The sequence below is a fragment of the Paracoccus aestuariivivens genome, assembly GCF_009711225.1.
GTDB classification, from domain to species: domain Bacteria; phylum Pseudomonadota; class Alphaproteobacteria; order Rhodobacterales; family Rhodobacteraceae; genus Paracoccus; species Paracoccus aestuariivivens.
Map to the genome: position 1 here is coordinate 783,831 of NZ_WMIE01000001.1, position 115,343 is coordinate 899,173.

A 115,343-nucleotide genomic window follows, 5' to 3' on the forward strand; every position below is an offset into this window, starting at 1 on the left:
GATCAAACAGACGCTCGAGGACGCCATTCCGCTTGTCATCGGCCAATCGCTCGGGAACTACCGCGCCGTTCTACGGAAGGTCTCGCAGACATTCGCCAATCGAGATAGCGGCGGACGCGGGCAGCAGACCTTTGACCTGCGCACCACGATCCATGTCGTTGCCGCGCTGGAATGCGCCATGCTTGACCTGCTGGGCCAGTTCATGGACCTGCCGATCTGTGCCTTGCTGGCCGAGGGCCAGCAGCGCGAAGCGGTCGAGATGCTGGGCTATCTGTTCTTTGTCGGCGACCGCAGCCGCACCCCGCTGCCCTATCGCTCGGGCGGGACGGGTGACGACTGGCTGCGCCTGCGCGACGAAGTTGCGCTGGACGCCCCCTCGGTCCGTCGGTTGGCCGAGGCTGCCGAGGCCCGCTACGGCTTCAAGGATTTCAAATTGAAAGGCGGCGTCCTGCATGGCGAGGACGAAGCCGCAATCGTCGCGGACTTGGCCGCGGCTTTCCCCGATGCCCGCGTAACGCTGGACCCGAACGGCGCGTGGCTGCTCAAGGACGCGATCCGCTTCCTGTCTCCGCTGAAAGGCGTACTTGCCTATGCCGAGGATCCCTGCGGCCCCGAGCCCGGCTATTCCGGCCGCGAAACCATGGCCGAGTTCCGCCGCGCCACCGGCCTGCCCACCGCCACGAACATGATCGCGACCGACTGGCGCGAAATGGGCCATGCCATTCGCGCGGGCGCTGTCGACATTCCGCTGGCGGACCCGCATTTCTGGACCATGCAGGGCTCGGTCGAGGTGGCGCAGCTTTGCGACCGTTGGGGAATGACATGGGGTTCGCATTCGAACAACCATTTCGACGTATCGCTGGCGATGTTCACGCAGGTGGCTGCGGCCGCGCCGGGCAAGATCACCGCGCTCGACACGCATTGGATTTGGCAGGACGGCCAACGCATCACCAAAGAGCCGCCTCGGATCGAAGGCGGCATGGTCCGCGTTCCCGAGCGCCCCGGTCTTGGTGTCGAGATCGACGAAGTTGCCTTGGCCGAAGCAAACCGCCTGCATGACAGCCTACCGCAATCGGGTCGCAACGACGCAGCCGCGATGCAATACCTGATCCCGAACTGGACTTTCGACTCGAAAACTCCGGCACTTGCGCGCGAAGAGTATCGGGGCTGAGCAATCGGCTTGGGCTGGGCAGTAGTTTGGCTACAGCACAGCCCCTTCGACTAGCCCGGCGGAACGCGGGGCGCGATCCGTCGGGCTGCCGAAAATTTCGGAAATGTGATTTGGTGTTTCGAAGGGATTTCGAGAGGCTGATGATGTGAACATCATGCAGCTCGGCTACCTTTCATTGCCGCTTTGCGCGGTCGTCGGTCCGGCACTTGCACAATCGTCGCAGGGCGATATCGGCGTGGGCGTGGAACTGGTGCTGGCCGTAGACATCTCGCGCTCGATCAATCCGGCTGAACAGTTGATCCAGCGCCAAGGGTATGCGGCGGCTTTCCGAAGCACCGCGATTCAGAAAGCGATCCTTTTCGGCGAATGGAAGCGAGTCGCCGTGACCTATGTCGAATGGGCTGGTTCGCAATCGCAAATGGTCACCATACCCTGGACATTGATAGATAGCGCCGAGGCCGCCGAGGCCTTCGCCGATAGTATTGAAGCCGGATCGTCCCGCCCAGTGTCGCGGACCTCGATCTCGGGGGCGATCGATTTCGCTTCAGGGCTGTTTGACGGCAACGGGTTCGAAGGCTCGCGACGAGTGATCGATGTTTCAGGCGACGGACCCAACAATCAGGGCCGGATCGTCACCGAGGCGCGCGATGATGCGGTTGCCCAAGGCATCACGATCAACGGATTGCCACTACTGACCGGCGGCTCGGATGGTTCCTCGGGAAGCTGGAGTTCGATCCCGAATCTGGATCGCTACTATACCGACTGCGTGATAGGCGGCACCGGAGCGTTTTCCGTCGCCGTCACAAGCTGGGATCAATTCGCCGCCGCCGTGCGCTACAAGCTGGTTCTGGAGGTGGTAGGCCTGCAACCTCCGCCCCACGACAGGCTGATCCGGATACAGACCGCATCCGAAACAGATTGCCTGATCGGCGAACGTCTTTGGGAAGATCGTCAGCGCAGTTGGGGCGAGTGAACCGGCGCTTCATGCCGCGTTCAGAAAAATTTCTCGTTTGGTCGGGATGAGAAACAAACGCGGCTTCGTATATCTATCAAGATGAGCAGAAAGCCTGACCCGATCCTTGATCAACTGCCCGCTTTGCGGCGCTACGCCCTTGCCCTGTCCCGCGACGAGGGCGAGGCAGACGACCTTGTGCAGGAGGCTTTGCTTCGCGGGCACGAGAACCGGCAAGGCTTTCGGGCTGGCGGTAATCTACGGGCTTGGCTGTTCGGCATCTTGCGCAATGCGTTTCTGGACCGTCTGCGCAAGCGGCGGGCCGAAAGCCGGCGCGAGGCGGCGGTTGCCGCATTTGCGCCGGACTCGATCGATGCACCGCAGGATGCGGCCATCCGGTTGGCGCAATTGCGTCAGGAATTCATGCAATTGCCCGATGAGCAGCGCGAGGCGCTGTCGCTGGTTGCGATCGAAGGCATGAGCTACGCCGATGCAGCGCAACTTGCCGAAGTTCCGCTTGGCACATTGATGTCCCGCGTGGCGCGCGCCCGCGCCAGACTGCGCGATTTCGAAGACGGCAAACAGCAAGCCCCTGCATTGAAACTGGTGGGAGGACGAGATGCTACCCGCAAGTGATTCAATTAACGATCTGGACCTGAACGCCTATGTCGACGACCAGCTTGACGACTGGCAGCGGCTGCGGGTCGAGGAATACCTGTCACACCAACCGGAAGCCGCGGCGCGGGTGATGCAGGATATGCATTTGCGCCGAGAGCTTCGGCTAGCCTTTGCCCCTGCGCCGGAACCGAACGGCCAGCAACGCGCTGCCGCTGCCTTGCTGTCGCGCGGGCTGCTGCGTGACGAGCGCTTGCGCAAGGTCATCCGGCTGGTTCCGGTTGCCGCGCTGGTTCTTGCCGGTTGGCTGGCAAATGAGGGGCTGGGTCCGCTTTCCGTGGGCGAAGTCGTCGCCTCGCAACCGCCGCATCCGGTCGTGGCAGCAGCAATTTCGGCGCGCGAGGCCAGCATCATCCGCCTGCCCATGCGCTCGCAACCGCAGATCCACGAGTTGGACGCCGATGAGCTACGGGCCGCGACTGGCATTCTGCTGCCGCAGTTCGACCGGAACTGGGCAATCCGCGATGCGCAGATTTTCCCCTCGCCGCAGGGGCCGGGGATCGAGATCGTTTTCGAAACCGGAGATCTGGGCCAGATCAGCCATTTTGCCGTCCGGCCCGGAAATTTTGCCGTGACCTTGCCGCATGTCGAGAAGCACGACGCCAGCAATGTCGCATGGTTCCAGATCGGCGAGACGGCACATGTCCTGATCTCGGACAAGGGCGACACGTCGGATCTGCAGAAAGTCGCCGAGAATCTTTCCTCCAGCCTTTATTGACCCATCACAGCGGAGACCAAGATGGACCATACGACCCGTGGCCGCAGTGCCGGCTTTTCTCCTGCCGCGGCCTATGATGACGGCCTGCGGGCCCATATGCTGCGCATCTACAATTACATGGGCCTTGGCCTTGCCCTGACCGGCATCGTCGCGATGCTGGTGGCCTCGGTCCCCGCGATCTATGTGCCGATTTTCAGCACTCCGCTGAAATGGGTCGTGATGCTGGCCCCTCTGGCCTTCGTCATGTTCCTGTCCTTCCGTATCGAGGCGGTTTCCGGCACCACCGCGCAGACCCTGTTCTGGGCGTTCTGCGGCGTGATGGGCCTGTCGCTGGCTTCGATTTTCCTCGTGTATACCGGCACTTCCATCGCGCGGGCCTTCTTTGGCGCAGCAGCGATGTTCGCCGCGACCAGCATCTACGGCTATACGACGCGGCGTGATCTGACCCAGTTCGGCAGCTTCCTGATGATGGGCCTGATCGGCGTGATCATCGCCAGCATCATCAACATCTTCCTTGGATCGTCGGCACTGCAATTCGCGATCTCGATCATCGGCATCATCGTTTTCGTCGGCCTGACCGCGTGGGATACCCAGTCGATCAAGCTGCAATATGCCGAGCACCACGATGACGAGACCCGCCAGAAACTAGCCGTCATGGGCGCGCTGTCGCTTTACCTGAACTTCATCAACATCTTTCAGCTTTTGCTGAGCCTGACCGGCCAGCGAGAAGAATAACCCGCCAGAAGGAAAATTGAGGCATGGACTACAACGACAGGCAGGCCATCGAAGGTCTGTTCGACAAGCTTGGTCAGGTCGAACGCCAAAGCGGCCACCGCGATGCCGAAGCCGACCAGTTCATTTCGAGCCAGATCGCCCGCCAGCCCGGCGCGCCCTATTTCATGGCCCAGACGATTGTGGTGCAGGAACACGCGCTGAATTCGGCACAGTCCCGCATCGAAGAACTGGAGTACCAACTGCAAACGGCCCAGCAGCAAACCGCGCAAAGTGGCGGCTTCCTGTCGCGCATGTTCGGTGGCGCGTCGCCTTCAGCAGCGGCTCGTCCCGCACCGCGCGCACAGGGCTATGGCCATGGCGCCCCGATGGGCGGACATAGCGGCCAACAAGGCGGCGGCTTTCTGGCCGGTGCTGCGCAAACCGCGATGGGTGTCGCGGGTGGCGTTCTGTTGGGCAATGCAGTGATGGGCATGTTCGCAGGCGAAGCCGATGCTGCTCCGGCCCCTGAAGCAGAGGACGAGGAAGAAGACACCGGCGCATTCGAAGATGCAGGCGGCTGGGACGAAGAGTTTTAAGCGATACCGGAGAGGGCAACCGTCCTCCCCCGGTTGTCTGGTAACGAGTGCTCCGGTGAAGCCCCGCGGATCGTTTGATCTGCGGGGCTTTTCCGTTATCGCGGCAGGCGAAGCTGCGCGTATGAGGGCAGATTGGCCGCCAGATGCGCTCCGCCGCGAAGCAGGACGCGGTCGGATTGGGGACGTGCGATCACTTGCTCAAGGCTCCACGCCTCGAACATCATCAGATCTGCGCGGCGTCCGGCCCCGATGCTGCCTGCATGAAAACCCGCAATTTCAGCCGGGCTTGGTCCGGCCAGACGGGGCGCGTCGGCAATCGGATGGTCCAGATGCAGAATACGGACCGATTGGCGCCACGTATCCAGCATGTCGTGATCGCCGTAAGCATGGAACGGATCGCGGCAATTGTCGCCGGCCACCGCCACCGGCACGCCAGCCGCGCGCAATTCATGCACTGGCATGACACCCCGCCAACGCGGCGTCCGACCGGCTTCGCGGTCCTGCAGATACATATTCACCGTCGGCAGGGTGATCAGTCGCAATCCCGCTTCCGCGATCAGCTTGACCGTCGCATCCAGTTCGGGCTCGGGCAGCAGCGCCAGCGAGCAGCAATGCCCGCAGGTGACGCGGCCCTGATAGCCGTGCCGGATGGTGGCGCGGGCGACATGCGGAAGGGCTCCGGCCTGCGCCGCCTCGTCCACATGCAGGTCGATATCCAGATCACGTTCGCTCGCCAGAATGAACAGGCGGTCCAGCAACTGGTCCAGATCATCCAGCCCGTCGCCATGTGTTCCACCCGAGGCACGGGTGACGCCGCCCATCAGTCCGCCATGCGCGGCGACGATGTCGGCAAGACGGGCACCATAGTCGCCCCGATAGGAATCGACCGGAACCAGCGCCACGGCTTGCAGGTCGATCCTTCCCGACCATGCCACGCGAGTCTCGGCAAAGGCGGCCCAGCTTTCCTCGCCCTGCCCTTCGTGACTGTCCAGATGGGTGCGGATCGCGGCAACGCCATGGGCCTCGGCGCAGGACAGGCCGAATTCCATCCGTGTCAGCAGATCGTCGCGCCGCCAATGGGCGATACGGTCACGGGTCGTGGCATCACGAGCGCCGGAATGGGTTCCCCCTGAATCCGGCGCACGTCCGGCGACATGCCCCTTGTCCAGATGGGTGTGTGCATCGACCAGCATCGGCCAGACCTGACGGCCCTGAAGGTCGATTGAAGGGGCCGAAAACTCGGCGCCCGCAGCGCGGATTTCGGCCACGCGATCGCCCTGAAGCAGCAGATCGACCCGCGCCGAGCCATCAGCCTCGATCACCGCCCCCTCGGGCGCGGCGTCCGCCAGCAGCGATTGCGGCACACGGGCATTGCGCAAAGCGACCGTGCCGCGACCGTCAAGACGGCGGATCTGGGCAGAAAGCGGGATTACTTGATCATCCATCATCTTCGTCATTCCATGAATTCTAGCTGAAAGGCCGGGCTATTCGCCGGCCGGAGTCGCGGTGAAAAGCCGCTGCACCAATTGCAGAAAGCGGCTACCCGCTGGGGAAAGCTGGCCACGGGCGCGATGGGCCAGCATCAGGCGCTGCCTTCCTGCCGCCGTTTCGATGGGCAGGAAGGCCAGATCACCGTCGCGCAACTCCTGATCGACATCGACGCGATTCAGGAAAGTCACATGCGGAGAGCGCCGGACCAGACGCTTCATCATCTCGGTCGAATTGGTTTCCACGACCGGTGACAGAACCGCTCCGGCCGGCGCAAGGTTTTCAACCACCTCGCGCAGCGACAGGCTGGGATCGGCCAGAACCAGCGGATACATCAGGCAATCCGACAGCCGGACCGAGCTTTTGATCGTCAAGGGATGGTTGCGAGCCACGACCGCACCCAGTCGATGCTGGAACTCGGCGGCCAGATGTAGGCGGGGATCCTGCGGCAGGTTATAGGCCAGCGCCAGTTCCGCCTGCCCCGAGCCAACCGCCTCGATCACCTCGGGGCGCGTGCCGACCATGACGCGCAGATTGACCTGAGGATGCGCCTCGCGGAACTCCGCCACGACATCGGCCAATCGCCCTGCCGCAAGCGTCGCCATGGTGGCGACCGTAACCTCGCCCCTGCTCAGGCCCTTGAGCGCCTTGATCTGCGCCCGCATCCGGTCATGGGCGCGCAAGGTCTCGCGGATATGGGCGACCAGCATCTCGCCCGAGGTGGTCAGCTTCAGGCCCTTGGGCAGCCGCTCGAAGATCGGCGCGCCAAGGTCATCCTCCATCTCAAGAACGAAACGGTTCACCGCCGAGGCCGATACATTCAGCACCCGCGCCGCCTTGCGGATCGAGCCTTGTCTGGCGACCTCGTCAATATAGCGCAGCGCGCGTCCGTGCAGCATCAGCCTTCCGGGATCCGAATTGGGGGCAGAAACCCTGACGATGTCACCCGGAAGGCCCATTCTCAATGCCTCACTTCTTGATCGCGGCGAAGTTCGCGTTGATCCGCATGGTCAGGTAGTCGCCGGCGGTCATCGGCTCGTACTTGCCCAAGGGGCCGACCATCAGCGCATCGCGGTTCGCCTGACAGAAGAACGGGAGCGACAGGCGGCGGCCCATATACTCGCCATCGCGCGGCATGCGGACGCGGTGCAGGGTCGATTGCAGCTGGTCGTCCGACCAGCGCATCAGCATGTCGCCGATATTGCAGGTGATGTAACCCTTGCGCGGGGCGACGTCGGTCCATTGGCCCGAAGCGGCATCCTTGCCCGGGCAGACCTGCAGACCGCCTTCACCTTCTTTCTGATGCAGGATGGTCAGGCAGTCGAAGTCCGAATGCGCACCGGCGCGCCACGCCTTGAAGTCCTCGGGCTTGGCGTTCTCCATCGACATGTAATGGATCATCCGCAGGGTCGACTGGTACTGGTCAGAGGCCGGATCATGCGCCTTGGTGAAGAAATCCTCGGCGAAGCCCATCTTCAGGGCAAAGCAGGACAGGATCCGCATGCCCAGTTCCCAGTTCTGCCGCTCGAAGCGCAAGGCGCGCTCTTGGAAGCCCGGCAATTCGGCCTCGGTCGGCCATTTGCCGTCCATCAGCGGGCGGGTGACCTGATAGCTTTCCTTGTTGTCGGGCGTCCCGGTCGAGGGGCGGACCTGCGCCTTGAATTCCCAGCCCGCATTGGTGCCCTTGGGCATCGGGTATTGCGCCTTGACCTCGTGCGGCAGTTCGAAGAACTCCCACGCATTGTCGAAAGCGGCGTCGATATCTTCCTGCGCGATGCCGTGGTTATAGACCTGGAAGAAGCCGATATCGGTCGAGGCGGCCCAAAGAGCATCGGCGATCTCGTGCTTGCGGTTCTCGAAATCCGAGAGGTCGATGACCGGGATCGCGCGCTCGACGGTGGTGCCTTCGCCGCCGATGGTGGTTTCCTTGTTCAGCTCGGCCAGAGCGTAGTTTGCATTTGACATTGCAGTCTCCTTGAGTGCCTTTTCAGGCGATTGAGGAGCAATTTCCGGACCCATTGGGCCTGAACGCTTCTACTCCGGGGGGGTAATCAGTTGTTCGACTTGGGCAGGCTCCACGGGAACAGCCGTTTCTGGACCAGCAGGACGGCTTGAAACAGTGTCAGCGACATCGCGGCCAACACGATCAATCCGGCCCATGCCTGCGGGAGCTTGAACATCGAAGTCGAGAACTGGATGAAATAGCCCACGCCTGCTTCGGCAGCGACGAACTCGGCCACGACGGCGCCGATGACGGCCAGCGTGATCGAGATCTTCAGCGCCGAAAAGATATAGGGCACGGCATAGGGCAGCCGGATCTGGGTCATCTCGCGCCATGCGGGTGCGCGCAGGCTGCGAGACAACTCGATCAATTCGGGCGGCGTTGCGGCAAGACCCGTCGCGGTCGACACAACCAGCGGGAAGAAGGTGATCAGCGTGGTGATGACGATGCGCGGCAGATCGCCCGCGCCAAGTGCCACGATGATGATCGGCGCGATGGCAACGACCGGCGTCGATTGCACGATGACCAGCAGCGGGTAAAGCGTCTTCGACAGTATGGCCGAGCGCATCATCACCATGGCCAGCGGAACCGAAACCGCGATGGCCAGTCCGAAACCAAGGATCGCCACCCGTAGGGTCGACCAGATATGGGTCAACCAACGTTCGAACCCGATGGCCGCGAACGAGTTCAGGATCGCCGAAGGAGCAGGCAGCAGATAGGACGGGATCGCGAAGGCCCGCGCCACCAACTCCCACAACAGCACTGTACCGATCAGGGTAGCCCCCGTGGCAACACCGGGCAGATTGAACAACTGGTTCAGCGAAAGCTGGCGGCGTTCGGGGACGGCCTCGGTTTTTGGCGTGGGCGTCGTGATCTGATCGCGGGATGGTGCCGGACGGATCGGCACAGGGCGCGCGGTCTGGCTGCGCAGGGGCTGGGTTTGCGTCATGGCGTCTTCCATCTCAGGCAGCCTCGCGTGTCATCAGTAGGTCGCGCAGATTGGCGGTCAGTTCCAGCAAAGCGGGGTCTTTCATGCTTTCAGGTCCACGCGGGCGCCTGATGGGAACGATATGTTCGCTGCCGACCGTGCCGGGGCGACCCGACATGACCAGAACACGATCTGCCAGAAGCGCGGCCTCGCTGACAGAATGGGTGATAAAGACGACGGTCTTGGGTTTCTCGGCAAAGATACGGAGCAGATCGAAACCCATCACTTCGCGGGTCAGCGCGTCCAGCGCCGAAAACGGCTCGTCCATCAGCAGGATGTCGGGGTCCATATGCAGGGCACGGGCAATGCCCACGCGTTGTTGCATCCCGCCCGAAAGCTCGTCGGGCAAGCGCTTTCCGAAGCCCTCCAATCCGACCATCGCCAGCAGTTCCTGCGCCCGCTCCCGGTCGCGCGGGCTGACATGACCGGTCTTGTGGCGCACGGGGAAGACGATGTTGTCTTCGACCGTGGCCCAAGGCAGTAAGGTCGGCTTTTGAAAGACAATGCCGATATCGTCGCGCGGGCCGGTGACCGGCATCCCGAAGACTTCGACATTGCCGCATGTCGGCATGAGCAGCCCCGCGATCATCCGCAGCAGCGTGGATTTTCCACAGCCCGAGGGGCCAAGGATCGCCAGAAACTCGTGATGGGCGACATCGAAGCTGACATCGCGCAGCGCCTCGGTCTGCCCCGAGCGGGTCTTGAAGACCTGCCCGAGCGCGTTGAAGCGGATGGAGGGGGGCTGGATCATGCTCATTTCGATGCGATCATCTCGCGCGAGACGGTGGATTCCGCATCGTAGCTTGCGGGATCTATACCTTGGGCAGCAGCGACGCGGGCCCAGGTCTCGGCCAGCCGTCCCGGTTCGAAGACACCCAGACCATCTTTCTCGGTGACGTCGTTGTAGATCAGCGCCAATGCATCGTTCAGCGAGCCTTGCACGTTTTCCGATTCCAGTTCGGCCACGAGATTTGTCACGGATTTCGAGGCTGCTTCGGGATTTTCATGCGCGAATTCGATAGATTTCTTGAAAGCGGCCACAAACCGGCGGGCCACATCGGGGCGGTCCTTGAGGAAGCTGTCATTCGCGATCAGCGAGGCCGAGTACAGGTTCAGACCAGCGGCCGACCACGGCAGAGCCTGAATCTCCTTACCTGCCTCGGTGCCTTGGTTGGTATAACGGGTCAGGTCGGTCATCCATGCGATGATGCCGTCAACCTGACCGGTCATCAGCATCGGTCCCAGTGCGCCCGGCTCGGCATTAATCACGGTGACATCATCCGGCGAAATTCCTGCATCCTTCAGAACCAGAGGCAGGAACACATTCGACGAGGTAAAGGCCGAGGTCGCGATCTTCTTGCCCTTCACGTCAGCCACCGCATCAAAGCCATCGCCTTTGACGGTGTAAAAAGCGTGCGGACCTTTGTTGAAAACCGAAAGAACGGCGGTCACTCCGACCTTTTCCTGCGCGCGGGCGGCCATCAACGCACCGATATCGGATACGCCAATATCCGAGGAGCCCGCAGCAAGACGAGAAATCGCATCGGTCGAACCACGTCCCGAGGCGATTTCCACATCAAGTCCCGCATCTTTGCAGAAGCCCTGATCGATGCAGACATAGATCGGGGCCTTGTCGCCTCCGGGCAGCCAGTCAAGCTGGAATGTGACCTTGTCGGCTGCGAAGGCGGGACCGGCAATAGCGGTCAAAGCGGTGGCCAGCATAATTTTGCGGCCAAGTGGCAGAGCGTCGTTCAAGCTGGAAAACATGGCTGTTCTCTCTCTGTTGGTCACGATGTTGATTATTGTGGGCGGTCGGCGGATCGGGAAAGCCGCTCGATCAGAGCTGCCGAATAGCCGTCAACCAAAAGATGACGGATCGCGCAGTCGCGTTTCTGGGCGTTTCCACCCTTCAGGCAAGGCAGACAGCGATGCTGTGCCAGTTCGGTGGCGGGATTTCTGTTAAGCGGTGGCAGTGCGATTTTTTCGAACATCCGGACCTCGTTTCGACAGGTTTTACCGTCGAGCAATGTCCAGGATCAGTTCCCGACCGCTTCTACTCGCATGTCCCTATACTGCCTAATGCGTCCCGATTTCAGCAACGCAATTTCTGTCGAAGGTCGCGTTCATTCGCCATTGCTGAGCAACTTGCAGTCTGCTGCCCTTTTGATAAGCACCCAAGTAAGATATTGAATATAGCTGACTAATTCGCGCATTCGTGGTGCGTTCGCTTTCTGCACGAAGCACGTTGTTCCTTATCGCCGCTGATGATCTAAAAATTAAAACGGTTGGCCGGTCCGACACGCCAATTCAGGCGTCCCGATCAGGTTTACAGCCGGAATCAAGATTGCAGGTATCGTAGTTCGGCCTGAATAACTCTCAACCCATTGATTTTGCGTGATCAACCCTCGGATTCATTCGCTTTGAATTGCAGGTTTTTGTATGCTTTGGCGAGAAACCCTGCAATTTTCGGTCGTCGATGAAGCCCCATTCCCGCACCCCTGAACAAGATGACCTGCTCCGCCCGCGACTGGTCGACATGATCGACGCCCGCCATGAACTGGTGAAGCTCGCGGCGCTTATCGATTGGGAATTCTTCGAACGGGAATGGGCGAGCTTCTTTCCCTCGCATCAGGGCCGACCGGCGACCTCGCCGCGCCTGGTCGCGGGGCTGATGTATCTCCAGCATGCCTTCAAGCTCTCGGACGAGGCGGTCGTCGCCCGTTGGGTCGAGAACCCTTACTACCAGCACTTCACCGGCGAGACGTTCTTCCAGCACCGCCCACCGATCGACCCGTCCTCGCTGACCCGCTGGCGCAAGCGGATCGGTGAGGAAGGGGTGGAATGGCTTCTGACCAAGACCATCGAGGCGGGCCGGTCTTCAGGCGCGGTCAGCGACAAGAGCCTGAAACGCGTGGCGGTGGACACGACGGTCATGGAGTTCGCAGGGGACCGTGGCCCCAGATGGGGCCGCGTAAGCCCCGAAGAACAACATCGCCCATCCGACCGATGCCCGACTTTACGAGCGCGCCCGCGCGCTGCTGGTGAGCCTGACGAAAGAGGCCGGGATCGCGCTGCGCCAGAGCTATGCCCGCCTTGCCCCAAGGCTGGCCGCACAGGTCGGGCGCTATGCCCATGCCCGTCAATTCAAGCGTATGCGCAAGGCCCTGCGCCAACTCAAGGGCTATGCCGGCAGGATCCGCCGGGACCTGCGCCGTCATCTGCAAGACATCACCGAGGGCGGCTTGCGCGACAAGGTGCTCGAAGCACTCTGGCTGGTCGGTCGCCTGCTGCAACAGACCCCGAAGAGCAAGGACAAGATCTATTCCCTGCACGAGCCCGAGGTCGATTGCATCTCCAAAGGCAAGGCGCGGGTGCGCTACGAGTTTGGCACCAAGGTCAGCCTCGCCACGACTCTCGATGAAGGCTTTGTCGTCGGTGCCCGCAGCTTTCCCGGCAACCCATATGATGGTCACACGCTGGCGCCCGCGCTGGAGCAGGTCGCCATCCTGACCGACCAGATGCCCGCTCTCGCTGTCGTCGACCGCGGCTATCGTGGCCACGGCGTGAACAGCACCAAGGTCCTGATCAGCGGCATGCGCCGCGGCCTCACGCCATTACTGGCACGGCTCCTGAAACGGCGCAGTGCCATCGAGCCTGAGATCGGCCACATGAAGACGGACGGTCGTCTCGCCAGATGTCCGCTGAAAGGGCGCATCGGCGATGCCGTCTTTGCCGTCCTCTGCGCCTGCGGCCACAATATCCGCAAGATCCTCGCCCATCTCCGAATTTTTTGGACCCTATTCATGTGCTTGCTCGGCGCGGTTACTGGGCGTCAAACGCATCGTCAGCACTCGGCGATGCACACCTGATCTGGTTGTTCAGAGCCGACTATCGTAGCCCCCGGAACTGCGATCGGCACGCCTGCACCCGTCTAAAGTCCCACGGGACATAGGTCGAAAACCACACTGCCGATATAAAACCGCCACCAGCCCGAGATCATGTTCGATCACGATCTCGGAGTGGTGGCGTTCGTGGTGTTACTGCAGTGTCCGCCCTGCTCGGGCGAAAGCGCTGTGGGATGTTACAGTCGCTCAAGCTCGGGGAATTTTTGCCACGGCACATCTGGGCGATTGCAAATCGGTTGGTCCAGATTTCCGCCCGACAGCTTTCCGTTGCGAATGGGGATACCGATGCTGTGAACCCCTATATATTCACCCGAAACATTCTTGCTGTCCGCACGAACACAGACACCCTGCAAACCGTCGGAAAAGGTTGCCACATTCGAGATCTCCGCATTTCTGATCGAGGCAGGATCGTAAATGAGTTGCTTGGCACTTTTGACGATTTCAGCTTTCAGCTCGGCGCTTGGCGGATTGGACTTGGCAATGACCTGACTGTACTCGTCAGTCGGGTTGCACGCCGCGAGAAGCAACAAAGCGCTTATCAGGGTTGCCTCGTAACGCATGGTCTGTCTCCTCGATTTTGACGCTCTTTGACCGCACGGTAGGGGGCAAACCTTACGAAGTGAAGACCTTCGTGAACCTGATAGAAATGCCTTTTCCAAGTCGGATTGGTCCATTGCGTTCATCCATACGGAAGGCCCTTACAATTCCCGTTTGACAATAATTCGGGGAAGAGGCCGAATGCTCGACATTCTTGATTGAGTTGCCAGCCACTCTGGAAAGGATGTTCGAATGGCACTGCCCAAGATCGCCGTCATTTTCTACTCTACCTACGGGACGAACCATCAGGTCGCCACGGTTGCCGCAGAGGCGGCCAAATCAGCAGGTGCCGAGGTTCGCCTTCTTCGCATCGCCGAAACGGCCCCTGAAGCGGTGGTGAACGGTCAACCGGCCTGGAAAGCGCAGGTCGAGAAAGTCCAGGATATTCCGGTCGTCACTGCCGACGATATGGTCTGGGCGGACGGCTATTTCTTCAGCGCTCCGACCCGGTTCGGCAACTCGCCCAGCCAAGTGCGGGCCTTTATCGACACGCTGGGCGGGGTCTGGTCCCAAGGCAAGCTGGCCAACAAGACTTTCACGGCGACCACCAGCGCGCAAAACCCGCATGGCGGACAAGAGGCGACCACGCTCGGCCTATATGTCACCGCGATGCATTGGGGTTCGATCATTGTCGCACCCGGTTACACCGACCCCGTCTTGTACGAAGCAGGCGGCAATCCGTACGGCTTCTCGACGGTCGCGGGAAAGTTTGACGACAATGGCAAAGCTGCGGTTGCGCATCAAGCCAAGCGTCTGGTCGAGGTCACCGCGAAGCTGATCGGGTAGAGGTACTCGGACGGATGATAACGGGGCGATTCCGGTGAGCCGCGGATACCGGAAATGTTTCATTTGGTATTCGCGAACCCTGGTGAGGCCCCAAGATCGGAGTGACAACACCCGCTCCGATCAAATCAGCCGTCGCCAAAGCTAGGGGATTTCACGCAGGCCCGCCCCTCAGCGAGTCGGGGGCATTCCGATGGCCCTGCACCCGCCGATAACGCCTAATCGGAAAAACTTTCCGCGATCATGTCCGCCCATAGGTGCGCGCCTTGCGCCTTGGCCAGATGCAGGGCTTCGGCCGCGACGCTTCGGGCCTGATCGGATTGCCGAAGGGCGCGCAGCAACTCGGCGCGAGCCAAAAGCAGTGGTGCGCGGGCTTGGTTCTCGCCCGATTGGTCGATGTTCGTCATAAATCGCGCAATCAGGGTTTCCGCATCGTTGACCCGACCGACAGTGACCAGATCGCGCCCAAGAATGGCAGCAAAAATGGCCTGCCAGCAGCTAAATCCGGTGGCCGCCCAATTCTGGAAGCCTGCCTCCATATCGGCGATTCCGTCCGTCGGCTTGCCTTGCCGGACTTGACACCAGCCCCGAACGAATTGGGCCATTGCGGCGAATTCAGGAAAACCTTGCCGCAGCGCGAAATCCCGCGCCTCGGCACTGCCGGATGCGGCCTGTTCGACATCGCCGCGCAGCATCGCGGTGTTGAACTTCGCCAGAAGCCCGAACCCGCGTGCATGGGGAAACCCCATCTGCGCGCCAAGAACAGCTGCACGACGGGCTGCTTCGGCCCCGGCAAGTGCATCGCCCTGCACGGTCTTGGTCAGGCCCAGATAGAATAGGCTGAAAACCCCGAATTCCTTGAGAAAAACCGAATAGAGATCGCGATGTAGTTCTGGCCGGTGCCGCTCGACCGTGGCCCGCAGACTGGCTTCGGCCAGGTCGTTCCGGCCCTGATGCCACGCGACCAGCCCCCGCATGGTATGGGCCGCCATATATGATGCATCATCAGGAGATTCCGCCTCGATGCCTGAGATGGCGTCACTGATCCGCATGGCGCGAGCCAGATCGGCGGTGGCCCAGGCATGCAGCGCCGTATTGTAGATCACCGGAACCATCGACCGGTGCAGATCCAGCCGGTCCAGCAGGTTCATCGCCCGAGCCTGCGTCGCGCCGAAAACCGGATTTCCGGGCCCGCCCGTGACCATTTGCGTCGGGCCCTGAACGGCACGGATCCGCAACTCCAACAGGTCACGTTCATCGCCCGACGGCAATGCGTCGACCGATGCCAAAGCCGCTTCGAGATGGGCAAGAGCCTCGCCCGCCGCCCCTTCGCCTGCGGCCTGAAGCGCCGCACCAAGGAAGCGTTCGATGGCGTCACGCGGCCGTCCGGCGCGCGCAAGATGGCCGGCCAGCACATGTTCGGCCACTTCCATCCCGCCCCCTTGCGAAAGATAGAAATCCGCGATTGCTCCGTGCAAGCGAAGACGTTCGTCACGACCGAGGCTGGCATAGATGGCATCGCGGATCAGGGCGTGACTAAAGGACAACTCAAGCCCCTCATCCGCCCCGTCGCGTTGCGTGATGATCTTCTGCGCTTCGAGCATCGCGATCGGGGCGCTTATGTCGCCGCCATCATTGATCGACTGGATCAGACCCGCGCGGAAGGTACGCCCTATCGCCGATCCGGCTTGAGCAAAGCGGCGCGCATTGCGGTCGAGCCGGTCGAACTTGCTTTGCACCAGCCCTCCGATCGTCAAGGGCACTGCCGCCTCGCGTATGCCAGCGGGACCGGCAGCGGCAAGCATATCCCCATACTCCTCGATATAAAGCGGCACGCCGTCGGATTTCTCGATCAACAAGGCAAATTGCTGTTCGCTGAGTTGCGCCGTACCATGCGCCGAACGGGCAAGCACGCGGGCATCCGCATCGCCAAGCCTATCCAAGGCGATCAATGCGCCTGCACCGGACATTCCACCGCCGTAAGGGGGTTCGCGCCGCGTGGTCACCAGAACCAGCGCCGGATGCGGCGGAACCATCTCGAGCAAGCATTGCAGCAATTGGGCTGAACTCGGGTCCAGCCATTGCGCATCTTCAAACACCACGACCATCGCGCCACGAGCTGAAGCGGTTTGGAAAATCATCCTGCAAAGCAGCTCGAAACTGCGCTGGCGGCGTAACGGGACCGAGTCGTTCCGATCCGCCTCGATGCCCGAACCCAGCGGCGAAAGCAGGTCCAGCAGCATCGTCAGATCTTCGCCTTTCGCACCCCATATCGCACTGAAAAGCCGTTCCAGTTTGGCGTGTCGCGCCGCAGCGTTGTCATGTTTATTGGCACCAGCCACCCATTCCAGATACTGCCGGATGGGATGCAACGGTGTGTCGCGCTGCTCGGGCGCACATTGCAGAACAAAGCTTGTGACGGCGCTGACCGGCCCGGATTCCAGAAATTCGGTCACCAGGCTCGATTTCCCGATCCCCGGATCAGCCACGATGACGACGCCCCGCCCATGCCCCGTACGCGCCGCTTCGAAATGCGCGCCCAATGCCTGCATTTCAGCCTGTCTGCCAATCAGCCCGTGCCTGCGTCGTCCGCGCAGTGCCGTAAAGCGGGTAGCAATCCCCGTGCGCCGTTTCTCGGCGCGGAAGATGGTATGCTCGCCCTTCAGGCCCTTGAGCGGATGCCGACCAAACTGGCGCAGCTGAAACAGCTCGCCCACCAGCTTGCGGGTATCGTCACAGATCAGGATTGTACCGGGTTCGGCCAGCGCCTCTAGCCGCGCGGCCTTGTTGATGCATGTCCCGACGGCATTCGCGCCGATATCCTTTGCTCCGGTCTGGATCAGTGCCGAGCCTGTGGCAATTCCGATGCGGGACTGGATCTGGATGCTTGCCGTCTTGGCCCGAGCCGAAAGTGCCGCGAAGATTTCAAGCGCCGCGTCTATCGCGCGGGCGGCATCGTCCTCGCCCGCATAGGGATAACCGAAATAGACAAGGATTCCATCACCCAGGTATTGAGCGACGGTCCCGTTATGCTTGCGGATCGCATGATTGCAAAGCCCATGAAACGACCGCAACAAATCCGCATAAGCCTCGGGGCCAAGTGCCTCGACGTGATCGGTCGAACCAACCAGATCCGCGAAAAGCACAGATATTCCGCGATGCTCGGCTTGGAAGGGTCCGGTCGTAGTCAATTCGGGGTTCGGGGCCTCGGTCTTAATGGACATCGAAATCTTCTTCGACAAATGTATCGTTGCCGATAGCGCGATTGAAAGCACTTAGTGCGAACATGATCGCCATGTCATAATCCAGCGCAACACCGCCGATATTGCCTGACATCGGGATATTACCCGGCCGGTTCTGGAACCAGCGCGCCCAATCCGTCGAACCTGGATCGTAAAGCAGGAACGGATCGCCATCATGCGGGAAATGCTGGTTGGGGGCGGGATAAAGGTTGGCGGTAAATGGAAATTCCGCAGCACCGTGGCAGCTTAGACAGGACGACGCGCGCAAATGGTTGCCCCCCGTATAGCGCTTGCCCGAGGGCGTCAGCACATTATGGCGTGTTGCCACATCCATCGGTCCGGCCAGTCGCATGCCCCAGCCAAGCGTATTGATCACGAAACCGGGTGCATCCGGATTGACCCATGTCTCTTGCAGGGCCGAGTTGATGCTGACGTCACTCGGGTCCACATCGCCGCCCGCCGGATCATTCGCCAATGCGGGATCGTTGCCCCACATGACACCAAGTGGCACAAATCGCTCCCACGGAGTGCGACCCGTGCTCGACGCGTCATGGACGAAGCCCAGAAAGACCCAACCGGTCTCAGGCGCAGCGACCGAGTCCTTGATCTTGATCGACATCTGGAAAGGATGCGCCTCGATCACTTCGGCCTTCAGCGGTCCAGTTGCGTATTTTTGCTGGGTTATCGAGGGGCGGAAGACCTTCCACGTCGCGGTATTCCTGAGAACCGGCCATTCGGAATCAGGCATGGGAACGGCTTCCGCCTTGACCACGATCGCGCCTTCGGGGAACCAGACCAGTTCCGGCCTTGGATCATAGATGTTCCCGAACACCCGTCCCAGCATCGCCGCCGCCGTCTGATCGTAGTAGATCACCGCATGGTTTTGCAGCTCGCTCGCTGGCGCATACGGAGGCAGGAACGTATCCGCAGGCATGATCTGGCCCGTATAGCTGTTCATCAAAGCCTCGCGGCCCGAGGTCGGATCGGTCACGCCGTCAGCACCCGCCTCTCCCTGCCCCGACCAGACAAGATCGTACCAACCTGCCGCGCTTGGATCCCAATTTGCCGGATCATCCATGATCGTGCGAAAACTTGGCGTGATCTGTTTCAGGACCGCCCAAGCATAAGCCTCGGCGGTATCCTTCGTCAGTGGACCGCCCGTACCTCCGCCCGCAACCCAACCGTTATCGACGGGAGCCGCCGGATAATCCAGATTGGCCACGACGAAACGCCCCGAATACTCATCGGCCAGCGGGTATAACCCGTTATTCGAAGCCATCGGGTCAATGCTTTGTGCCAAGGCGGAATGACCGATTGCGACGAATACGAACAGAACTGCCGCAGAGACGCTTTTCTGGAGAAAATGACCCATCGCACACCTGATCCCAAAGCAGAAAACCTTCGCTCAGGGCGTTCTGAACGATGCACTAAATGCGGCAAACATCACCGATAATGACGTTGCTCGGGCTTTGCCCTGCAATCAAGTCATTTCAATATGTACGGGGACTTATTAACGGCGATCCCTGCTGATCGGGTCAAGAACGCTCGGGCATTCCAGTTTCAGCTTTGGTTCGGCTCGGGCAAATTCTCTTTGATATAGATCGTCGGGATCACATCGTTGACCGACACCGGCAGGTTATCGGCAATCGCCTTCATAGCCCCTATTGCGACTGCCACTTCTTCTTGGGGTTTCTGGTCGATGACAGCATCTATCAGCCCCGCCTCAAGCGCCGAGCGCGAATGCGAAGTCAGTTCATGCAGAATGACCAATGGCCGTTGCCCCGACATCCGGCGAAGGATGTGAATTAGCGCGCGATTTCCCGCACCAATCGAATAGATGCCGGTAATCTCGGGGGTGGCCGACAATGCGGCCTCCAGTTTATCGCGCATCGTTTCGGGACGATCCAGCACCTCGATCGGCGGCAATTGCTGCAACCGCCCGCCCTGCTCGGCCAGCACCTCGGTGAGTCCCCAAAGCCGGTCACGGTGATCGCGTGAGTCAAGCTTGCCCAGGATCGGAAGTATCCGTCCCGTTCCCCGTCCATGCGCAAGTCGAAGCAAACTTCCGGCAGTGCGGCCTGCCACGACATTGTTGATTCCGACATACAGCGACCTTGCCTCGGGCGCGGCATCCGAAACCAGCATGACGACACCAATGCCCATGTCATTCAACCGCCGGACCGCTGTTATCAGCGACTCCGAGTCGCTGCCGACAACCCCGACGCAATCGCAGTCATCCGGCCCGATCCGTAACAATGTCGCCGCCAACGCATCCGCGTCCAGAGGCGGCACATCGTGAATCGAGATACTCACCCGATCCGCCTGTTGCTGCTGCGCCTGACGTTCGACTGCCTGCCTCAGAACCGAAAAGAAACCGTGATCGCCCTGCGGCAGGTAGAAGCGAAAGACATAGCTGCGCCGTCGCGACAGGTTCGCGGCCTGAATGTCGCGCTGATAGCCCAGATCCTGAATTGCGCGCTGGACGCGCAGCACCGATTTCTCGGCCACCCCGCCGCGCCGGTTCAGGACGCGGTCGGCGGTCGAATAGCTGACTCCGGCCGCGCGTGCCACGTCATGCAGCGTCGGGTTTCGCATTTCGGCTTCTCCTCCGGTCCTGAGGATTCCAACGCCGCTGACCAACGTCAATCAGCATTCTGACAGACGTCTGTCTTTTTCTTTGACAGGTCAGCAGACGCGGCGCAGTCTTGGGCCAGATCCGGCGACTCGACCGGATGGTCGCATCATATTGGGAGGTAACGATGCGCACTGCCATTCTGGCCGCCGTCCTTGCGACGGTGGGCTTTTCGTCTGCGGCATTTGCACAAAGCATGACCGTCGGCGTGTCTTGGTCGAACTTTCAGGAAGAACGCTGGAAGACAGATGAAAAAGCCATCAAGGACGCACTTGAGGCCGCCGGGGCCAAATATGTCTCGGCTGACGCGCAGTCGTCCTCGGCCAAGCAGCTTTCCGATATCGAGGCGCTGATCGCCCAAGGCGTCAACGCGCTGATCGTGCTGGGTCAGGACACCGAAGCCGTCGTGCCCGCCGTCCAAGCCGCCGCTGATGAGGGCATCCCGGTCGTCGCCTATGACCGCCTGATTGAGGATCCTCGCGCCTTTTACCTGACCTTCGACAACGTCGAGGTCGGCCGGATGCAGGCCGCCGAGGTCTTCAAGGCTGCGCCCAAGGGCAATTACGTGATGATCAAGGGCTCGCCCACCGATCCCAACGCCGATTTCCTGCGTGGAGGCCAGCAAGAGGTCATCCAGAAGGCGGTTGACGCGGGCGACATCAAGATCGTCGGCGAGGCCTATACCGATGGTTGGCTGCCAGCCAACGCACAGAAGAACATGGAACAGATCCTGACCCAGAACGACAACAAGGTCGATGCGGTCGTGGCCTCGAATGACGGCACGGCGGGCGGTGTTGTCGCCGCGCTGACGGCACAGGGGATGCAGGGGATTCCGGTCTCGGGACAGGATGCCGACCATGCGGCGCTGAACCGCGTGGCGCTGGGGACACAGACCGTCTCGGTCTGGAAGGACTCGCGCGAGTTGGGCAAGAACGCGGCTGAAATCGCGCTGGCTCTGGCGGGCGGTAAGAAACCTGCCGAGATCCCGAATGCGATCAAGTTCAAGACGCCGGGCGGCAAGGACATGGACGCGATCCTGCTGACCCCCGTCGCGATCACCAAGGACAACCTTGCGACCGTAGTAGATGCTGGCTGGATCACCAAGGACGCGCTGTGTCAGGGCGTCCAGAACGGCCCCGCGCCCTGTAACTGATGGAGAAGGTGGCGGTGCAGGCAGCGCCGCCACCATCACAAGATGAGCGACCTTTCCCCCGCCGCCCCGCCGCGCCGCAACTGGCTGGAACAGCTTGAGATCGACCTGAGACTTCTGGGCATGATCGGAGCCTTTGCGCTGGTCTGCCTGTGCTTCTGGATCGTGACCGATGGGCGGTTCCTGTCCGCGCGCAATATCTTCAACCTGACGATCCAGACGGTATCGGTCGCGATCATGGCGACCGGCATGGTTTTTGTCATCGTCTGCCGCCATATCGACCTGTCGGTGGGGGCGATCCTTGCGCTGGCCTCGGCGATGATGGGGATGATGCAGGCGCGTTGGCTGGCTGATGTGTTGGGCCTTGGCAACCCGCTGATCGCGCCGCTGACCATGGTCACCGGGCTGGCGGTCGGGACGGCAATCGGCGCGTTGAATGGCTGGCTGGTGGGTTATCAGCGCATTCCGGCTTTTATCGTCACGCTCGGGGGGCTGCTGATCTGGCGCTATGTCGGCTGGTATCTTACGGCAGGGCAGACCATCGCGCCGCTGGACCAGACCTTCCTGCTGTTCGGGGGGGCCGAGGGCACTTTGGGTGTCACCGCAAGCTGGATCGTCGGCGGGCTGGCATCACTTGCCGCGCTCTGGGTGATCCTGTCGGGTCGCCGCCGCAAGCAGGCGCATGGATTTCCAGTGCGCCCGATCTGGGCCGAGGGCGCGGTCATGGCGCTGGTCGTCGCGCTGATCATGGGCTTTGTCGCCATTCTGAACAGCTATGAAGTTCCGCAAGCCAAGCTGAAGCGCATCTTCGAGGCGCGCGGGGAAGCGATGCCCGAGGGGTTCACGGCCGGCTACGGGTTGCCGATCTCGGTCCTGATCCTGATTATGGTCGCGGTCGCGATGACCGTGATCGCCAGCCGCACCCGCTTTGGCCGCTACATCTTTGCGACCGGCGGCAACCCGGATGCGGCGGAACTTTCGGGCATCAACACGCGGTTGCTGACGGTCAAGATCTTCGCGTTGATGGGGTTCCTGTGCGGGTTGTCCGCGATCATCGCGCAGGCGCGGCTGCAGTCACACCCGAATGATATCGGCACGCTGGACGAATTGCGGGTGATCGCCGCGGCGGTCATCGGCGGCACGGCGCTGTCGGGCGGGATCGGCACGATCTATGGTGCGATCCTTGGCGCGTTGATCATGCAAAGCCTGCAATCGGGCATGGCGATGGTCGGTGCCGACGCGCCCTTGCAGAATATCGTTGTCGGCGTGGTTCTGGTCTTTGCCGTCTGGATCGACATCCAATATCGCAGAAGGCTGGGGATGCGATGATACCTTTAGTGGAAATGCGCGACATCTCGATCGCTTTCGGCGGCATCAAGGCGGTCGATCACGTTTCGATCGACCTTTATCCGGGCGAGGTCGTGGGCCTGTTGGGTCATAACGGGGCGGGGAAATCGACCCTGATCAAATGCCTGTCCGGCGCATACAAACCGGATGCCGGTGAGATCTATATCGACGGCCAAAAGGCCGAGATCCGCAACACCCGCGACGCCCGCGCCCTGAATATCGAGACGATTTACCAGACGCTGGCCTTGGCCGATAATCTGGACGCCGCCTCGAACCTGTTTCTGGGGCGGGAACTGGTGACGCCCTCGGGGCTGCTCGATGAGGCCCGGATGGAGGCCGAGACCCGCCGCATCATGGCCCGGCTGAACCCCAATTTCCGCAAATTCGCCGAGCCAGTCAGCGCGCTGTCGGGCGGGCAGCGGCAATCGGTGGCCATTGCCCGCGCGGTCTATTTCAACGCCCGCATCCTGATCATGGACGAACCGACCGCCGCGCTTGGACCGCAGGAAACCCAGATGGTTGCCGAACTGATCCAAGAGCTGAAACGCCAAGGTCTGGGCATTTTTTTGATCGAGCATGACATCCATGCCGTGATGAAGCTATGCGACCGCGCGGTGGTGATGAAGAACGGCCAGCGCGTCGGCACGGTGCGCGTGGATGAAGTCACCGATGACGAGATCCTTGGCATGATCATCATGGGCAAGAAGCCCGCGCAGGCTGCCTAGTCACGATTTGCCCGTCCCTGATATGGCATCAATTCGCGAGTCCCGCGCGCGACAGGAACGCCAGTTCGGTCTTGATGATCTGGGGATCACGGTAGCAATCGCCCTCGGCCCAACGGCTCAGGGTCAAACGAGGCTGCATTCCCGAAGCGCTTGCGACCCATCGGCGGGCCTCGGCGGGTTTGCCAAGCTGCATCAGGGAAATTGCCGCGCTGAGATTCATGTAGGCGGACAGATCGGGAACCTGCTGGAACTCGATCACGGCCTGCGCGTGGCGTCCCATCAACCGGTAGGCATTGCCGCGATGGGCGTGTGAATGGGTTTTGATCTGGGGATCCCATGCTGCCGCCTGATCGATCCAGCCAAGTGCGGTACGATAATCGCCCGCGCAGACCAGCACCTCGGCCAAGCTGTTCAGCATCCTGCCATCGTAAGGCGACAAAGCCACGGCCTCTTGCGCCTGTCTGACCGCAAAATCGAAATCATGGCTTTGCATCAGGACAAACGCGTTCAGCCAATAGGCATCGCGACGAACCTCGAAGCTAAGGTCATCCGCAGCCAACACTTCACGCACCAGTTCAGCGGCCTTGGCAGCATGGAGGTCGGCATCCTTGTCGCGATAGGTCCGATAAGCTGTCAGATGATACCAGCCCAGTTTGACCTTGAGCAACGTCGAGTTCGGAAAATGGCGTAGCCCCTCGGCCCAGACAGCGCCAGCACGGTCGTTGTCCCCGGAGTCCTCGGCATCGGCGTAGAGATCAAGGCCACGCAGATAATAGTCGAATTCGCCCAAGCTGGATTTCTGACTTTCCCAGGCCTGACGGTACTGGGCGCGTTTGATCTCGCTTTTCTCGCCAATCAGGCTGGAAATGATCTGGCTGGTTACATCGTCATGCTGGATCGAACTACCGGACGCCGTCCTATCAAAACGCTGCGACCACATGCTTCGCCCCGTCGTCGCATCGCTGAGCTGCGCCACAATCCGCAGGCTGTCACCGCTTTTGCGCACGCTGCCATCAAGGACATAATCGGCATCCAACTCATGACCGATCTGGCGAACGTCGACCGGACCCTGCCCATATTTGAACGAGGAGTTGCGGGCAATCACCGCAACGCCCGCCGATTGCGCCAGCATCGAGATAATATCCTCGGCCACGCCTTTCCCAAGAGAATCGACCGACGGGTCAGCACCCAGATTGACAAAAGGCAATACCGCAACCCTTGGAGGGTCAGGCAATCTGCTGGTCGTACGAGGCCAGAACGCGACGATCACAAAGCACAACAGCGCGACCAATCCCAGAACGTGCCACATAGAGCCGCGCGGGGGACGAACCGCAGGTACATCATCGATCGGCAAAACCAGCCGATATCCACGTCTGGGCACGGTCTTGAGCAGCACACGGTTCTTGTCCCCCAAAGCACGGCGAATATCACCGATACATTGAACAAGGCTGTCATCCGTGACCGCTGTCCCCTTCCAGACCGCGTCGATCAGGGCATCTTTGCCGACCACACGGCCGCGCTGCCTGACCAACTCGCGCAACACGGCGAAACTTTGGGCCCGCAGGGGAATGTCCGAGCCGCTGGCATTTTGCAGCGTCCCCGCCGACAGATTCACCGTGACGTCATTCAGAACCAGTCTGGGTGCGATACATCCGTCCATCCCGCCACCTCAGCAGAACGATCCAAGCCTTCACTTCAAAGATACATCAGTTCCGAAACCCGTCAGGCCTGACCTTTCGTTTAAATTTCGTGATCTTTCGGCGCGGTTTCAGGACAGGCAAATATCAGGCATGCTGACCTGTTCTTGTGCAAATTCACAATGAACCGACAGGAGCAGATCATGATTGCCTTGGTCATCGCCGCATGCATGACAATGACTCAGGAATGTCGAAATTTCGAGTTGCTATATGATGCATATGACGTGTCGTTAATGACCTGCATGATGGCAGGACAACCGCAAGTGGCTCTGTGGAAAACACAAAATCCTAAATGGCAGATCTCGCGATGGCATTGCGAGACCCATGACACAAGAAGCTCAAGCATTTGATTAAATTACGAATAAATGCGCGGACAAACTTTGCCTGATTTGACCTATCCAAATGGGTAGGTGCGCGGGCAGACAAAATAAAGTGACGAACGCTCATTCGAGGTTACACTGACGCGGTAATGATTTCGGCTTGCCTTTGCGAGGCCACCCGTAATGACCAATGCACCTATTTTTGTAACACGCCCTGTTTTGCCCCCCCTTTCCGAGATGATGCCATTCCTCGAAAGGATCTGGAGCAGCCGCATTCTTTCGAATAACGGTCCGCTGCTCCAGCAGTTCGAGGCCAATCTGGCCAGTTATCTGGGGGTCCAGCACCTTTCAGTAGTGTGCAACGCCTCGCTTGGGCTGGTTCTGTCGCTCAGGCATTTCGGGATCACCGGCGAGGTCATCACCTCTCCGTTTTCATTCGTCGCCACCGCCCATGCAATTCGCTGGGCTGGCGCACAACCGGTCTTTGCCGATGTGGACCCGAACACGCTGAACCTTGATCCGGAAACGGTCGAGGCACAGATCACGCCGCAGACACAGGCGATCATGGCCGTCCATTGCTACGGCATTCCTTGTGACACCGAGGGGCTGGCAGCCGTCGCCCGCCGCAACGGGTTGAAGCTGATCTATGACGCGGCACATGCTTTCGGGGTACGGAAAGGCGGCGCTCCCTTGGTGGCCGAGGGCGATATGTCGGTCATCAGTTTCCACGCCACGAAGGTATTCCACAGCTTCGAGGGTGGGGCGATTATCTCGCCGGATCGGCAGACCAAAGTCGCGATCGACCGGCTGATGAATTACGGTATCGTCGACGAAGTGACTGTCTCGGAAGTCGGGCTGAACACCAAGATGAGCGAGCTGCACGCGGCCGTGGGTTTGGCGATGCTGCCGCGAATTGACGAGATCATCGACGCCCGCGACCGTGTGGCCAACCGCTATTGGCAATCGCTGTCGCAAATTCCGGGCCTGCATTGCCTTTGCCCGCCGGGCCAACCCGGACATAACTCTTACGCCTTTCCGGTCCGGATCGGCCAAGATTACCCGATCAGCCGGGACGAACTATACACGCAGTTGCGTCTGGAAGGCATCTTCGCCCGACGCTACTTCCATCCGTTGATCTCGGATCTGCCGATGTATTCCGGTCTGCCTTCGACAGCAGAGGGCCGCTTACCACGCGCCCGCGCCGCAGGGGATGAGATCTTGTGCCTACCGCTTTACCCCGATCTTGCCGAGGCGGATCAGGATCGCATCATCGGAATCGTCAGCCGGCCATGTTGAACGCAGCGCTGATCTCGCGCAATTTCGCGCGCCTCCTGCGTCGCGGGCCGGTGGACCTGACCCATTATGCCGTTGAACGTCATGAGCTTTGTCCGGCCGAGGAAACGGGCAGGTCGGCAGCGCTGTATCCCGAAGGGGCGATGGACCGGATCGTCGCCCTTTCCCCCTGGCGCAACCTCGATCTTGAAATGGGGCTGATTCAGGGTACCCCGATCAGGCACGAAGCGACCGAAGTATTGGTCGTGCCCGATGTCAGTCTTGCCGGAGCCTACCTGTATCGCGGCGGCGCGAAGGAACGCATCGGGATTGGCGAGGCCAAGCTTTATGACCGTGATCTGGAATCACGCAGGGTCATACCCGAAGCGCATCTGGTCTCATCGTGGATGGGCGCGGATTTTTTCGGCAACTTCATGCAGGACAGTTTACCGTTAGAATTGGTTCCGCCCCCGGATGCTCTACGGATCGTCGCACCGACCAAGCCCTATATGCATGAGGCAGGCTATCGCGCGCTGTTCGACCTGCCGCCTCCGCCGATGCCGCGACACGCTAAGATCAGCCGTCTGAGCCTTTATCGCGATTTTTCCCAGAACAGCTTCAAACTGGCGCGATATAACGAGTTGCGCACACGGTTGCGCGCCAATCTTGGGGAAATCCCGCCATCTGCCGGTGTGTTCCTGCGCCGGGGATCGTCGCTGGGCGAGCCTCGGCGGCTGCTCAACGAAGAGGCCGTGATCGAGTTTCTCGCTACCTTGGGCTTCGATATTCTCGATCCGGAAAGGATGGGCGCGGATTCGATCGCCCGTGTCGCACTGGACGCACCGGTGGTGGTTGCCGTCGAAGGCAGCCATTTGGGCCATGCGATCTATACGCTTGCGGCAGGTGGATCGCTGTTGGTCATCCAACCGCCCTACCGCTTCGCGATGCCCTATAAAGAGGTAACCGATTGCATGGGAATGAAGTTCGGCTTCGTGGTGGGTCTTCCGGCGGAAGGCGGGTTTGTCGCCGATATTGATGAAATCAAGCAGATGCTGGAGCGTTTGGCATGAGGGGTGATCTGCTGGAAGGTCCGAATGAATTGATCCTGTTGCCCTCGTTGCAAGCGCAGCGTGGGCCGAATGGCGGCTTGGTCCTGACCCAGAAATACATGGAGGGCGCGGCCGAATACGCCAAGAACTGGCCCGGTCCGGTCACCAGCCTTGTCGCTTTGGACGACCAGCCGACCACGGATATGGACCATCACGAATACATGCCCGGCGAAGGCGAAACCGGACTTGAACTTCGCCTCTCCAACACCGAGGCCCTGGTCAGCCGTCTGGCCAATGCCGCTCAGGTCGTGGCCTTTCTTGCGCGCAACGAATTACCGATGCTTGATGTTTGCCAAAGGATGGGCTTGCCGGTGGTGTTCGTGACCGAGTACTCGCCACACACCGAACGCCAGATATTAGCCTCGGAAAAGCTCAATCCGTTGAAACGCCTGCGCAGGCATGTCTGGCTTTGGCGCACCGAGAAAATACGCCGTAAGATGGTAGCCCGCGCTGCCGGTCTGCAATGCAGCGGGACGCCTACCTATGAGAACTACCGGCAACTCAATCCCGACACTATGCTGTTTTTTGACAATCGGGTGCGCGCCTCCGAGGTCATTTCGGATCAGGCGATGGAGGCCAAACTTCAGCACATCCGTGCCAAAGAGCCGCTGCGCCTTGTCTTCGGCGGCCGGATGATCCCGATGAAGGGTGTGATGGAACTTCCGCGCGTCGCTGCAGAATTGCGCAGGCTAGGTGTGCCATTCGTCTTCGACGTCTACGGTTCTGGCCCCCAACAAGCAGAATTGCAGGCAAAGATCGAAGCCGAAGGGTTACGGGAACAAATGATCCTGCGTGGCGTCCTTGATTTCCAGACCGGATGGATTCCCTATTTGCGTCAATCCGCCGACATGTTTGTCTGCTGCCACACGCAAGGCGACCCCTCCAGCACCTATCCCGAGGTGATGTCCTGCGGTGTGCCGATCGCGGGATATGCGAACGACGCCTTTCGCGGCATTGTCGAGGTTTCGGGATCGGGCTGGCAGGTGCCTATATTTGATGCCGGTGCTTTGGCGCGCACCATCGCGCGGCTGCACGAGAACCGGAACGAGATCGCTGCGTCGGCCCAGAAAGCGCGGGACTTCGCCCGCCAGCATGTTTTCGAGGTAACCTTCGCCGCCCGCGCCGCGCATTTCGTCCGCACGAGCAGGCTTCCCAAAGGAATGAAACCTGAATCGGCCCTTGCGCCTTCGGAACCGGCCTGACGGCGGAATAGCCCTTGACCCCGTCGGAATTGACGACAGCAATGCCTGTGACCGCGATGCAGCATTCCAAGCCGCGCGCGCAAAAGCAGGACAAGAACGACATGAGCGCCACTTACGCCTTTACTCCGGCTCCGATCCCGACCCTTCCGGTGGCCGGAGATGATACGCTGTTCCCGATCCGCCGCATCTATTGCGTCGGGCGCAACTTCGCCGAACACGCAATCGAAATGGGCCACGACCCCGACAAGGAACCACCCTTCTTTTTCCAGAAGAACCCCGACGCCATCGTGCCTCTGGGCGGGGACTTCCCCTACCCCACCGCTTCCGCGGATGTCCATCATGAGGTTGAACTGGTTGTTGCGCTCAAATCCGGCGGCACCGATATCGCGATCGAGGACGCGCTTGATTGCGTCTACGGCTACGGCGTCGGTTTGGACATGACGCGCCGTGACCTGCAAGCCACCGCCAAGAAAATGGGCCGCCCGTGGGAGGTCGCGAAATCCTTCGAGGCCTCGGCCCCGTGCAGCGCCATCCATGCGGTCGCCGAAATCGGCCATCCCACCAACGGCGCCCTATGGGCCAAGGTCAACGGCGAGGTCCGCCAAACCGGAGACCTGAACCAGATGATCTGGAAAGTTCCCGAAATGATCGCCTATCTCTCCCGCTTGTTCGAGCTACGTCCGGGCGATCTGATTTTTACAGGAACTCCGGCAGGCGTCGGCGCGGTCATTGCCGGTGACCGGATCGAAGCCAGCATCGAGGGGATCGACGCAATTCACGTCAACGTCGTCGAACCACGGTCCTGAACGCTCTGCCACGGTGGGAGGTTCTACCGCCCGCCGTATCACCTTTTTGGCGACGTGTTCGGGTTTGCCGCGATGCTTGGTTTTGGCGAGGTCTTCGAGTTTCGCTTCGGACATCGAGGCAAACATTTCCTTCGAGGCCCCGCGCAATTCGCCTTTCTTCGTGTCGCCCCGCTTGGCTGAAAGCGCCGCGCCTGCGGCTTTCTGTTGGGCTTTGGACTTTGCGGGCATGGAATCTTCCTCTGCCTGATGAGGCGGCGCGGGACAATCCCGCGCCGCCGTCATTTCTGCCGGATCAGTGGTGATGCTCTGGCATCCGCTTCAACTCATCCTTGCTGTATCGCGTCACGGCATGAACTGTGCCACTCAGATCGCGCATCAGATCAAGATCGCGCAACGCGAGCGCGACCGGTCTTGCTCCGATCCCGAGGATACCGCCCACTTCGACAATGGCCTGACCATCCGGTCCCGAGCCATGCAGATGCGAAATAGCGCCGACTTTTTCATCATCCGGCCCATAAACCGCAGCGCCATCCAATATCGCGTCGGTCAGTTCCTCCGCGCGAAGGCGGTCATGCAATGCGTGGTCCATTTTCAGGTCCTCCTGACTGGTTTCAGCATGCAGAACCAACGTAACCGCGCTGGCCCTGTTCCCCCGCCTCAAGGCGACGTGATCGAAGGACGGAAGACTTAGCTATCGCTTGCAGGAACCATTCCGGTCCGCTCAAGCCAGTCCGAGAACAGCCTTGGCCATCCCGCGACCGGCAGATCCTGCGCACCTTTGATGCCAAAACCATGGCCGCCATCGCGATAGATATGCATCTCGGCTTTCACACCCGCATTGCGCAATGCCGAATAGTACCGGATCGCGTTTTCGGTCGGAACGGCGGGGTCATCATCGGCAAAGACAATGAAGGTTTCGGGAACTTCGCTTGTTACGTGCAGCTCGGGTGAATAGGCGTCCTTCTGTTCACGCGTGGGTGCATCGCCCAGCAACGCTTTGCGCGAACCTTCATGCACCTTGTCGTCCTGCATCGTGACGACCGGATAGATCAACGCCGAAAAATCCGGACGTGCCGACACCTGATCGACAGCGTCAATCGGAGCATAGACCTTGCGATCAAATCCGACCGAAAGCGATGCGCCCAGATGGCCCGCCGCCGAGAAGCCAAGGAAGCCGACACGGGCCGGATCTAGCCCCCATTCCTGCGGATGCTGGCGAACAAGCCGGACTGCCCTTTGTCCATCGGCCAATGGAGCATCGGCAGCATTGTCATGACCCTCTCCGGGCAGGCGGTAGGCCAGAAGGAATGCCGTCACGCCTTGCGCCGCCAATGCCTGCGCGATTTCGATCCCTTCCTTGTCCAGAACGACGCGTTGATACGAGCCCCCCGGCGCAATGATCAACGAGGTTCCGTTCGGTTTCTCGGGCAGGAACGCGGTCAGCGAGGGCTCGGCAATGCCCATCAACGCACGGTCGGCGCGAAACAGGGATTTGCTGCGGTCGACGATTTGCTCCTGCAGATCAGGCGGAGTTCCTGCCGGACGCTCCGGCCAGAGATTGAGGCGTTGTTCATGCGCTAAAGGCTCGGCCATCACCGGCCCTGCCATGACGAAAGCTGCCGCGAAAACTGCATGCAAAAACCCTCGTGGAAAAAGAAATTCCATGTTTCCTCCGTTAGTTAAGATCCTGCTCCCGAGGGTTGAAAGCTGACATGCCAGACAAGGTGTTTCAATCATAGATGTATGGTTCCGGGAACATTCGGGGCCGTTTCGTGCTTGTTCCGGATCCGCAGCAACGTTGAGCCCTCATGTCCCGAGAACCCGCATTTTCACTTGGCATCGAAGAGGAATATCTGCTGGTCGATGCCGAAACCGGCGCACTTCGCGATGCCCCCGACGCGCTGATGGCTGCTTGTAAGGCCGAACTCGAGGATCAGGTCAGCCCGGAGTTCCTGCGCTGCCAGATCGAGATCGGCACACCGGTTTCCGCGAACATCCTTGAAGCAAGAAGCCATCTCGCACGTTTGCGCGGCACAATCTCGCGGCAGGCCACCGAGTTCGGGCTTGCTCCTATTTCCTCGGCCTGCCATCCGCTCGCCGACTGGCGCGATCAGGATCATACCGACAAGGACCGCTACAATCGTCTGTCGCAAGAAATGCGCGGGATGGCCCGCCGCATGCTGATCTGCGGTATGCATGTGCATGTCGGTATCGACGATCAGGATCTGCGCATCGACCTGATGAACCAATTCAAGTATTTTCTACCACACTTGCTGGCAATCTCGGCTTCCAGCCCATTTTGGCAAGGCGAGGAAACCGGCCTCGCCTCGTATCGCACGACTGTCTTTGCGGGCTATCCACGGACGGGCCTACCGCCTGATCTGGGAAGCTGGAACGAGTTCGACCGCTCGGCCAGGGCTTTGTCGGATCTGGAAATCATCAGGGACAGCAGCGAGATCTGGTGGGATCTAAGGCCTTCGGCGCGGTTCCCGACCCTTGAAACGCGGGTTTGCGACGCATGCCCACGATTGGCCGATACCATCACTTTGGCAGCGTTGATTCAGGCGAGTTTACGAATGCTGTGGCGGTTGTCACAGCGCAACATGCGTTGGCGACAATATGATAATTTCCTGCTGGGCGAGAATCGCTGGCGTGCATTGCGCCATGGTTTGGCTAAAGGGCTGATCGACTTTGGCGGCGGCGAGATCAAACCGCATGACGTCCTTGCCGAGGAATGGTTGGCAATGATCGCCGAGGATGCCGATCAGCTTGCCTGCCAACCCAACGTGGCGCGCCTGCGCGAGATTGTGGCACATGGCAATTCGGCAGATCGACAGCGCGCGGTTTTCGCCTCGGCCACGGCAGCGGGCGCCAACCGCGACGAGGCGCATCGTGCCATCGTCATGCACCTGATCGAGGAGTTCCGCGAGGGGCTATAGTCACTTGGCGATAAGAAGCTCGATGCCGCGCGCCTCGAATTCTTTCGCATCCGCGTCCGATATTCCGTCATCAGTGATGAACGAATGGACGACCTCAAGTGAGCCGAGCCGCGTGAACGAGCTTTTATTGATCTTGGTGCTATCTGCGACCAGATAGACGCGCGAAGCAGCGCGGATCATCGCCTCTTTCAGTTGCAGATCGGCGAAACTGGGATAGGTCAGTCCAGCATCCAAGGCGACGCCCGCGGTGGCAAGGAACAGCTTTCCGGCAAAGATATTGCGGAAATATTCGACCGACTTATCGCCCGACAGCGACAACGTCGGAGCCTTGAATTGACCGCCGGGCATATGGACCTCGAACCCAGGCACGGCGCCCATCACAATCGCGATGTTCAGGGCGTTGGTGATGACCGTCAGGTTCTTGCGGTTGACAAGGCGCGTGGCAACCTCGGTGGTAGTGGTTCCTGCGTCAAGGATCAGCGTTTCGCCATCCTCGACCAGACTTGCAGCCAATGCACCAATGCGGCGCTTTTTGTCCATGTTTTCCTGATGATGCAACATGAGGCTTTCGACCTGCGACGGGGCCGAGTTCAAATAGGCCCCACCATGCTCACGCGTAATGAAGCCTTCGTTCTCCAGCCGCTCAAGATCCTGACGGATCGTCGCCTCCGACACCTGAAACGCCGAAGCAAGTTCGCGCACACGGGCCGCACCCTCTTCCTGAATCCATTCCAGAATGCGGCGGCGGCGGGGCTCGGACAAAAGGCCGATCATGGTCTCATCTCGCGTGATCTCGGGCTTTTGCTGCACTTGGCGGCTCCGCGGGGAATTAGGGTCTTTCGGTCGGGGGGCTTGTAGTGCATCCCCGACCGCTTGGCAAAGCGACCGTCACGAGGTCCGCGCGGCGGCCGCGGCCTCTTGTTGTAGGGCGACACGGGCCTGAAGGCGGCTTTGCGCCTGATCGATCACGACGGCTGCAATGATCACCAGACCCTTGATGACAGTCTGCCAGAAGGAGGACACCCCCATCATGATCAGCCCGTCCGACAGAATGCCGATCACGAATGCCCCGACAATCGTGCCGCCGATCCGCCCGCGCCCGCCCGACATCGAAGTCCCGCCAAGAACCGCAGCGGCAATGGCGTTCAATTCGAAGGTCTCGCCGGTGGCCGGATGACTGGCCTGCAACTGGCTCGCGATGATCAGCCCGACCAGCGCCGCGCAGAAGCCCGAAAAGACATAGACGAACAGCTTGACGCGGTTAACCTTGACGCCCGACAGCGCTGCACCGCGTTCGTTGCCACCGACAGCATAGATATGGCGGCCAAGTGGGGTGCGGCTGGCGATATACGCTGCCAAAGCGGCAACGACGATCAGCATCCAGATCATGAAGGGCAGACCAAGCAGGTTTCCGGTGCCGATATAGGGAAAACTTGCCGAGCCATATTCGGCATTGCCCGAAAGGTTCGGGAAGGTCCGCCCCCCCGAGGACAGCAGCGCCGCTCCGCGTGCGACATAAAGTGTGCCAAGCGTGGCGATAAAGGGCGCGACGTTCAGTTTTGTGATCAGAAGCCCGTTTATCAGCCCGACCAGCATGCCGACGAGAACGGTCAATAGTCCAATCTCGAACGTGTTGAACTGTAACGAATAACCGATACCCAAAGCGCCCAGATCAATGCCGTTCAGCACCAGCCAGCCAGCCACCATACCGCAAAGCCCGACGATCGAACCCACCGAAAGATCGATCCCTCCGGTGATGATGACAAAGGTCATGCCGATGGCCAGAAAGGCATTCAGCGCCACGTGTTTCGAGATGATAACCGCATTCGCGGTGGTCAGAAAGTTCGGCGCATTGATGGCGAAGAAGGCAAAAACAAGGATCAGAGCGACAAAGGTCCGCATCTTCAACAGCAGCAAAAGCGCGCTTGTCCCCGGAGAAATCGCGTGGCTTGCAGTGGCAGAAGGGGTGGCGGCGCTCATGCGGCGGGCTCCTTGACGGGGGCGGTGGCGGCAATCACGGCTGCGGCGTCGGTGCCGCTTTCAAACATGCCGGTGATGCGGCCATCGGCCATGACAATAATGCGGTCTGAAAGGGCAAGCACCTCGTCCAGATCCGATGTGACGAACAGGATGCCAAGTCCCTCGGCGGCAAGGCGGCGCATGGTGCGGAAAACCTCGGCCTTGGCGCCAATGTCGATCCCGCGCGAGGGCTCGTCCATCAGCAGGATCTTGGGATCGGTCATCAGCGCCTTGCCGATGACGACCTTTTGCTGGTTACCGCCCGACAAACTGGAGACTGGGTTTTCGGGACTGGCGACCTTGATTGTCAGGTTCTTGACGAACTCGGCAGCGGTTTTCGCTTCGGCCTTCAGGTCGAGATGGAAGAATTTGGCAAAGCGGGGCAACGCCGACAGCGTCAGGTTTTCCCGAATGGCCATGATCTGCACAAGGCCGTCACGTTTGCGATCCTCGGGGATCAAGGCGATGCCACGCGCGATCCGGCCCGTCACATCCTTTTCGGTCAGCGGCTTTCCCTCGACGAAAAAGCGCCCGCCGGAATGGGGATGCTGGGCCATGATGCATTCCAGAAACTCGGTGCGTCCCGCGCCCATCAATCCGTACAGACCGACAATCTCTCCGGACCGGACCGAAAGCGATACGTGATCGACCGCATAGCCACCGCCGGGACGCGGAAGGGAAACCTCCTCGGCGCGAAAGACTTCATCACCGAAATTGGCGGGCTCGGTGCGACCGAATTCCTTGGAACTGTCGCCGATCATCGCGCGCACGATCCACGGAATATCGACCCCCTGCATCGGACGCGAGCCGGTAATCTCGCCATCGCGCAGCACGGTGATATAATCGCCGATACGGATCAGTTCCTCCAGCCGATGGCTGATATAGACGATGCCGACGCCATGGGCCTTGAGATCGGCGATGACGCGGAAAAGCACCTCGACCTCGGCGGCGGACAGGGCCGAGGTCGGCTCGTCAAGGATCAGGATTTCTGCGTTCTGCGCCAGTGCTTTAGCAATCTCGACGATCTGCTGCTGACCGATCCGCAGGTTACCCAACGGCGTGTCGGGATGGATCGGCTGTTCCAGCCGCTTCATCAGCTTGGCGGTTTCGGCCCGCTGATACTCGCGGTCGATATCGACGCCCGCACGGGTCGGCTCGCGCCCGATGAAGATGTTTTCTGCAACCGTCAGGTTCGGGAACAGGTTCAGTTCCTGAAAGACGATGCCGATGCCCTGTGCCACCGCGTCCGCCTTGGAGTGGAAATCAACCACCTTGCCGTTGCGGGTGATCTCGCCCTCGGTCAGGGATTCAACGCCGGCGATGACCTTCATCATCGTCGATTTACCGGCGCCATTCTCGCCCACAAGCACATTGACCGCGCCCATGCGCAGATCAAAGTCCACCTCTTTCAACGCGCGTGTGCCGGGATAAACCTTGACGCCGCCGCGAATGGTCAGACCTATCGGATGCCCCTCGCTCATGGTTTCATCTCAAGGGTGATCGGGCTGACGAGCCACGCCTCGGAGGCCGAACGGATGGCTATGACGCCAGTGAAAGCAGCGGTCTTGCCGATCGGATCGCCATCAGGGATCTGAACCGAGGCCGTCGCGACATCGTTCAGGGCGCGGCCAAGCTTGGCGAATTCGATCTGGTCGCGGAAATTGGTGAAGTCGTAGAAAGGCGAGAAGTCCCGCAAAGCCGTACCCTTGACCACAGGGCCAAGTTGCAGCGTCACATCGGACGCACCATCGGCGTCAGTATCCAGCCCCAAAGTGCGGGCGCGGCTTTCAAGATTGGCCTCGACCACCTTGCCTTCGCCCTTGACCGCAAAGTTCCACGCAGCGCCTGCGCCGGAACCGGCTTTGCCATGAGCCTTGCCCGCTGCCTCCAGACCGCTTGCGACGGCGGCACGCAGATCAGCGACCGGCAGAGCTTTTTCGTTGATGGTTGGAACCAGCTTGGGCTCCCATGTCTCGGCCAGCAAATTCTGGATGCGGGCGTCGTCGCCGCTGGCATCGGCCGCCGGGGCCTTTTCGTCCGCAGTTTGCGTCTTCACGATCTTGCAACCGCTCAGCCCGAAGGCCGCGACCAGACAGGCCGCAGTCAGGAGGATGCGTGTCATAACGGGTCTCACCAGATCAAAAAGACCCGGCACGGGCGATCCCGCACCGGGTCATAGTCGTCATTTCAGCGCGAAGGTTTCCAGTTTCGAGGCGTTATCGGCATTGATCAGGATACAATCCATCAACTGCTTTTCCTCGACTCCGGTCGCGCCGGTTTTCAGGAATTTGTCAGCCTGCTCGACCGCCAACTGGGCCTGATCATAGGCCGGCTGCAGCACGGTGGCTTTGATCCCGCCCTTGGCAATCGAGTCGCGCACGTCGTTCGAGCCATCGAAACCGACGACAATGACATCGGTGCGGCCAGCAGCCTCAAGCGCGGCCCATGCACCCATGGCCATGGTGTCGTTGCCCGAGATCACGCCCTTGATGCCCGGATTGGCCTGAAGCATCGACTCCATGACCGTATAGGCCTCGGTCTGCGACCAGTTGGCGGTCTGCTGCGCGACCATCTTCAGATCGGGATACTGGTCGATCACATCGTGATAGCCCTGCGAGCGGATACCGGCATTGGTGTCCGATTCCTTGCCCAGCAGTTCCGCGTACTCGCCCTTTTCGCCCATCAGCTTGACGAATTCCTCGGCCCCAAGCTGCGCGCCTTGGTAGTTGTTCGACACGATCTGCGACACGGCAACGCCCGAAGCGGTGATCTCGCGGTCGATCAGGAAGCTCGGGATACCCGCATCCTTGGCCTTCTGCACGGCGGCAACCGAAGCATCGGCACCGGCATTGTCCAGAATGATCGCCTTCACCTTGGCGGCAATCGCGCTGTCGAACAGTTGCGACTGCTTGTTGGCATCGTCGTCATGGACCAGAATCATTGCCTCATAGCCAAGTTCCTTGGCTTTGGCGGCAGCACCGTCGGCCTCGGCCTTGAAGAACGGGTTGTCATGGCTGGGCGTGATAATAGCGATGCTATCAGCAGCGGCAGCCAAGGACGGCAATGCGCCTGCCATGGCCAAAGCCATTGCGGACACCAGAATACGGCGTTTGAAATTCATCTTTCTCTCCCTGTTGCCGCGCAAAGGCAGCGACTCCTCTGCGCTATTCCTGCGACTTGTTGGCATTTCCAGTCAAGTGTTTTCGTTTCCTGCGGTTTCGTTACCGCAAACGAAAGCCCATTTCGCTGCTACGCAGCATCCATACTCGCAAATGCAGCAACAATCACTGAGCCATACTGTCGCAGTTCGTGGAAACAAGCGGGGCTTGCGTGAACGAGGCCACTCGGATTAAAAACGCAGTAATCGAAAACAAACGAAACAATTTCGATTGATCGCATGAGGGGTGCGGTCTCTGTTCGGAGGCGACACATGACGCTAACCATCCGCCGCAAGGTCACTCTTGGCGTGGTCATCGGAAGTCGGGCGTTTTTCAGCCCTGCTCCATGCAAGGCTGCGCGCGATGAGGTTCTGGCCCAGCTTGAGCGACTTGGCATCGACGCAATTACCCTGCCCTTTGAGGCCACCGCCAATGGCGCGGTCCAATCCATCCCGGATGCCGAGCTTTACGCCGCGCATTTCAAGGCCAATCGCGACCGCATCGACGGTCTGGTGATCTGCCTGCCGAACTTCGGCGACGAAATCGCCGTGGCCGAGTTGGTCAACCGCGCCAAGCTCGACGTGCCGATTCTGCTGCAGGCCTCGAATGACGAAACCGACAAGGTATCCGTGGCCGAACGTCGCGACGCCTTCTGCGGCAAGCTGTCGGTCTCGAACAACTTCTGGCAATACGGTATACCGTTCACGGAAACGACGAACCACACCTGCGACACTTGGGGTGAGGAGTTCGGCCACGATCTGGACCGCTTCGCCCGCGTCTGCCGCACGGTGAAAGGGCTGAAAAACGCCCGCATCGGTTCGATCGGTGCCCGCACCGGCGCGTTCCAGACCATGCGTTACTCGGAAAAGCTGCTGCAGGCCTCGGGCCTGACGGTTGTCACCGTTGACCTGTCCGAGATGATGGGCGCGGCCGGCGCGATCCCGGATGGCGATCCGGACCTGCTGGCCAAGATGGAAAAGATCAAGGCCTACGGCACGATCCCGGCGCATATTCAGGAAAGCCAGATCGTCAAGCAGGCGAAATGGACCCTCGCGGTGAACCGCTGGATCGAGGAAAACGGCTGCGATGCCTCGGCGATCCAGTGCTGGCGCTCGCTGCAGGACAATTTCGGCTGCGCCACCTGCGTCACCATGTCGATGATGGGCGAAGAGCTGATGCCCTCGGCCTGCGAGGTCGACGTGATCGGCGCGGTCTCGATGTATGCGCTGGCTCTGGCCTCGGGCGCGCCGCCGGCGCTGCTCGACTGGAACAACAACTACGGCTACGAGCAGGATCTTTGCGTCTGCACCCATTGCGGCAACTATCCGAAAAGCTTCATCGGCGACACGCCCGAGATTTCCGAGCTGGACGTGCTGGGCGCGACCATCGGCAAGTCGAAATGCTTCGGCGCGGTCAAGGGCAAGGTGAAGCCCGGCCCGATGACCTATTTCCGCCTGTCCACCGATGACCGTCTGGGCCGGATGAAATGCTATCTGGGTCAGGGCGAGTTCACCGACCACCCCTTCCCGATGGATGGCGGCATTGCCGTGACCCGCGTGCCGAACCTGCGCAAGCTGATGCGCTTCGTCAGCCAGAACGGCTTCGAGCATCACGTCGCCATGGTCCGCGGCCACCACGCCGATGTCGTCGAGGAAGCCGTGACCCGCTATCTCGGCTGGCCGATCTACCACCATGAGGCTGAACCCGAGCCCCAGCTTTTCTTTCCCAACCGCTTCTGATGCGAGGGTGACATGACACTTGCAAACGACACTGCCGCGGTCATCCGCGAAAAGGCGCTCTGGATGCGCCGCACCGCCTTCCGCATGGTGCATGAGGCGCAGCTGGGCCATCCCGGCGGCGACTTCTCGGCCATCGACGTGATGGCGACGCTGTATTTCGGCGTGATGAATTACGACCCGGCCAAGCCCGACTGGGCCGGGCGCGACCGTTTCATCATGTCCAAGGGCCATGCGACCGGCGCGCTTTACACCGCGCTTTGCGCCGCCGGCTACTACCCCGAGGACTGGCTGAAAACTTACATGCAGCCGAAATCGCTGCTGAACGGCCACCCGAACCGCAACTACCTGCCGGGGATCGAAACCAATACCGGTCCTCTGGGCCACGGCTTCCCGGTCGCCCTTGGCATCGCGATCGCGGGCCAGATCTCGGGCGCGGATTACCGCACCTTCGTTCTGACCGGCGACGGCGAGCAGCAGGAAGGCTCCAACTGGGAGGCCGCGATGACCGCCGGCCACCGCAAGCTGGAAAACCTGACCCTGATCATCGACCGCAACCGCTTGCAGCAAGGTCAGGGGACCGAGCAGACCGCGGGTCTTGACCCGCTGGACGACAAGTATCGCGCCTTCGGCTTCCATGTCGAAATGGTCGATGGCCATGACGTGGACGCGCTGCTGGCGGTTCTGTCCGCATCGCCGAAAGGTCGCGGCAAGCCGCTTTGCGTGATCGCCAATACCGTCAAGGGCAAGGGCGTCTCATTCATGGAGAACCAGGCCAGCTGGCACCACGGCGTCCCGAATGCCGAGCAATTTGCAAAAGCCATGGAGGAACTGGTCTGATGGCTGCTCCCGCCCCCACCAAAGCCGGTCTGCGCGATTGCCGCGACGCATGGTCCGCGACCCTGATCGAACTGGCCGAGAAGGACCCGCGCATCGTCGCCGTGGTCAATGACTCGGTCGGCTCGTCGAAACTTGGCGGCTTCCAGAAGCAATTCCCCGAGCGCCTCGTCAATGTCGGCATCGCCGAGCAATGCATGGTCGGCGTCGGCGCGGGTCTTGCCAATGGCGGCAAGGTTCCCTTCGTCTCGGCGGCGTCCTGTTTCCTGACCGGTCGCTCGCTCGAGCAGGTCAAGGCCGATGTGGCCTATGCCAATTTCAACGTAAAGCTGGTCGGGCAATCCTCGGGCATCGCTTACGGCGAGCTTGGCGCGACGCACCACTCGATCGAGGATTTCGCTTGGCTGCGTCCGTTGACGAACATCACCGTGATCGTCCCGGCTGACGCATGGGAAACCGCCGAGGCGGTGAAATGGGCCGCCGAGCACGAAGGTCCGGTCTATCTGCGCCTGTCGCGGATGCCGGTGCCGGATCTGGCCGTCGAGAACCGCGTCTTCCGCCCCGGCAAGGCCGAGGTGCTGCGCGCGGGCAATGACGTGACGCTGATCGCCAATGGCACGATCTCGCATATTGCGCTGGCCGCTGCCGATCTGCTGGCAGCCGAGGGGATCAATGCCCGCGTGCTGAATATGGCGACGCTGAACCCGCTGGACGAAGAAGCCGTGCTGGCCGCAGCCGAGGAAACCGGCGCGATCGTCACCGCCGAGGAAGCCTCGGTCCGTGGCGGTCTGGGCGGTGCGGTGGCAGAACTCACCTCGGCCCATCGTGCGGTCCCCGTCGAGCGCGTGGGCTTCCCGGGCTTCCTGCCGACCGGCTCGGTCGAATGGCTGTTCAAGGAATACGGCCTGTCGCCCGAAGGCATCGCCGAGCGCGCCAAAGCCGCCATGGCACGGGCTGGCAAGTGAGCGCAGCGCCGCTTGTTCTGGCGATCGATCAAGGCACGACCAACACCAAGGCGGTGCTGGTCGATGCCTCGGGTCGCATCAATGCCCGCGCCTCGGCTCCGCTGACGACCAGCTATCCCAATCCCGGCTGGGCCGAGCAATCGGCCGAAGCGATCTGGGACAGCGTTCGCAAGGTCATCGCAGAACTCGCGCCGCAAGCGGGTGGCGTGGTCGCCATCTCGCTCGCGAACCAGCGCGAGACGCTGGTGCTGTGGGACGCGGAAACCGGCAAGCCCGTCGCTCCGGCGATCATCTGGCAATGCCGCCGCAGCGCTGCGGATTGCGCCCGTCTGCATGCCGAGGGCCATGACACCCGCGTGGTCGAACTGACCGGTCTTGGTATCAACCCGCTTTTCCCGGCCTCCAAGCTGGGCTGGGCGATGCGCAATATCCCGGGCGTCGCCGATCTGGCCGCGCAAGACCGCCTGCGGGCTGGCACGGTGGATGCTTGGCTGCTGTGGAACCTGACCGGAGGCGCAAGCTTCCTGACCGACCATTCCAACGCTTCGCGCACACAGCTTTTCGACACGGACAAGCTGGAATGGAGCGCAGAGCTTTGCGAACTCTTTGGCGCACCGATCGGTGCCCTGCCCCGCCCCGTCGCCTCGGATGCCGAGTTCGGCCTGACGGCTGATGGGGCGACCGCCCTGCCCGCGGGAATCGCGATCCGCGCGATGATGGGCGACAGCCATGCCGCGCTTTACGGCCATGGCGTGCGCGCCCCCGGTCCGGTCAAGGCAACCTTCGGCACGGGTTCCTCGCTGATGACCCTGACGCCACAGCGCACGGCCTCGCGCCACGGCTTGTCGGGCACCATCGCATGGAGCGACCGCAACGGCACCGCCCATGCGCTCGAAGGGAACATCACCGTCTCGGCTCAGGCCGCCGCCTTCATGGCGGGCCTTCTTGGCACCGGCAATGCACAGGCTCTGTCAGATCTGGCCCAGACGGTCGAAAGCGCCGAAGGGGTCGCCTTTGTTCCGGCTCTGGCGGGACTGGGCGCGCCGCATTGGGACGACAAGGCCACGGGGCTTGTCACCGGCATGACGCATGGCACCAAGCCCGCGCATCTGGCCCACGCGACCTTCGAGGCCATCGCACAGCAGATCGCGGACGTTTTCGCTGCGATGGAGCTGGATGTCGGCCACCCGCTGGCGGATCTTCGCGCCGACGGAGGTGCCTCGGGCAATGCCTTCCTGATGCAGCTTCAGGCCGACCTGCTGGACCGCCCGGTCCTGCGCGCCGAGGTCGAGGAGGTGGGCGCTCTTGGTGCCGCCGCCATGGCCTTTGCCGCCTTGGGTCATCCCGCCCAAGTGGCCGAAGAAAGCACCACGCGCTTTGCACCCAACATGGCCCCTGCCACGCGCGAAAACCTGCGTGACGTCTGGGCCAAGGCAATTGCCCGCGCCCGTGCATGATCTTGCGGCAGAGGGATTTTTTACCCTCTGCCGCGCTGCGGCACATTGAAGTCCCGAACCTGCGTTGCTATGTCGCAGGTATTCTCAGGGCGGGGTGCGATTCCCCACCGGCGGTGACAGCCCGCGAGCGCCCCTGCATTGCAGGGGGTCAGCAGATCCGGTGAAATTCCGGGGCCGACGGTATAGTCCGGATGGAAGAGAACCGCGAAGATCCCGGCCCTTGGGCCGGGTCGTCGAGGCTGATGCCTTGGGACCTGAAGCAACTGACCGCAGGGGTCCTGAATACTATGACGAAGACGACCAAATCCCCCCGTATCGCTTTCATCAAGGCACGCTGGCACGCCGATGTCGTGGACCGCGCCCATGAAGGCTTCCTTGCCGAGGCAGCAAAGCTGATCCCCGGTGCCGTCACCGACGCCTTCGACGTACCCGGCGCCTTCGAGATGCCGCTGCTCGCCAAGAAGCTCGCCCAGACCGGCCGTTATGACGCAGTCGTCGCCGCTGCTTTGGTGGTCGATGGTGGCATTTATCGCCACGACTTCGTGGCCGCCGCCGTGGTCAACGGCTTGATGCAGGCGGGCATGGAAACCGGCGTGCCGTGCTTTTCGGTCTCGCTGACGCCGCACAACTATCAGGAAACCGATCTGCACACGGGCTTCTTCCGCGAGCATTTCGTCAAGAAAGGCGCCGAGGCCGCCAACGCTGTCGCGCAGATGATCGCGCTGGAAGCCTCGCTGGCTGACGTCGATCAAAGCGCCGCTGCCTAAGTTCGTGTCGCCGGGCGAATTCGTCTGGCGACATTTCCCGCCCTTCCCGCTACCTTGACCCACAAATCGGCAGTTCCGAGGGGAAGCGTATGGGTTGGAGCGCGGCTCAATACTCGAAATTTCTGGACGACCGAACGCGGCCCGCCCGTGATCTTTTGTCGGCAGTACCGCTTCAGTCACCGGCGCATATTGTCGATCTGGGATGCGGTCCGGGAAACTCGACCGCCCTTCTGACAGATAGGTACCCGCAAGCGCGGGTGGTCGGTGTCGATTCAGACCCCGACATGATCGCGGCAGCACAGAAAGCCCTGCCGGCCTGCGAGTTCGCGAAAGAACGGATCGAGACGTGGCGGTCGCCTGTCCCTGCGGACCTGATCTTTGCGAATGCCTCGTTGCAATGGGTGGACAATCACGAGACGTTGTTTCCCGAACTTCTGGACCAGATCGCGCCCGGCGGCGTTCTGGCCGTGCAAATGCCGGATAATCTGGATGAGCCGTCGCATCGCGCGATGCGTCAGGTGGCATCGAACCCACGCTGGGAGTCACGACTGGCCAAGGCCAACGCCCGCCGTCAGCCGTTGATTGCGCCACATACCTTGTATGGCCTGCTCCGCGAGAAGGTCGCGCGGCTGGATATCTGGCGGACGACATATCACTTCGAACTCGCAGGGATTGACGCCATCATCGAGTGGTTCAAAGGTTCGGCACTAAGGCCTTATCTTGAGGCCCTAACTCCGGAGGAAGCTGCCGATTTTCTGTTGGCCTACCGTGAGTTGATCGCGCCTTCCTACCCCGAGAGCGATGGAATGACGCTGCTACCCTTCCCGCGCTATTTTTTCGTCGCGCAGCGTTAGGGTTACCGCTGTTCCGCAATCCGACGCGATGCTTGTCCGTCGCGTCATGCTCGCCTAGGGTCCGCCGGAAAGTGAACAGGAGTCCCAGATGATCACGCTTCAATCCGGCAGCTATCGCCTTACCGTCGCCCCCGAATATGGCGCGACGATCCTGTCTGCCGAATGGCTGGGGCGAGATGAGTGGAAGCCGGTGCTCGAGCCTTTGGCATCTCCAGAGAACGGACTGAAAGCAGGCTGCTTCGTCATGGCACCATTTGCCAATCGTATTGACCATGGCCACTTCTTTTTTGACGGGAAAAGCTTCCAGCTTCCCATCAACAATATCCCTGAAGACATGGCCATTCACGGATTTGCCCGTAATCATGTCTGGAAGGTCACCGAGCAAGCCGCAGACCATGTGCTACTTGTGCTTGATCTGAACGAGCCGAGCTTGCCATGGCAGTTCACTTTGGTGCAACAGATCTCGATTGCTGCAGATGGTATCAAGGTTGCGCTCCACATCACCAACCTTGGTGATGCGCCAATGCCATTTGGCTTTGGGCTGCATCCGTGGTTTCCTAAACCCGCCGAAACCTACCTGAGTTTTGCATCGGACGGAGCACATACCCGCGATGCGCGCGGGCTGCCGCTGCCTGATTTGCACCCCGTGCAAGGGATGTCCGAAAACGATCAGAAAGCACTGGATGGTTTGCCATGGTTTGACGCCTGCATCGGAGGCTGGAATCCCCGCAAGGCCGTGCTTCGCTGGCCTGAATACGAGGTCGCCCTGAGCGCCTCGGGCGCGTTACGCCACCTGCATGTCTATAATCCCGATGATCGTCCGGTCGTTTGCGCCGAGCCGGTCAGCCATCTGCCTGACGTCATCAATCGGCCCGAATTGGGTGAGGACGCGCAAATGACAGTGCTGGCACCCGGCGAAACTCTGTCCGGGAAAATGCATTTGGCGGCGCGACCGATAGGCTAGGCACGGTCAGGGCCACGCCGCGTAGCTTGTTGTGGCGTTAGGTCGGCGCGAAAGTGCGCCCATCCGGTGGGCGCGCGGCGAAAGGCCCGTCATGCGTTTGAAAAATCTGCTGAAATAGGCGGGGTCGCCGAATCCGAGCGTCTCGGCGATCTCGCTGATCTGAAGCGCAGTCTGGTCAAGTAACCGGATCGCCTCGGCCGCAAGGCGCTGGTTGATGAACTCCATCGGTGAGCGCCCTGTCGCGCGGCGGATGGCCGTGTTCAGGCGGTCCGGACTGACACCCAAAAGCCGGGCATAATCGGCAACGGACCAGTGCTGGCGCGCGTGCAGTTCGACCAGATGCGCAAATCCACGCACGACGCTGCGTGGAGTGGGACGCGAAATGTGGTTCAAAGAGGTGGCCAAACGCCAGACTTCGATCAGAAGCAGCGCCAGATGGTGGCGGACCACTTCATGCGCGCCGGGCGCGTGGTTGCGCAATTCCGCCTCGATCGAGGTCAGCATTGCAGTCAATCTGGACGCCTCCGGTTTTCCGATCCCTGCCCCAATGATCGGTCTTGCGATGGCATCGCGCACGGGAACAAACAGCGCCCCGTTTGGCATGGCTGACGCGAGAATGGTATCGTCGGCAGACAATGCCCCCCCTTCCGCCCCCGCCTCGAACAGGATGGAGCCAGTCTCTCCGGCGGGAACAAAGGTGATCGAGGGGGCATCCAGCATCACGGAATATTGGCCAAGGCGGATACTGCCGCTGCCCGAAACCAAAACAAAAATCCGATTGCGCCTGCCCCTGAACGTCCATTCGTTGCGCAACAGGCTGCCGACGAACAGTTGGGCCTCGACAGAGTGAGGTACAGATGGAGCGCTGATTTGGCTGACGGACATAAAATCAACATGCCATGACCCGTGAAAAGTGCAAGTTTCTCTTGTAAAAGTCTATTCTTACGCCATTCGCATGGGCGTATCGTTTCCCGAACCAGACAGACCGTGGGGGGAGCCATGTCTTCTGGGCGGAGGGCCCGCGCCAAGCGGGCAATGAGGAGGAGACGTCATGATCAGCTTGAAACGCAGGGATATCCTGCGCTCGGGTGTTGCTGCCGCTGCTTTTGTCAGCAGTATTGGCCGGAGTTGGGCGCAAGACCGAAAGTCCGTCCGCATCGGCTATGCCATTTCCAAGACCGGACCCAATGCAGGGGGTGCAGGTATCACGACCCTGCCGAATTACCTTCTTTGGGCCAAGGAGGTGCAGGACGCGGGCGGATTGGAGTTACCCGACGGCAGCCGCCTGCCCCTTGAAGTGGTCGAATATGACGACCGCTCCTCGGCCGAAGAGGTCGTCCGCGCCGTTGAACGGTTGGCAAACGAAGACAAGGTCGATTTCATCCTTGCGCCATGGGGTACGGGCTTCAATCTGGCCGCAGCACCTTTGTTTGACCGTTATGGCTTTCCGCAGCTTGCCGTTTCGGCGGTGACCGACAAGGCACCGCAATTCGTTCAGCGCTGGAAGAAAAGCTTCTGGATGCTCGGCGGCGGGCATGACTACGCAAAAGCACTCGCAACCATCATCGCCGAGGCATCCAAGGCCGGAACCTTGAACGGCAAAGTCGCCATGGTTTCCGTCGCCGATGGCTTCGGAATTGATCTGGTCACGGCCGCCCGACCCGCATTCCAAGCTGCCGCTCTCGAGATCGTCTATGACAAGACCTATCCAATCGGAACATCCGATTTCACGCCAATGATCAACGAGGCCAAGGCCAGCGGCGCGGATAGTTTCGTTGCATTCTCCTATCCGCCGGATACTTTCGCGCTGACCCAGCAGTCGCAGATCGCAGACTTCAATCCCAAGCTGTTGTACCTAGGTGTCGGGACAAGTTTTCCGGTCTATTCAAAGAATAACGGCGCAAACGCGACCGGCATACTCAGCCTTGGCGGGGTCGATCCGACGAGCGAAGCGAACGCGGATTATCGTACGCGCCACGAGGCAGCGACGGGAATTGCGCCGGATTACTGGGCCAGCGTGATCACCTACGCCAGCCTCCAGATGCTGCAAGAGGCCATTCGCCGCAAAGGTCTGGATCGCGAGGCGGTGGCTGCCGAGATCGCCAGCGGAAGCTTTGAAACGGTGCTGGGCGAAACGAAGTTGGAGGACAACCAGCTTCGCAAGATCTGGTGGGTCGGTCAGTGGCAGAATGGCAAATTCGTCGGCGTTGCCCCCGGCGATCATGCCGGTGCAAGCCCGCTGATCCTTCCGCGTCAGGCATGGCAAAAAGCTTGATTGCATCCCGCTGAAGCGCGGCCCGACCCGACCGGCTATCGTGGCCAACCGACCGAAAGGAAATGCAGATGCTCGTCACGGCCATTCTGTCCGGGCTGGTGCTGGGTGGGACTTACGCGCTTCTCGCGATGGGTCTGACGCTGCAATACGGAATCGCGAGGATCATGAATCTGGCCTATGGCGAGCTGATCATCGTGGCCGCATTTCTGGCCTATACCTTGTTCGCCACTCTCGGACTAAGCCCTGTCTGGACGCTGTTCATCGCAATTCCCGCCGGATTTGCTTTGGGTTGGGGCATCTACGGAGTCCTGATGCAGCCACTCGTTCGCCGCGCCCGAACGCCCGCTGGTCTGGAGATCGACTCGATCCTTGCCACATTCGGACTGCTTTTCGTGATCCAAGGGCTGCTGCTGGTAAGCTTCGGAGCAAATTTCACCAGCTACAGCTATCTGAATGTTGCTGTTGACGTGTTTGGAACGAAACTGGCCGCAAACCGGCTGATCGCACTGGCCTTGGCCGTCGTTCTGGGCGGGGCGATCTACTTCGCCCTGACCCGCACCTTATGGGGGACCGCACTTCGCGCGGTTTCGGTCTCGCCCGTATCCGCATCATTGGTCGGAATAGATGTCGACCGCGCAGCCCGTACCGCCTTCGCATTAGGAGGCGCGTTAGCTGCCGCGGGCGGGGTGGTGATCTCGATGTACCAGACTTTCACGGCGACATCCGGCGTGGTGTTCACGATGAAAGCGCTGATTATCGTCATCATGGGGGGCGTTGGAAACATCCTCGGCGCGCTATCTGCCGGGCTGGTCCTGGGTCTGGCCGAAACCTTGGTCGCGACCTATGTCGATCCGGGCCTGACACTGGCCACAACCTATGGTCTTTTCATTGCCATTCTACTGTGGCGTCCGACCGGACTGTTCGGGAGGGCGGCGCGTTGACCTCTCGTTTGCTGTGCCAGATCACGGGTTTCCTTACCATCATCATCGCACTGACCGCCCTACCCTTCTTTGTCGGTCCTTACACGATAACACTGATGATCGGCATGCTGGGCTATGTCGCTTTGGCCATCGCATGGGCAATGTTTTCAGGGCCGACACGCTATGTTTCGCTGGCAACCGTCGCGTTCTTCGGCATCGGCGCCTACGCCTGCGCGGTTTTCAACGAAAGCCTGCCCTATCCGCTGCTTCTGCTTGTGGCTGGCCTGATCGGTCTGGCCGTCGCGTTGGTCGTCGGGCTTGCCACTCTGCGTCTGGCCGGAGTCTATTTCGTCATCTTCACATTCGGGCTTGCCGAGCTGGTCCGGCAGCTTGTGACATGGTTCGAAGTCAATATCACCGGAACCTTGGGGCGCTACATCTTCCTTCCGGTCACGCCAGAGGGCATCTACTGGCAATTGTTGGCGCTTTCGGCCTTTGCCTTTGCCATCTCATGGCTGATCGGCCGGTCACGGCTGGGGCTGGCGTTAAAGGTCATCGGCGAAGACGAGGTCGTCGCCGCCCATTGCGGTATCGCCATCGCGCGGATCAAGCTGGCGTTGTTCGCCCTCAGCGCAGTCATCATGACACTGGTAGGCGCGATCCAGGCGCCCCGTTGGACCTATGTCGAGCCGTCGATCGCCTTCAATCCGACAATCTCGTTCCTGACCCTGATCATGGCGCTTCTGGGCGGAGCAAACAGGCTGATGGGGCCTATCATGGGTGCCGTGCCCCTGTTCTTGCTGTTTGAATGGCTTTCCGCCAATTTCCCGAACCACTACTCGATCATTCTGGGCTTGGTGTTCATCACGATCGTCTTTGTCCTGCCGAATGGTGTGCTGGATTTCGTCGAAAAGGGTTTGACCCACCGCATCACTGCTGCAGCAAAACCGGCCGAGGTCCAGAAATGAGCGCCTTGCTTGAAGTGTCCGGTCTGAGCAGACGTTTTGGCGGCTTGCTGGCAGTGAACGATGTGTCGTTCTCGGTCGGGCAAGGCGCAATTGTCGGGCTTCTGGGTCCGAACGGGTCGGGGAAGACCACCGTCCTGAACATGATCTCGGGGCACCTGCTTCCTTCGGGTGGCGATATTTCCCTGCATGGCAAGCGGATCTCGGGGCTGGGTGCCAGCCGCATCTCGAAGCACGGAGTCGCCCGGACGTTCCAACTGGTTCGCGCTTTACCCTCGCTGACCGTTGTCGAGAATGTCACGGTCGCGCTGGCCTTCGGACGGCAAAAGCTGTGGGGTGTCGCGGCACGTGAAAGGGCAATGGGCTTTCTCGATCAAGTCGGGCTGGCCCATCGCGCGGACCATCTGGCCGAAGACCTGACCTATATCGACCAGAAACGGATGGAACTAGCCCGCGCACTGGCCGCTGATCCAGAGTTGTTGCTGCTGGACGAATGGCTTGCCGGGTTGAACCCGACCGAATTGCAGTCGGGCATCGGATTGATCCGTTCGCTTGGCTCCAGCGGCATCACCATCCTGATGGTCGAACACGTCATGGAAGCTATTCGCGCGCTGTGCAGCCAATGCGTCATCATGAATGCCGGAGTGAAGATTGCCGACGCGCCGACTGCTGACGCCCTGTCCGACCCAGCCGTCATTACCGCCTATCTCGGAGAGCAACATGCTTGAGGTCCAGGGTCTCTCACTGCATTATGACCGCCATGTCGCGCTGGACAATGTATCGCTGAAGGTCGGCAAAGGCGAAACCGTTGTTATCCTTGGCGCGAATGGCGCCGGAAAATCCTCTCTTCTGAAAGGTATCGCAGGGCTTGTACGTCCGGCTGCCGGTTCCAGAATCAGATTCAACGGCATCCCTATCGAAACCGCCTCTCCGCATCATGTGCTGGAAACCGGCATAGCGCTGATCCCCGAGGGCCGCGGAGTTTTCGGCGATCTGACTGTATCCGAAAACCTTGCCCTTGGCGCATATGCGCGCCGCGCAAGGGATGAGCGGGAAACAAGTTTCGAACTGGTCTTCGGTCTGTTCCCTAGGCTTGCCGAACGTCGCCGGCAATTCGTCAACACCATGTCGGGTGGCGAGCAGCAGATGGTCGCGATAGGTCGCGCATTGATGTCACGGCCCGAATTGCTCATGCTCGATGAACCCAGCCTTGGCCTCGCGCCCGTTGTCGTTCATGAACTGTTTCGCAGCCTCGACCTTGTTCGACAGTCTGGCCTATCGCTGTTGATCGTCGAACAGAATGTCAGGCTCAGCCTCGAGATCGCGGATCGCGGCTATCTCGCCGACGCGGGGCGCATCACTGGTCAAGGCACCGCCTCGGTGTTGCTTGATGATCCCGCCGTCAAGCGGGCGTTCTTGGGCGCGGCGGTGTGAGAACTTCCGGAAAGGAGACGATTATGAATGTGCTGGGATTGAAAATCGACAATGCCGAGGTCGAAGCCGCCGGAGGCAAGCATTTCGAACGGCTGAACCCGGTTACCGGCGAGCTTGCCACGACCGTCGCCGCCGCCACAGTCGAGGACGCCCGCAGCGCAGCAAATGCCGCCGCCCGCGCCTTCCCCGCATGGGCGCAGACCAGTCCCGCCGAACGGCGTCGGTTGCTTAATGCCGCAGCTGACCTTTTGCAGGACCGCGCCACGGATTTCGTCACCGCGATGGCCAACGAAACCGGCGCGACGGCCGGCTGGGCAATGTTCAACGTCAAACTATCATCGGATATGCTGCGTGAAGCCGCAGCATTGACGACGCAGATCAGCGGCGAGGTCATTCCATCGAACCGTCCCGGCAGCCTTGCCATGGCGGTGCGCCAACCCGCGGGTGTGGTGCTGTCGATCGCGCCGTGGAATGCACCGGTCATCCTTGGGGTGCGCTCTTTGGCGACCCCATTGGCCTGTGGCAATACCGTGGTGATGAAGACTTCGGAAATCTGCCCGCACACGCACCGGTTGATCGTCGATGTGCTGCATGATGCGGGTTTTCCGATCGGTGTCGTCAATGCCATCTCGAATGCGCCCGAGGATGCCGGAGAAATTGTCGAGGCACTGATCGCCCATCCCGCTGTGCGTCGGGTAAACTTCACCGGCTCGACCCGCGTCGGTCGTATCATTGCCGAAACCGCCGGTCGCCACCTGAAGCCCGCGCTTTTGGAGCTTGGTGGGAAAGCCCCGTTCGTGTTGCTGGACGACGCGGATCTGGATCAGGCCGTCGCAGCCGCCGCCTTTGGTGCCTATATGAACCAAGGCCAGATCTGCATGTCTACCGAACGCATCGTCGTAGACCACACGATCGCCGATGCCTTCGTCGCAAAACTCGCCGCTAAGGTCGAGACGCTTAAGGCTGGCGATCCTCGTCGCAGTGATACCCCGCTTGGTTCGGTCGTCGATAACAATGCGGCGGAGCGTATCGGCGCGCTGATCCGCGATGCTGTCGCCAAAGGCGCAAAACTGGTCGCGGGCGGCCGGATCGATGGCACGATTGTCGACGCGACGCTTCTCGATCACGTTCGCCCTGCCATGCGCCTTTATAGCGAAGAAAGCTTCGGTCCGGTGGTCTCGGTGGTTCGTGCAGGATCGATCGATGAAGCCGTACGGATCGCGAATGATACTGAATATGGTTTGTCGGCAGCGGTATTCGGTCGCGATATCAACCGCGCTATGGCGGTCGCCCGCCGCATCGAATCCGGCATTTGCCATATCAACGGTCCGACAGTGCATGACGAAGCGCAGATGCCGTTTGGTGGCGTCAAAGCTTCGGGTTACGGTAGGTTTGGTGGGAAGGCCGGGATCGCCGAGTTCACCGAACTCCGGTGGATCACCATTCAGGACGGCCCGATCCATTATCCGATTTAGAAATATAAGCGGATGGTTTGCAATCAGTGTTTGCGGATGCGTTTTGCTGAAAGGCGATTGAGCGGAGCATAATGGCAGAAGCGAGATTGCCCTGCGCCATGATAAGCAATTCGGATCGCCGGTGAACCTCTGACCTACAAATAAGCTTGCGGGTCACCGGCGCTAGGAACAAATGCACACACGATGCGGCGCCAGCGCTGTGGATAAAATGTTCTGACATCCCAATCCAACGCGCGAGCGGGTAAATTGCTGCTCGGTGATCAATGATAACCCTTGAAACCAGTTTTGCGGCGCATGATCCAAAGGCCGCCTTGGACCGGTCATTGCGTACGGACACTGTTGGAGCCATCCCAGCAGATACATCCGCGTTTTACGCCGGGAAGCATTTGAATCGAGTCTATAATTTACTAAAAATATCAACAGGTTAGGTAAATCCTTAGATAAGTGACCTCGTTCGTGGTCGCAGATGTGGAAGAGTACAGGATCCGCCAAATCAACAGTGTACGCACTAGTCTGGACACAGATCGTGGTTAAGTTGCTGATAGCGCCTGTGGTGCCATTAGCGCTCTGTGGGTATTCCACATCGAGTATCCATAGTGTCTGTATGCATCGGCACGTTTGCACGCACGGGCTTGCGTCGTGGATTTGGTTGCGGTTATTTGCGCGCCTTTAAGCGCCCTACCCTTTCCTCTCCTATGATCAAACCAAACAGCATAGGCAAAGACTAATCATGTGTGCCCAAAAGCAGAAAGGGTAACCCACGGGTTACCCTTTCGTTGCCGGACACAAGTAACCCGTGGGTTACGCGCCATCAAGAACCGTCTGAAATGCCTCGATCGCTTTTTGCAGCCGCCGTCGATCAACCGAAAGAAAGTCTACATCAGACAGGATGCGGCACTCTCCTCGTCTTGCCGTCACCTTGGCGGATCCGACGTGAAACTCGTATTTTACGTTCTTTTGCCGCACACGCTCACCTGCCTTCTCACTCGGCGGCTCGGACACCTCTGTAGCAAACCGGCGAAGTATCTCGGCCTGATCTTCCGGTCCTTCGACCTTTAACAAAGCATTGCACAGATTGGCGGATAACGCAGGATTCGATTGAAGTTTGCGCGCCACCTCGACTCCCAGGTTCCGCGCTACCGCTTTCGGAAATTTGAGATCCTCGCCCAAAACCTCAAGCAGGTAGACAAAGCTTCGGATATAAGACCGCTTCATTTTGTGAAGTGAGGCATAAATTCGCCCTACAAGTTCGTCAGCCCCCTGCCCTTCCATGTCAGCATCATTCGCGGCGGCGATCGCGACCTGCGCCATCTCGGCAAAGCTCAAATCTTCGCGGATGACATTCTCTTCGACCATGTCGATGTAAAGATCGATGCGGCTGGCAGGCCCTTCCGAAACTCGCGCGACAGCTTTAGCAAATCGCACATCGCCGCTTTCCTGCCGCAGTTGTTGAAGCGCATTCAGGCGTCGCCAACCCTTTTTCAGTTGATATCCGCCTTCGGTCAAAAAGACCTCGATCGGTTCTTTCTGCCCCCTTTCCCGAATGGACGCCTTCAACTCCTCCATTTCGTCGGATGTTGAAACGGCAGAAAGATCGAGGCGATCACGTGGTAGATCATCCGTCCTGATTTCATCCAAAGGGATTGAGATCAGAACACGGCCCTCCTCTTGCGCCAAACGGAAGGCTTTTGCATCAGCCGCATTCAGCCGGCGCTGCTCGACCAAATTCTCGCTGCTTTCGTTCAGGCTGCTCGCCGCTTCGCGCACTGCTGCTCCCATCGGACCAACATCCCGTTTCCGGGGCGACACATCACCGGCATCAAGGGGGCCAAATCCAAACTTGTTCTTGCCACTCATGCTTCAACTCCTTCCTTGGCATTGCGCGCCTCCCAAGACCGAAGAACGGTATCCCTGAATTCGCCATATGCGGCATCAAAGCTCTGTCGTGCGCGTTTCCAGGTTTCTCGGGTCATCTGCCGATAATCCTGCTCATAGACAGATTGCTGGAAGCGGCCTGATTGCTCGACAGCTCGGGTCATCTCAATGGCATTATGGCACACATCCGCACCGAACACGTTCCGGAACGCATCCATCATCGCTAGATGCAAAGGGTTGGAGGTTTCGAAACGGGTCATCAGCAGGCGAATATCGTCAAACCGCTTAGGCAAACGGATACCGGCATCCTCGGCCACTTTGGCAAAGCCGTCGGAAATATCCTCCATGGCGTCGCCTAGCTGGCCAAGGAAACTCGTCGTAGAATCGTATTCCCAATAGCCGGGGCCCGAGGGAATATAGAGGATGTCTGCAGCAAAGGCAGCGTTCAGCGACTGATAGCCAATCGCCGGAGGGCAATCGAAGATAATCAGGTCATATTGGTCTTCGGGCAGTTCCTCGAGATAGCGCGAGACGCAGCCGAAGAAGCTCCAAGCCTTATGCATTGAGCGGTACTGAGCGCTTGCGAATTCAACAAACGCGGCATTGGCACAGCTCGGGATGATATCGATGGTCGACCAGGCGGTCTTCTGAATGAAATCCTGGGCACGCTGCGCGCCGATCGACTGCACATCATCAGGAAGCTCGTCGGCAGCGGGGTAGGGGCAATCCGCAGGATCATCATAGGCCGCGACGATCCTGTCGGCCTCACGACAAAGGTCGCGACACATGATGCCCCAGACAGTATTCCACTCCTTGACCTCGACGAGACCCATCGAATGCGTCATCGTTGCCTGAGGGTCGAAATCGATCACCAAAACCCGATATCCATCCAGCGCCGCCGCATTGGCGAGATGCTGAGCGACAACGGTCTTGCCTACGCCGCCTTTGAAGTTGGAAACAGCAACCCGCATCGCACGACCTGCGGGGCGTTTTGGCAGCAGCGATTTGCCTCTGAAGCGAAGACGGCGGCGCAATTCGTTGATCTCGGCCAACGAGAACCACCGTTGACGCCCATCATCCTCTACCGCGCCCTGAGGCAAGGACGGATCATCGGCCAACTTCTTGCGAAGCGTATCGGCTGGCACATCGAACATAAACTGGCTGATTTCCCAGATAGAGAATGGTCGAAGAGTCTTCTTCTCGGCGGGAGAGAAGGTCGCTTTCCTCACCGCAGCCTGCTGGGCGAGGCTGCGTTCATTCATCTGTTGAAGGTCGGAATGGTCGCGCATGACACTGCTCGTCTTTTTTGCTAATGCTACTTCAATAGCGCGAATTTCAGGATGTGCAAAACATCAGTTTTCATTTTTCGCGATTTCGTAGCGAAACGAGAATTTACGCGATTAATGATTTGGCTGAAGCTCTTTTTGGGTGACGCAAAAGGCTGAAAAACAAGAATAGGGTGACAAAGCGCCACGGTATTGGTGACAACTAACTGTCCCCCTTAACCAATTTAACCTGCTTTTCTTGTTTTTGAGGTTTTTTCGGCCTGATCCCGTTGTTAGCTTGCCGTTGACAAATCACGGGAGAGAGGATCACTCTGCTGTGATAGCGGGAATCGGTCATAGAAGCCGATGACGAGAGGCAGCGGGACGTCCTAGCATGGACCTGAAACGATTTACCGGCCCACAGGCTGGGGCTCAAAAATACGACTTGTTGACCGCCCTGGCGGTGGCGGGCCTGAATGGAACGGCAGGTTTTCAGACGTCGATGCTTCGGCTCGTTGCTTTGATCACGGCACGGTATAATTGGAAGGCCGATGAGTTTTCGGTCAGCCAACGCGATCTTGCTCGGATGTGGTCGGTGGACGAACGGACTGTGAAGCGGGAAATCAAACGTCTGACATCGGCAAGTATACTCTTGCAACTCCGACCGGGGGTTCGGGGGAGGGTGGCCGCGTATCGTCTCAATTACGCCGAGCTTTATCGGCTCAGCGCGCCTCATTGGTCCGAAGTCGGTCCAGATTTTTCGGCGCGGATGCAATCCGGCCATATCGAAGACAAGCCAGCTGAGGACAAGGTTGTCCGCATCGATTTTCGTGCGAAGCCTGAACCGGCGGATCAGATGCCGTTCGCGATTACCTTGCATAGATTGGCCGGAACCGAGCCTGAGTTGCATCGCAGCTGGTTTTCGGCGCTGTCATTTGTCAGCTTTGACGGCACGCTTCTATGCCTGAAAGCCTCGTCGTCGTTTATCGGGCAATACATAGCGGTACATCATCTCAAGCCACTTCAGGATACGGCGCAGATCGAGTTTCCGAGTCTGCGGCGCGTCATAATAGTTAGCTGAATGTAACCCGTATACTCTGCAACTACTGCGGATATGATTAAGCTACGCTCGCGGTCCGTATTTGTGCAAGCTATGTTCCAGTTCGCATGGTTTCACTCCTTACGTTGCCAGCGCGGGTCAGAATGTAGGGCGGGATGATAAGAGGAGCCCTTGCCTTGCAGAGTTATGGCGGATTTCGCAAACACATCGTAACCATCCTCACAGCGCGAGGACCTGACGATGGCCCGCGGCTTTGCAGCGCGCGGAGGGACGATGGGGAATGACGATCTGATCGCGGGGATTCTAGACGGACTGCAATTGCGTTCGGCCTCGTTCATCGTGACCGTCTATGGCGATGTCGTCGTGCCGCGCGGCGGAGTCCTGTGGACCGGCACGCTGATCGAGATTTGCGACCGGGTAGGCATCAATGAATCGCTGGTCCGCACGGCCGTTTCGCGTCTAGTCGCGGCCAAACAGCTATCGGGGGAAAGGGCAGGGCGGCGCAGCTATTACCGGCTGGATTCCTCGGCGCAGAAAGAATTCTCGGAAGCTGCCGCGCTTCTCTACGCCCCCGATGTTCAGGCGCAGGGTTGGCAGATTCTGCACGCGCCAAACCTCTCCGAGGACGATGCCCGGCAGCTGCGCATGGGCCATATGGGCGGGCAGGTCTATATCCGTCCTAATCGCGGTCAGATCCCGCCGCCCGGAGCGGTTCTGTTTCGCGCGGGTGATCCGGAAGCGGTGCAAGAGGTCGCGGGCTACTGGGATCTTTCCGCCCTGCAAGCCCGTTATCTCGACATGCTGGCGCGGTTTGAAGGCTTGGCCAAGGCCGCATGCAACGGCGGGCTTTCGGATGGCGCTGCGCTGGTGGCGCGTCTGCTGCTGGTGCATGTCTATCGCGGTGTGCTGCTGCGTGATCCGCGTCTGCCTGCCCACGCTTTGCCGGAGGATTGGAAAGGGCTCGACGCCCGCACGCTGTTCCGTGACCTATACCGCAATCTCAGCCCTGCCGCTGATCGCCATGTCGCGGCACGATTCGAGGGTGTAGACGGGTTCCTGCCCGAGATCACGCCGGATACATCCAAACGTCTTTCCGGGCTGTCGTGAATCTCTAGCGAATTCAGCATAGTAAACGCATGCCTAAAAACATCACAGACAAATCTAAATTTTTAGTTCCACTGTGATGTTTTGTCGCCTATAAGCTGACCAAACGGTCGGTGAATTGGAGGTTTGCCGATCTTTCCAGACTTTCTAAGGGAGTGGGGCATGAACGACGCCTTCATCTGCGACGCGGTACGGACGCCCATCGGGCGTTACGGCGGGGCTCTGTCCTCGGTCCGGGCGGACGATCTGGCGGCATTGCCGCTGAAAGCGCTGATGGAGCGCAATCCGCACGTCGATTGGTCCGCCGTCGACGACCTGATCTTCGGCTGCGCGAACCAAGCTGGTGAGGATAACCGCAACGTCGGCCGCATGGCGGTCCTGCTGGCAGGGATGCCCATCGGCGTTCCGGCGACGACGATCAACCGCCTCTGCGGCTCGGGCATGGATGCGGTCGGCATGGCTGCCCGCGCGATCCGCGCTGGCGATTGCGATTTCGTTCTGGCTGGCGGCGTCGAGTCGATGTCCCGCGCTCCCTTCGTCATGCCCAAGGCGGAATCCGCCTTCTCGCGCAGCAATGCCGTCTACGACACCACCATCGGTTGGCGCTTCGTCAACCCGGCGCTGAAAAAGCAATATGGCGTCGATACGATGCCGCAGACCGCTGACAATGTCGCCGCCGATTTCGGCATCTCGCGCGAGGATCAGGACATCTTCGCCGCGCGCAGCCAAGCCCGTTGGGCCGCCGCGCAGGAAGCTGGCATCTTCGCCGCCGAGATCGTTCCGGTCAGCGTCGCGCAGCGCAAGGGTGACCCGATCTTCGTTTCGGCTGACGAGCATCCGCGTTCCGGCACCACTGCCGAACAACTGGCCAAGCTCAAGGGCGTCAACGGCCCCGACCTGACTGTGACCGCTGGCAATGCCTCGGGCGTGAATGACGGCGCTGCTGCGCTGGCGATCCTGTCGGGCGCTGCCGCGGCGAAACACGGCCTGACCCCCAAGGCACGCATCGTCGCTATGGCGGCCGCTGGCGTCGAGCCCCGCATCATGGGCATCGGCCCCGCGCCTGCCGCCCGCAAGGTGCTTGAGCGCGCCGGTCTGACCATCGACCAGATGGACGTGATCGAACTCAACGAAGCTTTCGCCAGCCAGGCACTTGCGACGCTGCGCGATCTTGGACTGCCGGATGACGCACCCCATGTTAACCCGAACGGAGGGGCCATCGCTTTGGGCCATCCGCTGGGCATGTCGGGCGCCCGGCTTGTGACCACCGCGATGTATCAGCTTCACCGGACCGGGGGGCGCTATGCTCTTTGCACCATGTGCATCGGCGTGGGGCAGGGCATCGCAATGATCATCGAACGCGTCTGACAGGGAGGCCAGCCATGTATGCACAGCTCGTGAAATCCGAAGGGTCGAAAACCCGCGAGGAAATGTCGCCCGAGGAAATCGCCTTCCAAGAGCGCATCGACCGCGGTGAGCGCATCGAGCCCAAGGAATGGATGCCGGAAGGCTATCGCAAGACGCTGATCCGCCAGATGGGCCAGCACGCGCATAGCGAGATCGTCGGCCAACTTCCCGAGGGCAACTGGATCACCCGCGCCCCCACGCTGGAGCGCAAGGCGATCCTGCTCGCCAAGGTGCAGGACGAGGCGGGCCACGGCCTGTATCTTTACTCCGCCGCCGAGACGCTGGGCATTTCCCGCGACGAGTTGCTTGAGCAGCTTCACAGCGGCAAGATGAAATATTCCTCGATCTTCAACTATCCGACCCTGACTTGGGCCGATATCGGCGCGGTCGGCTGGCTGGTCGATGGCGCGGCGATCATGAACCAAGTGCCGTTGCAGCGGACCTCGTATGGTCCCTATGCCCGCGCGATGATCCGCATCTGCAAGGAAGAAAGCTTCCACCAGCGGCAGGGCTACGACATCATGATGAAGATGGCCTCGGGCACACCCGAGCAGAAGGCCATGGCACAGGATGCGCTGAACCGCTTCTGGTATCCCTCGCTGATGATGTTCGGTCCGTCGGACAAGGACTCGGTCCACTCGGCCCAGTCGATGGCGTGGAAGATCAAGATCAACACCAATGACGAGCTGCGCCAGAAATTCGTCGACCAGACCGTGCCTCAGGCCGAATATCTGGGCCTGACCATCCCCGACCCGAACCTGAAATGGAACGAGGAAAAGGGCGGCCACGACTTCAGCGAGCCGGATTGGTCCGAGTTCTTCGCGGTGATCGCCGGCAACGGCCCCTGCAACGAGGAGCGCCTTGGCGCTCGCGTCAAGGCTTGGGACGACGGCGCATGGTTCCGCGACGGGCTTATGGCCCATGCCGAAAAAGCGGCCTCGCGCCGTCACGCGGCCGAGTGATCCGGGACGATGCAGGGAGGAAACGCGATGTCTCAATCGCAAGCCAAGGAGGCGGAAGCCGCCGCCACCCCCCGGCAATCGGCAGGTGAGCTGCTGGCCGAGATCGCCTCGGGCCGCATCACCGCCGTCGCGGCGGTGCAGCAGGCGCTGGACGCGATCACCGGCTGGTCGGAGCTGAACGCGCTGGCGCATTCCAACGCAGTTGCCGCGCTTGCGCGAGCGGCCAAGGTTGATGCTGGTGAGGTCTCTGGTCCGCTCGCCGGTCTGCCCATCGTGGTCAAGGACAATATCCAAGTCGCGGGTCTGCCTGCGGCGGCGGCAACGCCCGGTCTGCAGGACGCCATCGCCAAATCCGATGCGCCGGTGCTGGCGAAGCTAGTCGAGGCGGGCGCGATTGTTGTCGCCACGACCAATATGCACGAACTGGCCTTTGGCATCTCGGGCTACAACCCGACCTACCAGGCCGGCTCGGAAGTGGGCGTGCGCAACCCCTATGACCTGACCCGCTTCGCGGCAGGCTCCTCCAGCGGCACGGGCGCTTTTGTCGGCGCGGGTGCGGTTGCGGCGGGGCTGGGCACGGATACCGGCGGTTCGGTTCGTCTTCCGGCGGCGATCAACGGCGTCTCGGGCCTGCGCCCCACGCTGGGTCGCTATCCGGGGCAGGGCTTGGTGCCGATCTCGCGCACCCGCGACACGGCTGGCGTGCTTGCGGCCAGTGTCTCGGATATCGAGTTGATGGATCGCGTCATCACCGGTGACGCCGAAGTGCAGCCGGTTTCGCTGCAAGGGCTGAAGCTGGGCCTTGGGGCCGAGTTCCTCGCAGGCCTCGATGCCGATGTTCAGGCGGTCTGGGATCAAGTCAAAGCGCAACTCGAAGCGGCGGGCGTCGAGTTTGTCACCGTCGATGTGGCCGAGATCTTTGATCTGAACCATCAGGTCAGCTTCCCGGTCTGCTTCGGCGAGGCGGGCGACCACCTGCGCGACTATCTGGCCGCATATGTCCCCGGCAAGACCATCGAAGACGTTGTCGCCGCCATGGCCAGCCCGGATGTGCGGGCGACCTATGAAAGCTTTGTCCTGCCCGGCAAACTGCCGACGCCGGATGGGCAACTGGTCGATATCGCGCCGATTTATCGCCATGCCATCGAGGTCGCGCGCCCCGCGCTGATTGCGGCATACGTCAAGCTTTTCGCCGAAAGCGGCGTTGAGGCGGTGATCTTCCCGACCACGCCGTTGGTCGCGACCACGCAAGGCCCCGAGGCCAGCGCGCCCGAGGTGTTCGGCAGCTTCATCCGCAATGCCGATCCCAGTTCGAATGCGGGCATACCGGGTCTTTCACTGGCGGCGGGCCTTGGCCCGGTCACCGGACTTCCGGTCGGCATCGAGCTTGACGGGCCGGAAGGCTCGGATCGCAGGCTGCTCGCGATCGGAATGGCAATTGAATCCTTGCTCGGGCGCACCTCGCTGCCCGAAGCCGCATGAACAACTTGCCCTTGTCGGCAAATCAGAAAGGACCAAACGATGTCCAAGAATGAATGGCCCCTGTGGGAAATCTTCATCCGTGGTCAGCATGGCCTGAACCACCGCCATGTCGGCAGCCTGCACGCGCCCGACGCCGAAATGGCGATCCGCAACGCCCGCGATGTCTATACCCGTCGCAATGAGGGCGTCTCGATCTGGGTCGTGCCGTCGAACGCGATCACCGCGTCCTCGCCCTCGGAAAAAGGCCCGCTCTTCGAGCCGGCGAACTCCAAGGTCTATCGCCACCCGACCTTCTTCGACATCCCGGACGTTGTGGGGCATATGTGATGGCTGAGGTCGCAAATATCGACCGGACCGCTTTCGCGGAATGGCTGCAGCGGGTCGGGGACAATGCCCTGATCCTTGGGCACCGTGTCTCGGAATGGTGCGGCCATGCGCCCGCGCTGGAAGAAGACATTGCGCTGGCGAACACCGCGCTTGACCTGATCGGCCAGTGCCAGCTTTGGCTGGGTCTCGCCGCCGAGGTCGAGGGCAAGGGCCGCACCGCCGACCAACTGGCCTTCCTGCGCGATGCGGGTGCGTTCCACAACCTGCTGCTGGTCGAGCGTCCGAATGGCGATTTCGGCGTGACCCTGATGCGCCAGTTCCTGTTTGATGCCTTCCATATCGAACTGCTGCGCGCTCTGGTGAAATCCACCGACAGCCGCGTCGCCGAGATTGCCGCCAAGGCCGAGAAAGAAGTGGCTTACCACCTCGAGCGTTCGGCCGATCTGGTGATCCGTCTGGGCGATGGCTCGGCGGAAAGCCGTGCCCGCATGGACAAGGCGCTGAAATCGCTCTGGGCCTATACCGGCGAGATGTTCCTTGACGACGCGATCGATCAGGCCGTTGCGGAAACGGGCATCGCACCGCTGCCGTCCAGCCTGAAAGCCGCTTGGGAAGCTACCGTGAACGCGGTTCTGGCCGAGGCGACGCTGGAGAACCCCGGTCAGGCTTGGCAGCACAAGGGCGGCAAGCAGGGCATCCATTCGGAACATCTGGGCTTCCTTCTGGCCGAGATGCAGTTCCTGCAGCGCGCCTATCCGGGCGCAAGCTGGTAACGCCATGAACGTCGCGCAGCACCCCGGCACGGATCAGGTCTGGGACTGGCTCTCGCAGGTCCCGGACCCCGAGATCCCGGTCATCAGCCTGACCGACCTTGGCATTATCCGCGATGTCGCTTGGGCCGATGACACGCTGGTCGTCACCGTCACGCCGACCTATTCCGGCTGCCCGGCGACCTCGATCATCAACCTTGATATAGAGACGGCGCTGCGCGCCCACGGCATCGACAAGCTGCGGCTGGAGCGTCAGCTTTCGCCGCCTTGGACGACGGATTGGATCACCGAGGAAGGCCGCGATAAGCTGCGCGCCTATGGCATCGCGCCCCCCATCGACGGCACTGCCGCCGACGGGCGCTTGGCGGGGCGGATTGCACGGCTGGCGGGGTCCTCGAACCTGACCATCGCCTGCCCGCGCTGCGGCTCGACCAAGACCGAAAAACTCAGCCAGTTCGGCTCGACGCCTTGCAAGGCAAGCTATCGCTGCACCGACTGTCTGGAACCCTTCGACTATTTCAAATGCATCTGAGGATGCATCCCGCTCATTCAGGAAGGACACCCAAATGGCACGCTTCCACCCGCTGAAGGTTACCGAAGTACGCCGCGAGACCCGCGATGCCGTGGTGCTGACCCTCGCCCCGCGCGACGAGGATCGCGCGCTGTTCGACTTTACCCAAGGCCAATATCTGACCTTCCGCCGCGATTTCGACGGCGAAGAACTGCGCCGCAGCTATTCGATCTGCGCGGGCCTTGACGAAGGCTGCCTGAAAGTCGGCATCAAGCGCGTCGATGGCGGCGCTTTCTCGACTTGGGCCAACGAAAACCTCGCCCCCGGCGACGAGATCGAGGCGATGCCCCCGATGGGTCGCTTCTTCACCCCGATCGAGGAAGCCTCGGCCAAGCAATATCTGGGCTTTGCCGGTGGTTCGGGCATCACGCCGGTGCTGTCGATCATCAAGACCGTGCTGGCGCGTGAGCCGAGATCGCAATTCACGCTGGTCTATGCCAACCGCCAGATCAACACGATCATGTTCCGCGAGGAACTGGACGATCTGAAGAACGAATATCTGGGCCGCTTCTCGGTCATCCACGTCCTTGAGCAGGAAGGTCAGGAGATCGACCTGTTCACCGGCCGGATCGACGCCGAGAAGATGACGGCTTTGTTCCAGCACTGGCTGGACGCGGATTCGATCGACACCGCCTTTATCTGCGGCCCCGAGCCGATGATGCTGGCAATCGCCGGTTCGCTGAAAGAACACAGTCTGACCGACGCGCAGATCAAGTTCGAACTGTTCGCCAGCAGCCAGCCCGGCAAGGCCAAGACCCGCGCCGTCTCGCGCGATGCCATCGCGCCGGGGGCAGGGACTGCCGCCACCGTCACTCTGGACGGCGCCACCCGCAGCTTCGAGATGGCTCGTCAGGGCGAGACGATCCTTGATGCCGCCATCGCCAATAACATGGACGCGCCCTATTCCTGCAAGGCGGGCGTCTGCTCGACCTGCCGCTGCAAGGTGGTCGAGGGCGAGGTCGAGATGGCGATCAACCACGCGCTTGAGGACTACGAAGTCCGCGCCGGCTATGTCCTGAGCTGTCAGGCCTATCCGGTATCGCATCGCGTCGTCGTCACTTACGACGAGTAAGGGCCAAGCCATGTCCGAGACCATGAATATCGAGGACTATCTGGCACAAGGGGGCGTGCTGAGCGCCCCCGGCAATGTGCCCGCGCGCTATCGCGGCGAGCTGCTGCGCCTGATGGCAAGCTTTGTTGACAGCGAGCTGGCCGCCTCGGCCGGTTTCGCCGATGCGATCAATTTCGCGCCGGGCATCAAGGAACGCATCGCGGCCAGCCGCATCACCTTGGAAAAGGCCGACCATGCCGGTCGCGTCCTTGCTGTGATGGGCGAATTCGGCACCGACATGGCCCGCTATGAGGCGCAACATGACTGGGCCGCTCGCGTCGCGCGAAATGCCGATCTGGGCACGGCGCGAATCGGCGGCGACATGCGCCTGTCGGTCCTGCATTACCCGATCACCGGCTGGACCGATGCCGTGGTGCTGAATGTGCTGCAAGGTCTGGCGACGGGCGTGCAGATGACGGAACTGACCCGCGTCTCCTACGGGCCGCTGGCGGATGTCTTCCGCGAGATCGCCCCGCGCGAGGCGCGCCATGCCGAGCTTGGCCTTGAAGGCCTTGCCCAAATCACCGCGACGGCTGAGGGCCGCGAGGCTGCGCGCGCTGCGCTGGCCTATTGGCGGCCCCGCGTCGAGGCGGGCTTCGGCAGTCTTGCTTCCGCCCGTTTTGATACCTTGGCGCGCTTCGGCTTGCGCCATCAGACGAACCAAGCCCTGCTGGCCCGCTGGCAGGATGTTGCAAACGAAAAACTGGCCGCATTCGGCCTTTGAAGGGGCGGCCCTGCGCCGTGCCTGACTGAACAAATCGAGGATAAGCCCATGACCACTCCGCGCCGGCTTGAAAGCTATGTCTGCGGCCGCTGGACCCCCGGGGAAAAGGACGGCCAGACCCTTTTGGATGCCGCGACCGGCGCGCCCGTCGCGACGATCGATTCCAGCGGCATCGATTTCGCGGCGACGCTGGCCTATGGCCGCGAGGTCGCGGGCCGCAAGCTGCGCGCCATGACCTTCCATGAGCGCGCGGCGATGCTCAAGGCGCTCGGCCTTGCGCTGATGGGCCAGAAAGAGGAATTCTACGCCGAAAGCCTGCATACTGGCGCGACCCGCCCGGATGGCTGGATCGACATCGAGGGCGGCATCGGCACGATGCTGACCTTTGCCTCGAAGGCGCGCCGCGAGCTTCCGAACACCCGCGTCTGGACCGATGGCGAGGTCGAGGCGCTGTCGAAGGACTCGAGTTTCAGCGCCCAGCACATCCTGACGCCGCTGCAAGGCGTCGCGGTGCATATCAACGCCTATAACTTCCCGATCTGGGGGATGCTGGAAAAGATCGCGCCGACGCTGCTGGCCGGTGTGCCCTGCATCGTGAAGCCCGCCTCGCAGACCGCCTATCTGACGGAACTGATGGTGCGCCGCATCATCGAGACCGGCATCCTGCCCGAAGGCGCGCTGCAGTTGATCTCTGGCTCGGTCGGCGATCTGCTGGACCATGTCACCGGTCAGGACGCCGTGACCTTCACCGGCTCGGCTTGGACCGGTCGCAAGCTGAAATCGCATAAGGCGATCATCGAGAATTCGACCCGCTTCACCATGGAGGCCGACAGCCTCAACGCCGCGATCCTTGGCCCCGATGCCGTCGCAGGCACGCCCGAGTTCGATCTGTTCGTGAAAGAAGTCGCGCGCGAGATGACCACGAAGGCCGGGCAGAAATGCACCGCCATTCGCCGCGTCATCGCGCCGCGTGGTCAGGTTCACGCCCTGATCGCCGCCCTGCGCGAGCGTCTGGAGAAAACCCCCGTCGGTCTGCCGGGCACCGAGGGAACCCGCATGGGTCCGCTCGCCAGCCTCGACCAGCGCGTCGAGGTCCGCGACCGCATCCGCGAGCTTCAGGCCGATGCGGAAATCGTCGCGGGCAATCCCGATGAGGTCCGCCTGTCCTCGGGTGATGCGGAACTGGGTGCCTTCATGAACCCGGTCCTGCTTTACGCCGAGAAGCCGCTGTCCGCCGAGAAAATCCACGAGGTCGAGGCCTTCGGTCCTGTCTCGACCGTCATGCCCTATGACGTGCTGGACGAGGCCGTGCATCTGGCGCAGCTGGGCAAGGGCTCGCTGGTGTCCTCAGTCTTCACCGATGATCCGAAGGTCGCAGAAGAGATGGTTCTGGGCGTCGCGCCCTATCATGGCCGCGTTCTGATCGGGAACCGCGCCTCTGCCAAGACCTCGACCGGCCACGGCTCGCCTTTGGCTCCGCTTGTCCATGGCGGTCCGGGCCGCGCTGGCGGCGGCGAGGAAATGGGTGGCATGCGTGGCGTCAAGCATTACATGCAGCGCACCGCCGTTCAGGGCGCGCCGCGTCTGCTGTCGGCGGTCACCGGTCGCTGGATCGAAGGGGCCGAGGCCAATCAAGGCGTCCACCCCTTCCGCAAGTCGCTGGCCGAACTGCGTATCGGCGACCAACTTGTCACTGCCGCCCGCACCGTCACGCTGGAAGATGTCGAGCATTTCGCCAACTTCACCGGCGACACTTTCTACGCCCATATGGACGAGGCCGCCGCCAAGGCGAACCCGTTCTTTGACGACCGCGTGGCGCATGGCTACCTGATCGCCTCCTTCGCGGCGGGCCTGTTCGTCGAGCCCAATCCCGGCCCGGTTCTGGCCAATTACGGCGTCGATCACATGCGCTTCCTTGCGCCGGTCTATTTCGGCGACACGCTTCAGGTCCGCCTGACCTGCAAGGAAATCAACCCCCGCGCCAATGCCGAGCATGGCGAGGTGCGTTGGGATTGCCGCGTGACCAATCAGAAGGGCGAGACCGTCGCGCAATATGACGTGCTGACTATGGTCGCCAAGACCTGGCCCGCCGTCGCCGTCGCAGCGGAATGAACCGCATCTACTCTTGGGACGGTATCGTCCCGGTCATCGATCCCGCCGCCTTCGTTCATCCCGAGGCGGTGGTGATCGGCGACGTCATCATCGGCCCGACAGTCTATGTCGGGCCGGGTGCCGTTTTGCGAGGCGATTTCGGGCGCATCATCCTGAAGCCGGGCTGCAATGTGCAGGAGACCTGCGTCATCCACGCCTTCCCCGGCAAGGATGTCGTGGTCGAGGAACTGGGCCATATCGGCCATGGCGCGGTGCTGCATGGCTGCCATATTGGCCGCAATGCGATGGTCGGCATGAATGCCGTGGTGATGGATGAGGCGGTGATTGGCGAGAATACCATCGTCGCCGCCATGGCCTTCGTGAAGGCTGGCGCGCAGATCCCGGCGAACAGCTTGGCGGTCGGCTCACCGGCCAAGGTGATCCGCGAATTGTCAGCGGATGAGATCGACTGGAAGCGCCGCGGGACGGGCGTCTATCAGCAGCTTGCGCTGGAGGCGCGGGACAAGCTGAAACTGGCCGAGCCGCTCACGGCACCCGAAGCGGATCGCCGCAGGGCCGAGGCCCCGCGCTACGATCCTTTGGTGCTGGAGCGCAAAGGCTTCAGCGAACGGCCTTGATCCCCTCAAGGATCAGGGTTGTCGCCACATCGGCATAATCCTCGCGCGAGATGCGCCCACCGTCGCGGAACCACATATAGACCCAGTTCATCATGCCGAACAAAGACATGGTGACCGGGGTCAGTAGCGGACGCTCGGGATTATCGAGATCGGGATTGATCTGGCGCAGGACCACCGCGAAATGGCGGACAATGCGCTTTTCGATGGCGAGGATCTCGGCTTTCTGCTCATCGCTCAGGGCCGAGGTCGCGTTCAACTGCACCTTGTGCTGGTTATCTGCGCCCTTATAGGCCTCGAGCACCGTGCCGACCAGTTTGCGCAGGCGCTGCTGGGGCGGCAGGGCAGGGTCGTCGGCGGCCTCGATGGCCTCTTCGACCTCTTCCAGATGGGTAATGATGATCTCAAAGATCAATTCGCCCTTGCTGGGATAGTAATGGTAAAGCAGCGCCTTGGAGACTTGGCCATGCGCCGCGATCTGCGCCATCGAGGCCTTCTCCATGCCTTGCTCTGCAAAGACGGCGGCGGCGCTGTCCAGAAGGCCGCGCCGTTTTTCATCGAAATCGTTTGCCCGTGTCCGAGCCATGAAAATCCTTTCGACCGCCCTGTTCAGCGTCCGGTTCATCGGACGGGGGCTAAACCCCCCGTCCTTCTAGCTTTATCGCCGCGGCATGTCATGTCCATGCCGCGGCGCGGCGTCACTCTTTTGGACGGTTGTCGACGACGCGCTTGGCCTTGCCTTCCGAGCGGGCGACGCCGTTCGGATCGGTGACGTTGATCTTGGTCGAGACGCCGACCACCGACTTGATGTGATGCGCAAGCTCCTTGGCCGAATGGGCGCGGGCGCTTTCGTCGCACATATGCGGGGCGCATTCGACATGGACGGTCATATTGTCCATGCGGCCCGAGCGGGAAAGTTCGATCTGGAAATGCGGCGCTAGGCCTTCGCATTTCAGGATCTGTTCCTCGATCTGGGTCGGGAAGACGTTGACGCCGCGCAGGATGATCATGTCGTCGCTGCGGCCGGTGATCTTCTCGATCCGGCGCATGGAACGCGCGGTGCCCGGCAGCAGGCGGGTCAGGTCGCGGGTGCGGTAGCGTACCATCGGCAGACCTTCCTTGGTCAGCGTGGTGAAGACCAATTCGCCCAGTTGACCGTCGGGAAGCACTTCGCCCGTAACCGGGTCGATGATTTCCGGATAGAAGTGATCTTCCCAGACATGCAGCCCGTCCTTGGTCTCGACGCATTCCTGCGCGACGCCCGGACCCATGATCTCGGACAGGCCATAGATATCGACGGCCTGCATGTTGAAGGCTTCCTCGATCTCTTCGCGCATGGCGTTGGTCCAAGGCTCGGCCCCGAAAATGCCGATCTCCAGCGAGCTTTCGCGCGGGTCCAGACCCTGACGGCGGAACTCGTCCAAAATCGACAGCATGTAGCTGGGCGTCACCATGATGATGCGCGGCTTGAAGTCGTTGATCAGCGTCACCTGACGCTCGGTCATGCCGCCCGACATCGGGACCACGGTGCAGCCCAGTTTCTCGGCGCCGTAATGCGCGCCCAGACCGCCGGTGAAGAGCCCATAGCCATAGGAGTTGTGCAGCATGTCGCCCGGACGGCCACCCGCCGCGCGGATCGAGCGCGCGATCAGGTTCGCCCAAGTGTCGATATCGCGCTGGGTATAGCCCACGACGGTCGGCTTGCCGGTGGTGCCGGATGAGCCGTGGATGCGCACCAGCCTTTCGCGGGGCGTGGCGAACATGCCAAAGGGATAGGTCTCGCGCAGGTCCTGCTTCACGGTGAAGGGGAACTTGGCGATATCGGCGAGGGTCTTCAGATCCTCGGGATGCGCGCCGTTCTCATCGAAGCGTTTGCGGTAGAAGGGCGAGTTCTCATAGGCATGGCGCAGCGACCATTGCATGCGGTGGAACTGCAGCTCGGCGATTTCATCGCGCGAGGCGGTCTCAATGGGCTCAAGGCCGGCATTGATCGGGGACAGGTCTTGCATGGTTTCCTCCCTATGCAAAAAGCGGTCCGGTCAGTCTTCGACCGGCAGGTGGGTGCCCTTGACGGTGCGCGAATGGCCGCGAAACTCGGCCACATGCTCGCCGTTCTGGTTGGTGATGCGAATGTCGTAGATCCCCGAGCGGCCCCGGCGCGACACTTCGCGCGCCTCGGCCTTCAGCCGGTCTCCGATCCGGCCGGGGATGAGATAGGTGACCGAGCAATGCTGCGCGACCACCAGTTGGTTGTAGCTGTTGCAGGCGAAAGCAAAGGCGCTGTCGGCCAGAGTGAAGATATAGCCGCCATGGCAGTTGCCGTGACCATTCGACATGTCGCCAGTGATGGTCATGGACAGGTCGGCCTCGCCCGGGGCGATATGGTCAAGGCTCATGCCAAGGCGCTGGCTGGCGGAATCGTCGTTCCACATCGCGGCCGCCGAGGCCTCGGCCAATTCCTGCGGGCTCATGTCGCGGATGTGTTTCATTCGCCCACGAACTCCGGCTTGCGCTTTTCGAGGAAGGCGGTGACCCCCTCGGCATAATCGCGCGAGCGGCCCGCCTTGCGCTGGCAGTCGCGTTCCAGATCAAGCTGCTCGTCAAGGCTGTTGGTGGCAGCGGCTTGGATCAGGTGCTTGGTCAGGCCTAGGCCAACGGTCGGCCCGGAGGCAAGTTGGGCGGCCAGCGCTTCGGCCTCCGCCATCAGCGCGTCATCCTCGACCGCTTTCCAGATCAGGCCCCAATCAGCGGCTTTCTCGGCCATCAGCGGCTCAGCGGTCAGCGCCAGCGCTTTCGCGCGCGGCTCGCCCAAGATGCGGGCAAGGCTCCAAGTGCCACCGGCATCGGGGACGAGGCCGATCTTGGCGAAGGCTTGGATGAATTTCGCCGACTTCGCGGCCAGCACGATGTCGCAAGCAAAGGCGAGGTTTGCACCTGCACCAGCCGCGACGCCGTTCACCGCGCAGACCACCGGCTTTTGCAGATTGCGGATCAGGCGCAGCGTCGGATTGTAGAAAGTATCAAGGGTATGACCCAGATCAGGGGCCGGACCGCCCTTGCGCGGATCGCGGTCGCCGAGGTCTTGTCCGGCGCAGAATCCGCGACCCGAACCGGTCAGGAGGACGGCGCGAACCGAAGTGTCTGAATGGGCGCGTTCGATTCCCGCGCGCAGCGCCAGATGCATTTCCTCGTTGAAGGAATTGAGCTTTTCCGGGCGGTTAAGCGTCAGCATCAGGACGCCATCGACCAATGTGGTCAGGACCGTATCTGTCATTTGGAACTCCCCAGCCTCGCTCTCCCCGAGGCTATTGAAGATTTTTGTTGCATAAACCGACCGGTCGGTCAATGATAATGTTGAAGTCTTGGGAGGGGTTCATGTCTGATTTGTTCGAGCGCCATCGGCCGATGCTTGAGGCTGCTGTGCAGGCGCTTCGCACGCGCGAATTCTGGACGCCTTTCCCCGAGGTTCCCAGCGGCAAGATCTATGGCGAAACCGCACGTTCCGACGGCGAGGCCGCTTTCGCCGCTTTGTGGGATGCCCCCTTCGCGATCCCCGGCCACCCCGAGGAAACCCGTCTGGGCCGTGAAGAATCGCCCTTTGGTCCTGCATTGGGAATCACCTATCCGGCGGCAAGTGCGGAGACGCTGATCGCGGCATCGCAAGCCGCTGCCGAGGGGCTGGCCGAGGCCGGAATCGAGGCGCGCGTCGGCGTCTGCCTTGAGGCGCTGGTGCGGCTGAACCGGATGAGCTTCCTGATCGGCAATGCCACCATGCACACGACGGGTCAGGCTTTCGCCATGGCGTTTCAAGCCGGTGGCCCGCATGCGCAGGATCGCGGGCTGGAAGCTGTCGCCGTCGCCTATGGTGAGATGACCCGTTTTGCCGGTTCGGCGCGCTGGGAAAAGCCGCAGGGCAAATCCGCGCCCATCGTGCTGGAAAAGAACTGGGCGGTGATGCCGACCGGGATTTCGCTGGCGATCGGCTGTAATACTTTCCCGACGTGGAATTCCTATTCCGGCATCCTGGCGAGCCTTGCGACCGGCAATCCGGTCATCGTGAAGCCGCATCCTTCCGCCATTCTGCCCTTGGCCCTGACCGTACGCGTGCTACGCGAGGTGCTGGCCGAGGCGGGTCTGCCTGCCGATGCCGTCCTGCTTGCGGTGGACCAGCCGGGGGCCGAGATCACCAAGACCCTCGCCACCGATCCGGCGGTGCGGTTGATCGACTACACCGGCTCCTCGGGCTTCGGCGACTGGCTGCGGGCCAATGCTTCGCAGGCGCAGATCTTCTCGGAAGAGGCGGGGGTGAACACCGTCACCATCGCCGCGACCGATGATTTCGACGGCATGTGCGCGAACCTTGCGTTTTCGCTGGCGCTTTACTCGGGCCAGATGTGCACTGCGCCGCAGAATATCTACATCCCGCGCGGCGGGATCGAGACGGATCAGGGGCCGAAGACCTTCGATAAGGTTGCGGCGGGCGTCGCCTCAGCCATTGAATCGCTGCTCTCGGACCCAGCCCGCGCCGCTGGCGTCTGCGGAGCGATTGCCAACCCTGCGACGTTGGATCGCGTGCAGGCTGCCCGCGCCACGGGCCGCATCATCCGCAACTCGGCCCCTATGGGCGAGGGCCGCACCGCGAGCCCGCTGCTGCTGGCGCTTGAGGATGGCGATGAGACCGCCGAGCAGGAATGTTTCGGCCCCATCGCCTTCCTGATCGCGGTTGCGGACGCAAATACCGGCATCACCCGCGCCTCCGGCATCGCACGCCGCAAAGGCGCGATCACGGCGGCGCTTTACGACACGGATGAGGCCCGGATCACTCGCGCCGTCCGCGCTTTCGCGCAGGCCGGGGTGAACCTGTCGATCAACCTGACCGGCAATATCTTCGTCAACCAATCGGCGGCCTTCAGCGATTTCCACGTCACCGGGGCGAACCCGGCGGGGAATGCCAGCCTGACCGATACTGCATTCGTCGCTAGCCGGTTCCGGCGGGTGATGTGGCGCCGCCCGGCGGCCGCCTGACTGGATAACTTTGGGAGGAGGAACCCATGATCAAGACCCTGACCACGACCGTTCCGGCCGCGTTGATCGCGCTTGGCCTTGCTTCGACGGCCCATGCCGACATCAAGATCGGCGCGTCCATCTCGGCCACCGGCCCGGCGGCCTTCTTGGGCGACCCCGAGGCCAAGACGCTGGAAATGCTGGTTGAGGAACTCAACGCCAAGGGCGGCATCAACGGCGAGAAAGTCGAGCTGGTTCTGTACGACGATGGCGGCGACGCCAACAAGGCGCGCACCTTCGCCACCCGCCTGATCGAAGACGATGAGGTTCAGGCGATTATCGGCGGCACCACCACCGGCGCGTCGATGTCGATCCTCGCCGTCGCAGAAGATGCCGAGGTGCCCTTCATCTCGCTGGCCGGTGCCATCGACATTATCCAGCCGGTCAAGCCCTATACCTTCAAGACCCCGCATACCGACCGCATGGCTTGCCAGAAAATCTTCGAGGATATGAAGAAACAGGGCATCTCCAAGGTCGGCCTGATCTCGGGGACGGATGGCTTCGGCGCGTCGATGCATGCCCAGTGCAAGGACGTGGTCGGCGAATACGGTATCGAGATCGTTGCCGACGAGACCTATGATCCGAAAGACGCCGACATGACGGCACAGCTGACCAAGATCAAGAACGCCGCCGGCATTCAGGCGGTGCTGAACCCAGGCTTTGGTCAAGGCCCGTCGATCGTCACGCGCAACTACAAACAGCTCGCGATCGACCTGCCGCTGTATCAGTCGCATGGCGTCGCCTCGGACGGCTTCATCGAACTGGCTGGCAAGGATGCCGCAGAGGGCGTGCGCCTGCCCGGCACCGCGCTGCTGGTTGCCGACCTGCTGGCCGATGGCGATGCCCAAAAGCCCGTCGTCGCCGCCTACAAGGCCGCCTATGAGGCGAAATACAAGATGCCGGTCAGCACCTTCGGCGGCTATGCCCATGACGGCTTCGCGCTGATGGTCGAGGCGATCACCAAGGCCGGCAGCTCTGAGCCCGAGGCGATCCGCGACGCGCTGGAAAGCATCACCGGCCTTGCTGGGACCACGGGCGTCTATGCCATGACCGCCGAGGACCATCTGGGTCTCGATCTGTCGGCCTTCCGCATGTTGGAGATCAAAGACGGCGGCTGGACCATCGTCGAGTGATTGCGGTGGCCCCGAAAGGGGCCGCCTTCCGCCCGGAGCCCTGAATAAAAGGACCCCAGCATGTCCGAGTTTCTGCAGTTCCTGTTCTCGGGACTGACCGTCGGTGCGGTCTATGCGCTTGTCGCGCTAGGCTTCACCATCATCTACAACGCCTCGGGCGTGGTGAACTTCGCGCAGGGCGAATTCGTCATGTTGGGCGGCATGATCACTGTTTTCGCCCATGCCGCCGGTCTTCCGATCCCCTTGGCAGCCCTTGCCGCCATCGCGGCGACGGCGGCTGTCGGGGTCGCGCTGAACAAGCTTGCCATCGAGCCTGCGCGCGGCGCGCCGGTCGTCTCGCTGATCATCATCACCATTGGCGCCTCGATCTTTATCCGGGGCGCGGCGCAGCTGATCTTTGACAAGCAGATCCATAGCTTCCCGGCCTTTTCGGGCGACGAGCCGATCCATGTGCTGGGCGCGACGATCCTGACGCAAAGCCTTTGGGCGATTGGCGGGGCTTTTGCGGTCTTTGTCGGGCTGTGGCTGTTCTTCACCCGCACGATCCTTGGTCGCGCGGTGTTGGCCACCTCGAACAACCGCCTTGCGGCACAGTTGGTCGGCATCAACACCGATTTCGTGATGACGCTGTCCTTCGCGCTGTCGGCGGCGATCGGGGCCTTCGCGGGTGTGCTGATCACGCCGATCACGATGACCTCGTATGATGTGGGCCTTGGCCTTGCGCTGAAGGGCTTCGCGGGCGCGATGCTGGGCGGCATGGGCAATCCCAAGGGTGCCTTCGCGGGCGGGCTGCTGCTGGGCCTGTTCGAGGCGATGACCGCGGGCTACCTGTCCTCGCAATACAAAGAGGCTGCGGCCTTTGTCGTGATTCTTGCGGTGCTGTTCTTCATGCCGCAGGGGTTGTTCGGCTCCAAATCGACGGATCGGGTGTGACATGAAGCTGTCGAGCAAACACCTGACCCTTCTGGTGATGGCCACGCTGATCGCTGCCGCGCCGTTCTTCTTCCCCTCGGGCTATTACTTCCGCGTCGGCGCGCTGATTTTCGTCAATGCGCTGGCCGTGACGGGCATCGTGATCCTGACCGGCTATGCGGGCCAGATCAGCCTGGGCCATGCCGGTTTCGCCGGGATCGGCGGCTATGCCTGCGCGCTGGCCCCGGTGCATCTGGGCCTGCATCCGGCGCTGGCCGTGGTGCTGGGCGCTTTGATTTCCGCTTTGCTGGCCTATCTGGTCGGCCGGCCGATCCTGCGGCTCAAGGGCTATTATCTGGGGGTCGCCTCGCTGGGCTTCGGTATCCTTGTAGCCATGGTCCTGAACAATGAACGCGAGTTGACCAAGGGCCCGGACGGCATCGAGGTCGCCGATCTGGGCCTGCGCGGTCTGCTGAAGGACTGGGGCCTGAACCTGTCCAATGGCGAGTTCTGGTATGCCTTCACCGGCATCTGCCTTGTCATCGGCGCATGGATCGCGCTGAACCTGTTCAACAGCCCGACCGGTCGCGCGCTGCGGGCCTTGCACGGGTCCGAGGTCGCCGCCGGAACTGTCGGCATCGACGTGGCGCGGGTCAAGCTGCAGGCCTTCGTGATCTCGGCGGTCTATGCCTCGGTTGCGGGGTCGTTGACCGCGCTGCAGAACAAGTTCGTGACACCGGATATCGCGGGCTTCATGCATTCGGTCGAGATGGTGACCATGGCCGTCCTTGGCGGCGTCGGCTCGGTTCCCGGCGCGATCCTTGGCGCGGGCATCCTGACGCTGCTGCCGCAGGTGCTGACGGTCTTTGCCGAATATGAGCAGCTGATCCTTGGCCTTGTGATGATGCTGGTGATGATCTTCCTGCGCGAGGGGCTGGTTCCGTCCATCCTGCGCAAGATCCGGGGGAGGGGCGAATGAGCCTGTTGCAGATCGAGCGCCTTGGCATCGCCTTTGGCGGGCTGCGCGCCGTCCATGATGTCAGCTTCTCTGTCGAGCCGGGCGAGATCGTCTCGGTCATCGGGCCGAACGGGGCCGGCAAGACCACGCTTTTCAACATGATCTCGGGCGTCTATCGCCCCGGTTCCGGCAAGGTCCGCCTGAAAGGCGAAGATGTGACCGGGATGGAGCCATATCTGCTGGCAAAACGCGGCATGTCGCGCACCTTCCAGAACCTGCAGATCTTCCAGAACATGACCGTGCTGGAAAACGCTATGGCTGGGTTCCATCTGCAGGAACGCGGCCCGGTTCTGGCCGACCTTTTGAACTTGCCCTCATCGCGTAAACGCACCCACATGGCCGAGGAAGGCGCGCGCGCGCTTCTGACCCGCGTGGGCCTGGACCGTGCGGCGGATCGTGAGGCCGGGAACCTGTCCTATGGCTCACTCAAACGGCTGGAGATCGCCCGCGCTTTGGCGATGAATCCCGCGGTGTTGCTGCTCGATGAACCCGCCGCCGGGTGCAACGCCGTCGAGACCGAGGAAATCGACCACCTGATCGCCGAGGTCGCCAAATCCGGCGTCGCCATCCTGCTGGTTGAACACGACATGAAGATGGTGATGCGGATTTCCAACCATATAGTTGTGCTGGACCACGGCGAAAAGATCGCCGAAGGCCCGCCCGAGGCCGTTAGCCGCAATCCGGCGGTCATCGCCGCCTATCTGGGAACGGAGGCCGCCGATGCTGACCGTTGAAGGCTTGCGCTCGCGTTACGGGCGCATCGAGGTGCTGCACGGGCTGGACCTGCAGGTCGATAGCGGCGAGATCGTCACCGTCGTCGGCGCGAATGGCGCGGGCAAGACGACGCTGCTGCGTTGCCTGTCGGGCGTGCAGCCGGTCTCGGCGGGAAAGATCACTTTCCGCGGCGAGGCGCTGACCACCGTTCCCGCCTATAAGCGCCTGTCGCGCGGCCTCGCGCAATCGCCCGAGGGGCGGCAGATTTTCACGAACCTCTCGGTCGAGGAAAACCTGCGTCTCGGCGCTTTCCTTTACAGCGACGACCGCGTGCAGAAGGACATGGACGACGCTTTCGCGATGTTCCCGATCCTGCGCGAGAAACGCAATCTGGCGGCGGGAGGCCTGTCGGGCGGGCAACAGCAGATGCTGGCGATGGCGCGGGCGCTGATGGGGCGGCCCTCCTGCCTGCTGCTGGACGAGCCCTCGATGGGGCTTGCGCCGATCATCGTGCAGCAGATTTTCGACGTGGTCAGCGGCCTCAAGGCGCTTGGCGTCACCGTGCTGCTGGTCGAACAGAACGCCTTCGGGGCGCTCAAGATTGCCGACCGTGGCTATGTCATGGAAACCGGCACCATAACCATGCAGGGCGCGGCGGCGGAACTGATCGCCGATCCCCGCATTCGCGAAGCTTACTTGGGAATTTGAATATGTCCGTCGTCACCATTGCCCGCCAAGGGGATATCGCCACCGTCACCGTGGACAACCCGCCCGTCAACGCGCTGGGTCTGGCGCTGCGCCAAGGGCTGTGGGACGCCGTGGCGGAACTGGACGCTGATCCTGCGGTGCGGGCGGTGGTGCTGATCTGCGCCGGTCGGACCTTCATCGCCGGGGCGGATGTCACCGAATTCGGCAAGCCCCCGGTTGAACCCCACCTGCCCGAACTGGTTGCCCGCATCGAGGCAGCCGAAAAGCCTTGGGTCGCGGCCATTCACGGCTCGGCCCTTGGCGGCGGTTTCGAGGTGGCGCTTGGCTGCCGCTTCCGCGTGGCGCTGCCCGACGCCTCGGTCGGCCTGCCCGAGGTGACTTTGGGCATCATCCCAGGCGCGGGCGGCACGGTGCGGACTCCGCGCTTGTGCGGTGTCGAAACGGCGGTGGATATGGCGACGGCCGGCAAGCCGCTGCGTGCGCCGAAAGCGCTGGCGGCGGGCCTGATCGACGCGGTGATCGAGGGCGATTTGTTGGAAGGCGCCGTGGCTTTCGCCCGTGCGGCGATCGAACAGCCCTTGCCGCTGCCGGTCTCGGCCCGCGAAATCGCGGCCCCTGACGCGGCTTTCTGGACCGAGGCCGAGAAGGCTGTGGCCAAGGCTGCCAAGGGAGCGGCGGCTCCGGCCCGCGTTCTGGCCTCGATCCGCAAGGCGGCCGAGGTCCCCTTCACTGAAGCGATGGATTTCGAACGCGAGACCTTCATGGCGCTGCGCGGCACCGAACAGGCCGCTGCCTTGCGCACGGTATTCTTCGCCGAACGCGCGGCCCCGCGTCCCGCTGCCCTGCGCGATGTCCAACCGCTGCCCCTGAAAAAGCTCGCTGTCATTGGCGGCGGCACGATGGGCGCGGGTATTATCGCCGCGATCCGGGATGCAGGCCTGCCGGTCATTCTGATCGAGCGTGACGACGAGGCTGTCGCGCGCGGTCTTTCCAATGTCGCCAAGGTCTTTGACGGCGGCGTCAAGCGCGGCAAGCTGACGGAAGCTCAGGCTCAAACTCTGAAGGATGGCGTCACCGGCACTACCGATTACGCGGCGCTGGTCGATGTCGACATGGTCATTGAGGCGGTTTTCGAAGAAATAGGTGTCAAGCGCGCCGTTTTCACCCAACTCGGCGAACATTGCCGTACCGACGCAGTGCTGGCCACCAATACCTCGTATCTGGACCCGCGCACCATCGCTGAAGGCCTGCCGAACCCGTCCCGCTTTATAGGGCTGCATTTCTTTAGCCCGGCGAACGTGATGAAACTGCTGGAGATCGTGCCCACGCCCGAAACCTCGCCCGAGACTCTGGCGACCGGATTCGCGCTTGGCCGCTTGCTGAAAAAGATCCCGGTGCAATCGGGCATCTGCGAGGGTTTCATCGGCAACCGCATCCTGAAACGCTACCGCGCCGCCGCCGAGGGGCTGGTCCGCAAGGGCGTGCCGATTGCCCGGATCGACGCGGCGATGCGCAGCTATGGCCTCGCGATGGGCCCGTTCGAGGCGCAGGATCTGGGCGGTCTCGACATCGCCTATCTGCAACGCGAAGGCGCGCGCGCGGCGGGTCAGGACGTGCCGGAAACGCTGGGCGATATCCTTGTCCGCGCAGATCGCAAGGGGCAGAAAACCGGCGGCGGTTGGTATGACTATGTCGCGGGCGACCGGAAGCCGCAGGTCTCGGCTACCGTGACCGAACTGCTTGCCGCACAGATCGGGCCGGAATCTGCCATGTCCGAGGCCGATGTCGCGACCGCTCTGGTCGGCGAGATGGCTGCCGAAGGGCAGGCGATCCTGAATGAGGGTATCGCCTCCAGCCCCACGGATATCGATCTGGTCGAAATCCACGGCTACGGTTTCCCGCGCTGGCGCGGTGGGCCGATGTTTGCCACCCGTGCGCGGGACTGACCCGCGCGATTGACGGGGACCGAGCGGGTTACGTTCGGGCGGCGACAGCCCCTTGCCGCGCAAGTGCCGTTCCAAGAAATAGCAAGATCACCAGCCCTTGCAGGAACAGCGGTTCGGCCACAGGGAACAGGCCGAACCAAAGCTGCAGCCAGTCGCGGTCGGGGAACCAACTGACCGGAGTCGCACTGACCAATGCGGCGGTTTGAAGCCCTCGGATGCCCGCGCCGACCAGCATGACGGCCAAGACCGCCAGCAGAACCGAGGTCACGCGGAAAAACATCGCCAGCGGCAATCTGCGACCCGAGGCCAGCACCAGCCAACCAGCGCCAAGCACGGCCAGCGCGCCAAGAAGCAGCCCCAGCAAGACCGGTCCGGCTGCTGCATCGACGAGCAGCGCCTCGTAGAACAGGACCGTCTCGAAGCCTTCGCGGAAGACGACCAGAAACGCGAGCAGCGCGACAGTTCCGACAGTAACCGATCCGGCCAGTTTGCGGCGCAGTGCGGCGACATGCCCCCCCTTGGCCGTAAGTCCCAGAACCAGCCAGATCAGCACGGCCGCAGCCAGAAGAGCCGTCCCGCCTTCAAGCGCCTCGCGCGACAGGGTCGAGACCGTGATCAACCAGCGCGCCGCCGCCCACAGCGCAAAGCTGCCGATCAGGGCAAGCCCGATGCCAAGGCCGACCGGACCTCGGAAACGGGCAGGGTCGGCCCCTTCGGCACGCAGGGCGGCCAACAGGGCGGCAAGGATAAGCACCGCTTCAAGCCCTTCACGGAAGATGATCCCTCCGGATTGAAGAACCGCGCCAAATGCGGAAATCGGCGTCTCGATCCGCGTGCGGGCGTCGTTGAGATCGGCCTTGATGCCATCTAACTCGGTGGACAAGGCATCGATCGGCGCGTGTTGAGCAACAAGACGGCCCAGACCCGGACGCGCGGCAGTCCCCTCCCAGAAGCGGGCTTCCATACGCAGCGCCATCGAGGGCGCGCGGGGCACCAGCCGTTGTTCGATATCAGGGTCGAACCATGAATAGGCTTCAAGGCGTTTCAACTCCGCCTCGGCCCAATCGCCATTTCTGGCGACGATCAGCAACTCATCCAAAGCGGCGGGCAGGGCGTCCAGCGCAGCGGCGTAACCGCCCTGCGCAACCTCGGCCCCGAACGTTGCGTCGATCAGCGCAAGGGCCTGCGTTACCAAAGCTTCGACTCCGTCGCCCCGCTTCTGCATGATTGCTTTCATCTCGTCCAGCAATCGGGCCAAGTGTTCGGAATCGGCTAACGTTTCGAACTGGGACGCGAGATCGCCATAAAGCATTGCAGCGCGGTCCCGGAACATCAGGGCCTCGCTATATTCCAGATGCTGGCTGATCTCGCCGTTACGGACACCGTTCTTGTATTCTTCCCAGACAAGGGCGGTGAAGCGGCGTAGTAGGCGGGCGCGGCGCAGGGTTTCTTCGGGCGACAACTTGACCGGCGCGTATCCCGACATCTGAGCACTGAGCGCGACGACGGCTGAAGGGTCGGATCTGGCGCGTGTCAGGTCGCGCTGCAAACTGGCGAATGCGTCAGGTCCAAGCCGAGCGGTCATGTTCGACGACAGATATGCGACAAGCCCTTCTGCCCGCCCTATATCGCCCGCATACTGGATCATGTGACCCGCCGCAGCGTCTTCGCTGGCCCGTGACAGAGCCAGCCGCAATTCGGAAGCAGCGACGGTCAGAAGTTCGGCCTCGACCGTGTCATGGGCGGCTTGCTGATCAAGCTGCCCATCGGCCAAGGCCTTGAGCGCCAGCACCGCCGAGGTGTCACGCGAGGCACGGGAGTAGTCGCGAATGTTCATCCAGTTCTGTGCGTCAGACGCATTTCCGGCCAGAACGGCGGCCAAAGCCTGATCGCGGGCGGCGGCCATGACTGCCGCCCAGACCCTTTGACGCTCTCGGGCGACATTTGCCGCGTCCTGCTGGCGCACGGCGGCGGCATAATCGGCAAGTGCCTTGTCAGCGGCATTCCCGTCGGGTCCGAGTTTAGGGGTCGCGCCTTGCCACGCTGCCTCTATCCGCGCCAACCTTTCGCGGATTTCCGCATCCCGATCCGGATTGGGTGTGCGATAGAACAACCGCTCGATCCGGCCTGTCTCGACACGTAGGGTTTCCGCGGCGTCCCAAGGTGTTTCAGCCCGAGAGGGCAAAGCGAACGCAAGCAGCAGGGCGATAGTCGCTAGAAATCTCAAGGCTGGATATCCGTCAGATCAGCTGAAAGCTCGGCGAGGGCAAAGGCGGGGATCGCGATTTCGCGCCGGAGGTTGCTATAAAGCAGGTCGGGCAGCGCGACGCGGTAAAGGAGGCGCGCTTTCAGGTGCAGATTGCCGCCGGTCTGGCCATTGAGCGGGATATCGTATGTGGCGATATCCTCGCCCTTGGCGGGGATGGGACGGCGAAGCCAAACGACTTCGGCGGTCTGGAAGGTGAGGTGGTCTGGGATGCGCTGGCCCTTGCTGTCCTTGAAATGTTCGATCCATGCGACGGTTTCGGATGTGTCCGGCCCATCCGAGCGGTAGACCACATTCCCCGCCGCATCGGTCAGTGTCAGGTCAAGCCACATATGTTTCTGGTCGTTCACACCGGTCGGAAGGTTGTGGCCTGCACCAAGGTTCCGGACGGCTATTTCCAGATGCAGCTTGCCACCTTGGGGTTCGGATTTGCGCAGTTCCAGCCCTGCGGCGGTGCGTAGAAAGGCGGCTGTCTGGCGCGCTTGTTCGTTCAGCGTTTTCTGGTTCATCTCGCGGTCGACACCGGGCAGGGCCCCACCGCGCAAAACGTCCAGCGTGTCGCCAAGTCCGGTATCCGTGAGCAGATGGTTGGCTCCGATAAAACGATGCGAGTAGCGTTGCGGTTTGGCGATGTCGCCGTTTCGCAATGCCATGACCTGAGCGGCGGGATCAGAGGCCATATGGCAGTCCTGACAGGTTATGCCCTGCTGGGCATAGGGGCTGTTTGCCCATTCAAGAAAGGTCGATTGCGCGGTCTGCGGGGTTTTGGCCTTCGACATCGAATGATCGTAGATCTCGATATGGCAAGCGCCGCACAGATCGGCGCTTTTGATCAATGCGGTTGTTTGGGGCGCGGCATATGCCGCCCGATGCGCCTTGGGATTGGCCAGAAGCGCGCCGTCTTTCAGACCGCCCTGATCCTTTTCGGCGCGGGCATAATCCAGGGTGATCGCCGCATTGCCTTTTTCCGGCTCGGCATGGATCGCGGTGTGGCAGGTGATGCAATTGACCCCTTCGGTCAAGGCGTCGGCGGGCTGGACCGAGACAAAGCGGTTCACGCGTCCGGTCAGCATTTCCGCCGGTGCATGGCATCCTTCGCAAAATCGACCCTGCTCGGGGTTGCGCACACTGTCAGTATTGGCGTCGACGGTGGCCTCGTAGATCAGGTCGCGGTCTGCAATGGCGTGCAGAGATCCGGCCCATTCGTGAAACTCCTGCTGGTGACAATACCCGCATTCTGCAGCCGAAGGCAGACGCGCCGGATCGCTGAATTTGCCTGAGGCGGATTTCAGTTGCGATGGCCAGAACAGGCGATCCGCGCCCGAGTCGTCCGGTCCGAAGGGAAGGCGATAAAAGGGAACGTCGGTGCTGGCGATGCCGATTGGTGCGGGCTGCGGGGTCAAGACCGCATAGGCCGCCAGCGCGGCCAGCAATAGAACTACCGCCCCGGCCATTGGGACAAGGTGATAGCGCAGCTGGGATTTGATCCTCATTTTCTGGACCTAGCCCAGTGCCGCATGGCCAGATGCAGGATCAGACCGGACGGGACGGTCCAGGCCCCCCAGAAATGCAGAAAGGATAGCATTGCGGTGATTTCACCGGGCGGAAACCACAGCGTTCCGGCCTGCCAGAGCAAGGCGGGAACGCTCATCGCCAGCCCTGTCGCCAAGACCAGCAACATCACCGCCAGTAGCATCCACGATATGACGGTAAAGCTGCGGCGGCGGCTATGCGCTAGCCCCGATGGGACGTGACGCATCAGCCAAGGCAGCAGCGCGGCAATCATCATCAGGCCGACGATGATATGTACCCAAAGCACCACGCCGCTTTCCGGCGAAAGCCAGATATATAGCCCCGAGGTGAATAACCCTGCAAGCCCGCAGCTTTGCAGGGCTGACCGCAAACTTCCTCCCCTTGGGTGCGAGGGGGAGCGGATCTGTGCGGATCTGAGGCGGGCCTGGCTTGCGGCTTGTCCCATGATTGCCCCGTTCGTTCCTAGCCCTTGATATCGACCCCGTGCTTCGCGGCGGCTTGTAGCACCTGCGCGACAATCCGTTCCGCAATGTCCTGTGCTTCGCTGCCAAGCGCGTCCGCTTCCTCCGAGGTGAACTTGTTGCCAGCGACCTCGCGTTCGTGCGTCTCGCTGACCAGTGCGATCAACTCGTCAAAGCCCTTGGTGATCGAGCCGTCCAGAGCCGCGTCATCGGTTCCGACCACTGGCGAGATGGCAGAGTTATACATGCGCTGGCAGCCGCCCATGATGCCCAGAACGTCGATGAGACGGCTGCGGGCGACAAAGGCATCGCCCTCGCCGCCAAGGAACTGCGACTCTTTCCACTCGCCGAAATAGTCTCCGACGGTCGGGGTCATGGTCACGACGGCGGTAAAGGCGTCGTCGCGGTTCGGCTTCCACGCAGCCATGTCGGTTTCCAAGGCTTTCGACCAATCGACCATGCCCTTGGCGGCACCGACGGCCAGATTGGCGTCGAACAACGCCTCGCCGCTGCCGATCTTGCCGTCGCCGTTCAGATCGGCCTCAAGTTTGATATGGGTCGCATCGGTCCCCCAGAACAGCGGTTCGGTGATCGAGTGGAACAGGCTTCCGGGACGGGACAGAACCGTGCCGTCGGGCAGGGTCAGATCGTATTCGGCGACGTCCTCCTCCTCGGTCCCCGGATTTCCGGCATCAAGGATCAGGTCGTATTTCGCGGTCGAGGGGATGCCCGCGACGATGCCTTCGATAGTCTCGTATTCGTTCGAGGCGGCCAGCCAATTGTCGCGCATTGCAGTTACGGCCTCGGCCAGCTTCGGGCCATCGGCCTCCCACGCGGCCTTGTAGTCGCCGCCATGCGCGGCGACCAGCGCGGCATAGGCCTCGGCCGAGCCTTGCATCTTCTGGGCATTGGCGACCAGAGCGGCGTTGTGTTCCAGCGTAAAGGCCTTGACCTGTGCCAACCCCTCGCTTTCGGTTGCGGCAAAGCCGGGCTGGGCGGCCAGCAAAAGAATAGGGGTCAGCGAAAGCAACGTGCAGCGCATGGTCGAGGGCTCCTGTCTCGAACGTTTCCGCGAGACTCGGCCCACGGAAAGGACTCACTGGGACTCTCTTATAACCCGACCATTTTTGTTGCAATTGGAATGCGGCGTCGCGTTAACGAAGAACGGCCGAGCATCGCTGCCCGGCCGCTTTTTCGGTTCAGACCGAAAGGCACATGTACTTGATCTCAAGATAGTCATCGAGACCGTAATGGCTGCCCTCGCGGCCAAGGCCGGATTGCTTGACGCCGCCGAAGGGCGCGACCTCGGTCGAGATCAGGCCTGTGTTGACGCCGACCATGCCGGTTTCCAGCGCCTCGGCCACGCGCCAGACGCGGCTGAGGTCGCGGGCGTAGAAATAGCCTGCAAGGCCGAACTCGCTGGCGTTCGCCAGTGCGATCGCCTCTTCCTCGGTCTCGAAGCGATAGATCGGGGCGACGGGACCGAAGGTCTCCTCGCGCGATATCTTCATCTCGGGCTTCATGCCGGTCAGGACGGTCGGGTGGAAGAAGGTTCCGCCCAACTCGTGACGCGCGCCGCCAGTGGCGACGGTCGCGCCGTTGGCCACGGCGTCCGCGATGTGATCCTCGACCTTGGCCAGAGCCGCGGTATTGATCAGGGGCCCGACCTGCACCGGATCGGTCAGGCCATTTCCGACGGACATTGCCGCGACGCGGGCCGCCAGCTTCTCGGCGAAGGCATCATAGACGCCCGACTGGACGTAGATGCGGTTCGCGCAGACGCAGGTCTGGCCGTTATTGCGGAACTTGGCGACCATCGCGCCCTCAACCGCCGCGTCGATATCGGCGTCGTCAAAAACGATGAAGGGAGCGTTGCCGCCCAGTTCCAGCGACAGCTTCTTGATCGTCTCGGCACCCTGACGCATCAGGATCTTGCCGACGCGGGTCGAGCCGGTGAACGAGATCTTGGCGACTTTCGGGTTCGCGCAAAGCTCGGCACCCATGCCCGCCGCATCAAGGCCCGGCACGATGTTCAGGACGCCCGCCGGAATGCCCGCACGCTCTGCCAAGACGCCCAGAGCCAGCGCCGAAAGCGGCGTCAGTTCCGAGGGGCGCGCGACCATGGTGCAGCCCGCCGCCAGTGCCGGAGCGATCTTGCGCGCCAGCATGGCATTGGGGAAGTTCCACGGCGTGATCGCGCCGACGACGCCCACCGGCTGCTTCAGCACGATGATGCGCTTGTCGGGCATATGGCCCGGAATGGTGTCGCCATAGACGCGCTTGGCCTCTTCGGCGAACCATTCGATATAGGCGGCACCATAAGCGATCTCGCCCTTGGCCTCGGCCAGCGGCTTGCCCATCTCGGCGGTCAGGATGATCGCCAGATCTTCGACATTCGCCAAAATCAGGTCATGCCAGCGGCGCAGGACCGCGCCGCGATCCTTGCCGGTGCGGGCAGCCCAAGGCTTTTGCGCGGCATGGGCGGCGTCGATGGCGGCCGACAATTCGGCCACCCCCATATTCGCGACCTGAGCCAGTTCCTCGCCCGTCGCCGGGTTCAGAACGGCAAAGACCTTGTCGCCCTTGTAGCGCGCGCCGTTGAAATAGGCGCTGCCGGTCAGGAGGCTCGGGTCTTTCAGGCTAAGTCCGTGCTTGTTGTCCAGCATCATGCGGCCTTTGCAGCGGTGATGGATTCCTCGAGGATATCCAACGCTTCGGCGAAGTGGCCTTCGTCGATGGTCAGCGGCGCTAGGAAGCGGATGACGTTGCCGTTCACGCCGCAGGTCAGCAGGATCAGCTTGCGCTCAAGTGCCTCGGTGCGGATGCGGTTCACGAGGTCCGCGTTCGGCGCCTTGCCGTCGGCGGTGGTGAACTCGGCAGCGACCATGAAGCCCGGGCCGCGCACTTCGGCCAGTTCCGGCGTGGTGGCGCGGATCGATTCCAGACGCTGACGCAGACGCGAACCCAGCTCATTGGCGCGGTCGCAGAGGTTTTCTTCCTCGATCACGTCCAGAACTGCGTGAGCTGCCGCGATGCCCAGCGGGTTGCCGCCATAGGTGCCGCCGAGGCCGCCGGGGTTCGCCGCATCCATGATCTCGGCGCGGCCGGTGACGGCTGCCAGCGGCAGACCGCCCGCCAGACCTTTGGCCATCGTGACCAGATCGGCAGCAATACCGTGCTGCTCCATCGCGAACAGCGTGCCGGTGCGGGCGAAGCCGGTCTGGATTTCGTCGGCGATCATCACGATGCCGTGCTTGTCGCAAAGCTCGCGGACGGCGCGGACGAACTCGGTCGGGGCCGGGTTGAAGCCGCCTTCGCCCTGGACCGGCTCGAAGATGATCGCGGCAACGCGCGACGGATCGAGGTCGGCTTTGAACAGCTTCTCGATGCCCGCCATCGCGTCCTCGGTCGATTGGCCGTAAAGCGCGATCGGGAAGGGGACGTGGAAGACATCGGGCATCATCGCGCCGAAACCGGCCTTGTAGGGCTGGACCTTGCCGGTCAGCGACATACCCATGAAGGTACGGCCGTGGAAGCCGCCGCCAAAGGCGATGACGGCATTGCGGCCCGTATGGGCGCGGGCGATCTTGATCGCGTTTTCAACGGCTTCGGCACCGGTGGTGACGAAAGTGGTGCGCTTGTCGAAATCGCCGGGGACCAGCGCGTTCAGGCGCTCGCCAAGGGCGATGTAGTTTTCATATGGAAGAACTTGGTGGCAGGTATGGGTGAAAGCCTCGACTTGGGTCTTCACGGCTTCCATAATCTTCGGGTGGCAGTGGCCGGTATTGACGACCGCGATGCCGGCGGCGAAGTCGATATAGCGGGTGCCTTCGACATCCCAGACCTCGGCGTTGCGGGCTTTGGCCGCATAGATCTGGGTCTGCATGCCAACGCCACGGGCGATGGTGGTCTGGCGACGAGCGGCGATTTCGGCGTTGAGCATGTGATGCCTCCTGAAAGGTCCGGGGCGTTGAATTTGGCCCGGTTGTCATCGCAGATGCCCTGTTCAAAATGGTTTTGACAGTCTAATTCTTTCATGACGCAAAGCGTTGAAATTTATCGTGTCAATGTCAGACTGTTAACGATCATGAACGACCTAAACACCGAACTGGGCGATCTGCGTCTGGGCGAGCGGCTGCGAATCCTGCGCGAGCGCGCGGGCCTGTCGCAACGCGGGCTGGCGAAGCGCGCCAATGTCACCAATGCAACCATCTCGCTGGTCGAGGCGGATAAGATGAACCCCTCGGTCGGGGCGCTGCGGCGCATCCTTGACGGCATCCCTGTCAGCCTTTCCGAGTTCTTCGCCTTCGAGCCCGAGCCCGAGCAGGTGATCTTTTATCAGGCCTCGGACCTGCCAGAAATCGGCAAGGGGAAACTGTCCTTGAAGCGGGTCGGCAACTGCCAATTCGGCCGCGCCATGACCATCCTGCACGAACGCTACGAGCCGGGCGCGGATACCGGCCGCGTCATGTATCAGCATGAGGGCGAGGAGGGCGGCGTCGTCATCTCGGGCCGGATCGAGGTCACCGTGGGCGAGGAACGTCGCATCCTTGGCCCCGGCGACGCCTATTACTTCGACAGCCGCAACCCGCACCGGTTCCGGCAGGTCGGCGCCGAGTCTTGCGTCATTGTCAGCGCCTGCACCCCGCCGACATTTTGATGGGAAAAGCCTGAACACCGCGCGGTTTGTGCGCTGGCTGTTTACACCTACGCGCGGTCAAGCCCCCGTCCCAGACGTCGCATGCTTTGCATGACCTCGAGCGGCGTCAGGTCGGTTGGCTCTACCCGATCCCATTTGACAATGGCGACACTGCCCGATGTCGCCGAAGGTGCGCCGGGCAAGAACAGGACGGCGGTATCGGCGCGTTTTTCGACCACGAAGGCCGGGCAGGAATAGTCGTCAAAGTGCACCATGACGACTTCCACAGCGTTGCTTGTGGCGAGATTCCGGTCTCCGTCCACGTAGTCGTCAAGCATTTGCCGCAAGATCGTATATGGCGGAAAACGGCTGAGCAGCGTGGATTCTAGCCATTCGAAGGTCCGTCGGCCCGGTCCGCTTCGCGCGAATATTCCCGCAAGAAATGCGATGCCGATAAGCACGGCGACCGAGAAGACCAGCGGCCAGAAATTCGACGTCGATTGCGGAAAGATCAACTCATGCAGCTTTTGGCCAATGGGCTTTGCTGTCGCATACAGTCTGCCGACGACTAGCAGGACGATTCCGAACGGCAGCAGGAATACAAGACCGCCGACGACTGTCGCTCTGATGAACAGGGCGAAGTTGCGAATAGCACGCTGGTTCTTGGGCATGATCAGACTTGCGAAGGTACGGTCGGTGCGGCGCAACTTGCATCGGCTTTTGCAGCCCGATGGTTCCCGACGGGGGCGGGGCGGTTCGGGGGTGCGACTGTCATGCGTTGGCTCCAGACTTGCGACGATTGCAGCCAACACGTTTCGTCGTTGATCCGCAAGCGGCGAGACCGGAGTGTGGCGGGAAGACAGCCGAAGGCCCGCCATGACGGACATGATCGCTGCGCGGGCATGACCGGCGCAGCGGCTGACCTTGATCGAGATTCCTTAACTATTCGGGAATGACCGCGATCTAGGAGAGACTAAATTGTTTCCGATCATTCCGCAGTTCGGTCGGCTCAGGACAGCGGGAAACCGAGCTTGCCGACCATCGACAGCCATGGCCTGCGCCAACCACCCTTGGAATCCGCGCCGTCCAGCGCGGTCATGGTGATTTGCGCGCCAATCGCGCGGAACGGCTCGGGGGGAATCCAGTTCGGTTCAGTCGCGGCGAACTCCATTTGGGTTTCCGGCAGGTCCAAGCCGTTCAGCTTCGCCAACCCGACCCGAGCGCCGAACCGGCTGGCCGAGACCCCGAAACCTGAATAGCCGCCCGCGTAGATGGCCTTGCCGCCGTAATAGCTTTGGAAATGCACCGCCATGCGTGTCGTCAGCGCGATCGGACCGCTCCACGCATGCGAGAAACGGATACCCTCAAGCTGCGGGAAAGTGGCAAAAAAGGCTTCGGCCAGTTTGCCGTAAGGCTCGGGCGTGCGGTCCAGTGCAGGGTCGCGCGGACTGTTTGCGAAATAACCCAGACGACCGCCGAACAGGATGCGGTTATCAGGAGTCAGGCGCATGTAGTTCAACTGCGTCCGCGTATCGTAGACGCCCTGCCGGTTGGCCCAGCCAATGGCAGCCATTTGCACGGGTGTCAGTGGCTCGGTCGTCAGGATCCGGTCGCGCACCATTGCCACGCGCGAGCGGATGCGTTTATGGCCGGAAGCAAAGGCGTTGGTGCATAGCATGACGCGCGGCGCACGCACCTGACCGTCACGCGTCTTGATCAGCAGGGTTTGCCCCTGATCGTCGATGCTTTGCATCGGTGACAATTCATGCAACCGGACGCCAAGCGCGATCGCCGCTCGGCGCAGTCCCCATGCGAGACGGGCCGGATGCACGATGCCGCTTTTCTTGCGCGACCAAATCGCGCCTTCGAACAGCGGGGAGTTCAGCTGGGCGCGCGTTCCGGCTGCGTCCAGCAACTCGACGTCATGGCCATGCGCGCGGTGCAGGTCGTATTCTTCCTGCACGGCGGGCAGACCGTCTTTCGAGACCGCGACCGTCATCTCGCCCGACCATTCCAGATCGGCCTCGATGCCATGCCGCGCGATGGTGTCACTGAAACCGGCCATATTGTCATGGCCTAGAGCTTCCAGCGTTTGCAGATCGTTCGGGAAGATGCGTTGCGCATTCCCCAACCCGTGCATCACCGAGGTCGAGACGATGCCGCCGGGACGACCGGAAGCGCCATGTGCGATCCGGTCGGCCTCGATCAGCACGACGTCGCAGGCAGGATCGGCCTCTTTCGCCTGAATGGCGGCCCACAGACCGGTAAACCCTCCACCGATGACCACCAGATCGGCTTTGGTCGAGCCGATCAGTGGCGTCGCGGGCGCGGGGGCGTCCGGACGATCCAGCCAGAAGGGAAAGAATGTCGTGTCGGCAAGGGCTTTGTCGGCGCGGGTCTGCATCTGGGTTCTCGGTGTTGGTGGGGATGTGGTGGGATCAGTCCTCGATCAGGACGTAGATTTTGCGCAGGGTTTCCAGAACTTCGAAACGACCTTCGAAGCCGCTGGTCAGGACGTAGTTGTCGCCGGGGCCGAATTCCTGAACCGAACCGTCCTTGTCGGTGATCGCGACGCGACCCGACAGGACGGTCGTGTATTCGGTCATGTTCGGATAGGCGAGGATCTCGGCATAGGGGGTGCATTCCCACGTGCCGATGGTGACCTTGCCAGAACCGAAATGAACGGCGCCTTTTTCAATGGCCTCGCCCGAGATGACGGCTTCGGCGGGAACTGCCGAGCATGCGCTGAGATCTTCGCTCGAGACGCCGTCACGGTTGATGCGGATAATGTTCGACATGTCTTCCTCGTGGGTATTGACGTTTTGCCGCGCTGATAAGGGATAGACTTCGGCAGACAAATCCTCGAAGGCCAATCGAAACATTTGGTGAGGTGAATGAACGATGAAGATCTCGGGATCTGATCTGCACCTGTTCAAGGTCTTTGACAGCGTTGTGCGCAACAATGGCCTGTCTGCGGCACAGGTCGAGTTGTCATTGAGCCAGCCGACGATTTCCAACCATTTGACCGCGCTCGAGCAACGTTTGGGCGTCAAATTATGCGAGCGGGGACGGCGCGGGTTCGCTTTGACGGACAAGGGGCGTGTCGTCCATGAAATCGGCCTGGAGGTGTTAGCGGGGCTGGAAGCCCAGTCGCGCCGACTAAGCCAGTTGCGCGGAGCATTGACCGGAATCGTGCGGGTGGGGATCGTCGATTGCGTGGCCTCGGATGCGAACTGCCGCTTATCGTCTGTTCTTGCCCGTGTCGCGCGCGACGCGCCCATGATCGAGATCGAACTGGGCATCATGCGCCCCGGAGATATCAGCGCGGGTCTTGCCAAAAGCTCGCTGGATATCGGTATTGGCGGCTTTGACTCTCGTTTGGGTGTGCTGAACTATGCACTGCTTTATGAAGAGGAGAACCTGCTTTATTGCGCACAGGGTAACCCGCTTTTCGGTTTGTCCGATAGCGATATCGACCGTGATCTCAGCTATGCGCAGCCTTGGGTCCATCGCGGCTATTGGGGCGGGCGCAGGCAGTTGAGTTTTCAGCGGATCGACGCCGACCGGATCGTCTATGACATCGAGGCGCAGTTGCTGATGATCCTATCGGGCGCCTATGTCGGGCTATTGCCGCGACATCTGGCCGAAAGCGCACCCTATGCCGGACGGCTGCGGCGCTTGCCGGTTCAGGACGATGATTATATGGCCAAAATCGAGGTCGCGACCCGTGGCGGAAAATTGGCCAAAAGCATCACCTATGTCCGCGATTTGCTGGCGACCGAGCACGAGCAACATTTGCAGCAATCAATCTGAGCGTTGTTTCCAGCTTATGTGACGTCCGTATACCGTCGAATACAGTCCCTTGGATAATACCAAAAACAGGGGGAAATCATGTCCAGCCTTACTAACAGGGCAAAGCTACCTGCCGTACTCAGTCGGAACTTGGCGGTCGTGAACCGCGGCCGACAGGTCCGACAGGAGCAATCATGATCGGTCGGATCGACTCGTTTCTGGGACATGCCGCCCATTCCCGTTCCTCGCAGAAAACCCGCGGCCTTGGTGCATTGAATCCGGAAAGCTGGGTCGCCCAGACTCTTGCCGGTTTCGTCGGCTCGATCGCGCTTTCTCCGCTTATGCTGCTTCCGGTGCTCGTCTATGCCTATGATGTGCATCTGGGTTTTGGCCCCGACACAGCGGGTCGGATTTCCTCGGCTGCATTGATCGGTCTGGCCCTTGCGACCGTTGTCGTCTCGTTCCGCACCAAACATTGGTCGATGGCGCGGGTTTCGGTCATTGGCATGATCATCATGCTGGTATTCACGGCGCTGACGCTGGTGATGCACGATTCCCGAAGTTTCTTTGTCCTGACCTTGCTCGCCGGTTTCGGTGGCGGTCTGACGCAAGCGGCGGTTGCAGCTGCGCTGTCCAGAACCACGCATTCCGAACGCGCCTTTGCGATCTTCACCTGCTTCCAGTTCGTCTATCCGGGCTTGGGGGCCTATTTCTTTCCGCGCTTGATGGATAGCTCGGATATGGGCTTCAACCTGATGCAGGTCGGACAGTTGGTGCTGATCGCCGCAGCTTTGCTGCTGGCGCCGGTCGTCGGGGCGTTCCGCTTGCGCGACGATCTTTGTGCCGCCGACGGCGAGGGTGCCAAGGACAAGACCGAATGGGCGCTTTTGCTGCGCGGTCCGGCAATTTTGTCGATCATCGGCATCATGATCTATGGCGCCTCGAACGGAGCCATCTGGGCGTATTCCGAGGGCATCGGTCGCATGTCCGGGCTGGACGTCCTGACCATCGGCGACATCATTGCCTATGCCAATATCATCGCGGGCATCGCTGCCCTTGGCGTGGCGTGGCTGGGTAACCGGCTTGGCCATTTCGTTCCGCTGATCGGCGGTATTCTGGGCCAGCTTCTGTCGATGTATGTGTTCATGGCCTTTCCGAACGAGGCGGGCTATATCGCCGGAACCGTGATCTTTACGGTTTCATGGGCCATCGTCTTTCCGTATTTTCTCAGCATCCAATCGGATCTGGATCACTCCGGCACGGTGGTCGCTTTTGGGCAATTCACCAACCTTGTCGGGACGGCATTCGGTCCTTCGCTTGCGGCAGCCTATGTTGGGCAGCACGGCGATTTCGCTGGGGCGATCTGGATTTCGGCGGTGATGACGGTCATGGCCCTTGTGCCCATGGTGATGATCCCAGCGCTGAACCGGCTCATCCCGACGACCCATTGAACGATCCAAGGCCGCAAGAGATTGCGGCCTTAGCTTTTGCGTCTTGTCGCGAACCTACGCCACAACACCGCTCCGGCGATCAGTGCAACGCCTCCGATCATCACATGACGAGAGGTGATCCCAAGGCGGGCCTGTGCGCTGTGGCGATAGCGCGGGTCGAACAGGCGCGTGTCGGCAAGAAAGCTGCCAAGCAGATTTTCCTTGCGCAGGGGCAATGGCTGCAGCCCGCGGCCCTCGTGACCCAGCGCATCAATCGCGGAAATCACGCTGCCGGTTCTACGGACAACCTGCGCCACGTCGTCGGGTTCGCAGCCCAGATGCTCGGATAAAAGCCGGTCCCGCAAACCGCGAATGTAATCGCGGGTTGTCTCCTCCGTAGCAGTCAAAGCGACATCGCATTCGGTGTCGAAGGCCATCGAGCGGCGGTCGATATTGCTTGATCCTACGCGCAGCACAGTATCGTCGATGATACTGATCTTGGCGTGGACATAGATCGGCTCGCCGGCATCGTTGACCGGATAGAGGATGCGAAAGCGGTTTTCGCGATCGATCACCTGCAAGCCGCGTATCATGCGGGAACGGGTGACATGCATCGCTTGGTCTTCGACCAACTGCTGTGCGGCGAAGGGGTTGATGACGATGATCTCGGGGCCGTTTGGCTCCAACAGGCGGGCAGCAATCGCCTTGGAAATGCTGTCGGAACAAAAATATTGGGATTCCAGATAGATAGAGTTTCGTGCGGCCGCGATGCTATCAAGGTAAAGCCGCTCGATCTCGGCGATGGTCGGGCTGTCGCGCCCGGGCGGCTCGGTGCGGGCAATGGCGATATCGACGTCGCGCAGGGCAGGGGCGATGCTTTCAGGCCATCGGTCGCCGACGGGATCGAAGTCTTCGTCCAGTTCCTTGTCGTTGGCCCGTGCCCAGCGGTCGCGAGCCAGTTTGCTAAGCGCTGCCGCCGCCGGACCGCTCAGGACAGCTGACGCGTCATGCCAAGGCTGGCCCGCCTCGCCCGATTTGAGTTGCCGAAGCGGGTCGTCGCTTTGATGCGCAGGACGATCCCAACGGCCATCGGTCATGTCGATCCCGCCGCAAAAAGCCAACGCATCGTCAATGACGGCGATCTTCTGGTGATGGCAGGCCCCGATCGGGTGACGGCCATCGAAGGCTAGATGGATCTGGGCGGGTGCAAGTAGTTTGATCCTCGCGGCGGGCAGCGTGCCACCGGGGGCGATCAGCGCGCCACCGCTCCATTTGAGCAGATAGATATCCAACCCGCTGCGCCGGTCTACCAGCGCCTCGAGGAATGGGCCGACCTGGTTGGGCAGCCCGTCGGGAGCCAACCCTTCGCCGTCGCTTTCGCCGGGCAGCATTTCGATTTCGAAGTCGAAATCCCAGCCGACCATGATCACGCAGCGCTCGGCCTTCAGCAAAGCCTCGCGCAGCGCGCGGAAATAGTCCTGCCCGTCGATGATGAAAGAAAAACTGCTGGCACGCTCGACGCGCCAGCAGTTCTGACCGGGTGTGAATTCTAGGCTGTCGTTAATGGGCATTCGGGATACCGGTCAGTCCTGCTGTGGCCTGACGGAACCCCGAAACCCAAGCGCAGGTTCCGCGACGTTGGCGGATCAGTTCTGCGCTGCCGCGTCCACGCGGATCCGGTCGAATTGCGCGGGGTGGACCTGTCCCAGCCATGTTTCGGTCAGGGGTTGGCCGTCCTTCTCCAGATACGCGCGGATGTCGGCTGTCTCGACCTGTTCGGCTGCGATGTCGAAGATCACCCGCCAGCGTTTGGTGCCGACCACGGGAAGCGCATAGGACTGGACGATCGTGACGCCTTCGGGAACCGATACCATCGGCGTAACTCCGTCATTCTGGCCAAGCTCGGCGATACTGCCGCCCTCGAAATCAATCGCGATCTTGAGGTGGCCTTTCGGGCGCGGATGGCCGGGAATGCCGCCAGCGCCGATCCGCGTCGAAACCGTGCGAGCAAGAGGCTGCTTGACCGGCGCGTCCTCTTTCCAGGTCAGGTTATAGTCGAATGCCAGTTCCTGACCGGCCTGAGGTTTTTGCTCGGGGTTCCAGAAGGTGACGATGTTGTCGTAGATCTCGTCATCGGTCGGGATCTCGACCAACTGAACCTGACCCTTGCCCCAATTGCCCTTCGGCTCGATCCAGACCGACGCGCGTTTGTCGTAGAACACGCCGTCATCCTCGTAATTCTCGAAGCGGCGGTCGCGTTGCAACAGGCCAAAGCCCTGCGGGTTTTCGGTCACGAAGCTTGACGTCACCACGCGCGGCGGGTTCATCAGCGGTCGCCAGATCACCTCGCCATTGCCCATGACCATCATAAGTCCGTCGGCGTCATGTACCTCGGGGCGCCAGTCAAAGGCCAGCACGCGGTTGGTTTCGGAATACCAATACATCGAGGTCAAAGGGCCGATCCCCAGCCGCTCGACCGAGTTCCGGAAGAAAAGCCGCGACGAGATCTCCATTTTCTGGCCTTCGCCGGGCGCGCCATTGGTGATGTCCATACGATAGGCGCCGGTGACCGAGGGACTGTCGAGCAGCGCGTAGATGGTGATGTCGGCATCACCAGATTTGGGCTTTTCGAGGTAGAATTCGCGAAAGACCGGAAATTCTTCCGGCTCGGACATGCCCGAATTGATCGCCAGTCCGCGCGCTGACATGCCGTACTGGCCTTGCGGGCCCGAGGTGCGGAAATAGGATGCGCCAAGGAAGCTGATCCAGTCGGTCTTGAGATCTTTGTTCATCAACCGGAATCCGGCAAAACCGGTGCCGCGCGTCAGATCCTTGGCAGGGCTGTCCGCCGGAATATCGAAAAAGCCGGGATCATAGGTGATCTCGCGCGACTTGCCGTTCTCGACGATGCCGATCTTGACCGGATTGCGGAAATAGGTGCCCAGATGGAAAAACTGTACGGGGACATCGCCGACCTTGACGGTGGTTTCTGGCCGGAAGCGGATTTTCCAATGCGCGTCGTAATCTATCTTTTCCAGCACATCGGGCTGGGCCACTTCGGGGGCGTGATAGGGCGCTGCGGCCATTTCCTTGGCGCGTTGACCCAAGGCTGCAAAGTCGAAGGGTTGGGATTGTCCCAGTTCGGCAGTAAAGGTGCTGGTCGCTTGGGCAGAGGCTGTCCCACCTGCAACTGGAAGCAACGGTTGGCTCAGCAGCAAGGCGAGAGCCGCGGCGCAGGTCAGTGCGGGTTTGCGCATTCGCAAGGTAGAAACTCCGTTGAACATGTCGCCGGGCATATTGCCGTGACAATTCGGTTAGCGCCATCCCTATGTGCAGCATCGAAGTGATTGATGGATTCCGGAAAACCACTAGGCTGGCCCGTATGAGCGATCCGATTCCGTCCCCCGCGCCATTTGCTGACTTCGATACCGACGAAGGTCCGGCTGTCCCGATCCTGAGACCCGGGGATTGGCTTGCCGCGCAACGCGAACAGTCGGGTCTGCTGGCACGTGCCGCTGCAGCCACGGGTCGGTTGGACGCGACGCTGGCGGCGATGAATCCTGACGAGCAAGAGGGGGCACACCGGCGTCTTGCCCTGATCGAGATCGAGTCGATGCTGTGGGCGCAAGGCACGCCGCTTCAGCGCGAGGAAATCGGTCGCGAGATGATGGATGCCCGCGCTGGCACCGATCTTGATGCCATGCGGCTGGCGCGGTGGGGGCTACGTCGTCTGGAGGGGCAGGCATCTCTTGGCGATCTGCGCGGATTTTTGGGTCTGCACCGCCATGAAGGACCGGGTCTGGCTGAACCGCTGGCCTCGCGGATGGTCGGTCGTGCCTTTGACGAGGGTGCGGTGGAATATCTTGCAGGCCATGCCGCGTTGGAAGGAATCGAGCCGATAGCGCGTGCGCCTGCGCTGCGCTCGGCATGGAGGCTGGCGGAACTTTCCGCGCCGGAATGTTTGACCGAGCCTGCATGCTGGACGGGTCGCGATATGGCCGAGGGGTGTGAGGCGCTGAAATTCGTGCCTCTGGGTCGCGGCGGTCGCAAGGTCTGGGTTGACGGAGGGCCATTGGCGGAACGGATGCGCCGCCATCTCGAGGCGGTGTTGCAAGGGGCGACCGAAGCCCGCCGCGAGTTGAAGCGCATTTCCGATTGGGCCGAACGCGCCCGTCAGTTGACCGCGTCGATCAAGGGCGAGAACCCGGCCCGCGTCATCACCGTCTTGGCAGCGCATCCGCTTATGACCACGGCCATGGTCGAAGCCGCGACCGGCTTTAGTCGTGACACGGCGGAACGGCTGCTCGCGCGGATGCATGCCATGGGCGTCGTGCGCGAGATTACCGGCGCGCGCCGTTATCGCCTTTGGGCAGCAGGGTCGTGAAGCTCAGGCTGCGTTGCGGATCACGTTCAGGAACATCTCCCGAATCGATTGGGCTTGGCAGTCCAGCGCGACGGCTACCGGTGCCCGACCGGTCGAGCGTAATGTCTGGCCGATGCGCTCGCCGTGGTCGATGCATGTCATGGCGGTGTGTTCGACCGTGAATAGCTCGGGGTGAAGGCAGGCAATGACTGCCATCGGATCGTGCAGCGCGCACCCCTCCTTGCCGACCGATTGGTAGAACTCCAGATAGAGTTCCGCCATACCGTCCAGCAATCCGCCATCATGGGGTGCGGCATCGGCAAGAGCGCGGAAATCCTCGGCCTGCAGGGTGACCTGCAGCGTCACATCAAGACCGATCATCAGCACATCGGCCCCTGACGCCAGAACAATTTCAAGCGCATGGGGATCGTGGAATGTATTCGCCTCGGCAAAGGGGCTGATGTTTCCCGGCGCATCCAGCGCGCCGCCCATGATGACGATGCGTTTGATGTTGCTGGAGAAGTCAGGATCGTGGCGGATCGCTTCGGCGACGTTCGTGATCGGACCGACCGGACATAATGTGATCTCGCCGGGGTTTTCGCGGGCGATGCGGGTCATGAACTCGACTGCCGATTCCGTTGCCTTCTGGTTTGTGGGCTGCATTGCGGGCAGGTGGCCAAAGCCGTCGGCGCCGTGGATATGGGCGGGAAACTCGAACGGAGGCAGCACCAGCGGCCGTGCGGCCCCTTCGGCCACCGGAATGTCCAATCCGCAATGTTCGACCAGAACCAGCGCGTTCCGCGTTGCGGTTTCGACGGCGACATTGCCGAATACCGTGGTCAGGCCGACCAGTTCGATATCGGGGTGACGCGCGGCAAAGATGATGGCCATTGCATCGTCGATGCCCGGATCGGTGTCGATCAAAAGTTTCATGTCCGGCCCCATCCGATTTCCGAAAGCGAAGCACTATCGCGGAGCCGGTCGGGGTTCAACGGATCTCGACCCGAGGCTGGCCGTCATCGGCGCGGCTGACCTCGACATTGCGCAAGGTTCCGCCGACCATGATCCGCGCGCGATAGCCCGGCCAATGCGAAGGAAGTACGGGGCTGACCTCTAGTTCGGTACCGCCCCTGATCCGTAGGCCCAGAATATGTTCGACGGCGACCCGATGCAGCCAACCGGCCGAGCCTGTGTACCACGTCCACCCGCCGCGCCCGATCTTTTCGTCTGCGCCGTAAACATCGGCGGCAACGACATAGGGTTCGGCGCGGTAGATTTTCAGCGTGTCGGGATCGCTGGAGTGACTGATCGGGTTCAGCATCGTGAAGACGCGCCAAGCATCGTCATTGCGTCCCGCAAGGCACAGCGCCTGCACCATCCAGATCGCGGCATGGGTATATTGCCCACCATTCTCGCGCACTCCAGGAGGGTAGCCCTTGATGTAACCCGGATCTTGGACGGTGTGGGCGAAGGCAGGTGTGAACAGCCTCAGCAACATCCCCTTTTCGTCCAGCAGATGTGCCAGCGCAGCGTCGACCGCGGTCGTCCGGCGATCCGCGCGTCCGGCGCCAGCGATGACCGACCAGCTTTGCGCGATCGAGTCGATGCGGCATTCCTCGGATGTGCCGGACCCCAACGGACTGCCGTCGTCGTAGATGCCGCGCAGATACCACCCTCCGTCCCATGCGTTGGCGTCAAGCGCGTGGCATAGTGCAGCACGATGCGCCCGCCACGCGCTGGCCCGTTCCCAATCGCCGCGCGCTTCGGCCAAGGGGGCCATCAGGTCCAGCGTTTGTGTAAGGAACCAGCCCAGCCAGACAGACTGGCCTTGTCCGGCCTCGCCGACCCGATTCATGCCGTCATTCCAGTCGCCCCCAAGGAACAAAGGCAGGCCACGATCTCCGGTACGCTTTACCGCCAGCTCCAGAGCCAGCGCGGCATGTTCGTAAACAGTCGCGCGGGCATGGCTGGTTTCGGGCGTGAAAAAGGCGTCATGCTCGCCGTCCGCCAGCAATCGGCCCTGAATGAAGGGCAATTCCTCGTCCAGAATCGAGTGATCTCCGGTCACGTCCAGATAGCGGGTCAGGCAATTTCCCAGCCAAACCACGTCATCGGCGATCATGGTGCGGACCCCCGCGCCCGAACCGGGCAACCACCAGTGCTGGACGTCGCCTTCTGGGAACTGACGCGACGCGGCCTCGAGCAGTTGGGCGCGCGCAAGGTCGGGGTCGTAGATCAACATCGCCGAGGTGTCTTGCAACTGGTCGCGAAAACCATAGGCGCCCGAGGCTTGGAAGAACGCCGTGCGCGCCCTGATCCGGCAGGCAATGGCCTGATAGGGCAGCCAGCGGTTCACCATCAGATCGAAGGCGGGGTCGGGCGTTTCGACTTCCAATTGGCCAAAGACCTTCCACCAATCCTGCTCTTGAGCGACCATCGCTTCGCTTACAGTGGCGGGGTGGGCGACCAGTCGTTCGGCTTGGCTTCCGACGCCGGCGGCCAAGCGGAAAGTCACATTGGCGGTTTCGCCCGGCTCGATTTCGATCCGGGTTTCCAGCATCATGACGGGGTCGCCATCATGGCGATGCACGAAGCGGTGCCCCATCGTTGAATCGAACCATGCGGGCAGGCACAGGTCGCGATTGCGTCCCTTCCAGATCAGCCGCGATAGGCACATGCCCGTCACGTCGCGATCCACTGACAGGACCATGCGCTGACCGGCATAGTCGATGGAGTAAGGGTTCTCGCATTCGATAGCGCGTTCTTTCGGCATGTAGCGCGGTTGCAGATAGGGGGCGGCCTTGGCGCGGGATCCACCCATCACCGGCTCAAGGAATTGCGCCACATCCAGCGTCATGCGCCGGTCTGCGTGGTTTGTGATCGCAAGCCCGATGATCCGCATTGCCGCATCGGGCATTATGCTGTGGGTGGCGCGGATCTCCAACTCGCCCGACCACGAGGAAAATTCGGAAAATCCAGCGCCATGGCGGCACTGGTATAGGGCGGCACGCTGGCTGGACAGCATGGCGTAAGGGGTATGGACCGCTCCGGTGCCGACATCGCGGATCAACAGTCCTTCGCCCGAGGGGTTGCTGACCGGATCGTTCGACCATGGCGTCAGCTGATGATCGCGCGAGTTCGCCGACCACGAGAATGCGGCCCCTTCGGCCGAGATATGAAACCCGAAATCCGTGCGAGCGATGACATTGATCCAAGGGTTGGGCGTCGTCTCGCCGTGCCGCAGGCGCGTCACGTAATTGCCCTTTGCATCGAAGCCGCCGGTGCCGTTCCAGAAGCGCAGTTCTTCGGGGGGGAAATCCCGCGTATGGGCCGGACGTTGCAGTGGGCGCGGCGCAGGGCGGACAATGCCCCGCTGCAACTCGTCCCAGCCGATCCGTCCGATCTGCTCGGAGAGCGGGCCGTTTTGCGCATGAACAACGACCCGCGCCACGGCCAGCAATGTTTCGAGCGTCTCCTGAGCGGTGGCATTGGCATCGACGGCAAAGACCGACGGGCGCGAATGCAGAAGGTGCATGCTGTGGCACAGATTGTTCAATGCCTCGTTCGTGCTTGCGGCATAGCTGGCGCGTTGCTCGTTCAGGATCACCAGATCGCAATCAAGACCGCGCATCCGCAGGTATTCCTGCATCCGGATCGCCTGATGCGCGACGGGCATCAGGTCGGGATCGTTGATCCGCAACACCATGATCGGATTGTCGCCCGACACCGACATGGGCCACAAGGACGATTGCGGCCCCATTGCGTGGCGGATCTGGTGCGGGTTCATCGCCTGATTGGGGTAAACGAGAAGGGCGGCATAACGCCGGAACAGCGCGGCCTCTTCGGGGGTGATGTCGGCGTGATGCAGTTGCACTTGACTGCGGGTCCAGGCCATCTGGTGTTCGTTGTCGAACGCTGCTTCGTCGGACAGATGATGATGAGCTTCCTCGAGCTGTTCGCGGGTGGTGCCGAAAACGGTCCAGAAGGTTGCGACCGCCTCTTTGCCAGGTGCGAGGGTAAGCTGGCGCGTCAATGAAAAGATCGGGTCCAGCGTGTAGCTTTCGCCCTGCGGCGCGGGTTCAAGTCGGGCGGGATCGACCATGCCCAGCGGTTCGCGGACGGTGCGCCCGCGTCCGACAAAGCTGCGTCGGTCTGTCGATGCCGTCGTGCCGATCCCCGCACCCGAGGACATATGCAGCAGATGCCGGTCGGGATCATGCGGATTGCGTTTGTTGCGTCGCGCAAAGACACGCGACTGCTCGGGCTGCGCCTCGGTCGCGACGAACATGCGGGAAAAGGCGGTATGTGCGCGGTCGGCCTCGTTGTCGTCCAACACGATCTCGCCGAAACTGGTCAGTTCGATCCGGCGCGGCTGGTCGCCGAGATTGCGCAGCTTGACCCGTGTGCCGCGTGCGTCCAGATCATCGGACAGGATGACCTCGGTTTCGCAATAGATGCCGTCTCCGACGGCGGTGAAGTTCGCCTTGTAATCGAACAACCGTGCCGAATAGCTGATCTGGGGATCGAATGCGGGGGCCGCTGTCGCGGACCACCAGCGACCGGATTCGGTATCGCGAAGGAACAGGAATTCGCCCCAGATGTCGGCGGCGGGATCGGGCCGCCAACGCGTGACGGCTGTGGAACCCGCGCGTGATCGCCCCCCGCCGCTTGCATCCAGAAGCAGCGATTGCCGACCGTTCGACATCAGCGCGACGGTGTGGGGCGCCGATTTGGTGTCCTTTACCTCGACGATTTCAGTATGTCCCTCGTCTGCGGTTGACGCTGCCTTGCGGGTGGGGGTGATGCGCAACAAGGGCGAGACCTCGCGCGGGGCCCTTTGTTGCAACAGCGTCGAGACGCTTTCGATGACAGGATCGGCATGGAAGCGGTCGCGATGGATGCCGTCCATCAGGCAGTTCGCGATGGCAAGAAGGCTCATTCCCTGATGATGCGCCATGACGTTGCAGACGATGACGGATGTCCGGCCCTCGGGCAGACGCGAGGGGGTGAAGTCAACCGCGTCGAAAAAGCCGAACTCGCCGCGCGCGCCCAGTTTTGCCAGTTTTTGCAGGTTCTTCAGCGCGCTTTTCGGGCGCAATCCTGCCGCGATGAATGTGGCGTAGGGCGCGACCACCTGATCGTCGCGCAACCAACGGCGCAGCGCCAGTTCAGGTACGCCAAAGGCGTGATACTGGTAGTTCATCATGGCGTCGCGCGCGCTATAGGCGCTTTCCGATACGCCCCAAGGCCGTCCCTGCCTTGCGCCATCGCGGATCTGGGCCTCGACGGCGACTTCGCAGGAGGAATGCAGGATCGAGCCCGGTGGCTCGTCCATGATCAGCGGGGCCATCAGGTATTCGAACATCGAGCCGGACCAACTGACCAGCGTGCTGCCATAGGCCATCACGGTCATCGGGCGGCCAAGGCGGTTCCAGTGCTCGGTCGGAACATCGCCCTTGGCGATCCCGAACAGCGAGGCCAGCCTCGCCTCGGAGGCCATCAGGTCGTAATAGGCGTTGTCCAATGTGCCGTCATTGCAGTTGTAGCCGATCGACAGAAGGTGACGTTCTGCGTCGTACAGAAAGCTGAAATCCATCTCGAAGGCGATGGCGCGGGCGCGTTCGGCAAGTGCCGCCATCCGCAGCGATGACACCTGCACCAATGCGGGTTCGATCCGGCCCAAGGCCTCCATTTCGTCGCATGTGGTGACAAGGCGGTTGGCCCACCAATCAAGCTCGCGCGCGGCTGGGGTCGGCAATTCAGCCAGCAGGCCTTGCACCAAAGCCTGCAAATCGGCGCTGGCGCGGGCATTGGTCTGCATTTGCAGCGGGGCCAGTTGCGGCGAGGCCGCGTTTGAGATGCTGTTCCAAAGCCCTTCGATATGTTCGTCGATCCGTTTGCGCAGCGGATTCAGGCTGCGCCGCTCGCGCGGTATTTCCGAATGGATGCGCCGCATGATGGTCAGGATGTCGGCGGCACCTGACAGATCGGGCAGCAGGTAAAGTGCAGGATTTCGCGACCATTCCCGCAGGGTCGAGGATAACGTGATCAGATGCCCCGCCAGATTGCCGCTATCCACCGCCGAGATATAGCGCATCCCGATCGGATCCAGCGTGTCTGTGGCGTACCAGTTGAACAGATGGCCGCGATGGCGTTCCATTTTCTCGACGCTGCCAAGCGAGGCTTCGATCCGCTCAAGGGTTTCGGTCAGCGTGATCCAGTTGAACTCGCGGGCGGTCACGATTGACAGAAGATACAGCCCGATATTTGTCGGAGAGGTGCGTTCGGCCAGCTTCGGTTCGGGATCGATCTGGTAATTGTCAGGCGGCAGATGATTGGTGCGCTCGGTCACGAAGGTTTCGAAAAAGCGCCAGATCAGCCGCGCCTCGGCGCGCCAGGCGACGACGTCCTTGGCTTGCAGCGGTTGCGCGCCCTCGCGCTTGAGTGGTCGGGCGCTGACCCATGCGATCAGCGGTGCGCCCAGCCATAGCACGGTGAAAGCCAAAGTCGGTCCCAGATTGGCGGGCCGGAACAGCGCGACCAGCAGCGTGAACCCCAAGGCAAGGCCGACACCACCGCGCATCAGGTACAGATAGCCAAGGGGCGTTTCTGGACCGCGGGACGAGGCAACCTCGGCGGTCGTCCATTCCAGCATGTTCCGGCCGGTGGCCCGCAGTCGGTAGGCCGTGCGGCAGATCGCGTCGGCCATGCTCCATGCGGTTTGCGGCAGCAGGGTCAGACGCATCATGAAAGCCATGAGCTGGTCGACAAGTTCGTTGCCGATCACCATCAGATGCCGAAGCGGCGCAACACCGGACTGGCGTGGCATAAGGCCCATCAGCCAACCCAGAAGTTGGGCCAGACACATCGAGATTCCAAGCAACCCGAGCCAGATTACCGCATCCCGCCTTGGCAATCCGACCAGCGCCAGCAGACCGGCGAGCATAAGACAGATCGGCAACAGGCTGCGGCGCAGGTTATCGACCATGCGAAAACGAGCCAGCGCATCCAGCCCGTTCCGCAGATCAAGTAGATAGGGCAAAAGCTGCCAGTCTCCGCGCGCCCAGCGGTGATGGCGCGAAAGGTCCACGTCGAAGCGCCGGGGGTATTCTTCGATGAAATTGACATCGGTGGCGAGGGCAGAGCGCAGCCAGCTGCCCTCGATCAGATCATGGCTCAGGACGCTGTTCGCACGGATCGGATCTTGTGCCGCAGCGATGAAGGCATCGACGTCGTAAATGCCCTTACCGGTATATGTGCCCTGACCGAACAGGTCCTGATACATGTCCGAGACGGTAAAGACATAGGGATCAAGCCCGCCATCCTGCGACAGGATACGCTGGAATGGCGAGGTTTGACGGCCATAGGCCAGAAGTGCGGTGACGCGGGGTTGGATCAATCCGTGACCGCGTGTGATCCGGTGTTGGCTTGGATCGTAATGTGGCAGATTCACCGGATGCGCCATGATGCCGACCAGTGTCCGTACCGTCTCGCGCGGCATTCGGGTATCGGCGTCCAGCGTGACGACATAGCGGATATGGTGATGCGGTCGCGCGCCGGTATCGACGAAGCTTGTGTCATTGCTGCCGCGCAGCAGCGCGTTCAGCTCGACCAGCTTTCCGCGTTTGCGCTCCCATCCCATCCAGACGCCTTCGGATTCGTTCCATTGACGGCGGCGATGCAGCAGAAAGAAGCGGTGTCCGGTATGGGCATATTTGCCTGACAAAGCCGCAATTCCGTTGCGGGCATAGGCCAGCATTTCGGCGTCGCGCTCGGTCGTTTCCTCGGGGGCGTCGGTGAAATCGGTCAGCAGCGCGAAGCTGATCGCGGCATCGGTGTTCGCGAGATAATGGACCTCGAGATTGTTCACCACGTCGTCGATCGTATCCAGATTGGTAAGCAGGCAGGGAATGACGACCAAGGTGGCGTTGTCGGGGGGGATGCCGTCCTCGTAGCCGTAAGCGGGCAGTTGCGCGGGTGCGATCAAGCGGCTGGCGACAAAACGAAGCAGCGCCAGCGAGGCTTCGACGAAGGCCGGAATCGACAGGATCACCAGCCCCGCTGCCAGCATCCAGCCGGTGCGGGCCGGGATATAGGTCATCGCACTGACCACGGCGATCGCAACCAGCACGATCAGCGGTGCGAACAATGTCGCGACGCCGTGGCGATGGATGAAGCGCGCCAGCCTTTCCCGCCAGACCGGTCGATAGCCGCAGGCTTTTTCGAACTGTCCCGCATCGTCGCCTAGCATGACGGTCGAAACGGACAGGTTGCGATGCCCTGCAGCGGCTAGGGCGCGTTCCGCGACTTCGGGTTCGGTCAGGTCTGAGTGGCGCGCGATCATCTCGATCCGGTTGCGGATCTGGTTACGCGTGCGTGGGGCAAGGCGCAGGTGATCTGGATCGTCCCGCAGGATGGCCTCGGTACGGCTGGTGGCCTCGAACCATTCGCGCCAGTTGATCTCGTCCAGTCGCTTGAGCGAACGGATGACGTGACCGGCGGTGACATTGTTTTCGGTCTGGCGGGTCTGTTCGGCGATCAGGGCCTGCTCGACCGTGCTGTTGCGCAATTCCAGCCGCTTGGACAGTTTCTCGGTCAGCGTGTGGCTGCGATCCAGCTTCGAGTGCAGGCGGTAGATCACTTGCGCAACGAAGGCCGGATTTTGCAAGGCGTCGTGCGTGATTGCCAGATCGAAATCGGACGGCGCGGGATCGGATTTTGCCATCAACCGGTCGACAGCGGCATTGGCGTCGCGGCGGCCTTGGCGGGCGGTCTCGGTCAGCAAACTCAACCGCAGCATCCGCAGAAGCAGCACATAACGCAGCATCGAAGGCAGGCACCAAAGCTCACCGATGGTCAGCCATTCGACCTGTTGCGCCCCTGCGATAAAGTCCGAGAAACTGCGCTCGCGCAATTCGCCATCGGTCAGCGCGACATAGTCCCATGCGAGTGCCAGAACGCGCGGGATCGGTTCCGTTCCGGCGAACTGTCCGCGTGGCAGCGACCGCAGAAAGCCGGGGCTCAGGTCGCGGTGCAGGTGGCGATAGGTTTCGGCAATCGTATGATAATTGTCCAGAAGCCAGCGCGTTGCGGTGGTGATATGTTCGGTTTCCGCATCGGCCCGCAGCGCGGCCTGATAGCAATCCCGCTGCTCGCGCTCGGCTTGCGTCACGTCAAAACGGGCGGCGCGGTAGTCGAAATGTCTGGTCTGCAGCTTGCCGCGCTCAAACACCCAACGTCCGGCGGCTTCGAAACCCGAAGGGATCGCCGAGAAGGGACCCCCTTCGTCGTCTGGCAGGAATTCGCCACCGTCAGCATTCATCGTGCCGCCTCCGTCCCGCAGGAACCCTAGACCCAAAGTGCGCGGGCAGGTTGTGGGTTCCGAAGGATCACGCAGAGTTTGCGTAAATGCCGCCAAGCGGGACAGTTCGGTCGTTTGGAACGGGTTCTGCCGGTTTCTGCCTCAGATCAGGCAGCCGAGGGGGTGCCGAGTTCCTGCAATTCCGCTCCGGCCAGCTTGTCGGCGAAGATGGTGCAGTTCGCGTGTAACCGAAGATACGACGCCGGACAGTCCGGCCCGATGGTTCCATCCAGCGCATCGGCCAATGCCCGTGCCTTGGCCGCTCCGGTCGCCAGCGCAACAATGCTGCGGGCGGACAGTATTTCGGCGGTTCCCATTGTCACGGCATGGGACGGAACCACGTCTCCGGCCGAAAAGAAACGCGCATTGGCCTTGATCGTCGAAGGCAGAAGCTCGACCACGCGCGTCGGAGCATCGACTGCGGTTCCCGGTTCGTTGAAGCCGATATGTCCGTTCGCCCCGATCCCGAGAAGTTGCAGATCGACCGGCCCCAGTCGTTCCAGCAGGGCCGAGTATTTGTGGGCCGCTTGGGCGGGTTCGATTTCCCCTTGCGGGATGTAGATGTTCTGTTCCGCGACATCGACATGATCGAAAAAATGTTGCGCCATATAGCTGTGGTACGAGTTCGGGTGATCGGGCGACAGGCCGACATATTCGTCCAGATTGACCGTCCTGACGCGGGCAAAGCTTAGCCCGTCATGGTGGGCCGTGACGAGATGGCCGTAAAGCGGCTCCATTGTTCCGCCCGTCGCCAGTCCAAGGATGGCATCGGGGCGGCCCTTGACCAGTTCGATAATGGTTTGGGCGGCGGCCTCGATTGCGCGGTCGGTGTCTGGAAGCAGCCTGAAACTGGTCGAGCGCACTGTCATGGCGATGTCAGGCGGTTCTGGCGGTCGGGATGCGGTCAAGATCAACCGGCACGTGGCGGCGGGGTAAAGCAAGGCCATCGGCGGTGAAAAGATGCGCGGCGGCAGGGTCAAAGCCCAGCCCGATTTTCTCGCCCGGCAGGACGCGGGTCGTGCCGTCGGTCACAAGGCAGACCTGTCGCTCGCCGGGTGCGACCAGATACAGGACGGTGCTGTTGCCGAGCCTTTCGACGACATCGACACGGCAGGGCAATCCCTCGGGGTCGGGGCGCAGGTCGTCGGGACGGATGCCAAGGGTCAGTTCCGCGCCGTTCGCAACCGCGCCATCGACGGGAATGGTCAGCTCCGGCCCGTTCTGGAGCTGCACGCGGATGCCGTCCGAAGTATTTGCGACGGCGGTCGCGGGTAGGAAGTTCATGTTCGGATTGCCGATGAAGCCCGCGACAAAGCGGTTCACTGGGCGGTGGAACAGTTCCAGCGGACTGCCCACCTGCTCGACCCGACCGGCGTTCAGAACGACGATGCGGTCGGCCATGGTCATGGCCTCGATCTGGTCATGGGTGACATAGATCATCGTATTCGCCAGTCGCGCATGCAGGCGCGACAGTTCGACCCGCATTTCGCCGCGCAGGGCGGCGTCAAGGTTCGAGAGTGGCTCATCGAACAGGAAAACCGAAGGCTCGCGCACGATGGCGCGGCCAATGGCGACGCGCTGGCGCTGGCCGCCCGACAACTCGCCCGGCTTGTGCTGCAGGCGTTCGGTTAGCTTCAGGACTTCGGCGGCGGCACCGACCTTTTGGCGGACCTCGGTCTCGGGACGGCGATCGACGCGCAGGGGGAAGGCGATGTTTTCAAAGACATTCAGATGCGGGTAAAGCGCATAGCTTTGGAACACCATGGCAATCCCGCGCTTGGAGGGCGGCAGGTCGTTGACCACCCGGCCGTCGATTTCTAAAGTTCCCGAGGAGATATCCTCAAGCCCCGCGATCATGCGCAGCATGGTGGATTTTCCGCAGCCCGAGGGGCCGACGAAGACGGTGAACTCGCCATCGCGGATCTGCAGGTCGGTCGCGTGGATGACGCGGGCGGTACCGAAATTCTTGGTCACGCCGGTCAGTTTCAGATCGCCCATCGGCTGCTCCTCGTAGGGGAAGGGGGGCGGCGGACCGCCCCCTTTGGGTCGTCAGCTCAGGCCAGCGAGGCCGTCATTGATCTGCTTGGCGCCTTCTTCGGGGGTGACCTCATCCGAGATCACCGCCTGAATGCCTTCGATCGCGGCGTCCTGCATGCCGATATAGTCCTGCATCAAGGGCTCGGGGCCGCCGGTCGGGACGGCGTCGATGAAGGGCTTCCAGTTCGGATCCTTGGCGATCAGCGCGTCAGCGCCTGCGCCGGCGCGGATCGGGGTCCAGCCGCCTGCCTCGTCGAATGCCGACTGACGCTCGGGCGCGGTCAGGAACTTGATCAGGTTCTGCGTGGCCTCTTCCTGACCCGTGCCTTTGAACACGACAAGGCTATCGGTGATCAGCAGGGTCGAGTGCTTGCCCGAGGGGCCCGCGGGGATCAGCGCCACGCCGAAATTCACGCCCTCGGCCTTGCCGCGACCCCAAGCGCCCGAGGTATACATCGCGATCTGGCCTTCCTTGAACAGCGGCTCAAGCTTGCCGCGGTCATAGGCGACGGGGCCTTCCTGCGAGTATTTCGCCAGTTCCTGATAGAATTTCAGCGTCTCGGCGTTGTTCTTGCTGTCGAAGGCGACCTTGCCATCGGCATCCACGACCTGACCACCGTTCGAATACAGGAAGTTCAGGAATTCGTGGAAGGTGTTGTCCATATCGGCGGCGGGCATGCCGAAGCCAGCGGCCTTGGTCTTTTCCTTGATCGCCTTGGCGGCGGTCAGCATCTCATCAAAGGTCTGCGGGCCGTTCGGCATGTCCAGACCCGCTTCCTTGAACAGGTCCTTGTTCCAATACAGCGCCTTGGTCGAGAAGGCGCGCGGCAGGCCCCAGACCTGACCGTCGAATTGCACGGTCGAGATCACCGAAGGCTCATAGGTCTTCAACTCGTCTTCGGTCAGGGTGATCGGGACGATCTGACCGGCGGCGGAAAGCTGCTTCAGCACGCGCGAGCCCATATAGGCGGCGGCGGGGGGCGTGCCTGCGGCGGCCAGCGTCAGGGTTTTCTCTTGGCATTGCTCCCAAGGCAGGAATTCCACGCGGACGGTGTAATCCGGGTTCGCCTTGACCCATTCGTCGATATGGGTCTGCTGGACCGGGGCTTGCGGCTCGTTATCGGCACCGCAGTTGATCAGGTAGAGTTCAGTCGCGGCCTGTGCTGCGCTCGACAGGGCGAAAACCGCCGTCGAGGCCAGAATGAAGGAACGGATCTTCAATTTCTTACTCCCTGTTTTATGCGACCGAAGGCGTCACTCCTTCACCGCACCGGCGGTCAGCCCGGCAACGATGTATCTTTGCAGGAAGACATACAGCACCAGCACCGGCAGCACGCCGACGATGCTGGCGGCCATCAGTTCGTTCCAGCGAACCTCCTGATGGCCGAAGAACTGGTAAAGGCCGACCGGCAGCGGGTTCAGGTGGTTCTTCGAGTTGAAGGTCAACGCGAAGAGGAACTGCTGGGCATAGGCCGTGATGAAGGTGGTGATGGCGACAACGACCATGCCCGGCGCGGAAATCGGCAGGATCACCCGGCGCATGGTGTAAAGGCGGGACGCGCCATCAACGTAGGCTGCTTCCTCAAGCTCGGCGGGGATGCGCATGAAATAGCTGCGCATGAGGAAGATGCCCGTCGGCACGGTGAAGGCAGCGCCGGGGATGATCATGGCGGCGTAGGTATTCAAGAGCCCCAGCGCCAGCATCAGCTTGTAAAGCGGGATGATCAGCACCGCCGCACCGACCATGGACACCGCAAGAAACAGCGACAGCAGCCCGTCGCGCAGCTTGAACTTGAAGCGGGCAAAGGCATAGGCGGCGGGGATCGAGCAGCACATCGACAGCACCGTCACCGCCACCGCAATGCCGAAGCTGTTGATGATCCAGCGGCCCAGCATCGGCTGCGAGATCCAGATCTGGCGGTAATTAGCGAAGCTCATCCCCTCGGCGAAGAAGCGGTAGGGGATGCGGAAGACCTCGGTGATTGGCCGCAGCGAGACCATGAAGGCCTCGACAAAGGGGGCCAGCATGAAGGTCAGAAACAGCGCCATGCCGGCATAGATCAGGACGAGTTCCCACCAGCGATAGCGGTTGATCATTTTGCGCGCCCTTTCCGGGTCAGGCGGTTCAGAAGCGCCAGATAGATCGCGGACAGCACCATCAGGCAGATCAGGATCATCACCGCCCGCGCCGCGCCCTCGCCATAGCGGAAGCGGGAGATTGCAGTGCGGTAAGTGTCGATGATCATGGTCGTGGTCGAGCCGCGCGGGCCGCCCTCGGTCAGGATCCAGATGATCTCGAAGCTGTTGAAGGTCCAGATCGTCGACAGCAGCGCCATGGTGGTAATCGAGGGCATCAGAAGCGGCAGCGTCACCCGGCGGAAGCGGTAGAAACGCCCTGCGCCATCGGTCCATGCCGCCTCATAAAGATCCTTCGGGATCGTCTGCATCGCCGCCAGCAGGTAAAGCGAGACCAAGGGCGTGCCGATCCAGACATCGGTCACCACGGTCGATATGAAGGCAGCCTGCTTATAGGCGAGGAACTCGAACGGCCCCGAAAACAGGCCGAAGCGCTGGCCAAGGCCGGAAATCATCCCGAACTGGCCGTTATACATCCATGCCCACATGAAGCAGCCGACCGCGACCGGCACCACCCATGGCGGCATGATCAGGATGCGAAACAGCGCCCGTCCCGGCACGGCGGCATTCAAAAGCACCGCGCCAAGCAGTCCCATGATCAGCTTGAGGCTGACCGAAAGCGTGGTCCAGACCAGCGTCCGGCCAAGGATCGGCCAGAAATCGCGCTGGAAGAATTTGATGTAGTTTTCAAAGCCGACATAGTTTTGCACCTGCTTCATCGAGGCGTCGGTGAAGGACAGGCGGAAGGTCTCGACCAAGGGCCATGCGGCGATGGTACCGACCAGTAGAAGCGCGGGGATCAGAAGCAGATAAGGAAATGCATCTATCCGCTTCATGCAGCCGCCTTGGTGGAAAGGGCGGCATCGAATTCGGCCCAGAAGGCGGTCAGTTCCACCACCCGCCCTTCGCGCCGCGCCTGATCCATGGCGAGTGCGGTGACCCCCGCCTCAAGCGCATCGGTCACGGTCAGCGGCAGTTCGGGCAGTTCGCCGCGCCAATAGGCGGCGAGGTCGCGGCACATCGCCTCATCCGCGCCGTAATGATGGGTCATGTCGCCCGCTTTGCCGATCTCGGGATCGTCGATCAGCACGGCGCTGTCATAGGCGCGGGTCAGCTTGAAGTAATTGCGGATGAAGTCGCCCTCGGCCATGCCCTCGGTGCCGATGACGGCAAAACGGCGGAACTCGTCGGGCGTGTTCATATTGGTATGAAAGGCCATGGTCGCGCCGTTTTGATATTCGACCAGCGCGGTCTGGTAGTCGATCAGATCGCCCTGTCCAGAATAGGCGTCGGGCGTGCCGCCCCAGCGCGGCGACATGACCTTCAGATAGTCCGGCGCGTCCGAGGGGCGATGCGCAGGCAGGTATTTCTTGCGTCCACCAAAGCTTGCAACCCGCGCGGGCCGCGCACCGACCGCGCCTTGGTAAAGGTCGATATCGTGGCAGCATTTCTCCAGCATGAAGCCGCCCGAAAGCGCGCTATCCCGCCGCCAGTCGCGCATGAAGAAGCTGCCGTGATAGGGGGCGATATGCTCGGAGGCCTCGATCGACATGACCTCGCCGATCTGCGGTGCGGCGGCGCGAAGCGCGCGGTAAAGCGCCGAGTAGCGCAGCACCATCCCCACAGCGACGCGGGCCTCGCCGTCATGCGCGGCTAGCAGCCGGGCCAGTTCCAGCGTCTCCTCAAGCGAGATCACGACGGGCTTTTCGGCAAAGATATGCGGCGTGTCGCTGGCCAGCGCCTGCCGCAGATGGTCCAGATGCAGGTGGTTCGGAGAGCCGATCAGCAGCAGGTCGAAGCCGTGATTGGCCAGCATTTCCTTGGGATCGGAGTAGTGATGGGTGGGCGCGGCCTCGGCCAGACGGTCCTCATGCGCGGGGCCGGGATCGGCGACGGCGACAAGGTCCAGATCGGGGCATGTCTCGCGCAGAAAGGGCAGGATCGCGGCGATGCGATTGCCAAGGCCGATGATGCCGGTCTTCATCCCGTTTTTCATTGTGCGTCCTCCGTGACCCGCTCCATCGCCTCGCGCAGGGCGCGGACGTTTTCGGCCAGCGTCTGCGGACGGCTGGCGGGGATATTGATACGCGTGGCGGGGTGGGGGTCCTCGACCATGCTGGTGCAAGAGGCGTGCAGATCATGCACCCCCGCCGCCAGCAGGCGCGCTGCGTTTTCCGGCAGCACGCCGCCACCCGCCATGATGGTGATGCGGTCTCCGGCTTGCGCCGAAAGGCGGGCCAAAGCTTCGATCCCCTCGGGCGCGGCGCGGGTGCCGCCTGCGGTCAGGATGCGGCAGGCACCGAGTTCAATGGCCTGCTCCAGCGCCTCGTCCAGATCGGGGGACAGATCGAAGGCGCGGTGGATGACCAACTCCAGCCCTTCGGCGGCGTCGCGCAGGCGCGCCATGGTGTCCAGATCCAGCCGCCCGTCGGGCAGGGTCGCGCCGGTCACGATGCCTGCGAGCCCCGCCGCCTTGACCGCCTTGATGTCGTGGAAGGCGGCGTCGAGTTCCTCGGGCGAATAGATGAAGCCTCCGGGCCGAGGGCGGATCATGGCGCAGACAGGGATCGGGGATTCGGCGGCTTGGGCGATCAAACCCGGCGAGGGGGTCAGCCCGCTGACCGCCAGCGCCGCGCAAAGCTCGATCCGGTCCGCGCCGCCTGCGATGGCCGCGGCAAGCCCTGCCGGATCATCCACGCAGACTTCGAGAAGCGGGGCATTGGGACGGCTAGGCATCGGACCTCCGGGTCGGGTGACGAGGGGAAGGCAACACCAATTCAAAGCTTCTGTAAACATTTTTTTCAGCCACCCTAAAATCTGAAACTCTGGATTTTAGTTTGACAAACATTCTGCGCTGGAAAACATTGTGCCGAACGCAGAAAATTACTGGGGGCGGGATGCAGCAGGCGCATGACGACAAGCCGCTTCAAGGTGCTGCGCTTTGGGCAGCTGTCTTGTCGGCGCGCGAGATGATGCCCGCGAAACTGCGCACGATTGCCGCATTCGTGGCCGAGGATCCGTCCGAATTCATCCGCATGACCTCTCGCGAGATCTGCGCAAGGCTGGGCACATCGGAGCCAACGCTGATCCGTTTCTGCCGCAGTCTGGGTTTTGCGGGACTGGCCGATTTCCGCATCGAACTGGCTCTTGCTCTTGCAGCACAAAGCGCGGGCGCGGCGGTGCATCCGCAGGCCGCCGACCGCCGCCTCGCCAATCCGGAGGCCAAGCGCCGCATCGCCAGCGCCGCGCTTGACCTGCTGGCCGATGACCGGGCGCTGCTGATCGACAACGGCTCGACCGTCGAGATCGTCGCGGAACTGCTGGGCAACAGCGACGATCATCCGGCGATGACGGTGATGACCTCGGGGCTGATGGTGGCGCAACACGCGATGCGCAACGACCGCCATACCGTGATGCTGACCGGAGGGGTGATTCGTCCCTCGACCGGCTCGCTGACGGGAAGGCTGGCTGAATCGAGCCTTGCGGGGATGAATTTTGACACGTTCGTCATGGGCGCGGACAGCATCGACCCCGAGGGCGGGCTTTCGACCTATTCCGAGGATGAGGCCCATGTCACCCGCGCCATGGTC

Annotated in this window: 98 protein-coding genes, 2 pseudogenes and 1 riboswitch (2 of these 101 cut by a window edge); of the genes and pseudogenes, 53 read left to right on the forward strand and 47 right to left on the reverse strand. The window is 61.6% G+C overall.

Annotation, left to right across the window (positions count from 1 at the left end; genetic code table 11):
- The 6 genes from GL286_RS03935 to GL286_RS03960 form a co-directional block, all read left to right on the forward strand.
- Positions 1-1,171, forward strand: the 3' portion of a protein-coding gene (locus GL286_RS03935; protein WP_155094211.1) for an enolase C-terminal domain-like protein. The gene continues 236 nt to the left of window position 1, outside the view; 1,171 of the gene's 1,407 nt are visible here — the last part of the coding sequence; its start codon lies off the left edge, out of view; the stop codon is at positions 1,169-1,171.
- A 154-nt stretch (positions 1,172-1,325) separates the two neighbouring features.
- Complete coding sequence (locus GL286_RS03940) at positions 1,326-2,144, forward strand: DUF1194 domain-containing protein (protein WP_155094212.1); 819 nt, start codon at positions 1,326-1,328, stop codon at positions 2,142-2,144.
- Positions 2,145-2,225: 81 nt separating this feature from the next.
- On the forward strand, positions 2,226-2,759 hold the full coding sequence (locus GL286_RS03945; protein WP_155094213.1) for a sigma-70 family RNA polymerase sigma factor: 534 nt from the start codon (positions 2,226-2,228) through the stop codon (positions 2,757-2,759).
- Complete coding sequence (locus GL286_RS03950) at positions 2,743-3,516, forward strand: anti-sigma factor family protein (RefSeq protein WP_155094214.1); 774 nt, start codon at positions 2,743-2,745, stop codon at positions 3,514-3,516. The genes GL286_RS03945 and GL286_RS03950 overlap by 17 nt, the downstream gene beginning before the upstream one ends.
- 21 nt (positions 3,517-3,537) lie before the next feature.
- Positions 3,538-4,251 (forward strand): Bax inhibitor-1/YccA family protein, encoded by a 714-nt coding sequence (locus tag GL286_RS03955; RefSeq protein WP_155094215.1) that lies wholly within the window; start codon positions 3,538-3,540, stop codon positions 4,249-4,251.
- Between the two features lie 23 nt (positions 4,252-4,274).
- On the forward strand, positions 4,275-4,826 hold the full coding sequence (locus tag GL286_RS03960) for a DUF2076 domain-containing protein (protein WP_155094216.1): 552 nt from the start codon (positions 4,275-4,277) through the stop codon (positions 4,824-4,826).
- A gap of 95 nt (positions 4,827-4,921) precedes the next feature.
- Here GL286_RS03960 and GL286_RS03965 read toward each other — a convergent pair whose 3' ends face one another.
- From GL286_RS03965 to GL286_RS03995, 7 genes are all read right to left on the reverse strand, one after another.
- Positions 4,922-6,271: a cytosine deaminase gene (locus tag GL286_RS03965; protein ID WP_211596172.1), complete on the reverse strand. Its 1,350-nt coding sequence runs from the start codon at positions 6,269-6,271 to the stop codon at positions 4,922-4,924.
- A 39-nt stretch (positions 6,272-6,310) separates the two neighbouring features.
- The gene (locus GL286_RS03970) at positions 6,311-7,213 is read right to left on the reverse strand and encodes a LysR family transcriptional regulator (RefSeq protein WP_155094218.1); all 903 of its coding nucleotides are present in this window, start codon (positions 7,211-7,213) and stop codon (positions 6,311-6,313) included.
- A gap of 70 nt (positions 7,214-7,283) precedes the next feature.
- Positions 7,284-8,279: an isopenicillin N synthase family dioxygenase gene (locus GL286_RS03975; protein WP_155094219.1), complete on the reverse strand. Its 996-nt coding sequence runs from the start codon at positions 8,277-8,279 to the stop codon at positions 7,284-7,286.
- An 86-nt stretch (positions 8,280-8,365) separates the two neighbouring features.
- Entirely contained in the window at positions 8,366-9,265 is a 900-nt protein-coding gene (locus GL286_RS03980) for an ABC transporter permease (protein WP_155094220.1), read from the reverse strand.
- A gap of 13 nt (positions 9,266-9,278) precedes the next feature.
- The gene (locus GL286_RS03985) at positions 9,279-10,055 is read right to left on the reverse strand and encodes an ABC transporter ATP-binding protein (RefSeq protein WP_211596174.1); all 777 of its coding nucleotides are present in this window, start codon (positions 10,053-10,055) and stop codon (positions 9,279-9,281) included.
- Between the two features lie 2 nt (positions 10,056-10,057).
- On the reverse strand, positions 10,058-11,071 hold the full coding sequence (locus GL286_RS03990) for an ABC transporter substrate-binding protein (RefSeq protein WP_211596177.1): 1,014 nt from the start codon (positions 11,069-11,071) through the stop codon (positions 10,058-10,060).
- 32 nt (positions 11,072-11,103) lie between these two features.
- On the reverse strand, positions 11,104-11,295 hold the full coding sequence (locus GL286_RS03995; RefSeq protein WP_155094222.1) for a hypothetical protein: 192 nt from the start codon (positions 11,293-11,295) through the stop codon (positions 11,104-11,106).
- A 485-nt stretch (positions 11,296-11,780) separates the two neighbouring features.
- On the opposite strand from GL286_RS03995, the pseudogene GL286_RS04000 reads away from it, so the two are divergent.
- Positions 11,781-13,173 (forward strand): annotated as a pseudogene (locus GL286_RS04000) (IS5 family transposase).
- Between the two features lie 212 nt (positions 13,174-13,385).
- Here GL286_RS04000 and GL286_RS04005 read toward each other — a convergent pair.
- A complete protein-coding gene (locus GL286_RS04005) occupies positions 13,386-13,769 on the reverse strand; it encodes a hypothetical protein (RefSeq protein ID WP_155094223.1) in 384 nt (127 codons plus the stop codon).
- Between the two features lie 229 nt (positions 13,770-13,998).
- Between GL286_RS04005 and wrbA the strand changes: the two genes are divergently transcribed.
- Complete coding sequence (gene wrbA / locus GL286_RS04010; protein WP_155094224.1) at positions 13,999-14,592, forward strand: NAD(P)H:quinone oxidoreductase type IV; 594 nt, start codon at positions 13,999-14,001, stop codon at positions 14,590-14,592.
- 215 nt (positions 14,593-14,807) lie between these two features.
- Here the strand turns inward: wrbA and GL286_RS04015 are convergent, their stop codons facing one another.
- The 3 genes from GL286_RS04015 to GL286_RS04025 form a co-directional block, all read right to left on the reverse strand.
- Positions 14,808-17,813 (reverse strand): ATP-binding protein, encoded by a 3,006-nt coding sequence (locus GL286_RS04015; protein WP_155094225.1) that lies wholly within the window; start codon positions 17,811-17,813, stop codon positions 14,808-14,810.
- Complete coding sequence (locus GL286_RS04020) at positions 17,803-19,203, reverse strand: hypothetical protein (protein ID WP_155094226.1); 1,401 nt, start codon at positions 19,201-19,203, stop codon at positions 17,803-17,805. The genes GL286_RS04015 and GL286_RS04020 overlap by 11 nt, the downstream gene beginning before the upstream one ends.
- A gap of 188 nt (positions 19,204-19,391) precedes the next feature.
- Positions 19,392-20,426, reverse strand: a complete 1,035-nt coding sequence (locus GL286_RS04025; RefSeq protein ID WP_170295031.1) for a LacI family DNA-binding transcriptional regulator — start codon at positions 20,424-20,426, stop codon at positions 19,392-19,394.
- 164 nt (positions 20,427-20,590) lie between these two features.
- Between GL286_RS04025 and xylF the strand changes: the two genes are divergently transcribed.
- Genes xylF through GL286_RS04040 form a run of 3 tightly spaced genes read left to right on the forward strand, consistent with a single transcriptional unit; the run spans position 20,591 to position 23,685 of the window.
- Complete coding sequence (gene xylF, locus GL286_RS04030; protein WP_155094227.1) at positions 20,591-21,616, forward strand: D-xylose ABC transporter substrate-binding protein; 1,026 nt, start codon at positions 20,591-20,593, stop codon at positions 21,614-21,616.
- 42 nt (positions 21,617-21,658) lie between these two features.
- Complete coding sequence (locus GL286_RS04035) at positions 21,659-22,942, forward strand: sugar ABC transporter permease (protein ID WP_155094228.1); 1,284 nt, start codon at positions 21,659-21,661, stop codon at positions 22,940-22,942.
- A complete protein-coding gene (locus GL286_RS04040; protein ID WP_155094229.1) occupies positions 22,939-23,685 on the forward strand; it encodes an ATP-binding cassette domain-containing protein in 747 nt (248 codons plus the stop codon). Before GL286_RS04035 ends, GL286_RS04040 begins: the two co-directional genes overlap by 4 nt.
- Before the next feature lie 28 nt (positions 23,686-23,713).
- Here the strand turns inward: GL286_RS04040 and GL286_RS04045 are convergent, their stop codons facing one another.
- Positions 23,714-25,345 (reverse strand): winged helix-turn-helix domain-containing protein, encoded by a 1,632-nt coding sequence (locus GL286_RS04045; protein ID WP_155094230.1) that lies wholly within the window; start codon positions 25,343-25,345, stop codon positions 23,714-23,716.
- 540 nt (positions 25,346-25,885) lie between these two features.
- On the opposite strand from GL286_RS04045, the gene GL286_RS04050 reads away from it, so the two are divergent.
- The 4 genes from GL286_RS04050 (at position 25,886) to GL286_RS04065 (ending at position 30,091) form a co-directional block, all read left to right on the forward strand.
- On the forward strand, positions 25,886-26,998 hold the full coding sequence (locus tag GL286_RS04050) for a DegT/DnrJ/EryC1/StrS family aminotransferase (RefSeq protein ID WP_155094231.1): 1,113 nt from the start codon (positions 25,886-25,888) through the stop codon (positions 26,996-26,998).
- Positions 26,992-28,044: a glycosyltransferase 61 family protein gene (locus tag GL286_RS04055; protein WP_155094232.1), complete on the forward strand. Its 1,053-nt coding sequence runs from the start codon at positions 26,992-26,994 to the stop codon at positions 28,042-28,044. The genes GL286_RS04050 and GL286_RS04055 overlap by 7 nt, the downstream gene beginning before the upstream one ends.
- A complete protein-coding gene (locus GL286_RS04060; protein WP_155094233.1) occupies positions 28,041-29,285 on the forward strand; it encodes a glycosyltransferase family 4 protein in 1,245 nt (414 codons plus the stop codon). The genes GL286_RS04055 and GL286_RS04060 overlap by 4 nt, the downstream gene beginning before the upstream one ends.
- Before the next feature lie 101 nt (positions 29,286-29,386).
- On the forward strand, positions 29,387-30,091 hold the full coding sequence (locus GL286_RS04065; RefSeq protein ID WP_155094533.1) for a fumarylacetoacetate hydrolase family protein: 705 nt from the start codon (positions 29,387-29,389) through the stop codon (positions 30,089-30,091).
- A 54-nt stretch (positions 30,092-30,145) separates the two neighbouring features.
- Here the strand turns inward: GL286_RS04065 and GL286_RS22435 are convergent.
- From GL286_RS22435 to GL286_RS04080, 3 genes and pseudogenes are all read right to left on the reverse strand, one after another.
- A pseudogene (locus GL286_RS22435) lies at positions 30,146-30,319 on the reverse strand (DUF3008 family protein); the annotation flags it as partial.
- Between the two features lie 64 nt (positions 30,320-30,383).
- On the reverse strand, positions 30,384-30,680 hold the full coding sequence (locus GL286_RS04075; RefSeq protein WP_155094234.1) for a PRC-barrel domain containing protein: 297 nt from the start codon (positions 30,678-30,680) through the stop codon (positions 30,384-30,386).
- Positions 30,681-30,778: 98 nt separating this feature from the next.
- Complete coding sequence (locus tag GL286_RS04080; protein ID WP_211596179.1) at positions 30,779-31,756, reverse strand: alpha/beta hydrolase; 978 nt, start codon at positions 31,754-31,756, stop codon at positions 30,779-30,781.
- 143 nt (positions 31,757-31,899) lie between these two features.
- Between GL286_RS04080 and GL286_RS04085 the strand changes: the two genes are divergently transcribed.
- Positions 31,900-33,030 carry a carboxylate-amine ligase gene (locus GL286_RS04085; RefSeq protein WP_155094235.1) on the forward strand — a complete coding sequence of 377 codons (1,131 nt, stop codon included), beginning with the start codon at positions 31,900-31,902 and terminating at the stop codon, positions 33,028-33,030.
- Here GL286_RS04085 and GL286_RS04090 read toward each other — a convergent pair whose 3' ends face one another.
- The 5 genes from GL286_RS04090 to GL286_RS04110 form a co-directional block, all read right to left on the reverse strand.
- Positions 33,031-33,840, reverse strand: a complete 810-nt coding sequence (locus GL286_RS04090) for a DeoR/GlpR family DNA-binding transcription regulator (RefSeq protein ID WP_343038825.1) — start codon at positions 33,838-33,840, stop codon at positions 33,031-33,033.
- Between the two features lie 78 nt (positions 33,841-33,918).
- Entirely contained in the window at positions 33,919-35,010 is a 1,092-nt protein-coding gene (locus GL286_RS04095) for an ABC transporter permease (protein WP_155094236.1), read from the reverse strand.
- On the reverse strand, positions 35,007-36,530 hold the full coding sequence (locus GL286_RS04100; RefSeq protein WP_155094237.1) for a sugar ABC transporter ATP-binding protein: 1,524 nt from the start codon (positions 36,528-36,530) through the stop codon (positions 35,007-35,009). The genes GL286_RS04095 and GL286_RS04100 overlap by 4 nt, the downstream gene beginning before the upstream one ends.
- Positions 36,527-37,171, reverse strand: coding sequence for a DUF2291 family protein (locus GL286_RS04105; RefSeq protein ID WP_155094238.1), 645 nt, complete (start codon positions 37,169-37,171; stop codon positions 36,527-36,529). The genes GL286_RS04100 and GL286_RS04105 overlap by 4 nt, the downstream gene beginning before the upstream one ends.
- Positions 37,172-37,231: 60 nt before the next feature.
- Entirely contained in the window at positions 37,232-38,170 is a 939-nt protein-coding gene (locus tag GL286_RS04110) for a D-ribose ABC transporter substrate-binding protein (RefSeq protein ID WP_155094239.1), read from the reverse strand.
- Between the two features lie 309 nt (positions 38,171-38,479).
- Here GL286_RS04110 and GL286_RS04115 point away from each other — a divergent pair, with 309 nt between their 5' ends.
- The 7 genes from GL286_RS04115 to GL286_RS04145 all read left to right on the forward strand — a co-directional run bounded on the left by GL286_RS04115 (position 38,480) and on the right by GL286_RS04145 (position 45,787).
- Positions 38,480-39,946 carry an L-fucose/L-arabinose isomerase family protein gene (locus GL286_RS04115; protein WP_155094240.1) on the forward strand — a complete coding sequence of 489 codons (1,467 nt, stop codon included), beginning with the start codon at positions 38,480-38,482 and terminating at the stop codon, positions 39,944-39,946.
- Positions 39,947-39,958: 12 nt separating this feature from the next.
- Positions 39,959-40,783, forward strand: a complete 825-nt coding sequence (locus GL286_RS04120; protein WP_155094241.1) for a transketolase — start codon at positions 39,959-39,961, stop codon at positions 40,781-40,783.
- Positions 40,783-41,745 (forward strand): transketolase family protein, encoded by a 963-nt coding sequence (locus GL286_RS04125; RefSeq protein ID WP_155094242.1) that lies wholly within the window; start codon positions 40,783-40,785, stop codon positions 41,743-41,745. The genes GL286_RS04120 and GL286_RS04125 overlap by 1 nt, the downstream gene beginning before the upstream one ends.
- Complete coding sequence (locus GL286_RS04130) at positions 41,742-43,202, forward strand: FGGY-family carbohydrate kinase (protein ID WP_343038826.1); 1,461 nt, start codon at positions 41,742-41,744, stop codon at positions 43,200-43,202. Before GL286_RS04125 ends, GL286_RS04130 begins: the two co-directional genes overlap by 4 nt.
- Positions 43,203-43,278: 76 nt before the next feature.
- Positions 43,279-43,409: riboswitch (FMN riboswitch) on the forward strand.
- A gap of 80 nt (positions 43,410-43,489) precedes the next feature.
- Positions 43,490-43,969, forward strand: coding sequence for a 6,7-dimethyl-8-ribityllumazine synthase (locus tag GL286_RS04135; protein ID WP_155094244.1), 480 nt, complete (start codon positions 43,490-43,492; stop codon positions 43,967-43,969).
- A gap of 89 nt (positions 43,970-44,058) precedes the next feature.
- The gene (tam, locus tag GL286_RS04140) at positions 44,059-44,823 is read left to right on the forward strand and encodes a trans-aconitate 2-methyltransferase (RefSeq protein WP_155094245.1); all 765 of its coding nucleotides are present in this window, start codon (positions 44,059-44,061) and stop codon (positions 44,821-44,823) included.
- An 88-nt stretch (positions 44,824-44,911) separates the two neighbouring features.
- Entirely contained in the window at positions 44,912-45,787 is an 876-nt protein-coding gene (locus GL286_RS04145; RefSeq protein WP_155094246.1) for an aldose 1-epimerase, read from the forward strand.
- A gap of 6 nt (positions 45,788-45,793) precedes the next feature.
- Here the strand turns inward: GL286_RS04145 and GL286_RS04150 are convergent, their stop codons facing one another.
- Positions 45,794-46,672 (reverse strand): helix-turn-helix domain-containing protein, encoded by an 879-nt coding sequence (locus GL286_RS04150; protein ID WP_155094247.1) that lies wholly within the window; start codon positions 46,670-46,672, stop codon positions 45,794-45,796.
- Between the two features lie 166 nt (positions 46,673-46,838).
- Between GL286_RS04150 and GL286_RS04155 the strand changes: the two genes are divergently transcribed.
- From GL286_RS04155 to GL286_RS04180, 6 genes are all read left to right on the forward strand, one after another.
- Positions 46,839-48,062, forward strand: coding sequence for an amino acid ABC transporter substrate-binding protein (locus GL286_RS04155; protein ID WP_155094248.1), 1,224 nt, complete (start codon positions 46,839-46,841; stop codon positions 48,060-48,062).
- 68 nt (positions 48,063-48,130) lie between these two features.
- Positions 48,131-49,003, forward strand: a complete 873-nt coding sequence (locus GL286_RS04160; protein WP_155094249.1) for a branched-chain amino acid ABC transporter permease — start codon at positions 48,131-48,133, stop codon at positions 49,001-49,003.
- Positions 49,000-49,950 carry a branched-chain amino acid ABC transporter permease gene (locus GL286_RS04165; RefSeq protein ID WP_246184815.1) on the forward strand — a complete coding sequence of 317 codons (951 nt, stop codon included), beginning with the start codon at positions 49,000-49,002 and terminating at the stop codon, positions 49,948-49,950. The genes GL286_RS04160 and GL286_RS04165 overlap by 4 nt, the downstream gene beginning before the upstream one ends.
- Positions 49,947-50,675, forward strand: coding sequence for an ABC transporter ATP-binding protein (locus tag GL286_RS04170; RefSeq protein WP_155094250.1), 729 nt, complete (start codon positions 49,947-49,949; stop codon positions 50,673-50,675). The genes GL286_RS04165 and GL286_RS04170 overlap by 4 nt, the downstream gene beginning before the upstream one ends.
- Positions 50,668-51,381 (forward strand): ABC transporter ATP-binding protein, encoded by a 714-nt coding sequence (locus GL286_RS04175; RefSeq protein ID WP_155094251.1) that lies wholly within the window; start codon positions 50,668-50,670, stop codon positions 51,379-51,381. The genes GL286_RS04170 and GL286_RS04175 overlap by 8 nt, the downstream gene beginning before the upstream one ends.
- A gap of 23 nt (positions 51,382-51,404) precedes the next feature.
- Positions 51,405-52,856: an aldehyde dehydrogenase gene (locus GL286_RS04180; RefSeq protein WP_155094252.1), complete on the forward strand. Its 1,452-nt coding sequence runs from the start codon at positions 51,405-51,407 to the stop codon at positions 52,854-52,856.
- Positions 52,857-53,657: 801 nt separating this feature from the next.
- On the opposite strand, the gene GL286_RS04185 is transcribed toward GL286_RS04180, so the two are convergent.
- Together GL286_RS04185 and GL286_RS04190 are read right to left on the reverse strand one after the other, a co-directional pair.
- Positions 53,658-54,713, reverse strand: a complete 1,056-nt coding sequence (locus tag GL286_RS04185; protein WP_155094253.1) for a ParB/RepB/Spo0J family partition protein — start codon at positions 54,711-54,713, stop codon at positions 53,658-53,660.
- A complete protein-coding gene (locus GL286_RS04190) occupies positions 54,710-56,020 on the reverse strand; it encodes an AAA family ATPase (protein WP_155094254.1) in 1,311 nt (436 codons plus the stop codon). The genes GL286_RS04185 and GL286_RS04190 overlap by 4 nt, the downstream gene beginning before the upstream one ends.
- Positions 56,021-56,390: 370 nt before the next feature.
- Here GL286_RS04190 and GL286_RS04195 point away from each other — a divergent pair, with 370 nt between their 5' ends.
- From GL286_RS04195 to GL286_RS04250, 12 genes are all read left to right on the forward strand, one after another.
- Positions 56,391-57,077 (forward strand): hypothetical protein, encoded by a 687-nt coding sequence (locus GL286_RS04195; RefSeq protein WP_155094255.1) that lies wholly within the window; start codon positions 56,391-56,393, stop codon positions 57,075-57,077.
- A gap of 219 nt (positions 57,078-57,296) precedes the next feature.
- Positions 57,297-58,163, forward strand: a complete 867-nt coding sequence (locus tag GL286_RS04200) for a PaaX family transcriptional regulator C-terminal domain-containing protein (protein ID WP_246184816.1) — start codon at positions 57,297-57,299, stop codon at positions 58,161-58,163.
- A gap of 159 nt (positions 58,164-58,322) precedes the next feature.
- Positions 58,323-59,528 carry a 3-oxoadipyl-CoA thiolase gene (gene pcaF / locus GL286_RS04205; RefSeq protein WP_155094256.1) on the forward strand — a complete coding sequence of 402 codons (1,206 nt, stop codon included), beginning with the start codon at positions 58,323-58,325 and terminating at the stop codon, positions 59,526-59,528.
- A 14-nt stretch (positions 59,529-59,542) separates the two neighbouring features.
- On the forward strand, positions 59,543-60,529 hold the full coding sequence (gene paaA / locus GL286_RS04210) for a 1,2-phenylacetyl-CoA epoxidase subunit PaaA (protein ID WP_155094257.1): 987 nt from the start codon (positions 59,543-59,545) through the stop codon (positions 60,527-60,529).
- A 27-nt stretch (positions 60,530-60,556) separates the two neighbouring features.
- Positions 60,557-62,011, forward strand: coding sequence for an amidase family protein (locus GL286_RS04215; protein WP_155094258.1), 1,455 nt, complete (start codon positions 60,557-60,559; stop codon positions 62,009-62,011).
- Between the two features lie 39 nt (positions 62,012-62,050).
- Positions 62,051-62,338, forward strand: coding sequence for a 1,2-phenylacetyl-CoA epoxidase subunit PaaB (gene paaB / locus GL286_RS04220; RefSeq protein ID WP_134679157.1), 288 nt, complete (start codon positions 62,051-62,053; stop codon positions 62,336-62,338).
- On the forward strand, positions 62,338-63,111 hold the full coding sequence (gene paaC / locus GL286_RS04225; RefSeq protein WP_155094259.1) for a 1,2-phenylacetyl-CoA epoxidase subunit PaaC: 774 nt from the start codon (positions 62,338-62,340) through the stop codon (positions 63,109-63,111). The genes paaB and paaC overlap by 1 nt, the downstream gene beginning before the upstream one ends.
- 4 nt (positions 63,112-63,115) lie before the next feature.
- Positions 63,116-63,640 (forward strand): 1,2-phenylacetyl-CoA epoxidase subunit PaaD, encoded by a 525-nt coding sequence (gene paaD / locus GL286_RS04230; RefSeq protein WP_155094260.1) that lies wholly within the window; start codon positions 63,116-63,118, stop codon positions 63,638-63,640.
- Positions 63,641-63,674: 34 nt separating this feature from the next.
- Complete coding sequence (gene paaE / locus GL286_RS04235; RefSeq protein WP_155094261.1) at positions 63,675-64,751, forward strand: 1,2-phenylacetyl-CoA epoxidase subunit PaaE; 1,077 nt, start codon at positions 63,675-63,677, stop codon at positions 64,749-64,751.
- 10 nt (positions 64,752-64,761) lie between these two features.
- The gene (locus GL286_RS04240; protein ID WP_155094262.1) at positions 64,762-65,514 is read left to right on the forward strand and encodes a Phenylacetic acid catabolic protein; all 753 of its coding nucleotides are present in this window, start codon (positions 64,762-64,764) and stop codon (positions 65,512-65,514) included.
- 48 nt (positions 65,515-65,562) lie between these two features.
- Entirely contained in the window at positions 65,563-67,626 is a 2,064-nt protein-coding gene (paaZ, locus tag GL286_RS04245) for a phenylacetic acid degradation bifunctional protein PaaZ (RefSeq protein ID WP_155094263.1), read from the forward strand.
- The gene (locus GL286_RS04250) at positions 67,623-68,243 is read left to right on the forward strand and encodes an acyltransferase (RefSeq protein ID WP_155094264.1); all 621 of its coding nucleotides are present in this window, start codon (positions 67,623-67,625) and stop codon (positions 68,241-68,243) included. Before paaZ ends, GL286_RS04250 begins: the two co-directional genes overlap by 4 nt.
- On the opposite strand, the gene GL286_RS04255 is transcribed toward GL286_RS04250, so the two are convergent.
- From GL286_RS04255 to paaG, 4 genes are all read right to left on the reverse strand, one after another.
- Positions 68,227-68,826, reverse strand: a complete 600-nt coding sequence (locus GL286_RS04255; RefSeq protein ID WP_155094265.1) for a TetR/AcrR family transcriptional regulator — start codon at positions 68,824-68,826, stop codon at positions 68,227-68,229. The two genes, GL286_RS04250 and GL286_RS04255, sit on opposite strands and share 17 nt — an antisense overlap.
- A gap of 112 nt (positions 68,827-68,938) precedes the next feature.
- Positions 68,939-70,249: a phenylacetate--CoA ligase PaaK gene (gene paaK / locus GL286_RS04260; RefSeq protein WP_155094266.1), complete on the reverse strand. Its 1,311-nt coding sequence runs from the start codon at positions 70,247-70,249 to the stop codon at positions 68,939-68,941.
- Between the two features lie 30 nt (positions 70,250-70,279).
- Complete coding sequence (gene paaI / locus GL286_RS04265; RefSeq protein WP_155094539.1) at positions 70,280-70,711, reverse strand: hydroxyphenylacetyl-CoA thioesterase PaaI; 432 nt, start codon at positions 70,709-70,711, stop codon at positions 70,280-70,282.
- 14 nt (positions 70,712-70,725) lie between these two features.
- On the reverse strand, positions 70,726-71,514 hold the full coding sequence (gene paaG / locus GL286_RS04270) for a 2-(1,2-epoxy-1,2-dihydrophenyl)acetyl-CoA isomerase PaaG (RefSeq protein WP_155094267.1): 789 nt from the start codon (positions 71,512-71,514) through the stop codon (positions 70,726-70,728).
- Between the two features lie 101 nt (positions 71,515-71,615).
- Between paaG and paaN the strand changes: the two genes are divergently transcribed.
- The 7 genes from paaN to GL286_RS04305 are packed head-to-tail and all read left to right on the forward strand — an operon-like array spanning position 71,616 to position 79,735.
- Positions 71,616-73,265: a phenylacetic acid degradation protein PaaN gene (gene paaN / locus GL286_RS04275; protein WP_155094268.1), complete on the forward strand. Its 1,650-nt coding sequence runs from the start codon at positions 71,616-71,618 to the stop codon at positions 73,263-73,265.
- A 26-nt stretch (positions 73,266-73,291) separates the two neighbouring features.
- Positions 73,292-74,437 carry an ABC transporter substrate-binding protein gene (locus GL286_RS04280; protein WP_155094269.1) on the forward strand — a complete coding sequence of 382 codons (1,146 nt, stop codon included), beginning with the start codon at positions 73,292-73,294 and terminating at the stop codon, positions 74,435-74,437.
- Positions 74,438-74,497: 60 nt separating this feature from the next.
- Positions 74,498-75,370, forward strand: coding sequence for a branched-chain amino acid ABC transporter permease (locus GL286_RS04285; protein WP_155094270.1), 873 nt, complete (start codon positions 74,498-74,500; stop codon positions 75,368-75,370).
- A gap of 1 nt (position 75,371) precedes the next feature.
- Positions 75,372-76,328, forward strand: coding sequence for a branched-chain amino acid ABC transporter permease (locus tag GL286_RS04290; protein WP_155094271.1), 957 nt, complete (start codon positions 75,372-75,374; stop codon positions 76,326-76,328).
- Positions 76,325-77,101: an ABC transporter ATP-binding protein gene (locus tag GL286_RS04295; RefSeq protein WP_155094272.1), complete on the forward strand. Its 777-nt coding sequence runs from the start codon at positions 76,325-76,327 to the stop codon at positions 77,099-77,101. Before GL286_RS04290 ends, GL286_RS04295 begins: the two co-directional genes overlap by 4 nt.
- On the forward strand, positions 77,088-77,789 hold the full coding sequence (locus GL286_RS04300; RefSeq protein ID WP_155094273.1) for an ABC transporter ATP-binding protein: 702 nt from the start codon (positions 77,088-77,090) through the stop codon (positions 77,787-77,789). Before GL286_RS04295 ends, GL286_RS04300 begins: the two co-directional genes overlap by 14 nt.
- Before the next feature lie 2 nt (positions 77,790-77,791).
- Positions 77,792-79,735, forward strand: a complete 1,944-nt coding sequence (locus tag GL286_RS04305) for a 3-hydroxyacyl-CoA dehydrogenase NAD-binding domain-containing protein (RefSeq protein WP_155094274.1) — start codon at positions 77,792-77,794, stop codon at positions 79,733-79,735.
- Positions 79,736-79,763: 28 nt separating this feature from the next.
- On the opposite strand, the gene GL286_RS04310 is transcribed toward GL286_RS04305, so the two are convergent.
- The 6 genes from GL286_RS04310 to GL286_RS04335 form a co-directional block, all read right to left on the reverse strand.
- Positions 79,764-81,962, reverse strand: a complete 2,199-nt coding sequence (locus GL286_RS04310; RefSeq protein WP_155094275.1) for an FTR1 family iron permease — start codon at positions 81,960-81,962, stop codon at positions 79,764-79,766.
- The gene (locus tag GL286_RS04315) at positions 81,959-83,494 is read right to left on the reverse strand and encodes a multiheme c-type cytochrome (protein WP_155094276.1); all 1,536 of its coding nucleotides are present in this window, start codon (positions 83,492-83,494) and stop codon (positions 81,959-81,961) included. Before GL286_RS04315 ends, GL286_RS04310 begins: the two co-directional genes overlap by 4 nt.
- Positions 83,491-83,904 (reverse strand): hypothetical protein, encoded by a 414-nt coding sequence (locus GL286_RS04320; RefSeq protein ID WP_155094277.1) that lies wholly within the window; start codon positions 83,902-83,904, stop codon positions 83,491-83,493. Before GL286_RS04320 ends, GL286_RS04315 begins: the two co-directional genes overlap by 4 nt.
- Before the next feature lie 92 nt (positions 83,905-83,996).
- Complete coding sequence (locus GL286_RS04325; protein WP_155094278.1) at positions 83,997-85,037, reverse strand: imelysin family protein; 1,041 nt, start codon at positions 85,035-85,037, stop codon at positions 83,997-83,999.
- A 157-nt stretch (positions 85,038-85,194) separates the two neighbouring features.
- The gene (locus GL286_RS04330) at positions 85,195-86,661 is read right to left on the reverse strand and encodes an NAD-dependent succinate-semialdehyde dehydrogenase (protein ID WP_155094279.1); all 1,467 of its coding nucleotides are present in this window, start codon (positions 86,659-86,661) and stop codon (positions 85,195-85,197) included.
- Positions 86,661-87,938 (reverse strand): 4-aminobutyrate--2-oxoglutarate transaminase, encoded by a 1,278-nt coding sequence (locus GL286_RS04335; RefSeq protein ID WP_155094280.1) that lies wholly within the window; start codon positions 87,936-87,938, stop codon positions 86,661-86,663. The genes GL286_RS04330 and GL286_RS04335 overlap by 1 nt, the downstream gene beginning before the upstream one ends.
- Before the next feature lie 144 nt (positions 87,939-88,082).
- Here GL286_RS04335 and GL286_RS04340 point away from each other — a divergent pair, with 144 nt between their 5' ends.
- Positions 88,083-88,655: a cupin domain-containing protein gene (locus GL286_RS04340; protein WP_155094281.1), complete on the forward strand. Its 573-nt coding sequence runs from the start codon at positions 88,083-88,085 to the stop codon at positions 88,653-88,655.
- Between the two features lie 47 nt (positions 88,656-88,702).
- Here the strand turns inward: GL286_RS04340 and GL286_RS04345 are convergent, their stop codons facing one another.
- From GL286_RS04345 to GL286_RS04355, 3 genes are all read right to left on the reverse strand, one after another.
- Positions 88,703-89,341 carry a DUF502 domain-containing protein gene (locus GL286_RS04345; RefSeq protein ID WP_155094282.1) on the reverse strand — a complete coding sequence of 213 codons (639 nt, stop codon included), beginning with the start codon at positions 89,339-89,341 and terminating at the stop codon, positions 88,703-88,705.
- A gap of 302 nt (positions 89,342-89,643) precedes the next feature.
- Positions 89,644-91,038, reverse strand: coding sequence for an NAD(P)/FAD-dependent oxidoreductase (locus GL286_RS04350; protein WP_155094283.1), 1,395 nt, complete (start codon positions 91,036-91,038; stop codon positions 89,644-89,646).
- 34 nt (positions 91,039-91,072) lie between these two features.
- Positions 91,073-91,432, reverse strand: coding sequence for a cupin domain-containing protein (locus GL286_RS04355; RefSeq protein ID WP_170295032.1), 360 nt, complete (start codon positions 91,430-91,432; stop codon positions 91,073-91,075).
- Positions 91,433-91,535: 103 nt separating this feature from the next.
- Here GL286_RS04355 and GL286_RS04360 point away from each other — a divergent pair, with 103 nt between their 5' ends.
- Together GL286_RS04360 and GL286_RS04365 are read left to right on the forward strand one after the other, a co-directional pair.
- Positions 91,536-92,447, forward strand: a complete 912-nt coding sequence (locus GL286_RS04360) for a LysR family transcriptional regulator (RefSeq protein WP_155094285.1) — start codon at positions 91,536-91,538, stop codon at positions 92,445-92,447.
- Positions 92,448-92,620: 173 nt separating this feature from the next.
- On the forward strand, positions 92,621-93,877 hold the full coding sequence (locus GL286_RS04365) for an MFS transporter (protein WP_155094286.1): 1,257 nt from the start codon (positions 92,621-92,623) through the stop codon (positions 93,875-93,877).
- 29 nt (positions 93,878-93,906) lie between these two features.
- On the opposite strand, the gene GL286_RS04370 is transcribed toward GL286_RS04365, so the two are convergent.
- A complete protein-coding gene (locus GL286_RS04370) occupies positions 93,907-95,427 on the reverse strand; it encodes a phospholipase D-like domain-containing protein (protein WP_155094287.1) in 1,521 nt (506 codons plus the stop codon).
- Positions 95,428-95,502: 75 nt separating this feature from the next.
- The gene (locus GL286_RS04375) at positions 95,503-97,113 is read right to left on the reverse strand and encodes an OpgD/OpgG family glucan biosynthesis protein (RefSeq protein WP_246184817.1); all 1,611 of its coding nucleotides are present in this window, start codon (positions 97,111-97,113) and stop codon (positions 95,503-95,505) included.
- 125 nt (positions 97,114-97,238) lie between these two features.
- Between GL286_RS04375 and GL286_RS04380 the strand changes: the two genes are divergently transcribed.
- Complete coding sequence (locus GL286_RS04380) at positions 97,239-98,240, forward strand: DUF1403 family protein (protein ID WP_155094289.1); 1,002 nt, start codon at positions 97,239-97,241, stop codon at positions 98,238-98,240.
- 3 nt (positions 98,241-98,243) lie between these two features.
- Here GL286_RS04380 and GL286_RS04385 read toward each other — a convergent pair whose 3' ends face one another.
- The 9 genes from GL286_RS04385 to GL286_RS04425 form a co-directional block, all read right to left on the reverse strand.
- Entirely contained in the window at positions 98,244-99,152 is a 909-nt protein-coding gene (locus GL286_RS04385; protein ID WP_246184818.1) for a nucleoside hydrolase, read from the reverse strand.
- 55 nt (positions 99,153-99,207) lie between these two features.
- Positions 99,208-107,541: a GH36-type glycosyl hydrolase domain-containing protein gene (locus GL286_RS04390; protein WP_155094291.1), complete on the reverse strand. Its 8,334-nt coding sequence runs from the start codon at positions 107,539-107,541 to the stop codon at positions 99,208-99,210.
- A gap of 146 nt (positions 107,542-107,687) precedes the next feature.
- Positions 107,688-108,449, reverse strand: coding sequence for a glucosamine-6-phosphate deaminase (locus GL286_RS04395; protein WP_155094292.1), 762 nt, complete (start codon positions 108,447-108,449; stop codon positions 107,688-107,690).
- Positions 108,450-108,456: 7 nt separating this feature from the next.
- Entirely contained in the window at positions 108,457-109,578 is a 1,122-nt protein-coding gene (locus GL286_RS04400) for an ABC transporter ATP-binding protein (RefSeq protein WP_155094293.1), read from the reverse strand.
- Between the two features lie 51 nt (positions 109,579-109,629).
- Positions 109,630-110,838, reverse strand: coding sequence for an extracellular solute-binding protein (locus tag GL286_RS04405; RefSeq protein WP_155094294.1), 1,209 nt, complete (start codon positions 110,836-110,838; stop codon positions 109,630-109,632).
- A 33-nt stretch (positions 110,839-110,871) separates the two neighbouring features.
- On the reverse strand, positions 110,872-111,714 hold the full coding sequence (locus GL286_RS04410) for a carbohydrate ABC transporter permease (protein ID WP_155094295.1): 843 nt from the start codon (positions 111,712-111,714) through the stop codon (positions 110,872-110,874).
- On the reverse strand, positions 111,711-112,589 hold the full coding sequence (locus GL286_RS04415) for a carbohydrate ABC transporter permease (protein WP_155094296.1): 879 nt from the start codon (positions 112,587-112,589) through the stop codon (positions 111,711-111,713). The genes GL286_RS04410 and GL286_RS04415 overlap by 4 nt, the downstream gene beginning before the upstream one ends.
- Positions 112,586-113,749: a Gfo/Idh/MocA family protein gene (locus GL286_RS04420; protein ID WP_246184819.1), complete on the reverse strand. Its 1,164-nt coding sequence runs from the start codon at positions 113,747-113,749 to the stop codon at positions 112,586-112,588. Before GL286_RS04420 ends, GL286_RS04415 begins: the two co-directional genes overlap by 4 nt.
- The gene (locus GL286_RS04425; RefSeq protein WP_155094297.1) at positions 113,746-114,489 is read right to left on the reverse strand and encodes a copper homeostasis protein CutC; all 744 of its coding nucleotides are present in this window, start codon (positions 114,487-114,489) and stop codon (positions 113,746-113,748) included. The genes GL286_RS04420 and GL286_RS04425 overlap by 4 nt, the downstream gene beginning before the upstream one ends.
- 161 nt (positions 114,490-114,650) lie before the next feature.
- Here GL286_RS04425 and GL286_RS04430 point away from each other — a divergent pair, with 161 nt between their 5' ends.
- A protein-coding gene (locus GL286_RS04430; protein ID WP_155094298.1) for a DeoR/GlpR family DNA-binding transcription regulator crosses the window boundary here: on the forward strand, positions 114,651-115,343 show its 5' portion. The gene runs 204 nt beyond the window's last position; the window shows 693 of its 897 coding nt (coding positions 1-693); its start codon is at positions 114,651-114,653; its stop codon lies off the right edge, out of view.

Coding starts and splice junctions, on each gene's coding strand:
- GL286_RS03940 (WP_155094212.1), top strand. CDS start 1,326: ATGCAGCTCGGCTACCTTTCATTGCCGCTTTGCGCGGTCGTCGGTCCG.
- GL286_RS03945 (WP_155094213.1), top strand. CDS start 2,226: ATGAGCAGAAAGCCTGACCCGATCCTTGATCAACTGCCCGCTTTGCGG.
- GL286_RS03950 (WP_155094214.1), top strand. CDS start 2,743: ATGCTACCCGCAAGTGATTCAATTAACGATCTGGACCTGAACGCCTAT.
- GL286_RS03955 (WP_155094215.1), top strand. CDS start 3,538: ATGGACCATACGACCCGTGGCCGCAGTGCCGGCTTTTCTCCTGCCGCG.
- GL286_RS03960 (WP_155094216.1), top strand. CDS start 4,275: ATGGACTACAACGACAGGCAGGCCATCGAAGGTCTGTTCGACAAGCTT.
- GL286_RS03965 (WP_211596172.1), bottom strand. CDS start 6,271: ATGGATGATCAAGTAATCCCGCTTTCTGCCCAGATCCGCCGTCTTGAC.
- GL286_RS03970 (WP_155094218.1), bottom strand. CDS start 7,213: ATGCTGCACGGACGCGCGCTGCGCTATATTGACGAGGTCGCCAGACAA.
- GL286_RS03975 (WP_155094219.1), bottom strand. CDS start 8,279: ATGTCAAATGCAAACTACGCTCTGGCCGAGCTGAACAAGGAAACCACC.
- GL286_RS03980 (WP_155094220.1), bottom strand. CDS start 9,265: ATGACGCAAACCCAGCCCCTGCGCAGCCAGACCGCGCGCCCTGTGCCG.
- GL286_RS03985 (WP_211596174.1), bottom strand. CDS start 10,055: ATGATCCAGCCCCCCTCCATCCGCTTCAACGCGCTCGGGCAGGTCTTC.
- GL286_RS03990 (WP_211596177.1), bottom strand. CDS start 11,071: ATGTTTTCCAGCTTGAACGACGCTCTGCCACTTGGCCGCAAAATTATG.
- GL286_RS03995 (WP_155094222.1), bottom strand. CDS start 11,295: ATGTTCGAAAAAATCGCACTGCCACCGCTTAACAGAAATCCCGCCACC.
- GL286_RS04005 (WP_155094223.1), bottom strand. CDS start 13,769: ATGCGTTACGAGGCAACCCTGATAAGCGCTTTGTTGCTTCTCGCGGCG.
- wrbA (WP_155094224.1), top strand. CDS start 13,999: ATGGCACTGCCCAAGATCGCCGTCATTTTCTACTCTACCTACGGGACG.
- GL286_RS04015 (WP_155094225.1), bottom strand. CDS start 17,813: ATGTCCATTAAGACCGAGGCCCCGAACCCCGAATTGACTACGACCGGA.
- GL286_RS04020 (WP_155094226.1), bottom strand. CDS start 19,203: ATGGGTCATTTTCTCCAGAAAAGCGTCTCTGCGGCAGTTCTGTTCGTA.
- GL286_RS04025 (WP_170295031.1), bottom strand. CDS start 20,426: ATGCGAAACCCGACGCTGCATGACGTGGCACGCGCGGCCGGAGTCAGC.
- xylF (WP_155094227.1), top strand. CDS start 20,591: ATGCGCACTGCCATTCTGGCCGCCGTCCTTGCGACGGTGGGCTTTTCG.
- GL286_RS04035 (WP_155094228.1), top strand. CDS start 21,659: ATGAGCGACCTTTCCCCCGCCGCCCCGCCGCGCCGCAACTGGCTGGAA.
- GL286_RS04040 (WP_155094229.1), top strand. CDS start 22,939: ATGATACCTTTAGTGGAAATGCGCGACATCTCGATCGCTTTCGGCGGC.
- GL286_RS04045 (WP_155094230.1), bottom strand. CDS start 25,345: ATGGACGGATGTATCGCACCCAGACTGGTTCTGAATGACGTCACGGTG.
- GL286_RS04050 (WP_155094231.1), top strand. CDS start 25,886: ATGACCAATGCACCTATTTTTGTAACACGCCCTGTTTTGCCCCCCCTT.
- GL286_RS04055 (WP_155094232.1), top strand. CDS start 26,992: ATGTTGAACGCAGCGCTGATCTCGCGCAATTTCGCGCGCCTCCTGCGT.
- GL286_RS04060 (WP_155094233.1), top strand. CDS start 28,041: ATGAGGGGTGATCTGCTGGAAGGTCCGAATGAATTGATCCTGTTGCCC.
- GL286_RS04065 (WP_155094533.1), top strand. CDS start 29,387: ATGAGCGCCACTTACGCCTTTACTCCGGCTCCGATCCCGACCCTTCCG.
- GL286_RS04075 (WP_155094234.1), bottom strand. CDS start 30,680: ATGGACCACGCATTGCATGACCGCCTTCGCGCGGAGGAACTGACCGAC.
- GL286_RS04080 (WP_211596179.1), bottom strand. CDS start 31,756: ATGGAATTTCTTTTTCCACGAGGGTTTTTGCATGCAGTTTTCGCGGCA.
- GL286_RS04085 (WP_155094235.1), top strand. CDS start 31,900: ATGTCCCGAGAACCCGCATTTTCACTTGGCATCGAAGAGGAATATCTG.
- GL286_RS04095 (WP_155094236.1), bottom strand. CDS start 35,010: ATGAGCGCCGCCACCCCTTCTGCCACTGCAAGCCACGCGATTTCTCCG.
- GL286_RS04100 (WP_155094237.1), bottom strand. CDS start 36,530: ATGAGCGAGGGGCATCCGATAGGTCTGACCATTCGCGGCGGCGTCAAG.
- GL286_RS04105 (WP_155094238.1), bottom strand. CDS start 37,171: ATGACACGCATCCTCCTGACTGCGGCCTGTCTGGTCGCGGCCTTCGGG.
- GL286_RS04110 (WP_155094239.1), bottom strand. CDS start 38,170: ATGAATTTCAAACGCCGTATTCTGGTGTCCGCAATGGCTTTGGCCATG.
- GL286_RS04115 (WP_155094240.1), top strand. CDS start 38,480: ATGACGCTAACCATCCGCCGCAAGGTCACTCTTGGCGTGGTCATCGGA.
- GL286_RS04120 (WP_155094241.1), top strand. CDS start 39,959: ATGACACTTGCAAACGACACTGCCGCGGTCATCCGCGAAAAGGCGCTC.
- GL286_RS04125 (WP_155094242.1), top strand. CDS start 40,783: ATGGCTGCTCCCGCCCCCACCAAAGCCGGTCTGCGCGATTGCCGCGAC.
- GL286_RS04135 (WP_155094244.1), top strand. CDS start 43,490: ATGACGAAGACGACCAAATCCCCCCGTATCGCTTTCATCAAGGCACGC.
- tam (WP_155094245.1), top strand. CDS start 44,059: ATGGGTTGGAGCGCGGCTCAATACTCGAAATTTCTGGACGACCGAACG.
- GL286_RS04145 (WP_155094246.1), top strand. CDS start 44,912: ATGATCACGCTTCAATCCGGCAGCTATCGCCTTACCGTCGCCCCCGAA.
- GL286_RS04150 (WP_155094247.1), bottom strand. CDS start 46,672: ATGTCCGTCAGCCAAATCAGCGCTCCATCTGTACCTCACTCTGTCGAG.
- GL286_RS04155 (WP_155094248.1), top strand. CDS start 46,839: ATGATCAGCTTGAAACGCAGGGATATCCTGCGCTCGGGTGTTGCTGCC.
- GL286_RS04160 (WP_155094249.1), top strand. CDS start 48,131: ATGCTCGTCACGGCCATTCTGTCCGGGCTGGTGCTGGGTGGGACTTAC.
- GL286_RS04170 (WP_155094250.1), top strand. CDS start 49,947: ATGAGCGCCTTGCTTGAAGTGTCCGGTCTGAGCAGACGTTTTGGCGGC.
- GL286_RS04175 (WP_155094251.1), top strand. CDS start 50,668: ATGCTTGAGGTCCAGGGTCTCTCACTGCATTATGACCGCCATGTCGCG.
- GL286_RS04180 (WP_155094252.1), top strand. CDS start 51,405: ATGAATGTGCTGGGATTGAAAATCGACAATGCCGAGGTCGAAGCCGCC.
- GL286_RS04185 (WP_155094253.1), bottom strand. CDS start 54,713: ATGAGTGGCAAGAACAAGTTTGGATTTGGCCCCCTTGATGCCGGTGAT.
- GL286_RS04190 (WP_155094254.1), bottom strand. CDS start 56,020: ATGCGCGACCATTCCGACCTTCAACAGATGAATGAACGCAGCCTCGCC.
- GL286_RS04195 (WP_155094255.1), top strand. CDS start 56,391: ATGGACCTGAAACGATTTACCGGCCCACAGGCTGGGGCTCAAAAATAC.
- GL286_RS04200 (WP_246184816.1), top strand. CDS start 57,297: ATGGCCCGCGGCTTTGCAGCGCGCGGAGGGACGATGGGGAATGACGAT.
- pcaF (WP_155094256.1), top strand. CDS start 58,323: ATGAACGACGCCTTCATCTGCGACGCGGTACGGACGCCCATCGGGCGT.
- paaA (WP_155094257.1), top strand. CDS start 59,543: ATGTATGCACAGCTCGTGAAATCCGAAGGGTCGAAAACCCGCGAGGAA.
- GL286_RS04215 (WP_155094258.1), top strand. CDS start 60,557: ATGTCTCAATCGCAAGCCAAGGAGGCGGAAGCCGCCGCCACCCCCCGG.
- paaB (WP_134679157.1), top strand. CDS start 62,051: ATGTCCAAGAATGAATGGCCCCTGTGGGAAATCTTCATCCGTGGTCAG.
- paaC (WP_155094259.1), top strand. CDS start 62,338: ATGGCTGAGGTCGCAAATATCGACCGGACCGCTTTCGCGGAATGGCTG.
- paaD (WP_155094260.1), top strand. CDS start 63,116: ATGAACGTCGCGCAGCACCCCGGCACGGATCAGGTCTGGGACTGGCTC.
- paaE (WP_155094261.1), top strand. CDS start 63,675: ATGGCACGCTTCCACCCGCTGAAGGTTACCGAAGTACGCCGCGAGACC.
- GL286_RS04240 (WP_155094262.1), top strand. CDS start 64,762: ATGTCCGAGACCATGAATATCGAGGACTATCTGGCACAAGGGGGCGTG.
- paaZ (WP_155094263.1), top strand. CDS start 65,563: ATGACCACTCCGCGCCGGCTTGAAAGCTATGTCTGCGGCCGCTGGACC.
- GL286_RS04250 (WP_155094264.1), top strand. CDS start 67,623: ATGAACCGCATCTACTCTTGGGACGGTATCGTCCCGGTCATCGATCCC.
- GL286_RS04255 (WP_155094265.1), bottom strand. CDS start 68,826: ATGGCTCGGACACGGGCAAACGATTTCGATGAAAAACGGCGCGGCCTT.
- paaK (WP_155094266.1), bottom strand. CDS start 70,249: ATGCAAGACCTGTCCCCGATCAATGCCGGCCTTGAGCCCATTGAGACC.
- paaI (WP_155094539.1), bottom strand. CDS start 70,711: ATGAGCCCGCAGGAATTGGCCGAGGCCTCGGCGGCCGCGATGTGGAAC.
- paaG (WP_155094267.1), bottom strand. CDS start 71,514: ATGACAGATACGGTCCTGACCACATTGGTCGATGGCGTCCTGATGCTG.
- paaN (WP_155094268.1), top strand. CDS start 71,616: ATGTCTGATTTGTTCGAGCGCCATCGGCCGATGCTTGAGGCTGCTGTG.
- GL286_RS04280 (WP_155094269.1), top strand. CDS start 73,292: ATGATCAAGACCCTGACCACGACCGTTCCGGCCGCGTTGATCGCGCTT.
- GL286_RS04285 (WP_155094270.1), top strand. CDS start 74,498: ATGTCCGAGTTTCTGCAGTTCCTGTTCTCGGGACTGACCGTCGGTGCG.
- GL286_RS04290 (WP_155094271.1), top strand. CDS start 75,372: ATGAAGCTGTCGAGCAAACACCTGACCCTTCTGGTGATGGCCACGCTG.
- GL286_RS04295 (WP_155094272.1), top strand. CDS start 76,325: ATGAGCCTGTTGCAGATCGAGCGCCTTGGCATCGCCTTTGGCGGGCTG.
- GL286_RS04300 (WP_155094273.1), top strand. CDS start 77,088: ATGCTGACCGTTGAAGGCTTGCGCTCGCGTTACGGGCGCATCGAGGTG.
- GL286_RS04305 (WP_155094274.1), top strand. CDS start 77,792: ATGTCCGTCGTCACCATTGCCCGCCAAGGGGATATCGCCACCGTCACC.
- GL286_RS04315 (WP_155094276.1), bottom strand. CDS start 83,494: ATGAGGATCAAATCCCAGCTGCGCTATCACCTTGTCCCAATGGCCGGG.
- GL286_RS04325 (WP_155094278.1), bottom strand. CDS start 85,037: ATGCGCTGCACGTTGCTTTCGCTGACCCCTATTCTTTTGCTGGCCGCC.
- GL286_RS04330 (WP_155094279.1), bottom strand. CDS start 86,661: ATGCTGGACAACAAGCACGGACTTAGCCTGAAAGACCCGAGCCTCCTG.
- GL286_RS04335 (WP_155094280.1), bottom strand. CDS start 87,938: ATGCTCAACGCCGAAATCGCCGCTCGTCGCCAGACCACCATCGCCCGT.
- GL286_RS04340 (WP_155094281.1), top strand. CDS start 88,083: ATGAACGACCTAAACACCGAACTGGGCGATCTGCGTCTGGGCGAGCGG.
- GL286_RS04350 (WP_155094283.1), bottom strand. CDS start 91,038: ATGCAGACCCGCGCCGACAAAGCCCTTGCCGACACGACATTCTTTCCC.
- GL286_RS04355 (WP_170295032.1), bottom strand. CDS start 91,432: ATGTCGAACATTATCCGCATCAACCGTGACGGCGTCTCGAGCGAAGAT.
- GL286_RS04360 (WP_155094285.1), top strand. CDS start 91,536: ATGAAGATCTCGGGATCTGATCTGCACCTGTTCAAGGTCTTTGACAGC.
- GL286_RS04365 (WP_155094286.1), top strand. CDS start 92,621: ATGATCGGTCGGATCGACTCGTTTCTGGGACATGCCGCCCATTCCCGT.
- GL286_RS04370 (WP_155094287.1), bottom strand. CDS start 95,427: ATGCCCATTAACGACAGCCTAGAATTCACACCCGGTCAGAACTGCTGG.
- GL286_RS04375 (WP_246184817.1), bottom strand. CDS start 97,113: ATGCGCAAACCCGCACTGACCTGCGCCGCGGCTCTCGCCTTGCTGCTG.
- GL286_RS04380 (WP_155094289.1), top strand. CDS start 97,239: ATGAGCGATCCGATTCCGTCCCCCGCGCCATTTGCTGACTTCGATACC.
- GL286_RS04385 (WP_246184818.1), bottom strand. CDS start 99,152: ATGAAACTTTTGATCGACACCGATCCGGGCATCGACGATGCAATGGCC.
- GL286_RS04390 (WP_155094291.1), bottom strand. CDS start 107,541: ATGAATGCTGACGGTGGCGAATTCCTGCCAGACGACGAAGGGGGTCCC.
- GL286_RS04395 (WP_155094292.1), bottom strand. CDS start 108,449: ATGACAGTGCGCTCGACCAGTTTCAGGCTGCTTCCAGACACCGACCGC.
- GL286_RS04400 (WP_155094293.1), bottom strand. CDS start 109,578: ATGGGCGATCTGAAACTGACCGGCGTGACCAAGAATTTCGGTACCGCC.
- GL286_RS04410 (WP_155094295.1), bottom strand. CDS start 111,714: ATGATCAACCGCTATCGCTGGTGGGAACTCGTCCTGATCTATGCCGGC.
- GL286_RS04415 (WP_155094296.1), bottom strand. CDS start 112,589: ATGAAGCGGATAGATGCATTTCCTTATCTGCTTCTGATCCCCGCGCTT.
- GL286_RS04420 (WP_246184819.1), bottom strand. CDS start 113,749: ATGAAAAACGGGATGAAGACCGGCATCATCGGCCTTGGCAATCGCATC.
- GL286_RS04425 (WP_155094297.1), bottom strand. CDS start 114,489: ATGCCTAGCCGTCCCAATGCCCCGCTTCTCGAAGTCTGCGTGGATGAT.